This window comes from Arthrobacter sp. BB-1 (assembly GCF_006151685.1).
Lineage (GTDB): Bacteria > Actinomycetota > Actinomycetes > Actinomycetales > Micrococcaceae > Arthrobacter.
In genome coordinates this window covers 1-115343 of record NZ_VDEV01000011.1, presented here as the reverse complement: position 1 = coordinate 115343, position 115343 = coordinate 1, and the positions used below count along the sequence as shown (strand labels likewise).

Annotated in this window: 103 protein-coding genes and 2 pseudogenes (1 of these 105 running past the window's edge); 48 read left to right on the top strand and 57 right to left on the bottom strand. The window is 63.2% G+C overall.

The genetic code is table 11. The annotated features are described in order from the left end of the window. Positions 1 to 372 carry the 3' portion of a hemerythrin domain-containing protein gene (locus FHJ30_RS06020; protein ID WP_139028399.1) on the top strand. 354 nt of this gene lie to the left of the window's left edge, so only the last 372 of its 726 coding nucleotides appear in the window; its start codon lies off the left edge, out of view; it ends in the stop codon at positions 370 to 372. A gap of 72 nt (positions 373 to 444) precedes the next feature. Here FHJ30_RS06020 and FHJ30_RS06015 read toward each other — a convergent pair whose 3' ends face one another. Next, positions 445 to 675 carry a hypothetical protein gene (locus FHJ30_RS06015; RefSeq protein WP_139028398.1) on the bottom strand — a complete coding sequence of 77 codons (231 nt, stop codon included), beginning with the start codon at positions 673 to 675 and terminating at the stop codon, positions 445 to 447. A gap of 189 nt (positions 676 to 864) precedes the next feature. On the opposite strand from FHJ30_RS06015, the gene FHJ30_RS06010 reads away from it, so the two are divergent. Beyond that, complete coding sequence (locus tag FHJ30_RS06010) at positions 865 to 2361, top strand: S8 family serine peptidase (protein WP_139028397.1); 1497 nt, start codon at positions 865 to 867, stop codon at positions 2359 to 2361. Positions 2362 to 2379: 18 nt separating this feature from the next. Here the strand turns inward: FHJ30_RS06010 and FHJ30_RS06005 are convergent, their stop codons facing one another. Further along, the gene (locus FHJ30_RS06005) at positions 2380 to 3336 is read right to left on the bottom strand and encodes a hypothetical protein (protein WP_240793613.1); all 957 of its coding nucleotides are present in this window, start codon (positions 3334 to 3336) and stop codon (positions 2380 to 2382) included. 392 nt (positions 3337 to 3728) lie between these two features. Between FHJ30_RS06005 and pdxA the strand changes: the two genes are divergently transcribed. The 4 genes from pdxA (at position 3729) to FHJ30_RS05980 (ending at position 7805) form a co-directional block, all read left to right on the top strand. Continuing rightward, positions 3729 to 6107, top strand: a complete 2379-nt coding sequence (gene pdxA / locus FHJ30_RS05995; protein ID WP_139028395.1) for a 4-hydroxythreonine-4-phosphate dehydrogenase PdxA — start codon at positions 3729 to 3731, stop codon at positions 6105 to 6107. Between the two features lie 72 nt (positions 6108 to 6179). After that, positions 6180 to 6953 (top strand): DeoR/GlpR family DNA-binding transcription regulator, encoded by a 774-nt coding sequence (locus tag FHJ30_RS05990; protein WP_139028394.1) that lies wholly within the window; start codon positions 6180 to 6182, stop codon positions 6951 to 6953. 173 nt (positions 6954 to 7126) lie between these two features. Next, on the top strand, positions 7127 to 7366 hold the full coding sequence (locus tag FHJ30_RS05985) for a hypothetical protein (RefSeq protein ID WP_139028393.1): 240 nt from the start codon (positions 7127 to 7129) through the stop codon (positions 7364 to 7366). Positions 7367 to 7571: 205 nt separating this feature from the next. Beyond that, positions 7572 to 7805, top strand: coding sequence for a DUF4231 domain-containing protein (locus FHJ30_RS05980; protein ID WP_139028392.1), 234 nt, complete (start codon positions 7572 to 7574; stop codon positions 7803 to 7805). A gap of 30 nt (positions 7806 to 7835) precedes the next feature. Here the strand turns inward: FHJ30_RS05980 and FHJ30_RS05975 are convergent, their stop codons facing one another. Together FHJ30_RS05975 and FHJ30_RS05970 are read right to left on the bottom strand one after the other, a co-directional pair. Beyond that, entirely contained in the window at positions 7836 to 8252 is a 417-nt protein-coding gene (locus FHJ30_RS05975; RefSeq protein ID WP_139028391.1) for a hypothetical protein, read from the bottom strand. A 53-nt stretch (positions 8253 to 8305) separates the two neighbouring features. Next, a complete protein-coding gene (locus tag FHJ30_RS05970; protein ID WP_139028390.1) occupies positions 8306 to 8683 on the bottom strand; it encodes a VOC family protein in 378 nt (125 codons plus the stop codon). Positions 8684 to 8800: 117 nt separating this feature from the next. Between FHJ30_RS05970 and FHJ30_RS05965 the strand changes: the two genes are divergently transcribed. After that, positions 8801 to 9583, top strand: coding sequence for a GntR family transcriptional regulator (locus FHJ30_RS05965; protein ID WP_139028389.1), 783 nt, complete (start codon positions 8801 to 8803; stop codon positions 9581 to 9583). Positions 9584 to 9625: 42 nt separating this feature from the next. Here the strand turns inward: FHJ30_RS05965 and FHJ30_RS05960 are convergent, their stop codons facing one another. Genes FHJ30_RS05960 through FHJ30_RS05940 form a run of 5 tightly spaced genes read right to left on the bottom strand, consistent with a single transcriptional unit; the run spans position 9626 to position 15502 of the window. Continuing rightward, complete coding sequence (locus FHJ30_RS05960; protein ID WP_139028388.1) at positions 9626 to 11098, bottom strand: mannitol dehydrogenase family protein; 1473 nt, start codon at positions 11096 to 11098, stop codon at positions 9626 to 9628. A 25-nt stretch (positions 11099 to 11123) separates the two neighbouring features. Beyond that, entirely contained in the window at positions 11124 to 12185 is a 1062-nt protein-coding gene (locus FHJ30_RS05955; protein ID WP_139028387.1) for an NAD(P)-dependent alcohol dehydrogenase, read from the bottom strand. A gap of 55 nt (positions 12186 to 12240) precedes the next feature. Continuing rightward, a complete protein-coding gene (locus tag FHJ30_RS05950; RefSeq protein WP_139028386.1) occupies positions 12241 to 13164 on the bottom strand; it encodes a carbohydrate ABC transporter permease in 924 nt (307 codons plus the stop codon). Continuing rightward, positions 13161 to 14129, bottom strand: a complete 969-nt coding sequence (locus tag FHJ30_RS05945) for a carbohydrate ABC transporter permease (protein ID WP_139028385.1) — start codon at positions 14127 to 14129, stop codon at positions 13161 to 13163. Before FHJ30_RS05945 ends, FHJ30_RS05950 begins: the two co-directional genes overlap by 4 nt. Positions 14130 to 14149: 20 nt before the next feature. Beyond that, positions 14150 to 15502, bottom strand: a complete 1353-nt coding sequence (locus FHJ30_RS05940; RefSeq protein ID WP_139028384.1) for a sugar ABC transporter substrate-binding protein — start codon at positions 15500 to 15502, stop codon at positions 14150 to 14152. 150 nt (positions 15503 to 15652) lie between these two features. Here FHJ30_RS05940 and FHJ30_RS05935 point away from each other — a divergent pair, with 150 nt between their 5' ends. Both FHJ30_RS05935 and xylB read left to right on the top strand, forming a co-directional pair. Continuing rightward, the gene (locus FHJ30_RS05935; RefSeq protein ID WP_171058941.1) at positions 15653 to 16606 is read left to right on the top strand and encodes a sugar-binding transcriptional regulator; all 954 of its coding nucleotides are present in this window, start codon (positions 15653 to 15655) and stop codon (positions 16604 to 16606) included. Beyond that, on the top strand, positions 16603 to 18003 hold the full coding sequence (gene xylB, locus FHJ30_RS05930) for a xylulokinase (protein ID WP_139028382.1): 1401 nt from the start codon (positions 16603 to 16605) through the stop codon (positions 18001 to 18003). Before FHJ30_RS05935 ends, xylB begins: the two co-directional genes overlap by 4 nt. An 81-nt stretch (positions 18004 to 18084) precedes the next feature. Here xylB and FHJ30_RS05925 read toward each other — a convergent pair whose 3' ends face one another. The 6 genes from FHJ30_RS05925 to FHJ30_RS05900 all read right to left on the bottom strand — a co-directional run bounded on the left by FHJ30_RS05925 (position 18085) and on the right by FHJ30_RS05900 (position 24430). Then, positions 18085 to 19257, bottom strand: coding sequence for a Gfo/Idh/MocA family protein (locus FHJ30_RS05925; RefSeq protein ID WP_139028381.1), 1173 nt, complete (start codon positions 19255 to 19257; stop codon positions 18085 to 18087). Positions 19258 to 19324: 67 nt separating this feature from the next. Further along, the gene (locus FHJ30_RS05920; RefSeq protein WP_139028380.1) at positions 19325 to 20140 is read right to left on the bottom strand and encodes a sugar phosphate isomerase/epimerase; all 816 of its coding nucleotides are present in this window, start codon (positions 20138 to 20140) and stop codon (positions 19325 to 19327) included. A 46-nt stretch (positions 20141 to 20186) separates the two neighbouring features. Further along, positions 20187 to 21170 (bottom strand): ABC transporter permease, encoded by a 984-nt coding sequence (locus FHJ30_RS05915; RefSeq protein WP_013600194.1) that lies wholly within the window; start codon positions 21168 to 21170, stop codon positions 20187 to 20189. Between the two features lie 3 nt (positions 21171 to 21173). Beyond that, a complete protein-coding gene (locus FHJ30_RS05910) occupies positions 21174 to 22682 on the bottom strand; it encodes a sugar ABC transporter ATP-binding protein (RefSeq protein ID WP_139028379.1) in 1509 nt (502 codons plus the stop codon). A 54-nt stretch (positions 22683 to 22736) separates the two neighbouring features. Next, positions 22737 to 23897 carry a substrate-binding domain-containing protein gene (locus FHJ30_RS05905; protein WP_139028378.1) on the bottom strand — a complete coding sequence of 387 codons (1161 nt, stop codon included), beginning with the start codon at positions 23895 to 23897 and terminating at the stop codon, positions 22737 to 22739. A 50-nt stretch (positions 23898 to 23947) separates the two neighbouring features. Further along, positions 23948 to 24430, bottom strand: coding sequence for a hypothetical protein (locus FHJ30_RS05900; protein ID WP_139028377.1), 483 nt, complete (start codon positions 24428 to 24430; stop codon positions 23948 to 23950). A 222-nt stretch (positions 24431 to 24652) separates the two neighbouring features. Between FHJ30_RS05900 and FHJ30_RS05895 the strand changes: the two genes are divergently transcribed. Further along, on the top strand, positions 24653 to 25732 hold the full coding sequence (locus tag FHJ30_RS05895) for a LacI family DNA-binding transcriptional regulator (protein ID WP_139028442.1): 1080 nt from the start codon (positions 24653 to 24655) through the stop codon (positions 25730 to 25732). A gap of 80 nt (positions 25733 to 25812) precedes the next feature. Here the strand turns inward: FHJ30_RS05895 and FHJ30_RS05890 are convergent, their stop codons facing one another. After that, on the bottom strand, positions 25813 to 26142 hold the full coding sequence (locus FHJ30_RS05890) for a hypothetical protein (protein WP_228405479.1): 330 nt from the start codon (positions 26140 to 26142) through the stop codon (positions 25813 to 25815). A gap of 529 nt (positions 26143 to 26671) precedes the next feature. On the opposite strand from FHJ30_RS05890, the gene FHJ30_RS05885 reads away from it, so the two are divergent. Continuing rightward, on the top strand, positions 26672 to 27559 hold the full coding sequence (locus FHJ30_RS05885; protein WP_171058940.1) for a DUF695 domain-containing protein: 888 nt from the start codon (positions 26672 to 26674) through the stop codon (positions 27557 to 27559). 119 nt (positions 27560 to 27678) lie between these two features. On the opposite strand, the gene FHJ30_RS05880 is transcribed toward FHJ30_RS05885, so the two are convergent. Beyond that, on the bottom strand, positions 27679 to 28161 hold the full coding sequence (locus tag FHJ30_RS05880; protein ID WP_139028374.1) for an SRPBCC family protein: 483 nt from the start codon (positions 28159 to 28161) through the stop codon (positions 27679 to 27681). A gap of 37 nt (positions 28162 to 28198) precedes the next feature. Next, positions 28199 to 28936, bottom strand: coding sequence for a hypothetical protein (locus FHJ30_RS05875; protein WP_139028373.1), 738 nt, complete (start codon positions 28934 to 28936; stop codon positions 28199 to 28201). A gap of 239 nt (positions 28937 to 29175) precedes the next feature. On the opposite strand from FHJ30_RS05875, the gene FHJ30_RS05870 reads away from it, so the two are divergent. Then, on the top strand, positions 29176 to 29751 hold the full coding sequence (locus FHJ30_RS05870; RefSeq protein ID WP_139028372.1) for an HNH endonuclease: 576 nt from the start codon (positions 29176 to 29178) through the stop codon (positions 29749 to 29751). 21 nt (positions 29752 to 29772) lie between these two features. Here the strand turns inward: FHJ30_RS05870 and FHJ30_RS05865 are convergent, their stop codons facing one another. Next, entirely contained in the window at positions 29773 to 30828 is a 1056-nt protein-coding gene (locus FHJ30_RS05865; RefSeq protein WP_139028371.1) for a 2,3-butanediol dehydrogenase, read from the bottom strand. An 8-nt stretch (positions 30829 to 30836) separates the two neighbouring features. Beyond that, complete coding sequence (locus tag FHJ30_RS05860) at positions 30837 to 32636, bottom strand: NAD(P)/FAD-dependent oxidoreductase (protein ID WP_139028370.1); 1800 nt, start codon at positions 32634 to 32636, stop codon at positions 30837 to 30839. A 171-nt stretch (positions 32637 to 32807) separates the two neighbouring features. Between FHJ30_RS05860 and FHJ30_RS05855 the strand changes: the two genes are divergently transcribed. After that, positions 32808 to 34091: a GAF domain-containing protein gene (locus FHJ30_RS05855; protein ID WP_139028369.1), complete on the top strand. Its 1284-nt coding sequence runs from the start codon at positions 32808 to 32810 to the stop codon at positions 34089 to 34091. A gap of 315 nt (positions 34092 to 34406) precedes the next feature. Here the strand turns inward: FHJ30_RS05855 and FHJ30_RS05850 are convergent, their stop codons facing one another. Next, positions 34407 to 35387 carry a nucleoside hydrolase gene (locus FHJ30_RS05850; RefSeq protein WP_139028368.1) on the bottom strand — a complete coding sequence of 327 codons (981 nt, stop codon included), beginning with the start codon at positions 35385 to 35387 and terminating at the stop codon, positions 34407 to 34409. A gap of 29 nt (positions 35388 to 35416) precedes the next feature. Further along, the gene (locus FHJ30_RS05845; RefSeq protein WP_139028367.1) at positions 35417 to 36862 is read right to left on the bottom strand and encodes an MFS transporter; all 1446 of its coding nucleotides are present in this window, start codon (positions 36860 to 36862) and stop codon (positions 35417 to 35419) included. Positions 36863 to 37010: 148 nt separating this feature from the next. Between FHJ30_RS05845 and FHJ30_RS05840 the strand changes: the two genes are divergently transcribed. Further along, positions 37011 to 37880: a ribokinase gene (locus FHJ30_RS05840; protein ID WP_139028366.1), complete on the top strand. Its 870-nt coding sequence runs from the start codon at positions 37011 to 37013 to the stop codon at positions 37878 to 37880. A 20-nt stretch (positions 37881 to 37900) separates the two neighbouring features. After that, positions 37901 to 38401: a GNAT family N-acetyltransferase gene (locus FHJ30_RS05835; protein WP_139028441.1), complete on the top strand. Its 501-nt coding sequence runs from the start codon at positions 37901 to 37903 to the stop codon at positions 38399 to 38401. Here FHJ30_RS05835 and FHJ30_RS05830 read toward each other — a convergent pair. Together FHJ30_RS05830 and FHJ30_RS05825 are read right to left on the bottom strand one after the other, a co-directional pair. Continuing rightward, positions 38355 to 39638 carry an McrC family protein gene (locus FHJ30_RS05830; RefSeq protein ID WP_139028365.1) on the bottom strand — a complete coding sequence of 428 codons (1284 nt, stop codon included), beginning with the start codon at positions 39636 to 39638 and terminating at the stop codon, positions 38355 to 38357. The genes FHJ30_RS05835 and FHJ30_RS05830 overlap by 47 nt on opposite strands. A gap of 3 nt (positions 39639 to 39641) precedes the next feature. Beyond that, on the bottom strand, positions 39642 to 41771 hold the full coding sequence (locus FHJ30_RS05825) for an AAA family ATPase (protein ID WP_139028364.1): 2130 nt from the start codon (positions 41769 to 41771) through the stop codon (positions 39642 to 39644). A 312-nt stretch (positions 41772 to 42083) separates the two neighbouring features. Here FHJ30_RS05825 and FHJ30_RS21975 point away from each other — a divergent pair. The 3 genes and pseudogenes from FHJ30_RS21975 to FHJ30_RS05815 all read left to right on the top strand — a co-directional run bounded on the left by FHJ30_RS21975 (position 42084) and on the right by FHJ30_RS05815 (position 43426). Then, positions 42084 to 42394 (top strand): annotated as a pseudogene (locus FHJ30_RS21975) (4-hydroxythreonine-4-phosphate dehydrogenase PdxA). A 158-nt stretch (positions 42395 to 42552) separates the two neighbouring features. After that, a complete protein-coding gene (locus FHJ30_RS21320; protein ID WP_171058939.1) occupies positions 42553 to 42717 on the top strand; it encodes a hypothetical protein in 165 nt (54 codons plus the stop codon). A gap of 16 nt (positions 42718 to 42733) precedes the next feature. Further along, on the top strand, positions 42734 to 43426 hold the full coding sequence (locus FHJ30_RS05815) for a helicase associated domain-containing protein (RefSeq protein WP_139028363.1): 693 nt from the start codon (positions 42734 to 42736) through the stop codon (positions 43424 to 43426). 94 nt (positions 43427 to 43520) lie between these two features. Here the strand turns inward: FHJ30_RS05815 and FHJ30_RS05810 are convergent, their stop codons facing one another. Beyond that, a complete protein-coding gene (locus tag FHJ30_RS05810) occupies positions 43521 to 43775 on the bottom strand; it encodes a helix-turn-helix domain-containing protein (protein ID WP_240793610.1) in 255 nt (84 codons plus the stop codon). 261 nt (positions 43776 to 44036) lie between these two features. On the opposite strand from FHJ30_RS05810, the gene FHJ30_RS21315 reads away from it, so the two are divergent. From FHJ30_RS21315 to FHJ30_RS05780, 6 genes are all read left to right on the top strand, one after another. After that, positions 44037 to 44216, top strand: a complete 180-nt coding sequence (locus tag FHJ30_RS21315) for a hypothetical protein (RefSeq protein ID WP_171058938.1) — start codon at positions 44037 to 44039, stop codon at positions 44214 to 44216. Between the two features lie 618 nt (positions 44217 to 44834). After that, complete coding sequence (locus FHJ30_RS05800; RefSeq protein ID WP_139028362.1) at positions 44835 to 45176, top strand: hypothetical protein; 342 nt, start codon at positions 44835 to 44837, stop codon at positions 45174 to 45176. Between the two features lie 78 nt (positions 45177 to 45254). Further along, complete coding sequence (locus tag FHJ30_RS05795; protein ID WP_373683118.1) at positions 45255 to 45470, top strand: hypothetical protein; 216 nt, start codon at positions 45255 to 45257, stop codon at positions 45468 to 45470. Positions 45471 to 45495: 25 nt separating this feature from the next. After that, on the top strand, positions 45496 to 46104 hold the full coding sequence (locus tag FHJ30_RS05790) for a hypothetical protein (RefSeq protein ID WP_306669371.1): 609 nt from the start codon (positions 45496 to 45498) through the stop codon (positions 46102 to 46104). Positions 46105 to 46359: 255 nt separating this feature from the next. Next, entirely contained in the window at positions 46360 to 47451 is a 1092-nt protein-coding gene (locus FHJ30_RS05785; protein ID WP_205677039.1) for a tyrosine-type recombinase/integrase, read from the top strand. Beyond that, positions 47444 to 49894 carry a tyrosine-type recombinase/integrase gene (locus tag FHJ30_RS05780; protein WP_139028360.1) on the top strand — a complete coding sequence of 817 codons (2451 nt, stop codon included), beginning with the start codon at positions 47444 to 47446 and terminating at the stop codon, positions 49892 to 49894. The genes FHJ30_RS05785 and FHJ30_RS05780 overlap by 8 nt, the downstream gene beginning before the upstream one ends. Here the strand turns inward: FHJ30_RS05780 and FHJ30_RS21970 are convergent. From FHJ30_RS21970 to FHJ30_RS05770, 3 genes are read right to left on the bottom strand one after another with little or no spacing between them, the layout of a single operon-like run. Next, the gene (locus FHJ30_RS21970) at positions 49839 to 49976 is read right to left on the bottom strand and encodes a hypothetical protein (protein ID WP_373683119.1); all 138 of its coding nucleotides are present in this window, start codon (positions 49974 to 49976) and stop codon (positions 49839 to 49841) included. The genes FHJ30_RS05780 and FHJ30_RS21970 overlap by 56 nt on opposite strands. Positions 49977 to 50002: 26 nt before the next feature. Beyond that, on the bottom strand, positions 50003 to 50185 hold the full coding sequence (locus FHJ30_RS05775) for a hypothetical protein (RefSeq protein WP_139028359.1): 183 nt from the start codon (positions 50183 to 50185) through the stop codon (positions 50003 to 50005). A 54-nt stretch (positions 50186 to 50239) separates the two neighbouring features. Beyond that, positions 50240 to 50818, bottom strand: a complete 579-nt coding sequence (locus tag FHJ30_RS05770) for a suppressor of fused domain protein (protein WP_171058937.1) — start codon at positions 50816 to 50818, stop codon at positions 50240 to 50242. Between the two features lie 418 nt (positions 50819 to 51236). Here FHJ30_RS05770 and FHJ30_RS05765 point away from each other — a divergent pair, with 418 nt between their 5' ends. Beyond that, complete coding sequence (locus tag FHJ30_RS05765) at positions 51237 to 51701, top strand: hypothetical protein (protein ID WP_139028357.1); 465 nt, start codon at positions 51237 to 51239, stop codon at positions 51699 to 51701. A 1019-nt stretch (positions 51702 to 52720) separates the two neighbouring features. After that, positions 52721 to 53056 (top strand): hypothetical protein, encoded by a 336-nt coding sequence (locus tag FHJ30_RS05760; RefSeq protein ID WP_240793609.1) that lies wholly within the window; start codon positions 52721 to 52723, stop codon positions 53054 to 53056. Between the two features lie 115 nt (positions 53057 to 53171). Here FHJ30_RS05760 and FHJ30_RS05755 read toward each other — a convergent pair whose 3' ends face one another. Then, positions 53172 to 53873, bottom strand: coding sequence for a hypothetical protein (locus tag FHJ30_RS05755; protein WP_139028355.1), 702 nt, complete (start codon positions 53871 to 53873; stop codon positions 53172 to 53174). A gap of 284 nt (positions 53874 to 54157) precedes the next feature. Next, positions 54158 to 54367, bottom strand: coding sequence for a hypothetical protein (locus FHJ30_RS05750; RefSeq protein WP_139028354.1), 210 nt, complete (start codon positions 54365 to 54367; stop codon positions 54158 to 54160). A 495-nt stretch (positions 54368 to 54862) separates the two neighbouring features. On the opposite strand from FHJ30_RS05750, the gene FHJ30_RS21850 reads away from it, so the two are divergent. The 3 genes from FHJ30_RS21850 to FHJ30_RS05740 all read left to right on the top strand — a co-directional run bounded on the left by FHJ30_RS21850 (position 54863) and on the right by FHJ30_RS05740 (position 57322). Continuing rightward, the gene (locus FHJ30_RS21850; protein WP_257223521.1) at positions 54863 to 54994 is read left to right on the top strand and encodes a hypothetical protein; all 132 of its coding nucleotides are present in this window, start codon (positions 54863 to 54865) and stop codon (positions 54992 to 54994) included. A gap of 749 nt (positions 54995 to 55743) precedes the next feature. Beyond that, a complete protein-coding gene (locus FHJ30_RS05745) occupies positions 55744 to 56229 on the top strand; it encodes a hypothetical protein (RefSeq protein ID WP_139028353.1) in 486 nt (161 codons plus the stop codon). Between the two features lie 508 nt (positions 56230 to 56737). Next, the gene (locus FHJ30_RS05740) at positions 56738 to 57322 is read left to right on the top strand and encodes a hypothetical protein (RefSeq protein ID WP_139028352.1); all 585 of its coding nucleotides are present in this window, start codon (positions 56738 to 56740) and stop codon (positions 57320 to 57322) included. Between the two features lie 378 nt (positions 57323 to 57700). Here the strand turns inward: FHJ30_RS05740 and FHJ30_RS05735 are convergent, their stop codons facing one another. Next, positions 57701 to 58408 (bottom strand): hypothetical protein, encoded by a 708-nt coding sequence (locus FHJ30_RS05735; protein ID WP_139028351.1) that lies wholly within the window; start codon positions 58406 to 58408, stop codon positions 57701 to 57703. Positions 58409 to 58623: 215 nt separating this feature from the next. Here FHJ30_RS05735 and FHJ30_RS05730 point away from each other — a divergent pair, with 215 nt between their 5' ends. The 5 genes from FHJ30_RS05730 to FHJ30_RS05710 all read left to right on the top strand — a co-directional run bounded on the left by FHJ30_RS05730 (position 58624) and on the right by FHJ30_RS05710 (position 66873). Beyond that, positions 58624 to 58950, top strand: a complete 327-nt coding sequence (locus FHJ30_RS05730; protein WP_139028350.1) for an NYN domain-containing protein — start codon at positions 58624 to 58626, stop codon at positions 58948 to 58950. Beyond that, the gene (locus tag FHJ30_RS05725) at positions 58947 to 61067 is read left to right on the top strand and encodes an N-6 DNA methylase (RefSeq protein WP_139028349.1); all 2121 of its coding nucleotides are present in this window, start codon (positions 58947 to 58949) and stop codon (positions 61065 to 61067) included. Before FHJ30_RS05730 ends, FHJ30_RS05725 begins: the two co-directional genes overlap by 4 nt. Positions 61068 to 61170: 103 nt before the next feature. Further along, positions 61171 to 64005, top strand: coding sequence for a DEAD/DEAH box helicase family protein (locus FHJ30_RS05720; RefSeq protein WP_139028348.1), 2835 nt, complete (start codon positions 61171 to 61173; stop codon positions 64003 to 64005). Continuing rightward, entirely contained in the window at positions 64002 to 65246 is a 1245-nt protein-coding gene (locus FHJ30_RS05715) for a restriction endonuclease subunit S (protein ID WP_139028347.1), read from the top strand. The genes FHJ30_RS05720 and FHJ30_RS05715 overlap by 4 nt, the downstream gene beginning before the upstream one ends. A gap of 148 nt (positions 65247 to 65394) precedes the next feature. Beyond that, positions 65395 to 66873 carry a class I SAM-dependent DNA methyltransferase gene (locus FHJ30_RS05710; RefSeq protein WP_139028346.1) on the top strand — a complete coding sequence of 493 codons (1479 nt, stop codon included), beginning with the start codon at positions 65395 to 65397 and terminating at the stop codon, positions 66871 to 66873. A 258-nt stretch (positions 66874 to 67131) separates the two neighbouring features. On the opposite strand, the gene FHJ30_RS21625 is transcribed toward FHJ30_RS05710, so the two are convergent. The 7 genes from FHJ30_RS21625 to FHJ30_RS05680 all read right to left on the bottom strand — a co-directional run bounded on the left by FHJ30_RS21625 (position 67132) and on the right by FHJ30_RS05680 (position 75985). Then, positions 67132 to 67284, bottom strand: a complete 153-nt coding sequence (locus FHJ30_RS21625; RefSeq protein ID WP_240793608.1) for a hypothetical protein — start codon at positions 67282 to 67284, stop codon at positions 67132 to 67134. Beyond that, complete coding sequence (locus FHJ30_RS21620) at positions 67281 to 67568, bottom strand: recombinase family protein (protein WP_240793607.1); 288 nt, start codon at positions 67566 to 67568, stop codon at positions 67281 to 67283. Before FHJ30_RS21620 ends, FHJ30_RS21625 begins: the two co-directional genes overlap by 4 nt. Before the next feature lie 174 nt (positions 67569 to 67742). Beyond that, positions 67743 to 68654, bottom strand: coding sequence for a hypothetical protein (locus FHJ30_RS05700; RefSeq protein ID WP_139028345.1), 912 nt, complete (start codon positions 68652 to 68654; stop codon positions 67743 to 67745). 273 nt (positions 68655 to 68927) lie between these two features. Beyond that, positions 68928 to 70007, bottom strand: a complete 1080-nt coding sequence (locus FHJ30_RS05695; RefSeq protein ID WP_240793606.1) for an ATP-binding protein — start codon at positions 70005 to 70007, stop codon at positions 68928 to 68930. A gap of 252 nt (positions 70008 to 70259) precedes the next feature. After that, positions 70260 to 72218: an SIR2 family protein gene (locus tag FHJ30_RS05690; RefSeq protein WP_139028344.1), complete on the bottom strand. Its 1959-nt coding sequence runs from the start codon at positions 72216 to 72218 to the stop codon at positions 70260 to 70262. Between the two features lie 219 nt (positions 72219 to 72437). Further along, entirely contained in the window at positions 72438 to 72848 is a 411-nt protein-coding gene (locus FHJ30_RS05685; protein WP_139028343.1) for a DUF732 domain-containing protein, read from the bottom strand. Between the two features lie 158 nt (positions 72849 to 73006). Continuing rightward, a complete protein-coding gene (locus FHJ30_RS05680; RefSeq protein ID WP_171058936.1) occupies positions 73007 to 75985 on the bottom strand; it encodes a BTAD domain-containing putative transcriptional regulator in 2979 nt (992 codons plus the stop codon). 891 nt (positions 75986 to 76876) lie between these two features. Between FHJ30_RS05680 and FHJ30_RS05675 the strand changes: the two genes are divergently transcribed. Both FHJ30_RS05675 and FHJ30_RS05670 read left to right on the top strand, forming a co-directional pair. Further along, entirely contained in the window at positions 76877 to 78190 is a 1314-nt protein-coding gene (locus tag FHJ30_RS05675; RefSeq protein ID WP_139028341.1) for a fibronectin type III domain-containing protein, read from the top strand. Between the two features lie 434 nt (positions 78191 to 78624). After that, a complete protein-coding gene (locus tag FHJ30_RS05670) occupies positions 78625 to 78987 on the top strand; it encodes a recombinase family protein (RefSeq protein WP_139028340.1) in 363 nt (120 codons plus the stop codon). Between the two features lie 13 nt (positions 78988 to 79000). On the opposite strand, the gene FHJ30_RS05665 is transcribed toward FHJ30_RS05670, so the two are convergent. From FHJ30_RS05665 to FHJ30_RS05635, 6 genes are all read right to left on the bottom strand, one after another. After that, positions 79001 to 79621 (bottom strand): hypothetical protein, encoded by a 621-nt coding sequence (locus FHJ30_RS05665; protein ID WP_139028339.1) that lies wholly within the window; start codon positions 79619 to 79621, stop codon positions 79001 to 79003. A gap of 657 nt (positions 79622 to 80278) precedes the next feature. Beyond that, the gene (locus FHJ30_RS05660; RefSeq protein WP_139028338.1) at positions 80279 to 83398 is read right to left on the bottom strand and encodes a DUF3427 domain-containing protein; all 3120 of its coding nucleotides are present in this window, start codon (positions 83396 to 83398) and stop codon (positions 80279 to 80281) included. A gap of 323 nt (positions 83399 to 83721) precedes the next feature. Next, positions 83722 to 85110: a deoxyguanosinetriphosphate triphosphohydrolase family protein gene (locus tag FHJ30_RS05655; protein WP_139028337.1), complete on the bottom strand. Its 1389-nt coding sequence runs from the start codon at positions 85108 to 85110 to the stop codon at positions 83722 to 83724. Positions 85111 to 85129: 19 nt separating this feature from the next. Continuing rightward, complete coding sequence (locus FHJ30_RS05650) at positions 85130 to 85507, bottom strand: hypothetical protein (RefSeq protein ID WP_139028336.1); 378 nt, start codon at positions 85505 to 85507, stop codon at positions 85130 to 85132. 1162 nt (positions 85508 to 86669) lie between these two features. Beyond that, complete coding sequence (locus FHJ30_RS05640; RefSeq protein WP_139028334.1) at positions 86670 to 87017, bottom strand: hypothetical protein; 348 nt, start codon at positions 87015 to 87017, stop codon at positions 86670 to 86672. Between the two features lie 237 nt (positions 87018 to 87254). Continuing rightward, positions 87255 to 88106, bottom strand: coding sequence for a hypothetical protein (locus tag FHJ30_RS05635; RefSeq protein ID WP_139028333.1), 852 nt, complete (start codon positions 88104 to 88106; stop codon positions 87255 to 87257). A 441-nt stretch (positions 88107 to 88547) separates the two neighbouring features. Here FHJ30_RS05635 and FHJ30_RS05630 point away from each other — a divergent pair, with 441 nt between their 5' ends. Continuing rightward, positions 88548 to 88772 carry a hypothetical protein gene (locus FHJ30_RS05630; RefSeq protein WP_139028332.1) on the top strand — a complete coding sequence of 75 codons (225 nt, stop codon included), beginning with the start codon at positions 88548 to 88550 and terminating at the stop codon, positions 88770 to 88772. A gap of 40 nt (positions 88773 to 88812) precedes the next feature. On the opposite strand, the gene FHJ30_RS05625 is transcribed toward FHJ30_RS05630, so the two are convergent. The 6 genes from FHJ30_RS05625 to hisC all read right to left on the bottom strand — a co-directional run bounded on the left by FHJ30_RS05625 (position 88813) and on the right by hisC (position 94852). After that, complete coding sequence (locus FHJ30_RS05625; protein WP_139028331.1) at positions 88813 to 89592, bottom strand: carbon-nitrogen hydrolase family protein; 780 nt, start codon at positions 89590 to 89592, stop codon at positions 88813 to 88815. Between the two features lie 85 nt (positions 89593 to 89677). Then, positions 89678 to 90505 carry an APC family permease gene (locus tag FHJ30_RS05620; RefSeq protein ID WP_240793605.1) on the bottom strand — a complete coding sequence of 276 codons (828 nt, stop codon included), beginning with the start codon at positions 90503 to 90505 and terminating at the stop codon, positions 89678 to 89680. Between the two features lie 288 nt (positions 90506 to 90793). Further along, complete coding sequence (locus tag FHJ30_RS05615; protein ID WP_139028330.1) at positions 90794 to 91249, bottom strand: universal stress protein; 456 nt, start codon at positions 91247 to 91249, stop codon at positions 90794 to 90796. Positions 91250 to 91279: 30 nt separating this feature from the next. Continuing rightward, the gene (locus FHJ30_RS05610) at positions 91280 to 92050 is read right to left on the bottom strand and encodes a glucose 1-dehydrogenase (protein WP_139028329.1); all 771 of its coding nucleotides are present in this window, start codon (positions 92048 to 92050) and stop codon (positions 91280 to 91282) included. Between the two features lie 228 nt (positions 92051 to 92278). Further along, positions 92279 to 93694 (bottom strand): amino acid permease, encoded by a 1416-nt coding sequence (locus FHJ30_RS05605; RefSeq protein ID WP_139028328.1) that lies wholly within the window; start codon positions 93692 to 93694, stop codon positions 92279 to 92281. A gap of 48 nt (positions 93695 to 93742) precedes the next feature. Next, positions 93743 to 94852, bottom strand: a complete 1110-nt coding sequence (gene hisC, locus FHJ30_RS05600) for a histidinol-phosphate transaminase (RefSeq protein WP_139028327.1) — start codon at positions 94850 to 94852, stop codon at positions 93743 to 93745. A 93-nt stretch (positions 94853 to 94945) separates the two neighbouring features. Here hisC and FHJ30_RS05595 point away from each other — a divergent pair, with 93 nt between their 5' ends. Both FHJ30_RS05595 and FHJ30_RS05590 read left to right on the top strand, forming a co-directional pair. After that, positions 94946 to 95449 (top strand): Lrp/AsnC family transcriptional regulator, encoded by a 504-nt coding sequence (locus tag FHJ30_RS05595; RefSeq protein WP_139028326.1) that lies wholly within the window; start codon positions 94946 to 94948, stop codon positions 95447 to 95449. A gap of 116 nt (positions 95450 to 95565) precedes the next feature. Next, the gene (locus FHJ30_RS05590) at positions 95566 to 97227 is read left to right on the top strand and encodes a thiamine pyrophosphate-binding protein (RefSeq protein WP_139028325.1); all 1662 of its coding nucleotides are present in this window, start codon (positions 95566 to 95568) and stop codon (positions 97225 to 97227) included. A gap of 22 nt (positions 97228 to 97249) precedes the next feature. On the opposite strand, the gene FHJ30_RS05585 is transcribed toward FHJ30_RS05590, so the two are convergent. Beyond that, positions 97250 to 97999: a hypothetical protein gene (locus tag FHJ30_RS05585; protein WP_139028324.1), complete on the bottom strand. Its 750-nt coding sequence runs from the start codon at positions 97997 to 97999 to the stop codon at positions 97250 to 97252. Positions 98000 to 98206: 207 nt separating this feature from the next. Beyond that, positions 98207 to 99022: a DUF4839 domain-containing protein gene (locus FHJ30_RS05580; protein ID WP_139028323.1), complete on the bottom strand. Its 816-nt coding sequence runs from the start codon at positions 99020 to 99022 to the stop codon at positions 98207 to 98209. A 995-nt stretch (positions 99023 to 100017) separates the two neighbouring features. Between FHJ30_RS05580 and FHJ30_RS05575 the strand changes: the two genes are divergently transcribed. After that, positions 100018 to 100917 (top strand): DUF4352 domain-containing protein, encoded by a 900-nt coding sequence (locus FHJ30_RS05575; RefSeq protein WP_240793604.1) that lies wholly within the window; start codon positions 100018 to 100020, stop codon positions 100915 to 100917. A 276-nt stretch (positions 100918 to 101193) separates the two neighbouring features. Here the strand turns inward: FHJ30_RS05575 and FHJ30_RS21310 are convergent, their stop codons facing one another. Next, positions 101194 to 101337: a hypothetical protein gene (locus FHJ30_RS21310; RefSeq protein WP_171058935.1), complete on the bottom strand. Its 144-nt coding sequence runs from the start codon at positions 101335 to 101337 to the stop codon at positions 101194 to 101196. A 173-nt stretch (positions 101338 to 101510) separates the two neighbouring features. Here FHJ30_RS21310 and FHJ30_RS05570 point away from each other — a divergent pair, with 173 nt between their 5' ends. The 3 genes from FHJ30_RS05570 to FHJ30_RS05560 all read left to right on the top strand — a co-directional run bounded on the left by FHJ30_RS05570 (position 101511) and on the right by FHJ30_RS05560 (position 104657). Beyond that, the gene (locus FHJ30_RS05570) at positions 101511 to 102440 is read left to right on the top strand and encodes an NADP-dependent oxidoreductase (protein WP_139028322.1); all 930 of its coding nucleotides are present in this window, start codon (positions 101511 to 101513) and stop codon (positions 102438 to 102440) included. 255 nt (positions 102441 to 102695) lie between these two features. Then, positions 102696 to 103160 (top strand): hypothetical protein, encoded by a 465-nt coding sequence (locus FHJ30_RS05565; protein ID WP_139028321.1) that lies wholly within the window; start codon positions 102696 to 102698, stop codon positions 103158 to 103160. A 495-nt stretch (positions 103161 to 103655) separates the two neighbouring features. Continuing rightward, positions 103656 to 104657: a bile acid:sodium symporter family protein gene (locus FHJ30_RS05560; protein WP_139028320.1), complete on the top strand. Its 1002-nt coding sequence runs from the start codon at positions 103656 to 103658 to the stop codon at positions 104655 to 104657. A gap of 98 nt (positions 104658 to 104755) precedes the next feature. Here the strand turns inward: FHJ30_RS05560 and FHJ30_RS05555 are convergent, their stop codons facing one another. Continuing rightward, complete coding sequence (locus FHJ30_RS05555) at positions 104756 to 106270, bottom strand: MFS transporter (RefSeq protein WP_139028319.1); 1515 nt, start codon at positions 106268 to 106270, stop codon at positions 104756 to 104758. A gap of 231 nt (positions 106271 to 106501) precedes the next feature. On the opposite strand from FHJ30_RS05555, the pseudogene FHJ30_RS05550 reads away from it, so the two are divergent. Then, positions 106502 to 108088, top strand: a pseudogene (locus FHJ30_RS05550) (DUF222 domain-containing protein); the annotation flags it as partial. Here FHJ30_RS05550 and FHJ30_RS21965 read toward each other — a convergent pair. Continuing rightward, positions 108014 to 108244: a pentapeptide repeat-containing protein gene (locus FHJ30_RS21965; RefSeq protein ID WP_395858319.1), complete on the bottom strand. Its 231-nt coding sequence runs from the start codon at positions 108242 to 108244 to the stop codon at positions 108014 to 108016. The pseudogene FHJ30_RS05550 and the gene FHJ30_RS21965 sit on opposite strands and share 75 nt — an antisense overlap. 213 nt (positions 108245 to 108457) lie before the next feature. Beyond that, positions 108458 to 109063: a hypothetical protein gene (locus FHJ30_RS05545; RefSeq protein ID WP_139028317.1), complete on the bottom strand. Its 606-nt coding sequence runs from the start codon at positions 109061 to 109063 to the stop codon at positions 108458 to 108460. Positions 109064 to 109369: 306 nt separating this feature from the next. Here FHJ30_RS05545 and FHJ30_RS05540 point away from each other — a divergent pair, with 306 nt between their 5' ends. From FHJ30_RS05540 to FHJ30_RS05525, 4 genes are all read left to right on the top strand, one after another. Then, a complete protein-coding gene (locus tag FHJ30_RS05540) occupies positions 109370 to 109891 on the top strand; it encodes a DM13 domain-containing protein (RefSeq protein ID WP_240793603.1) in 522 nt (173 codons plus the stop codon). Between the two features lie 52 nt (positions 109892 to 109943). Beyond that, the gene (locus FHJ30_RS05535; protein WP_240793602.1) at positions 109944 to 111629 is read left to right on the top strand and encodes a serine hydrolase; all 1686 of its coding nucleotides are present in this window, start codon (positions 109944 to 109946) and stop codon (positions 111627 to 111629) included. A gap of 4 nt (positions 111630 to 111633) precedes the next feature. After that, a complete protein-coding gene (locus FHJ30_RS05530) occupies positions 111634 to 112146 on the top strand; it encodes an isoprenylcysteine carboxylmethyltransferase family protein (protein WP_139028315.1) in 513 nt (170 codons plus the stop codon). 98 nt (positions 112147 to 112244) lie between these two features. Continuing rightward, positions 112245 to 113939 (top strand): SulP family inorganic anion transporter, encoded by a 1695-nt coding sequence (locus FHJ30_RS05525; protein WP_139028314.1) that lies wholly within the window; start codon positions 112245 to 112247, stop codon positions 113937 to 113939. A 3-nt stretch (positions 113940 to 113942) separates the two neighbouring features. Here the strand turns inward: FHJ30_RS05525 and FHJ30_RS05520 are convergent, their stop codons facing one another. Continuing rightward, positions 113943 to 115178: an endonuclease/exonuclease/phosphatase family protein gene (locus FHJ30_RS05520; protein WP_139028313.1), complete on the bottom strand. Its 1236-nt coding sequence runs from the start codon at positions 115176 to 115178 to the stop codon at positions 113943 to 113945. Positions 115179 to 115343: the final 165 nt, after the last annotated feature.

Below are 115343 nucleotides of genomic sequence, written 5' to 3'. Positions count from 1 at the left end.
AGGCTGCGCTGGATGCAAACGGCGGACACCGAGGCGGGCACGGAACTCGCCGGCCTCTACGAGGACCTCTCATCCGTCCTCAAGGTGCACCTCCGCCGTGAGGTCACCGAGGTGATGCCCGTAGTGGACCGGGTGATGAACCAGAAGGAGATGGAAGGGGTGGGCCAGCACGGGATTGAGCAGTTCGACAAGAAGTTCATGGTGGCCTACCTCGGCATGGTGCTTGCCACGAATCCGCCCAAGGACCGGGCGGAACTGTTCAAGGAAATCCCCCTGCCGGTCCGGCTTGCCTACCGGCTGGTCGGACGCCGCATGTACCGGCGGCAATACTCCACGCTCTTCCCTGGGCGCCCGATTCCCGCCACGCTTTGAAGACGGGCGCCACCGCGAACTCCTGCCAGTTAGGATCCGCTGGGCGGGGAACGCCACAGGAGGCGCAAGGTGCTATTCGGCGGCCTCGTCGTTCGCGGTTGTCTCGACCCAGTCGATGGCGTCGTCGGGGAAATAGTGCCCCTGGGTTTCACTTTGGCTCGCCCACCATGAATCGTCACTGGGCGGTCCGCCCGCCTGGGCAATCTCTGCCACCACCGCCGGCGGGACCACGTCGCCGTTGTTCTCGATCAGCCACTCCTTCGTGGATGGCTGCAGTTTTGCCCACCACTGTTCGATGCTCATAAAGCCACTGTGCCACGCCAGCAAACCTTTGAAAGGAGTTGCGGGATTCCCCCTGCGGCTCGCCATCGGCCGTGGCCCGGACTGCTCCTGTAGACTTTTCTAGGTCCACAGCGGCCGGTTTTCTGGGCGGGACCCAGCGTCGGGACAGGCTTCGGGCTCAGCCGGAGTGCACAGGGGGGAAAGATAACCATGCCATCTTCGAAACGACTGCTGGGCGCCCTTGGCGCCTTCATGGTTGCGGCCGCTGTTCTGCCGGCAGCCTTGCCAGCTGCTGCGGCAACCTCTGCTGTGGCGCCCGACCAGGGCGGCACAGAACGGTACCTGGTCAGCTTTTCGCCAGGCGCCGACGTCGCCAACGAAGCCCAGGGCCTGCGGTCCCAGGGCGTGGCCGTGGGAAAAACCTTCTCCGCCGCGGTGCGGGGTGCAGTTATCACAGCCACGAAGGCGCAGGCCGCTGCCCTGGCCCGTTCGCCCCGGATCGCGGCCATCGAGGTGGACGCGCCCGTTTCGCTGGATGAGACCCAACAGTCGCCGCCGTGGGGGCTGGACAGGATCGACCAACAGTCGCTCCCGCTCTCCGGCACGTTCACGCCGCCGTCCTCAGGGGCCGGCGTCAACGCCTATGTGATCGATACCGGAGTGCTGGCTGCGCACACGGATTTTAGCGGGCGGGTCGCGGCGGGCTGGACCGCCGTCGCCGACGGATTGGGCAGCGGCGACTGCAACGGACACGGCACCCACGTTGCCGGAACCATCGCCGGCAGGACGTTCGGGGTGGCGAAGGCCGCGACCATTGTTCCGGTCCGCGTCCTCGACTGCGAAGGCTCCGGCTACGATTCGGACGTCGTCGCGGGCCTTGACTGGATTGCGGCGCATCACGCCGCGGGGACACCCGCCGTCGCCAACCTCAGCCTAGGCAGCGGGGCCAACAGTGTGGTGGACGCGGCCGTCCGGGGCGTCATCAGCGACGGCGTCACAACAGTCGTGGCCGCAGGCAACACCGGGGTGGATGCCTGCACCCGGTCCCCCGCACGGGTGCCCGAGGCGCTGACTGTGGCAGCCAGCGATTCCTCGGACCGCCAGGCATGGTTCTCGAACCACGGCAGCTGCGTTGACCTCTACGCGCCCGGCGTCGGCATCCTGTCAGCTGGGCACACCTCGACGACGGCGACGGCCACCTTGAACGGGACCTCCATGGCGGCCCCGCACGTTGCCGGGGCTGCGGCCGTAGTCCTGTCCCAAAACCCCGGGCATGCGCCGGCAGGAGTTTCCGCGGAACTAACCTCAGCCGCCGTCCCGGGTGTTATCACCGGGGCGTCACCGGGCACACCTAACCGCCTGCTCAACACGGGCCGTGAGGCCTGGCTCCCTGCTCCTGTGGCGGCAGCACGGGACTTTACCGGCGACGGTCTGCCCGACCTCCTGGCCCGGGACAGCAACGGCACCCTCTGGACCTACCCCGGCACCGGCAACGGCCTCTTCGGCTGGCGCATCAAAGTCGGCGACGGCTGGAACGTCATGACCGCCATCAGCGCCGCCGGCGACCTCACCGGCGACGGCAAACCCGACCTCACCGCCCGCGACACCAACGGCACCCTCTGGACCTACCCCGGCACCGGCAACGGCCTCTTCGGCTGGCGCATCAAAGTCGGCGACGGCTGGAACGTCATGACCGCCATCAGCTAGTGCTCTGGATGTATCTAGCTACGGCGCGGGACGCGTCCCTGAGTCCGTGCTCGGCCCCCTTGTTGCAACGAAGTTCCAATCGAAGGACCCGTCAGAATGCAACGTCAGCCGAAGGAATCCGTGGGTGTCGCTGAACCGCTTCTCGATGTAGCGCGGACTACTGGTGAAGGGGCGGAGTGCAATCCCGCCCGTGGAAACCTGGAACGCCGTCATCCCGTCGTCGACGCACTTGTCCTTATTGTTCACCGGACATGACCGCTCGTAATTGTGCTGTGATCCTGACAGGGTCAGGCGGACCCGGTGCTTCCACATCACATCGATCCACGGCTTGTGGTCGCCAGCCCGCTCGTGCTCGGCCGTGGTCGACGTGAAGTAGGGCTCATGGTGCACCACCGCCAGGTGCTTCCCCGCCTCCTTCGCGGCGGCGAGGTCCCTGTCCAGCCATCTTGTCATCGCCCCGGCCCGTGCGGGGTTGTACCGCCAGTGCGCTGAGGACAGGAACGCGAAGTGCCAGTTCCCAAAGTCCTTCGAGTACGCCTCCCCGTTGCCGATGCGTCCACGCTCCATGTTGATCGCAGCCTTCTCCGGAGCCCCCGGGCACTGGCCGTTCATGAAATTGTCGAGGTCCTCGTTGCGGCCGGGTTCCCAGTCATGGTTGGGGGCCGAAACCCAGTACAACTTGGGCATCGTGCCACTCCACAGGGCAGCCCAGTAGTTCACATAGTCGTCACAGTAGGCGGTGTCGTACTGGAAGTCACCGAGACCCAGGAACCCGTCGATCTCGTTGTCCTGCACGAGCCGGGTGATCGCAGCAGCGTTCCGGCCGGACGGGCTGTCAGGGTCAATGTTCCCTGCGTCGTTCATGTCGCCGACGGCAGCGATCCGGACGTCAGGCGTGGCGGACCCGCCCTGCTCCGGGGCACCCGTGCAACCCGCGGCAGAGACCGCCAGAATGGCGGCGGCGGTCGCGGCCACACTCCGGAAGAATCTGGGACGAGTGAGCGCTGACCGCATCGGGCAACCCCTTCGGGAATCCGGACCGCAAGACGGCTTGCGAGGGACAGCAATGCGCACCGGACTTCTGATATTCCCCAAGCCCGGAGTTGCTGTCAAGGGCGCCAAATCCCATGGAACGCGTTTGGGTTAGAGGGAGGCGCCTCCGCAGATGACGTAGTTTTGGCCGGTGATGGACTTGCCGTGCGGGCCCAGGAGGAACGCGGCCAGGGCGGCCACGTCCTCCGGGCTTTTGCCCATTCATGCGCAAAGCGCGCAACCTATTTGGCGTGATTCACGCAGCCGTGCCATGATGGCGGGGAGCTTCCCGCTAAGTAGCGGGATCCTAGCCGACTAAAGAGGAGAGGAGCATCGTGGCTTCTGTATTTGTGCAGGCCGACGATTTCTCCGGCGCCGCCGAGGTTGGCTACTGCTTTGTGCGGCACGGCTTGTCCACGCAGGTCCTGCTTGCTGCGGGTACTTCAGGCCCGTACGACGGCGGCACCTCTTTTGCGGGGCCTGTCGCCGACGTGGTGGTTGCCGATACCCATTCCCGCGGACTTCTTGACTCCGCCGCGGAAGTGCTGGCCAAGGACGCCTTCTCCAGTCCCGAGGCCTCCGGCGCGCAGGTAGTGTTCAAGAAGATCGACTCGCTGTGGCGCGGGAACGTCCGGGCCGAAGTGGCTGCGCTGACAAGCCTTGGTTTCCATGCTGTTGTTGTGGGGGCACTCCCCCAGCTGCAGCGTTCCGTCGTAACCGGCCGGCCGCTGGTGGCCGGTACTCCCCTGGCGGAGACGGACCTGTGGCAGGCGGAGCTTTCGGCCCCTCCGGCCGACATTGCGTCATTGCTCCATCCAGAAAAGCCGGCATCGGTGCAGGCGCTGAATCTGGCGGCGGGCCGGTCGGGCTCGCTCGCCGAAACACTGGCCGGTCTCCTCCATTCCGCCGGGCCCTCCTTGGCTGTGGCTGACGGCGAAACCGTCCACGACCTCCAGCACGTGGTGGACGCCCTGCTGGAACTGGACTTCCAGGCCGGCGACCGCCGCATCGTGCTGGTGGGAACCGGCGGCACGGCTGATGTCCTCGCGCAGCGGCTGGCTGCACGAGTTGCGCGAAGTGCGCAAAGCGTGGCAACGGCGGACGCAACCACCGCGGAACCGCAGGAAGCCCACAGGCCGGTGCTCGCCGTCGTCGGCTCCGCATCCGGAACTGCTCAGGCGCAACTGGCGCAACTGGGAGTACGCGGCTTCACGGTGGTCCGGCTGCACCCGCTGTATGCAGGTGCCAGGGATGCGTACGCTTCCCAACTGGCCCAGGTTATAGACGATTTGAGGGCCGGCAACTGCGTAGCCATCACACTTGCTGCTGCAAGAGTGGACCCGTCCGGGTCGGCCCGCATCGTCCAGGCCCTGTCCAGGTTCGCCGCCCAGGCAGCCAAGGCAACACCCACCGACCTGATCCTCACCGGCGGCGAGACGGCCCGGGAAGTCCTGGACGCCCTCGGCCGCCACAGCCTGGTGCCGCTCGCGGCGGTACAGCACGGGGCCGTGCTGAGCCGTGCCGATGACGGGACGCTGGTTGGCACCAAGCCCGGCAGCTTCGGCGACGACCTGGCCCTCCTGCAGCTTTACGACGAAATCCGGGAGCGCCGCGGACAGTCCGCGCAGGCTCCCACCACCAACCTTCCCCCGCTGGACCAACCCTCTGGAGCAGACATGACAACCGACGCAGTGACCGAGACCGGGCAGGCCGCCCTCCCGTACGTGGCCGTGACCATGGGCGACGGGGCCGGGGTGGGGCCGGAGGTGGTGGTGGCTGCCGTACTGGATCCGCAGAGCAACGCCGAGTGCCGGCCCGTGGTGATCGGCGACGCGTTGCGCCTGCGCCAGGCCGCGGACATCCTGGGCATCGAGGCGGACATCCAGAGCATCGGGAACGTGGAGGACGCGGTGTTCACGCCGGGCCGGGTGAACGTGATTGACCTGAACCTGCTGCCGGAGGACCTGCCGTGGGGCCAGCTCTCCCCGGTTGCCGGGCACGCGGCATACGAATACATCCGGGTGGCCAGCGAGCTGGCGATGGCCGGGAAGGTGCAGGCCATCTGCACTGCGCCGCTGAACAAGGAGGCGCTGCACGCGGCCGGGCACATCTTCCCCGGGCACACCGAGCTGCTGGCGCACCTGACGGGCACGGAGGAGGTGTCCATGATGCTGTCCACGCCCAAGATCCGGGTGATCCACGTGACCACGCACATCGGGCTGGTGGACGCCATCCGCAAGATCAACCCGGACCTGGTGGAGCGCACCATCCGCCGCGGCCACGAGGCGCTGGTCCGGGCGGGCATCCCCAACCCGAAGATCGGCGTGTGCGCCATCAACCCGCATGCCGGCGAGAACGGCCTGTTTGGCCAGGGCGAGGAAGCGGAGAAGATCGAGCCGGGCGTGAAGGCCGCGCAGGCGGACGGGATCAACGCGGTGGGCCCGCTGCCGGCGGACACGCTGTTCTTCCTGGCCGGCCGCGGCGACTACGACCTGGTGGTGGCCATGTACCACGACCAGGGCCACGGGCCGGTAAAAGTGCTGGGCATCGAGGCCGGCGTGAACATCACCGTGGGCCTGCCCGTGATCCGCACATCCGTGGACCATGGCACCGCGTTCGACATCGCCGGCAAGGCAATCGCCGATTCCCGGTCGATGGTGGAGGCCCTGCACCAGGCGGCCGAGATGGCCACCCGGCCGTCCGTCGCCGTGTAACGCTGAATCTTGGGGGCCGGAACTAGCATGGATAGCGCTGCCACCGCCATGTCCACGGGAAGGAGACCGGGAATGCTCACCGCAGACGCGCGGCGCGAGGAGATCTACCACCTTGCCGTGACCACCGGTCTGGCCTCCGTGGAGGAGCTGTCCGCCCGGTTCGAGGTGACCGCGTCCACGATCCGCCGCGACTTGGCGCTGCTGAACTCACAGGGGCGTTTGGCCCGCACCTACGGCGGGGCCATGGCGATGGGCGCACATCCGGAGGCGTCGCTGCGGCAGCGCACCGGCGAGGCGTTCGAGCAGAAGCACGCCATCGCCCGCTGGGCAGCGTCCGTAATCCAGCCCGGAGAGTCCATCCTGCTCGACGCCGGCTCCACCGCGGGTGCCCTGGCCCACGAGCTGCGCGGGTTTGATCGGTTGGCGGTGACGACGCCGGGCATCAACACACTGCAGGAGCTGGCCGATTCCGAGGGCATCGTTGTGGACTGCCTCGGCGGCCGGCTCCGAGGCGTCTCGCAAAGCTTCGTGGGGCCGCTGGCCGAGGCGGCGCTGGAGCGGATGAGCTTCGACCGGGTGTTCCTGGGCGCCGACGCCGTCACCGCCGAGGACGGCATCTGCGAGGCCGACCACGCCCAGACCCGGCTTAAGGAGCTCATGGCCCGCCGGGGCCGGGAAGTCTACGTGTTGGCGGACTCCTCCAAGCTCGGGCTGCGGCCGTTCCACGCGTGGGCGCGCTTGGCGCTGCCTTGGACCCTGGTGACGGACGACGGCGCCGACCCCGGGCAGGTGCAGAAGTTCCGGGATGCGGGGGTACACGTTGAAGTGGCCAAGGTCGGCAGTTAAACCTTCCGGAACCGCAGCCGCAAAACCAGACAGCCCCTCCCCCAACCGGGGCCCGCCTCGGTAAAATGGGCCATGGTGCTCTTTCCCATCATCGGGCTCCTCATCTGGGTCGCATTCCTTTGCGGTGTCATGGTCCTCTGCGGCATCGTCTGGGCTGCGGGCAAATCCGTCTGGTGGTTCCTGGACGCCTTGACCGGCGGAAGGCGAAGGCTGTCAGCTCCGCGCCGCGGGTAGCCCCGCCGCCGCCGGTACGGCGTGCACCGTCAAAGGCTCCGGCGGCGCCGCCCGTCCGGCCCGACGCCCGGGACTCATCCGGGATCTGGCCCAAATGGACCCCTTCCCACCGGCTCTACAAGGACTATGAACTTGCCCTGTGGCAGGAGCAGTTCGACGCCCTGAACTCCCGCCAGTAGGCCCGCCCCGATATGATTTTTCGGCGCTGGCCCTGGTGAGAAGGCGTGCGCCCTGGCTGGTTCTTCCCCGACAGCATCCGGCCGGATCTTCATCAGTTACCGGCGGGAAGAGACCGCGTACCCGGCCGGATGGTTGTACGACCGGCTGGCGAACCGCTACGGCGGCGGCCAGGGATGTCGACTCAATCCAGCTGGGTGATGACTCGTGGAGGCGATCACCAGGGCTGTCGGCTCCTGCGACGTGGTGCTGGTACTGATTGGCGACGCGTGGATCTCGATCACCCATGACGAATTGCCTGAGAGCCTCGCCAAGCTCACCTACCGCTCCACGGCCGAGGCGCTGAAACATGCACGCTACCTGTACGTGGCCAAGGCGGGACCCTACCTCCGTGCGGACCCGCACCAGCAGCAGGCCCCGAGCCGCTCGGAAAGCCGGTAAGTAAGGGGTGGCGTTAACCGCACCCGGCGGCTAAGGCCGCGGTGTTAACGCCCTCCGGCCGCCCAACCCCAGCATTGCCATCGCGACGGACAGGGCCAGGCCCCCGGCTATCAGCGGAGTGTCTTCCTTGTCCGGGTGCTGGAATGACTCGCGGCTGGCACGCTCCCAGAGGATGCCCAGGATGTAGACCGAACCCAGCCAGCCCATGGCCCGTTTGAGCCCCTGCCGGGGCCTAACCATGAGTAGAACGGTGCCTGCCGCGTGGGCAGCCAGTACTGGCCAGGGTGCCGAGAGCCCGCTGCCAACAGTCCACATATCGCGCGCGACGTTCTCCGGCTTTCCGTTCATGAAGGGTGTGTCGTAAGGGATCCGGTCACGGAGGGCCCTGCGCGCTGCCAGGAGTTGCACAAGCAACTCCGCCAGCGAGACCGAAACCAAGGCTTTCATGCTTCCTCCTCCCTTCAAGATGCATGCCGCCCGTGCAGCACGGGGCCCCCAGGTCAGGGGCCAAGCCGCCTGCGCAGGAGGCAGAACTCGTTGCCCTCGGGATCGGCCAGGACGTGCCATTGCTCGTCGCCGGTCTGCCCAACGTCGGCCGGGCGGGCCCCCAGGGCCAGCAGGCGCTCCAGCTCGGCGTCCTGGTCCCGGTCCACGGGGTTGACGTCGATGTGCAGCGGCAGGCGTCCGTTCCGCGGGTTGCTGCTCGGGCTCAGGATGATGGTCGGCTGCAGGCCGCCGAACCCGGCGTCCGGCGGGCCGATTTCGATGGCGCCGTCCTCCCGGTCCAGCTCGACATAGCCGAGGACCCCGCTCCAGAACCCCGCCAGGAGTTCAGGATCGGCACAGTTGAGGACCAGTTCGCTGATACGGGAGACCATGGTCCCAGTGTACGGAAGCCCTCCCGCACCGTCAGCAACACGTGCTTGTCCAACAAACGCATCAGACGTGGATTAGGCTGGAATTTCCGGACCAACTACAAACAAGCGAGGCATAACGTGCTCCAGGACGCCGCCCGGTTCCTGTCCCAGCCGGTGGCCGCCCATCCCGGCGCTCCCCTGCGGGTCGCGGTGTACTCGCGGATCGCCGAAGCCATCCGCAACGGCCTCCTCACGCCCGGCTCCATGATCCCCACCGAAACGGAACTCGGCGCGGACATGAAGGTCAGCCGCACGGTGGTCCGCGAAGCCCTCATGCTGCTTGAGGAGGACGGGCTCATCAGGGCGAGGCGCGGCGTCGGGCGCTTCGTCTCGGACACGCTCCCCCGCATTGGCATCGAGAGCATCCAGCCGTTCGAGGACGTCCTCGGCAGCCCCGGCCAGCAGGTGGAGGTCAAACGCACCCAGGTGGTCCGCCAGGCGGCCTCAGAATTCGTCGCCCCCGGCATCGGCGTCGAGCCCGGCACCGACTGCTGGCTCTGGGAATCGGTCCTGATCCGCGACGGCGAGGCGATCGCCCACCTCCAGGAGAACGTCACAGCCCAGCCGGTCAGCTTCGGCAAGGGCGCCGCCGAGCCCCTGGAGATAGAGGACGACGGCGGCACCACCTTGCTTGCCGCGCTCAACAAACAGCTGGGCAGGATAGCGGGGCCGGGCGAGTGCCAGATCAGCCTCAGCCAGGTGGGGCCCAGCCGCGCGAAGCTGCTGGACCTCCGCCCCTCGGACCCGGTGTTGGTCCTGACGCAGTACGTGCGGAACGGCAACCGGCCCTTCTACCTGGCCAAATGCCTGGTCTCGGCCCGCGCCGGACACCTCTCGGTGATCCAGCAGTTCCAGTCCTGACCCCACCCGGGTCAATCCCGGCCGGCTGGTCCGCTCGTGGTGTCAGGCCTGGAGGCTCCGGAGCGTCTCTCTGGCACCGTGCTTGTTCAACGACGCCAGGGCCTCGGAGTAGGCGGCAACAAACCTCGCGTCATCCACCAGATCGCCGAAGACGTCGCGGTTTGAAATGAAGGACAGCGGTTCCTGGCGCTGGCGTGCCGCGGCGGCCATCACGGTGTCCTTGAGCCGGTCCACCACATCGATCGGGTTGCCTTGCTCGTCGGTCCCTTCGGCATAGCGGGCCCAACTGGCGACAATGGCGGCAGACCGCTTGATCTCTCCACCGTTCTCGAGGTTGATGCGCACCACGGGCAGGAGCCACTTCGGGATCCGGTCAGAGCTCTCGGCACAAAGGCGGGCCAGGGTGTCACGGACATATTCGTTGGAGAAGCGCTCGATAAGGGTGCGCTTGTAGCTCTCGAGGTCGATTCCCGGCACAGGGTGCAGCGTCGGTGTTGCTTCCTTGTCCATGTAGTCCAGAAGGAACTGCGCGAACAGCGGGTCCTGGGCCACCTCGTGGGCGTAGCGGTAGCCGGCGAGGTAGCCAAAGTAGCACATGCCCTGATGGCTTGCGTTGAGGAGCCGCAGCTTCATCAGCTCATAGGGCTCCACGTCGTCCACGACCTGGACACCGGCCTTTTCGAAGGGCGGCCGTCCCAGGCTGAAGTGGTCTTCGAGCACCCACTGCTCGAAGGGCTCACAAACCACGGGCCATCCGTCCTGCACACCATATTCCGCAGCAATGGCGTTCCGGTCTTCGCCGGTGGTGACGGGGGTGATGCGGTCCACCATGCTGTTGGGGAACGGTACGTTTTCCGCGACCCAGGCGCCGAGGGCGGGGTCCTTGCATGCGGCAAAGGCAGTGAACATCTTCCGCGCGACGTCGCCGTTGCCCTGGATGTTGTCGCAGGACATGATGGGGAAGGGCTCCAGTCCCCGTTCACGACGACGGCGCAGGGCTTCGGTGATGAGTCCAAAAGTGGTGCGTGGTGCGGTACCAGGCTGGAGATCGTGGACCACATCGGGGTTGTCGGCGTCGAAGTCGCCGGTGACATGGTGGAAGTTGTACCCGCCTTCGGTGACGGTCAACGAGACGATCCGCACGGCGTCGGACGCCATCTTTTCAATGACGGCCTCGGGGTCGTCGGGGGCAAAGAGGTACTCGATGATCGAACCGATGACGCGGCCTTCCCGGGTTCCGTCCGGGTTCTTCACCACGAGCGTGTAGAGGCAGTCCTGTTTGTCCATGACCTCCTTCATGCGGGCATCGCCGGGCAGGACTCCCACTCCGCAAATTGCCCAGTCGTGTGCCAGGCCGGCATTCATCAGCTGGTCCAGGTACATGGCCTGGTGGGCGCGGTGGAAGCCGCCGACGCCGAAGTGGACGATTCCGGCCGTCAGAGCCGACCGATCATAGGCCGGTTTGCCGAGGTTTGCCGGGAGTTCTGCCAGTGTTGATGCTGTAAGTAATTGCATGTGATTTTCCTTTCCGGTCCGGCTGTCAGCGGCCCGGGTAGACGATGGCTTTGAGCTGGCCGGGCTGCTTGCCGGCCTTGAGCGCTTCTTCTGATTCGGCGAGCGCGAACCAGCCGGTGACCAGGACGTCCAGGTCCACCTTTCCGTCAGCGATCAGCTGGATCGCGAGCGGCCAGGTATTCGTGTAGCGGAAGACGCCGGAGAGCCAGATCTCGCGGTTCTGGATGTAGGAGACGGGCAATTCCACGTCATCAGCACCCAAGCCGACCAGGATGACTTTGCCAGCGGGTGCGACGGCCTTAATGCCGGAACGGACCGCCACGGGTGCGCCGGAAGCGTCAATGAACGCATCGACGTCGAGCCCTTCCACCCTGTCTGTCCGCGCGTTCAGCGTGTGCGTGGCCCCGTGTTCAAGGGCGAACGCGAGCCGGTCTTCGGCGATGTCGCTGATGTAGATTTCGCTGGCGCCGAACGCCCTGGCGGCTTGGGCGGCGATGATGCCAATGGGCCCGGCGCCGGCAATCAGGACCCGGCTGCCCGGCTTGATCCCGGCGCGTTCACAGGCCCACAGGCCCACGGAGAGGGGTTCGATCAGCGCGGCGGCCTCGTCGCTGACACTGTCCGGGATGTCGTAGGCGAAGTCGGACTGAATGGTGACGTACTCGGCGAAAGCACCATCCACCGGGGGCGTTGCGTAGAACTCGATGTCCGGGCAGAGGTTGTAGCGGCCGGCTTTGCACTGCCTGCAGGTGCGGCACGGCCTTTGGGGTTCGACGGCGACGCGCCGGCCGACGCGGACAGGGTCCACAGCGCTTCCCACGGCGGCGATCCGGCCGGAAAGTTCATGGCCGAGTATCAGCGGGTGGTCCACGACGTAGTCGCCAATCCGGCCGTGCTCGTAGTAGTGGACGTCGCTGCCGCAGACGCCGACGGCGGCCACTTGCACGAGAACCTGGTCGGGCTGCAGCCGAGGCACGGGCAGGGTTTCCATGGCCATCTCGCCCTGGCGTTTCAGGACGGCGGCGCGCATGGTGGGCGGCAGGTGGCGCTGGTCGGCCGCAGGATAGTGGGTAGTTGGTGTTGTCATCGATTGTGATCCTCAGGAATGGGTGCTGACATTGCTGGCCACGTGCAGGCGGCGGTTATTTCACGGCCCCGAGGGAAAGTCCCTGCACCAGCTTGTCCTGGGCGGCAAAACCGGCGAACAGCACCGGAAGCGAGATCACGACAGCGGCGGCGCAGACCTTGGCGAGGAAGAGGCCCTGGCCTGAGACGAAGCCGGTCAGGAAGACCGGAGCGGTGCCCGCCACCACACCGGTGAGAACGCGGGCCAGAAGAAGTTCGTTCCAGCTGAAGATGAAGCAGATCAGGGCGGTGGCGGCGATGCCGGGCATGGCGACAGGAGCAATGATCTTGCGGAGGATCAGCAGGAGGTTGGCGCCGTCGATCTGGGCGGCCTCCAGCATTTCCTCCGGGACTTCGGCCAGGAAGGAGCGCATCATCCAGACCGCGATGGGCAGGTTCATGGACGTGTACATCAGGATCAGGAACCAGATGTTGTCCAAGGCACCCACGGTCCTGGCGAAGAGGTAGAGCGGCAGGATAGCGGCCACGACGGGCATCATCTTGGTGGAGAGGAAGAAGAACATCACGTCCGTCCACTTCTTCACCGGCCGGATGGACAGCGCGTAGGCGGCAGGGAAGGCCAGCAGCAGCACCAGGACGGTGGACAGGACCGAGGCGGTGGTGGAGTTGATCAGCGACGGCCACGGGCTGACCCCGGACGTTTCGCCGAAGAACTCCCGGTACGCATCCAGCGTGAGGTTCGCGGCGATCGAGGGCGGATTTGTTGCGGCGTCGGTCTCGGAGTGGAACGAGGTGAGGATCATCCACAGGACCGGGACTGCGAAGAGCAGTGCGAGCAGCCAGGCAGCGATGCCTGCGGCGGTGTTGTTGCGGGTGGGGTCCATGCGTGCCTTGCCGCGACGACGTGGGGCGCGGCCGGTGTTCAGCGCGGTGGGGCCGGGAGGTGTGCTCTGCGGTGCGGTGGGGGTGAGGGTGCTCATCGTGCTGCCTCCTTCTTGAAGAGTGAAAAGACGGTGCGGAGTGCGAAGGTGGCCACGATGATGGTGCCGATGACCACCACGACCCCGGCGGCGGATGCCAGGCCGTATTCGTTGGCGAAGTAGAACGTCTGGTAGATGGCGTAGGGCAGGTTGGCGGTGCCCAGTCCGCCGGCGGTGAGGGTGAAAACGGCGTCGAAGTTCTGCACGATGTAGATGGCTCCGAGCAGTCCGCCGAGTTCCAGGTACTGGCGCAGGTGCGGCAGGGTCAGGTGGCGGAAGATCGCCCAGGGGGTGGCGCCGTCCATCTGGGCGGCTTCCACGGTGTCCATGGGGCGGGACTGCAGGCCGGCCAACAGGATGAGCATCATGAACGGCGTCCACTGCCAGACCAGGGAGAGGATCACGGCCATCATGGGTGCCTGTGAGAGCAGGTCCAGCTGCGGTGCCGTGGCGCTGCCGAACAGGGACCAGACCCAGGTCAGGACGCCGTTGATCAGCCCGTAGGTGGGGTTGAGCAGGGCATGCTTCCAGATCAGGGCCGCTGCCACGGGAACCACCAGGAACGGGGCGATCAGCAGGGTCCGGGCAAGGCCGCGGCCGATGAACTTCTTGTCCAGCAGCAGGGCCAGTCCCAGGCCGATGAGCAGGCTGATGAGCACTACGGAGACGGTGAGGAGGATGGTGGTGAAGATGGCCTGGCGCAGGTCAGGGTCCATGAGGACGGTGGCGTAGTTCTCCAGGCCGGCGAAGGCGGTCTTGTCCGGGCTGAGGCTGTTCCAGTTCATGAACGAGATGATCAGGGTCACCACGAACGGAAGCTGGGTGACCAGGATAAGGAAGACCAGGGCCGGCAGCAGCGGTGCCCGCCGTGCCCAGGCCAGGGCGCGTTCGCGCGACTTGGCGTCTCGTGAGGGGGTGGCTGCATTGCGTCCCGGGCGGGAGATGCGCGCCGTTGCGGTAGTCATGATGTTCTCCTGCGGTTCGATTAGGGCTGCTTGTACTTGTTGCCGACTTTTTGCGCGGCTTCCTGGCCCTTGGCCAGCGCCTCGGCCACGGTGCCCTGGCCCACGATGGCGGAGCTGATGCCCTGGGAGACGTTTGTGCCCAGGGCGGCGAACTCGGGGATACCCACAAACTGGATGCCGACGGCGGGTCGTTCCTGCGCGCCGGGGTTCTTGGGATCGGCGTTCTCGATGGCGAAGCGTTCGGCTTCAAAGAACGGGGCTGCCTTCTGGAACTCGGCGTTCTCGTAGGTGGAAATGCGCTTGCCGGACGGGACCTTGGCCCAGCCGAGCTCGGAGGCGACGAGTTCCTCGTAGTCCTTTGAGCTGGCCCAGGCGATGAATTTCCCGGCGGCGTCCTGCTTCTTGGAGGCGGCCTGCATGGCCCAGGACCAGGTCCACAGCCAGCCGGAAGAGGCTGTTTCCTTCACCGGTGCCTGTGCGTAGCCGATCTTGCCCTTGACCGGGGAGTCCTCGGCTTCCAGGGCGCCGGCGGCGGACGTTGCGTCGTACCACATGGCCACGTTGCCCTGGCTCATGTTGTTCAGGCATTCGGTGAACCCGGCCTGGGCTGCACCCAATTCACCGTGCTCGCGGACCAGCTTGGTGTAGAACTCCACCGCCGCGGTGAATTCCGGGGAGTTGACCTGTGCGTTCCAGTCCTTGTCGAACCAGGTGCCGCCGAACGTGTTCACCACGGTGGTCAGCGGCGCGAAGACCTGGCCCCATCCCGGCTGACCGCGCAGGCAGATGCCTTTCATGCCCGGTTCCGCGCCGTCTACCTTCGCCGCTATGTCAGCGACGTCGTCCCAGGTCGGCTTCACCGGCATGGCAAGGCCCTTGGCCTCCAGGATGTCCTTCCGGTACATCAGGAAGGAGGACTCGCCGTAGAACGGTTCGCCGTACAGCTTGCCATCCTCACCGGTGAGGGACGCCGTGTAGGCCGGCAGGATGTCAGCCTGGTCAAACTTCGGGTCCCCGGCCACGCTGTCCAGCGGCGCCAGCCAGTTGTTGGCGGCGAAGAAGGGAATCTCGTAGTTCGACAGTGACGCGACGTCGTACTGGCCGGCCTGGCTGGAGAACTCCTGGCTGATCTTGGCCCGGACGTCGTTCTCCGGCAGCACTGTGTAGTTGACCCTGACGCCCGTTTCCCGGGTGAAGTTCGCCGCGGTCAGCCGCTGCAGGTCCTCCATCTGAGGGTTGTTCACCATCAGGACGTTGATGCTGTTCGGGTCATTCGCGTTGGATCCAGCGCCGGCACCGGCACAGGCTGAGGCAGCGAGTGCGATGCAAAGGGCACCGGCAGCCATCGAGGCCGCGCGCATCTTGGGACGCATAAGAACTCCTTTGTGCTCAAAAGTCAGGATGTATCTGTTGTTGCTCATATGAGCAACCAATTCTGCTCATCTGTTCTGTGACTCTAGTCATATATACTCGTTTGAGCAAGACGGCATTCTCAAATGATCAGATGGAGAAGAGGTGAGCACATGTCCGAGCATTCCCATGAAGAACTCTTGGCCCGCGTAAGCAGCGAGTATTACCTGGAGAACCGCTCCAAAGTAGAAATCGCGGTCAGCCACGACATTTCGCGGTTCCAGGTGGCACGGCTGCTCACCGAGGCCCGTGAGCGCGGCATTGTGGAAATCAAGGTGCACTTCCCCTCCCACGTCTCCGCCGCGGAGATCCGTCAACTGGAGTCCTGGCTGGGGATCCGTGAGGTCATCGTGGCCGATTCCACCTCCGGCGACGAGGACCAGGCCCGCGGCATCCTGGCGAAGGCTGCCGCCGCCGAGGTCTCGCGGCAGGCGCCTGCAGGCGGGACGCTGGGGATGTCATGGTCCCGGATCCTGGACGTGGCCTCGATGCTGGTCCGGGACCTTCCCCGGTGCGACATTGTCCAGCTCGCGGGGGCCCTCCCCAGTGAAGGGGAAAGCAATCCGCTTGAGCTGATCCAGCGGCTGGGGCACGCGAGCGGCGGGCTCACGTGGCCCCTGTGGTCGCCGCTGGTGGTGGAAGACCCGACGACGGCGGCTGGCCTGCGGCGCCAGCCAGAGATTGCGGGCGCCCTGGCGAAGGCGGATTCGCTCGACTTGGCCGTGGTAGCCATCGGCGCCTGGAAGAGCGGCGGCTCCACAGTCTGGGAACGGGCGGAAGCCGAGGTGAGGGAGGCCGCGGTGGAAGCCGGCGCCGTCGCCGAATGTTCGGGGCGGCTGCTCAATGCAGCAGGTTTCCCTGTCGAATCGGGGCTGGACGAACGAATCATCGCCGTCACCGTCAAGCAGTTGCAGCGGACTCCGAAGGTCATTGCCGTGTCGCATGGAACAGCACGGGCAGATGCAGTGCGGGCGGTTGCCAGGGCCGGATTCGTGACCACGCTGATTGTTGATATCCCGCTGGCGCGGGCCCTTGCTGACCTAATGGATAAGGAGAACAGCCAATGAGCATTGTGGTCGGGGTTGATTCCTCCACCCAGTCATGCAAGGTCCTCGCGGTGGAGGCGCACAGCGGAGATGTTGTGGCTGCCGGCGCGGCGGCCCACCCTGACCGGACCGCCGTCGACCCCCGAATCTGGACCTCCGCGCTGCGCGAGGCATGGCATGCCGCCGGCATCGACGGGCTGGGCGCTTCCGTTGCCGGGGTGGGCATCGGCGCCCAGCAGCATGGAATGGTGGCGCTCGACAGTACCGGCACCCCCGTCCACGATGCGCTGCTGTGGAACGACACCCGTAGCGCAGCGGACGCGGCAAGGCTGCGGGACGAGCTGGGCGCGGAGGCGTGGGTTGACGCCGTCAACCTGGTTCCGGTGGCGTCTTTCACCATTTCCAAACTCGCCTGGCTCGCGCAGAACGAGCCGGAGCTGGCGGACCGGGTTGACCAGGTTGTACTCCCCCACGACTGGCTGAACGGGACCCTGGGCGGCGAATTCACCACCGACCGCAGTGACGCGTCCGGTACCGGCTATTTCTCGCCCGTGACGGACAGTTACCGGACGGATCTGCTTGAGCGGTTCTTCGGCCGCGTTCCCCGCCTTCCGCGCATTGTTGCGTCGCATGAGCGGGCGGGAACGGTCCGGAGCGGATGGGGCATCGACGGCGCCGTCCTCGCCGCCGGTGCCGGGGACAACGCGGCGGCAGCGCTGGGGCTGGGCCTGCGCCCGGGCGAGGTGGTGGTTTCCATCGGCACGTCCGGAACCGTCTTCACCACCGCACCCTCGCCCATGCCGGACCACACCGGTGCCATCGCAGGATTCGCGGACGCCGCCGGCGGCCACCTGCCCCTGCTTGCCATGCTCAACTCCGCCCGGGTCATGGCTGCCACCGCGTCCATGCTCGGCGTCGACCTGGCACAACTGGACGCACTGGCGCTGGACGCGGAAAGCGACGCCGGCGGGCTCACGTTCCTTCCGTATCTCGACGGCGAGCGGAGCCCCAACCTTCCGCATGCCAGCGGAAGCCTGGCCGGCCTGACCAGAAGCAACATGACCGCGGAGAACCTTGCCCGCGCCTCCGTGCTGGGCGTGCTCAATTCCTTGGCTGACGGCATCGACGTCATGAAGCAGTCCGGCGGCACTCCGGACAGAGTCCTCCTCATTGGCGGCGGCTCCAGGTCGAAGTCCCTCCGCCAGGCGGCGGCGAGCATTTTCAACCTGCCCGTCGAGGTCCCGGAAAGCAGGGAGTACGTCGCACTCGGCGCAGCGAAGCAGGCTGCCTGGGCAGCCACAGGAGAACTGCCGGACTGGAAGCGCAGCATCGAAGCCTGCTACGAGCCGGAGGGCGACTGGGGCGTCGGCGTCCGGGAACGCTACGCCGAGGCGCGCAGGAACATCTACGGCGTGTGAGCGGCTACCCCGGACGTTTTCCCGGCCCCTGTATGGACAGCCAAAAGGGAGGGACGGTTGTTCACCGTCCCTCCCCTCAGATCACGCGGTGATCTGCGGAACCTCAACCCAGGATTCTTTGGCCGCCGATTCGACAATCGCGTCGTCGATCAGGGCGACCTGGTAGCCGTCGGCGAAGCTGGGGCTCACGCTGCCGCCTTCCGCGATGGCCTTGAAGAAGTCATGCGCTTCGATGATCTTCGTTTCGCCGTAGCCGATGCCGAGCGCCGGGATGGGCCAGAGGCCTTCTCCGTAGGGGTGCGCGGGCCCGGTGTAGACGGTGCGGAACCCGCGCCGGTCGGCCTGGTCGGAGGCGAAAGCCACCTGCAGTTCGTCGCGTCGTTCGTAGTTGAAGACGATGCTGCCTTCGGTTCCGTGGATTTCGAAGGTGATGTAGTTGTTCCTGCCGTGGGCGTTGCGGGTCGCTTCCACGGATCCTACGGCGCCGTTGGCGAAGCGGATCATGGTCATGACCTCGTCATCGACGTCGACCTGACCCTTGGGGCCCTCCCCGCCCCGTACGGTGCCGAGCGCGTCGGCTCCGCCGGTCTGCAGCGGCCGCTCCGGAATCCAGGTGGAGAGGACGGCATTGACGGCACTGAACTCGCCCACGAGGTAGCGGGCCATGTCGATGACGTGTGTGGCGATGTCGCCCAAGGCCCCGGACCCCGCGATCGACTTCTGGAAACGCCAGGACAGCGGGGAGTTGGGGTCCGCGCTCCAGTCCTGCAGGTAGGTGCCTCGGAAGCTGAGGATGCGGCCGATGGCGCCTTCCTCAATGTACTTCTTGGCCAGCGCTACAGCCGGGGTGCGCCGGTAGTTGAAGGCAACCATGTGGACGATGTTCTTGTCCTTGACTGCGTCATACATGGCTTTTGATTCCTCGCCCGTGCGGGCAAGGGGCTTCTCGCAGATGATGTGCTTGCCTGCCTCGGCCGCGGCGATCGCGATTTCGGCGTGGAGGTGGTTGGGCGTGGCAATGTCTACGACGTGGATGTCCGGATCGTCAATGATGCTGCGCCAGTCAGAGGTGGAGTTCTCGAAGCCAAAGCGGCGGGCCGCTTCGGCAGCCAGTTCCGGGTTGGCTTCAGCGATGACCTTGCGGACCGGCAGGGCCGGGGCGGGCCAGAAGAACATGGGCATGGCGGCATAAGCCAGGGAGTGGGCTTTGCCCATGAAGCCGCCTCCGATGAGGCCGACGTTGAGGTTCTGCATGTGGATCAGGTTCCTTTCGGAAAAGGCGGGACATGCCTGCATTGGCCGTCCCTGGTGGGTTGGATGGTCAGAGGAGTTGCTCGAGGTACTTCTTGCTGATCTCGGCCGCTTCCCGGGGATCCCCGTCGTAGCCGTCCAGTTCGACCATGAGCCAGCTGTCGTAGCCGCTCTCCCGGATTGCCGCGAGGATGTCCGGGAAGTCGAGTTCCCCCTGGCCCAGGGGCAGGAAGGAAAATGGGTCTTTCCGGAGGTCCTTGAGGTGGACGTGCCGGATCCTGTCGGGGTACTTCCGGATGACCGCGGCGGGATCTGCTCCGCCGGCTGCAAGATGGGCGGTGTCGGGGCAGAACCCGATCCGCGTGAGCGGCATGAGCTTGTCCAGCTCGTCCGGGCTCTCCACGATGGTGGTCAGGTGTGGATGGTAGCTCGCCGAGAGCCCGAAGCTTTCGGCGATGTCCGTGACGCTGTCCAGGGCGCTGCCGAGGCGGCGGTAGTCCTCTTCAGTGGTTCCGGCCGCGCGCCGTGCTCCCCCGCCAACCACGAGCCGTTCAGCTCCGAAGTTCGCGGCCAGCTCGGCAGCCCGGTGGATCCGGTGCAGCTCGTCGGGAAGGATGTCGGCGTAGATGAAGTTCGCCCCCGTGTACACGCTTGTCAGGGAGACTCCGGAGCTGCTCAGGATTTCTTTGAGCTCCTCTGGCTTCTCCGCGTATTCCGCGAGGTTGCCGTCGAACATCTCAACACCCTCGTAGCCGACGGAGGCGATGTCCTGGACGGCGTCCTTCATGGAACCGTGGGTGAGGTAAAAGAGGTCCTTGACGCTCGTCACGCCTTGGGCGTGGCCCACCACGCCGCCCCAGGTGATGGAACAGTAACCGAGTTTCATTGCTTCTGCCTTTCAGGAGCCGAAGAAGGGTTGAAGATCATGTGTGCTACTTCTTCCGGGCCATGGCGACGGCCAGGATGATGATGGCGCCACGGACAACCTGCTGCTGGCTGCTGTCGAGTCCGGCGAGGATCAGCCCGTTGTTGATCAGGCCGATCAGCAGGGCACCGAAGAGGGTGCCGATGATGGAGCCGAATCCGCCGAAGAGGCTGGTTCCACCCAGGATGACGGCGGCGATTGCGGAGAGTTCGTCTCCCGATCCCCACTGGAACCGGCCGGACTGGAGGCGGCCGGCGTAGAGCATGCCGGCGACGCTTGCCGCCATGGCCGAGATAAGGAGGACCTGGAATTTGATGCGCTTGGTGTTGATGCCGGTGAAGTCCGCTGCGTTGCGGTTGCCTCCCGTGGCCAGGACCTGGCGGCCGAACCGGGTGCGGTTCAGGACTACGGCGCCGATGGCAACAAATATGGCGCTCCAGACCACCAGCCCCGGAACGGGGCCGAAGTTGCCGGATCCGAACAGCATGTTGAAGGTATCGTTCAGGATCGGCTGGGGTGCCGAGGCTGTGATCCATTGGGCGACGCCGACCGCTATCCCCAGCATGCCGAGCGTCACCAGGAAGGACGGGATGCCGAGGAGGCTGACGAGCGCGCCATTGATGGATCCGACCACCAGTCCGACGGCGAGGCCCGCCAGGATCCCGGGGACCAGGCCAAACTGGGACAGCGCCATCGCGGTGCAGACGCTGGAGAGACCGGCCACGGATCCGACGCTCAGGTCGATCTCCGCGCATGCGATCACGTAGGTCATGCCGACGGCGATGACGGTGATGGTGGCGGTCTGCCGGAAGATGTTCAGCAGGTTGTTGGGCGACAGGAAGCCCTGGTCGCGCAGGAGGATGGCGAAGAAGATGAAGACGACGACGAAGCCGATGTAGATGACGTAGCGCCGCCAGTCGAGTTCTTTCAGGACGGTGCCGAAATTGCGGGCCGCGGTGTCCCGGGGCGCGATGGTGTTTGCCTTGCTCACTGTTCAGACTCCCTGGACTGCAAGTTGGAGATATTCCTCGTCAGCGATATCGCTGCGGGGAATGTCGCGGATGATGGAGCCGTCCTTGAGGACGAGGACGCGGTCGCTGACCGCGAGTAGTTCGGGGTACTCGGAGGAGATGACGATGACGGCTTTGCCGGCACTTGCCAGCTCGCGGATCATGTCCAGGATTTCGCTTTTGGTGCCGATGTCGACGCCGGCCGTGGGCTCATCCAGGATCAGGATGTCCGGATCGGTGCCCAGCCACTTGGCGATAACCACCTTCTGCTGGTTGCCGCCCGAGAGGAGCCGCACCGGACGGTTGGGGTGGGCCACCTTGACTGCGAACCTCTTGATCAGTGACGAGGACAATTCCTTGCCTTTGCCGCCGTCAAGGAGTGGTCCCCGCTGGATCTGTCCGAGCAGCGGCAGGAGCAGGTTGTCTTGGACGGAGTGCTCCAGGACGAGGCCTTGGGCCCTGCGGTCCTCCGGGATGAGGGCGACGCCGGCGTTGATGGCCTGCTGTGGAGAGGCAAGGTTGACCTTCTTGCCCCGCAGGAGGACGTCACCGCTGTCCACTTTGTCTATGCCGAAGAGGGCACGGGCCAGCTCGGTGCGTCCGCTTCCCATCAGCCCTGCCAGGCCGAGGATTTCGCCGGGGCGGAGCGTGAAGGAAACGTCCCGCACCCGGTTCCCGGCGTTAAGCCCGCGGACTTCCAGCAGCGGCGCGCCATCGTGGGCCACGTGGTCCCGCTCCCGGTAGGAAAGCTGGCCTTCGATCTTCTTGCCAACAATGCCTTCAACGATCTGCTCGGGAGTGACGTCCGTCAGAGGCGCGGTGAGGAGGTGGCGGCCATCGCGGAGGATGGTGATCCGGTCCGCCAGCCGGTACACCTCGTCCATGCGGTGAGAGATGTAGATGATCGAGATGCCGCGCTGCTTGAGGCGGTCGATCAGTTCGAAGAGCGCTTCGGACTCGTGCCGGGCCAGGCTGGCAGTGGGTTCGTCCATGATCAGGACCTGGGCGTTCTGGGCCAGGGCCTTGGCGATCTCGGTCAGCTGCCAGTAGGCAGTGCCGAGCCGGGAGACCTCCGCGCGGGGGTCGACGTCGACCTCCATCTCGGAGAAGACCTCCCTGGCCCGTTTCACCGCGGTGCGGTCGTCGATAAGCCCGCCCCTGCCGAGCGGTTCGGCAGCGAGGAAGATGTTCTGTGCAACGGTCAGGCTCGGTACCAGGCTGAATTCCTGGAAGACCATCCCGATCCCGGCGGCCTTGGCGTCCTGGATCGAGTTGATGGCGGCCGGCTTCCCGCCTATGAGGATCTCTCCAGCGTCTGCCTGGTAGACGCCCTGGAGGATCTTCATGAGCGTGGACTTCCCGGCGCCATTGCCGCCGGCGAGTGCGTGGACCTCGCCCTTCCGGACGTCGAAGCTGACGTCCTTCAGCACGGAAACGCCGTTGAAGCCCTTGGAGATCGAGCGCATTTCGACGACATTGTCTGCGGTGTTCATGGTTGCCCTTTCGGAGTGGCGCGGGGGCGGGGCCCCCGCGCCGTCGGGTCTTGGCTACTGCTTGTAGGAGTCCTGGATGTCCTTCGGGGCGTCCTCGTGGTAGACCTGCTTCCAGGCTTCCAGGACGTTGGAGTGGTCCACCGGGAGGGCGCTCAGCGCCACGTAGGCGGGTGCTTCCTTGCCGATGAGCGCGCCGGCAGCCAGCCGCGCCTCTGTCACACCCTGGTCGAACGGAACCTGCGCTCCGAGGCCGACGACGAGTTCGTCCTTGGCCAGTGCGATGGCGACATTCTTGCCGAGGTCCTCCGTGGCGATCTTCAGGTCCGGGCGGCCGGCGGCACGGGCGGCAGCCATGACACCCTCTGCGGGAACGTCCCAAACGGCCCAGATGCCGCCCAGGTCGGGGTACTTGCTCAGCATGGCGTTGGCGGCTGCCTGGGCGTCTCCAGCGAAGTCCGGACCGGCGATCCCCTTTTCCTCGACGATCTTGATGTCCGGGTATTCCTTGGTGATGGTTTCCTTGAAGCCGTCGTAGCGCTGCTTGGTGACGAAGAAGTCGGCCTGGTGGAAGACAAGACCGATCTTGCCCTTGCCACCAAGCGCCTTGGCCATCTGGTGCGCAGAGACGACGCCGTTGCCATAGTTGTCAGCGGAAACAACGGAGACGTAGTCCTTGCCGGCGGTCAGTCCCTGGGGGATGTTGTCCATGAAGACGAGCTTCGTTCCCGCTTCGGCGGCCTTCTTGTATGCGGAGGCGGTGGCCACGGGGTCCGTGGGGATGGAAACGATGATGTCCGGATCCTGCGTCATGACGGTCTCGATGTCCGAGACCTGCTTGTCCGGCTTGAAGTTCGCGTCGGTGGTGGCGATGACCTTGATCCCGAGCTTTTCGAATTCGCTCTTGAGCCCGTTCACCTGGGCGTTGGCCCAGTCGTTGCCGCCGTAGTGCATCACGATTGCGGCTTTGGCGTTGAGTCCCTTGACCTTCGCGATCTCTTCGGGAGTCAGGTCCGCGACGGACGCCGGGGAGGGCGTCTCGCCGTTGGGGCCCTTGCTCAGGACCTGCCCCTTGATCTTGTCAAGGGCCTGCTGGGCCTTCTCGGAAACGCCGGCGTCGGGGGCGTTTGATGTGGCCGTTGTTGAACTGCTGCAGGAAGCGACAGAAAGTGACAGGGCTGCGGCCAGGGCCACGATGGGAAGCCTGCGGATCATCATTGTTCTCCAGTGCTTTTGGGTGGATGGATGGGGTGGATGCCTGCGATGGATCAGGCGAGCGCCACTGCCAGGGCTGGGGGAACCGGCGAGAGGACGAGTCCGCCGGCTGCCGAGGCTGTGCGCAGGGCGGCGGCTTTGTCTGAAGCCCTGAGGAGCGCCTCTGCGTGCACCTTGTCGACGAAGAGGCCCAGCGAACAGGGCCCCTGATGGGCTTGGACCCACCGCACCGCTTCGCCTGCGGCTTTGGCCATTTCCCCGCCCGATTGGGCCATCGGGCCGTCAATGGTGGACACGGACTGGGGTGCGCCGGAGTTGTCCACGGAAACAACCAGGCTGGCCCAGAGGAGATTGCCATCGAAGATTCCGACGACGGCCGAGGAACCGGCGGAGACGAAGGTGCGGACAGCGGCGGCAAGATCGTTGGGCGCCGTATCCCTCAGGAGCTCTTCCAAATGTGCCCACTGTGCTTGGTCCACATGTCGAAGCCCAGTGCTGGGATCGAGCGCGAGTGCGTAGGCGATGCTGTCAGCCATCCCGCTCCTTTCCTCATTGAATGCGCTGCCTCCGTAAGCGTTTACGAGATTACCGTGAACGTTTACGGACACTATCGTAAACGTTTACGGAGAAGGGTGTCAAGGGTCACAGGAAGCGATTCTTCCGGCCCCGTTGGGGCATCGGGTCGTCGTAAGATTGAAAACGCACGGAACCCATGGGTTCGGTCCGGGAGGTGCAAGACAGGAGAAAACGTGGCAGGCATGGCGGTTCCCCGCGAGGCGAACGAGAAGCTACGGGACGCCCTGGTGCGCCGGAAGCCCACTATCAACGATGTGGCCCAGGTGGCCGGGGTCTCTTTCGGCACAGTTTCCCGGGTACTCAACGACGCACCGGACGTGAGCGCTGCAACGCGCCAGCGGGTTCTGCAGGTCATCAAGGACATCGGGTACCGCCGGAACCGGGCAGCCACCGCGCTGGTCACCAGCCGGTCGACGTCCATCGGCATCCTGTCTGACGGATCCCCCCGGTTCGGCCCGGTGGGGACACTTATGGCCCTCGAGAACGTCGCCCGCAAGAAGGGTTACGCCACAACCGTCATCAGTGTCGAGAAACCCGACGAAGAGTCCGTGCAGGCAGCCCTGGACACCCTGGACGATACCGGCGTGGGGGGAATCATTGTCATTGCCCCTCTGGTGGAGATGGCAGCCGCCGTCTGGAATGCCTCTTTCCGCGTGCCAGTGGAGATGATCGCCGCCGGAGCATCATCCACCCCAAACGTCTTCACCTACTCCGAAAACCAGGAACTCGGGGCCCGGCTGGCCACCCAGCACCTCATCGACCTTGGCCACACGGATATCGCCCACCTCGCCGGCTCCATGGACTGGTTCGACGGGCGGGTGCGCAAGCGCGGCTGGGAGGCTACGCTCCGTGACGCCGGGCTCAAGCCCGGGCTGTGCCTGAAGGGTGACTGGAGCCCCAAGTGGGCCTACGAAACCGGCCTCCGGCTCGCCCGGGAGAAAAAGGTCCCCCAGGCCATCTTCGCCGCCAGCGACCACACCGCCCTGGGGGTCATCCGCGCCTTCGCCGAAAGCGGCGTCCGTGTCCCGGAGGATGTCAGCATCGTTGGCTTCGACGACATCGAAGGGTCCGACTACTTCCTGCCGCCCCTGACCACCGTGCGCCAGGACTTCAACGCCCTGGCGCTTATGAGCGTGGAAGTGCTTCTTGGTGCGATGGAAGGACGGGACGTGGACCGTACGCCAATCGCACCCACCCTCGTTGTGCGCAACAGCGCCACCCGCGCCGGCTCACCCGCCCGCAAGGTGCCGCACCGGCGCTAGTGGAGCTCGATTACACGTATGAGGACAACTACCTCGAAACCCGCGAAAAATACCTTGTTCCTAAAGCCCCCAGGGTCTGTTTAGGTTCCCGCAAGATTCTGGAGCGTCCGCGCAAAACCGGCGTGCAGCTCCCGGACGATCACCGTTCCGTGTCCAAGTAGCTTCGCTTTGGCCACCAGTTGGGCAGTGACGTCCGGAGTTGGGTGCCCGAAAATCTCGATCGTTTCCATGGTGATGAACGGCGCAATCGGCGGAAATTTTGGCCCTGCCACTTTCAGGTGGAGCTCCAGCGACGCGATGTCCGGATGCACGTGGAGGACGCTCATAGTCGATTCGTCCGGGGTGAAATACACGGAGTACAAGATGATTCGCGGCTCGTTGGCCTCGACAAAGGCGGCGAGTTCTGCCATTGCGGGTCTAAGTTCCCCAATCCGACCGGCATGCACAGTCGACGTGTCGAGGTAAGCGATGACATTATTCATTGCCAAATGACCGCCCTTGGGATGCCCGTAGTTGCCGTTCTACGCCTCCCCACTTGCAGCGTCAATGGGGTCGGAGGCCACTTGTCCAACAAACGCAAGCTCCGGCACTCGCCAGGTCCGGGCAACGGGCCCATCTACGTGGCCAAGTGCCTCATCGCAGCCCGGGCGGGCCACCTTTCCGTAATGCAGTCGATGCATTCCTGCCAGACGCCGCGTCTAGGGTAGGCACCCCACAGCCTTGCGATCTAGGCTGAGGACCAAATGCCCCGGGAGCAAATGCATGCACGGCGGCATAACGACGGCGAGCAGGGGGGAGAACATGGGGTTTTTCAAGCGCAAGGCAAGTCCGGTTACCTCGCATCCCATCACAGGCTTTTGGCAGTGGTGGGCAGCGGAAGGCAGAACGGCATTCAGTACTGCTGCGGCAACCGGCGAGTGGGGGAATCTGCCCCACGCCATGAGCAAGCAGCTCGCAACCATTCACCCGGACCTTGCCTGGGACACCGCACAGGGGCAGGTGTCCCGCCATCTCCTCGTTGTCAGTTCCGAAGGCGATGCGGGCTTGCGCCGGATTGCAGAACAGTGGCTACGGGCGGCACCGGCTTCGGATGAAACTTGGGAGTACGCCGCGGCCCGGCAGCCGCAGGCCGGTGTCCTCGACAACGTCCTCGACATCAACGGCCGCCAGCTTCACCTCGGAGAAATCCGTTTCGAGCTAAACCCGGACCCGGACAGGGAGTGCCTGGACATCAAGGTTTTTCATCCAGCCTTTGTGGACATGCTGGACGACGAGCCCCTGCAGGTGTCCTTCCTGGTCCTCGATTGGATTCTCGGCGAGGACGGGGTGGAACGGTGGGTGGGCACCATCAATGCGATCCCCAGCGGGCAGGCCGCCACCGCGACCGCCTCGGATCTTAGGGAGGCCATCAACCACATGGCCTCCCAGGCACGGACCGATAGATGGGTTCTGCTGCAAGGGACAACCCCGGCCGGCGAAAGAATGCTAGTCAATTCCCGTAGGCCGCTGCGCTGGATCGACCACCCTCTCCTGGACCTTCATACCCAAGTACGCCTTACGTATGAAAACCAGCGGGAGGACGGGCTGCCTACACCGAAGGCCCTCGACAGACTTCGCACGATTGAGGATGCCGTCACTGCAGCCCTGGGAAGACGAGGGATTTTGGTAGCCCATGAAACAGCAGCCGGGGAGAGGCTGCTGCACTACTACTCCGACTCGGATGACCAGAATGGACGCCACGCCATCGAGACCGCTGCACGTTCCGCCGGCGCAGCCACCCAACACGTTCCCGACCCCGGTTGGACCCGGGTACGCCAATTCTCCTGACCACCGGCGCTGCCCCTTCGGACGGAACCAGAGGGGTTGACCAGCAGCCGGCACAGCGTCAGGCAGCCGACCTCATTGGGGCGAGTGCCATCGTCGTGCCTTGAAAGAACCCCAGCCTGCTATGCAGGGATTGACTCGGCGATCCGCTTGATTGCCGCGAGCGTTTTCGGGATGCCGTCCAGCGCCTGCTCAGTGCGGTCGGCGATCTGGGCGGGGGCGTCGTCGCCGAACTTCTCCTTGAACATGGCTATCCCGTCCGGCAGGAATTCCCACGACTCGGTCAGCATCGTCCGGGTATCAGCCGGAGCCATGGTGAAGCCCCAGCGGACAAACTTGCCGCCCACCAGCCAGGCGAACTCGCGGCCGCGCTCGGCGGCCACCACCTGCGAGCGCGTCTCCCACGTCCTGTGGGGCAGTTCGTTGCGCCCCGTGAACCAGGCACCAACCTGGCCGGCACTGTCCTCGTCGTCCCACCAGCACGAAGTACAGACCGGGCTCCACTCGCCGGTCCGGGTGATGTCGGCGACCAGGTCGTAGACCGTCTCGGCAGACGCCTGCACGGTAACGGACTCCTGGTACTGGCGGGTGCTGATCTGGTTCATGGGTCCATCCTTACTAAGAGTCACTTCTTATTGAGGGTCACTTCTTCTGCCGCCGGCTGCCGCCGTGCCAGTCTTCCTGCGTGCCGACTGTGCCGGCGGTGACTCCGAAGGCGGGCAGCTGCGGCTGCTCACGCAGGCTGCGCTTGAGCTCGGCGAACCCGGGAAACCGTGCCAGGCCCACCACGTGGTCCCACAGCTCGGCGGCGGACTCTTCGTCCGGCAGCCGGCTGATCACCGGCCCGAAGAAGGCCACCCCGGCGGGCGGCTCAAAATGGATGATGGGCGTGCCCACATCCTTGCCCGTCAGCCCCAACGCCTCATCCGTCTCCTGCCGGATCTCCCGGTCCCAGGACTCGTCATCCAGGGCCTCCGCCAGCGCCAGGGGCAAGCCGGCCTCGGCGAGAATCGGCTCCACAAACTCACGCGTCCCGCGCCGCTCACGCACCGCGCGCTCGTCAGGCAGGTTGTCCCTGTCCGGGGCGGCTTCGAAGATGTGCGTGCCGAATGCCTCGTACAGCCGCGCGATCGACTGGCGGCCATGCTCCCCACGGGCCTTGGCCGCCACGCGCAGAAGCCGGAGGCCGGCCGTGTGTCCGGCCTCGTACTCAGGCGGGAAATGGGCGTCGTAGTCGACCGCCGCGTTGATCTGGCGCAGCGAGATGAACCGCCAGTCCACGGTGTATCGGCGCTGCGCCTGCACCTGCCGCACCCATTTGCTGGTCATCCAGGCGAAAGGGCAGACCGGGTCGAAATAGAAGTTGATGTCGGCATCCACCCGTCCACCCTTGCACCTGTCAGTGACCCACGTCTATTCGGCACGGAAGGTGGACAGCAGCGTGACCGGCTGAAGGCCTCGAAGCTGCTCCACGTGGAACTGCATTGTGCTCCTCGTGAGACCCGGAAGCTCGGCAAAAACTGAGCTAAACCTGGGACACCGCCTGGCGTCCCGCCTATAGGATTCCCTAGTCATCCGGAGCCACGCGCTTCCGGCGAACTGAAAATTGGGGGAAATCAATGCCGGAACTCGGCCGTATCTACTGGACCCGGCAGGGGCTTCGCCTGGCGTACTCGGCGGTGATGATCTGGATCGCTGTCGCGGTGGTGACCGCGCTCAGCTCGAAGCCGGCACCGGCTGTCGGAACGGGCCCGTCCGCCGCCGCCGGGGTTCTGAGCGGCATGGTGGAGAACGTCGTCGCTGCGGTTGCGCTCCCGGGCGTGGCCGCCGTCTTTTTGGGTATTGCGGCCGCCGTCATCACCGGCCGGGACGTCCGCCGTCGGGATCCGGTGCGCCGCTTCACGCGCCAGCAGCGCCGTGAAGGGATGGCCAGGGCCGCCGGCCTGTGCGAGCTGGAAGCCGGCTTCGGGCGCCGCTGCGGACGCCCGGCCGAGCACGGCGACCACTTCTATCCGTGGTCCAAGGGCGGTTCCACGAGCCTGCAGAACTTTGTTGCGGCCTGCGCCAGGTGCAACCGCGCCAAGCGTGCCAACATCCCGTCACCGGGCCAGCAGCAACGGATGGAACGACGACGGCGGGAGTACCTGCCGCCGTCGTCCTCCGTCAGCGTGGGCGAACGCCACCCGCTCCCCTGACCGCGCGGCCGCCCATAGCCCCTACGGGTGCACCAGCACCTTCACCGCGGTGTCCTTGTGGTTGATGAGGGTGTCGAAGCCCTGCTCCACCAGGTCCTCCAGCGCGATCCGGCCGGTGATGAACGGCTTGAGGTCCACCTTGCCCTCCTGCACCATCTTGATCACGGCGGGGTGGTCCCGGACGTAGGCGATGGTGCCGCGCAGGTCGATCTCCTTGAGCACCAGCTTCTGCATATCCACCGTGGCGGGCGCGCCCCAGATGGACACGTTGACCACCACGGCACCGGGCCGGACGGCGTCGAGCATGGTGTCCAGCACCGCGTTCACGCCGGCGCATTCGAAGGCGACGTCGGCCCCCGTCCCGCCGGTCAGTTCGCGCACCCGCGCCGGGACGTCCTCCTTGCTCGGGTCCAGCACATGGTCGGCCACGCCGCTGGAAGTGGCCTTCTCCTTGCGCGCCTGGGTAAGTTCGCTGATGATCGTGGTCACCCCCATGCCCTTCAGGACGGCCGCGGTGAGCAGCCCGATCGGCCCGGACCCGCCCACCAGCGCGGTGTCGCCGGCTTTCACGCCGCTGCGCGCCACTGCGTGGTGGGCCACGGACAGCGGCTCGATCAGCGCCGCCTCGTCCAGCGGGATGTCCCCGATGGGGTGCACCCACCGCTGGTCCACCACGATCTTCTCGCTCAGCCCTCCCCCGCCGCCGGACAGCCCGATGAAGCCCATCTGCCGGCACAGGTGGTAGTTGCCGGCCTGGCACATGTCGCAGTCGCCGTCCACGAAATAGGGTTCGACGACGACGTTGTCCCCCTTCGCCAGGCCCGTGACCCCTTCGCCGACCTCTGAGACAGTCCCGGAGAATTCGTGCCCCAGGGTTACCGGGGATTCCTCGTGGGAGAGCGGGTGCGGATGGCCGGGAGGAGGGCAGAAGATAGGGCCTTCCAGGTATTCGTGCAGGTCGGTGCCGCAGATGCCGCACCACGCGACGTCGATCTTTACCGCCCCGGCGCGGAGTTCCGGCTCCGGGATGTCCTCGATGCGGATGTCCTTGCGGGCGTGGAAGCGTGCTGCCTTCATGATGCTCCTTAGCGGGTGTGGTGGCTGGGCTGCAGTTCGTACACCGGCGTCTCCAACCCCTCCATCCGGGCCTTGAGCTGCAGGGCCAGGTAGGAGGAGTAGTGCCGGCTCTGGTGCAGGTTGCCGCCGTGGATCCAGAGGTTGGGGACGTTGGTTGGTTTCCACATATTGCGCAGCTCCCCCTCCCACGGACCAGGGTCTTTAGGCGTGTCTGAGCCGTATCCCCAGCACTTGCCCACCCGGTCGGCGATTTCCGGCGAGACCAGGTCCGCCAGCCAGCCGTTCATGGACCCGTAACCGGTGGCGTAGACAATGAGGTCGGCCTCCAGTTCGGTGCCGTCGTCCATCACCACCGCGTTGCCGGTGATCTTGGAAACCTGCCCGGACTTCAGCTTCACCCGGCCGTCGATGATCAGCTGGGAGGCGCCGACGTCGATGTAGTAGCCGGAGCCGCGCCGCAGGTACTTCAGGAACAGGCCGGACCCGTCCACGCCGAAGTCCAGGTCGAACCCGGCAGCCTCCAGCTGCGAGTAGAACTCCGCGTCCCGCCGGGCCATCTCCTGGTAGACGGGCACCTGCGCCTCGGGCAGGATCCGGTACGGCAGGGACGCGAACAGCAGGTCCGCCTTTTCCGTGGTGACACCGTTCGCCAGCGCCTTCTCCGAGTACAGGTCCCCCAGGGCCAGGTCCATCAGCGATTCGCTGCGGGCAATGTGGGTGGAGGACCGCTGCACCATGGTGACGTCGGCGCCGTGCTCCCACAGGTCCGCGCAGATATCGTGCGCGGAGTTGTTGGAGCCGATCACCACCGCCTTCTTCCCGGTCCAGTCCCCGCCGCCGGGATGCTGGGAGGAGTGCCGCTGCTCCCCCAGGAAGCTCTCGGCACCGTCGAACGCGGGGATGTTCGGGTAGCCGGAGACGCCCAGGGCGAAGACCAGCTGCTTGGGCCGCAACGTCACCGGTGACCCGTTGCGGAGGACGCTGACCGTCCATTCCTGCGTGCCGTCGTCGTACTCTGCGCCCACGCACTCGGTGCCGGACCAGTAGTTCAGCTCCATGATGCGCGTGTAGTGCTCCAGCCAGTCGCCGATCTTGTCCTTTGCGGCGAAGACGGGCCAGTCGTCCGGGAACTTCAGGTAGGGCAGGTGGTCGTACCAGACGGGGTCGTGGAGGTGCAGGGACTTGTAGCGGTTGCGCCAGGAGTCGCCCGGGTTCTGGTTCTTCTCGATCACGATGGTGGGCACGCCGAGCCGCCGCAGCCGCGCGGCGAGGCCGATGCCGCCCTGCCCGCCGCCGATGATCACGCAGTAGGGCTGCTCCTCGTAGCCCAGCCGCGCCTCCTGCTCCTCCTTGAGCTCCTTCCAGGAGCGGCGGCCGCGGACGATTTCGTGGGCCACGCCCTGCTCACGGCGCGGGCCCTTCTTCTCCTCGAAGCCCTTCAGCTCCTGCATGGTGGTGAGCAGCGTCCAGCACCTGCCGTTCCGCAGCCGGAGGTGGCCGTAGCCGCGGGCGGCGCCTGTCTCGAAGGTGATCCAGGCTTCCACGGTCCCGTCGGCGGCGGTGCTGCCGGTGGCGTCCTCTGCGAGCGCCCAGTTGGCCGGCTGCACGTGGTCCAGCGTGGCCTGGAGCATGCGGCGGATGTCCGCCTTGCCTTCCAGGGTTTTCAGGTTCCAGGTGAACGCCACGAAGTCGCGCCAGTAGCTTTCGTCCTCGAACAGGTCCAGCGCGGCGTCCACGTCGCGGCGCTGCAGCGCGCCGTCCAGGCTAGCCAGCCAAGCCTCGGCGGCGGCGGTGGGTGTTTCGGTCATCTCCACTCCTTTGTGTGCGGTCCCTCAGGTGGTCCGGGCGGCCCCCTCCCGCCGATGTCCCTGCGGTATGCTGGGGCGGGCGTGAGCTGCATCACTATTGGAACGCGGCGGGGGTAACAAGCGCGTTACACGGGCGCTGCCGGCAAGGACGCCGGCGGTGAGGAGGAGACGGTGGACTACGGCCTGAGGTTCTCGGACCCGGCGAAGTACTCGCGTGCCCTGCGCCGGGCGCACGAGCTGGTCATCTCCGGTGTCCCGCGCCCGGAGATCCCCACGCCGCTGGCGGAATCGTGGCGCCGGTCCATGGCGCTAGGCATCAGCCCGGACCAGCACAGCCCGCGGCACGTGCACGATCCGTCCGAGGTGCTGCAACTGCGGCGGGAGCACCGGCTGCAGCTGGTGATGCCGGCACTGCAGGACCTGCTGGCCGACGATTCCAGTTCCGGCCGGCACCTGCTGGTGCTCACGGACGCCGGCGGCGAGATCCTGTGGCGGGTGGGCAGCCGGGAGGCGCTGCGGCGGGCGGACCGGCTGGAGTTCTCCGAAGGGGCGGACTGGTCCGAGGCGGGGATCGGCACCAACGCCATCAGCGAGGCGCTGGTCACCGGCGGGCCGGTGCAGCTGTTCTCCGCCGAACACCTGGTTCGCACCCACCACGACTGGGCCTGCACGGCGGCGCCCATCACCGACCCTTTGACGGGTGCTTTGCTCGGCGTGCTGGACGTTTCCGGGCCGCTGGACACCATCAGCGCGGACACGCTGCGGATGGTGCGGTGCGCGGTCCGGGTGGCGGAGTCGCTGCTGGGAACGTCCGACGGCGGCGCCTCCTTGGGTGCGTCTTCTTCCGTTGGTGCGTCGCGGCAGAGTGTCCGCCTTGGGGCTGCCGTTTCGTCGCTGGAGCTGCTCGGCGACCGGCCTGCCGCGGTGTTTGCCGATGGGGCGCGCGTGCCTCTGACGCTGCGCCGGGCGGAGATCCTGGCGCTGCTGGATTCACGGTCGCAAGGGTGGAGCGCCGACGAACTGGCGTACGAGCTGCACGGGGATGCGGGCACGCCGCAGGCCATCCGGACGGAGATGTTCCGGGTGCGGTCGCTGCTTGGTGGCGCGGTGGAGTCGAACCCGTACCGGCTGGCTGCAGGCTTGACCGGGTGTTCTGACTCAGGCCGGGTGCTGCGGCTGCTGCGGGAGGGCCTCGTGGCTGAGGCCCTGGAGGCGTATCCGGCTCCCCTGCTCAGCCGGTCCGGCGTCCTCGCGGTGCAGCTGCTGCGAGACCAGCTGGACCTGGCCGTTGGTTCGGCAGTGCGGGCCAGCGGGGATGCGGGGCTGCTTATGCGGTGGCTATCCACGGATATGGGGTGCGCGGACCCGGAGGGTGTGAAAGTGCTGGGACAGCTGGTGGGACGTGATGATCCCCGGTATTCGGCGTTCCGCGCTTCCTCTGCCCTCTGCGGGTGAAAACCGGCGGAACGACAGCACTCCGGTGATGTCGTCCCGCTTTTTCTGTGTCCTGGTCAGGTCACCCGCCTGTCGGCCCGACCCAGGCGCTGAAGTCGCCCCTTCTCCCTTCGCCGCGTTGATCGTCATCCTTGCCACACCGGCGACAGCGCCTATAGACGGCTCCGTCCTCGGCGTGTTCGACATGCCATTCGTGCCGGATATTCAGCTTGCACAGCAGGGCCTGGATCATGGCAGCCTCCGATCCACATCGCAGCGCTCTGTACTTCCAATCATGGCCCTGGCGCGGTCCCGGCGGAACTGGCAGTCTTGGATTTATCCAACAGGTGTGGGTACGGGCTCAACCGCCGGCGCCAGCAGCGTCTCCACCAGGTGTGGGGCGAAGTCCTCCTCCAGCGAGAGGACCACGCGGCACCGCGCGCCGTTCACCTCCGGGTACCCCGCGTACAGCCCGCGCATGTCGCACACGGTCTGCCCGCGGCCGGGCCCGTCGGAGGTGTCGACGGCGGCGCGCACCACGGGTGCCAGCGCAGGCTTAACGGCGCCAACGGCGAGCGCCGCCGCCAGGGGATCGTGCATGGCGGAGCAGGGCCGGCCGTAGATGTCCTCGTAGAACCGGAAGTAGTAGCCGAGCATCTCCCCCAGCGCCCGCGGCACCGCCCCGGCAGAAGAAAGCAACTCCTGCCGGTGTGACTCCTCCAGAACAGACGCCATGGTCACGTCCAGCGGCACCAGGGTCACGTCCCAGGCGGCGGCGAGGACCAGGGCGGCAGCCTCGGGGTCGTGCCAGATGTTCGCCTCGGCCACGGGCGTGATGTTCCCCGGCGCCAGCGCGGCCCCGCCCATCACGGTCACCGACTCCACCAGCGAGGGCAGCGCAGGCTCCAGCCGCAACGCCTCGGCAATATTGGTCAGCGGCCCGATCGCCACCACCTGCAAAGCACCGGGGTAAGAGTGGGCCAGCCGCACCAGCATCTCCGCCGCGGACTCCGCAACAACAGAAGCAGCGGAAGGAGCCAGCACAACCTCCCCCACACCGTTCTCCCCGTGTACCCACGGCGACCCGCCGCCAAAGGACCCAGCAAGCGGGTCGTGCGCCCCAACGGCCACCGGCACAGAAGCGGCCCCGGCCAACGACAGCAGGTCAAGGGTATTCCGGGCACCGACGGCGGCACTGACGTTCCCGCTCACCGTCCCAATGCCCACCACGGAAGCAAGTGGAGTGGCGAGCAGGTAGGCCAGGGCGAGGGCGTCGTCGATGCCGGTGTCGCAGTCGAGGTAAACGGGGGTAGTCACAATAGAGTCCTTCGCAACAGATAGAGGGGTTAGACCGTCTCGCCCTTGGGGGCGGCGACGAAGAGGCTGACGATGAACGCGGCGGCGGTGATGCCCACCGAGATCCAGAGCGCGGTGGCGTAGCCTGCAGAAGTACCCAAAGCGGCGAACGGCGCCACGAGTACGACGCCGAGGCTCGCCCCGATCCCGAACGACGCACCGTTGATGCCGGGCAGCGCCGCCGGGGCCTCCTTCGGCGACAACAGCACCGAGAGCCCGTTGATGGCGGTCAGGAAGAAGCCGTTGTAAAAGATGCCCAGGCAGGCAACGGCAACAAACACGGCAACAGGCGAAGTGGAAAACACCGCAGCAACCACAGCACACACCAGGCTCAGCGAAGTCCCCAGCCGCAGGGTGCGCACCCACCCGCGCCGGTCCGCCAACCACCCCGCCAAAGGCGCGGCGAAGACGCCAATCAGCGCGGCGGGGGTGAGGAACAGCAAAGCCGAGATGGAGGCGGAAAGCCCGAAGCCGCCGTCGTGATCCTGGCTCAGCAGCACCACGGTGAAGTTGATGACCGCGAAGATGCCGGCGAGGGTGAGGACGGTGGTGGCGATGACCGGCCACACCTGGCGGGAGCGCAGGTGGTGCACGCCGATGAGCGGGTGGCTGCGGCGCTTCTCGATGACCCAGAATCCCGCAAAGGACAAAACGGTGCCGGCCAGCAGGGCCAGGGCGGTGGGCGAGGTCCAGCCGGCAGCCGAACCGTCGGACACGAAGTACGTCAGGAACACCAGGAACAGCGAGAGGGAGCCGGCGCCCCACCAGTCCATGGCGCCGCGCACCCCACCAGGGCGTCCGGCGGGCACCAGGCGGAAGATGCAGAGAGCGGCGATGGCGGTGAGGACGAGGACGACGACGAAGATGGACCGGAAGCCGAGGGTCTCGGCCATGAGCCCGCCCACGTAGCCGTCCACGCCGCCGATCCCGCCGTTGATGGCGGCGATGATGCCCACGGAGGTGCCGAAGACCTTGGCCTGCAGGTTCTCGCTGAGCACGATGTAGGCGAGCGCGAACACGGCGCTGGAGACGCCCTGCAGGAACCGGCCGGTGACGAGCAGCGGCAGGGTGGGCGCGGCGATGCAGAGGATGGTGCCGGCGCCCATGATGCCCAGGACCAGCAGCAGCGCGGCACGGCGGCCGATGAAGTCGCTCCACCGGCCGATCACGGGCCCGGCGATGGCGCCGGCCAGGAAGAACATGGACTGGACGGGGGCTGCGCTGTCCGCGTTTTCGCCGAAGCCCGCGGCGATCTGCGGCAGCGCGGGGGTGACCATGCTGGCGTTCAGCTGGAAGGACAGCACGCCCAGCAGCAGGGTGGCGATCAGCAGGGCGGCGCGGCGGCCGGAGAGCCTGGTCGCGTCGCCGTCGGGAAGTACGACGGCGGCGCCTCCTTCCGCGGGAGGCGCGGCTGCGGCGGGGGTCGGGGTGTTCACATCAAACTCCTTTGTTCGAGCAAAAGGGATCGTCTTTCGCGGCGATTCAAGTTGTTATACAACCATGTATGACTCACAAGTACAACCATGCGCTACACTTTTTCGAAAGCCCGGCCGCTTCCGGCCCTCCCCCTGAGAGAGTTTTCCCATGAACACAACACGTCCTGCCGTCACCGTGGTCGGCAGCATCAACCTTGACCTGATCGCCACCGCCGAGCGGCTTCCGACCGCGGGCGAAACCATCGGCGGCGCCGTCCTGTCCGAGCAGCCCGGCGGCAAGGGCGCCAACCAGGCCGCGGCCGCCGCACGCCTGGGCGGCAGCACCCGGATGGTCGGCGCCGTCGGCAAGGACGCGTCCGGGCAGCGGATGCTGGATGCCCTGGCCGCTGCCGGCGTGGATACCTCCGACGTGGCCGTCCTGCCCGAGCCGACCGGGACGGCGCTGATCGTGGTTGACCGCGACGGCGAGAACCAGATCGTCGTGTGCCCGGGCGCGAACTCGCACCTGTCCCTGGACGTGGTGGAATTCGGTCCCGAGGAGACGGTGCTGTGCCAGCTGGAAGTTGGCCTGCCCGTGGTGCTGGAGGCGGCCCGGAAAGCGCAGGGGTTCTTTGTGCTGAACGCGGCGCCGGCCATGGACCTGCCGGCGGAGCTGCTGGAGCGGTGCGACCTGGTGATCGTCAACGAGAGCGAGTACGCCCTGATCCCGGCCCTCGCGCAGGCGAAACTGGTGGCGGTAACGTACGGCAAGGACGGCTCGGCGATGTTCGAGCACGGCCGGAAGGTGGCCGAGGCGCCGTCTGCTGCGGTTGCGGTGGCGAACACCGTGGGCGCGGGCGACGCGTTCTGCGCCGCCCTGGTCCTGGCGCTGCGGAGCGGGCTGGACTACGCGCGCGCCCTGGCGGTGGCCAATGCCGTTGGGGCCGACGCTGTGGGCGACCCCTCTTCCCAGCCGGATTTGGCACAGCTGGACCACTACGTGGAGCGGACTGCTGCCGCCTCGGGTGCTTCCTCGTGAGTTTTGCATTCCGGCGGGCGATGCCGGCGGACTTTCCGGAGGTGCGGCGGATCACCCGCGACGCCTACCTCCGGGCCGGGCACTTCGCCGCCGACCACCCGTACATGAGCGTGCTGGAGGACGTGGAACACCGCGCCGAGCATGCACAGGTGTGGGTGGCGGAGACCGCCGGGAAGGTGGCAGCCGCGGTGACGCTCACGTTCGCCGGGGAGCCCTACAGCGAGATCGCGCAGGACGGGGAGCTGGAGTTCCGGATGCTTGCCGTGGACCCGGCGCACCAGGGCGGCGGGGTGGGCCGGGCCGTAGTGCGCGAGATCGTGGAGTACGCCCGGCGGCTACCCGGCATAGAGACGATCAGCATCACCAGCGCAACGTTCATGGAGCGTGCCCACGGGCTGTATGAGGCCTTGGGCTTCCGCCGGGCGCCGGAGCGGGATTGGTACGTGCCGGGCGAGGACGTGCTGCTGTGGGTGTTCACACTCCAGCTGGTGGAGGCCAAGCCTGTCGACTCGGCCAACTGAGGTGTCGTCCGTTAGTGGCTAACCGGGCGAGGGCGGCCTGTTCAACTTCGCTTTCCCCTCCGACCGGGATGGGTTCAGCAATACGGGCCGCCAGTCCGTCCACCTCTGCCATCAGGGCGTCCGGAGGCTGATCCAGGTTGAGGGCATGGCAATAGATGGTGATGCCGGGCCGGTCGATGACATAGGACCTGATATCCGCGTCGCCTCGGGCATACACCAGATGCCCCTCGGAGAGTCCAAACCTTATGCAGTACGCCAGCATCTGGTAGACGTCTGCATTTGGATAGCGACCCAGCTTCTCTGCTTTGTACTTGGCATCGATGGCCGCCCGGACAATGCCGTTGGAGCGCAACAAGATGTCAGGTTTGATGGTGAGCTCGCCTCCTCGGTCCAGATATGAGGAAGACTGCAGTTCAACACTTGTTCCTTGCCGTGAGAGGCTGGCTCGCAGCGCTTCTGATACAAAGTCTTCGAAGATCCGCCAAGTGTCAAAGAGAAAGCCGGAAGCGGCGTAGTCTCCTTGGCGATGCTCAAGGGAGCAGTTTCGAAGGATTAGCTTCGACAGGCCTACCGCACCTTCGTACCTGACATTCAAGCGGTCAAAGCGAACGCTGGGCAGCGAGCGTCCGGCGCCTATGGGCGTTACCCCTTCAAATTGCTGCGTCAGTTTCTTAATGGCCAGCCGGTTAGAGGAGCTCAGGGATGGAAGAGCCAGAAGTCTCAGAGACGCCGACAATAACAGCTGATTCTCTGCCGTATCAACTGTGTACTCGTCAAAAATCACCTGTGCGGGTAGCGCAAGGCCCGCACGACGGCCGAGCTGTGCCGGAATGTCCAAGCGACCCCGGATCACCGGCAGGGCATCACCGAACGTCTCGTAAGCCTGGTGCTTCCCCCGGGACATGGCGATCCCTACTTGGCGAATGAAGGAGCGGGCAATCGCATCGAGAACAGTTACGTCGCTCCCAATGGTGACGTGCTCGTCCCGCCAGAATTTTTGATCGCTTGAGAAGCCGATCATGAAAAATAGCCGGGCAACAGGAATCTTGGGAGCAATTGCAACCTGCCATCCGTCGACATGGATGACGCCTACCTTGCTTACATCGGAAACGGACCAGTCGCCACCGCCAAGAGGAAGAAAATTGGCCAGACCCAGCCTGGAGATTGCGGCTGCGACACTGTCGGGAACCGATACGGCGACCTCATTGCGGCCCTCCCTGAGATTAAGGCGCTTCATGCGCTATTCCGCCCGAACCTCAGCGGATAGCCCCACGTCTTTCACGCGTTGCCGTAAGGCTTCGAGCCCGTACCTTTTTTCGATATCCACTCCTTCGCCAAAATGGTACTCAGCCAGTAATGGCAGGATGTCGTATTCCCAAATCTCCTCAAGTCTGCCGGGGTCAAATTCTGAAGGCTCTGGCATCAGATAACTTGGTCCGACCTTGAAATCGGAGTCACCGATGAGTTGGTTGAGTGCGTGCAGAAGTATTGCCGGTTCAGCGTTCAGCTCGTGGTGTCGAAGCCATCTGTCCAACACATGTCGCACAGGGTCCTTGTCCGGATGCATTTCCACAAACGAAAACCTGCGGCGCATTGCCGAATCCAGCAACGCGATTGACCGGTCAGAGGTGTTCATCGTCCCGATGATAAAGAGGTTAGAGGGGAGCCGGAAGAAGTCGTCGTCGTCACGGCTGTACTGAAGCTTAATTGGACGATCTCGATACTCGAGAAGGAAATACAGCTCACCAAAAATCTTGGCCAGATTACCCCTATTTATTTCATCGATCACTAGGACGTAGTTGAATTCCGGGTTCCGGACCGCTTGCTCCACGATACGCCGCAAGGGACCGTCCTTAAGCTCGTATGTCAGAGCACCAGAATCGGTTGTTACGGGCCTATAGCCCTGAAAGAAGTCCTCATATGAGTAACTCGGGTGGAACTGAACAAGCTCTGTGTACTTTGCGTCGCCAGCGATGTGCTCGGCAAGGGCCAGGGCCACGTAGGTCTTGCCCGTTCCTGGGGGTCCGTAGAGGATGACCTGGCGACGGCGTTCAATGAGATTCAGCTGCTTCTGAAGCCAGCCGTCTGCCATATGAAGTCGCGAGGAAATGTCCGAAGTTGCCTTCGGAAACTTGCGGCCACCTAGCGGGGCAGTTATTGGTGGAAGTGAATCTTCGAGTGGTCCTTCGCCGGAGGCGAGACCGCGCCACTTGGGAAGAAAGGTGTCACTGTAGAAATCTATCGGGCCTGATTCCGCTTGTTGCAGCACCAGCACGATTCTGAAAAGATCTTCGTCGATGTCGCCCGTGGACTCCCCGATTTCCCCAAGGAACCTGTCGCGCACCGCGGCCTTGTCCGCATCCGGGACTATTGACGTGAAGTAGTCGGGCCGACCTACATAGAGAAGCGAATTCCGTTGAGTTGGATAAGTGTTCCCAGGAACCGATGCGGTGAACTTCTTCCAAGACTGGGGATCCTCCAAGACGTTTTCCTGGTCTTTGGGATCTATGCCAAACCATGCATCCAAGAGATGGACATGGATGCTGATCGCAGGATGTGCCTGACCAACCATCCACATACCGGGGTGATAGACGCCGTCTTTCAGCGCCTCACGGATTTCCTTGGGAATTTCCACAGGATGCTTCATCGAAGCGAGTATTTTGTCGACGCGAGCAAGCTTCGAGCGTTCTCCCATCGCACTTTTATGGAACGGAAGCAATTGCCATGTCGTCAGTTCGGCTAAAAGCAGCTTCCCATCGTCATCGAGTCCACCAAGTTGCCTGTTCAACTTACTTAGAAAGTCAGTGCCTTCGACATTAGTTGCACTGACAAAGTGAGCGAGAAGCGCGTCAACGTTCGACCTGTTCCAGACAGAGCGTCCCGGTGAAAAGACTGAACCTAATTGAGCGAGGCCTCGCTCGCGGAACAGCTGAGCGGCAGTTCTCACACGCTCTTCGCTGGCATGGCGAGCGACAATTGTAGAACGCAATAATTCAGCCTTCTTCTGCCTGTTCTGCTTGCTCCATTCGTTGTAGCGGGAGCGAGCCTCGAGGGCGAGTGATTCATCGTCAGGGAATTCTGCCAGGGCTGATCTGCCCGCCTCGGTGATCTTCCACAACCCATCGCTTTCCGGGTTCTTCCACAACCATCCGGCCTTCTTGAGATCTTCAGAAGCCCATGAGAGGTTCGCCGTACCTCGGATGCCCCCGCTCGGGAGCGCCTCGAGTTCATGTTCTGTCCATGGCACACGTTCTGCGGCAAGCGCCATGATCCCCTGATCCCCCGGCCTGTTATAGAGTCCTTCAGGGTGCTCGTTCAAGAGCTGCAGGATAAGTCGCGATCGCGGGATGTTGCCACTGGTGGATGCCATGTTCAGTCCTGTTTCTAGATGCGATGTCAAACCGAGTGTGCATTATGGGAGCGTTTAAGTGCGGCATCCAGCCGCGCTTTCGTGGTGCTGTGTCGGTGATCAGTCCTGCCTAGCGGCGCTTTTCAGCTCACAATCGCAATCTATTTCGGCAGCGTTCCCGAAGCACGCTCAGGGCGGTTCCGTCAGCCAAAGTTGCCGCAATAAGGTAAAAATCCAAAAATGTCCAGATCGCGGCTTTTCAAGTACGACGTGTCCTCATCATCTAGCTTCCAGCCTTTGCCCTAAGACCAGCGAATATCCACTGAGCCGGGCGTGAAGGCCACGCAGGCGGACGGGATCAACGCGGTGGGCCCGCTGCCAGCGGACACGCTGTTCTTCCTGGCCGGCCGGGGCGATTACGACCTGGTGGTGGCCATGTACCACGACCAGGGCACGGCCCGGTGAAGGTGCTGGGCATCGAGGCCGGCGTGAACATCACCGTTGGCCGGCCGGTGGTCCGCACGTCCGTGGACCATGGCACCGCGTTCGACATCGCCGGCAAGGCGATCGCCGATTCGCGGTCCATGGTGGAGGCGCTGCACCAGGCGGCGGAGATGGCCACCCGGCCGTCCGTCGCCGTGTAGCGCTGTTTCTTTGCGGGCCGGAACTAGCATGGGTAGCACTGCCACCGCCGTGCCCAAGGGAAGGAGACCTGGAATCCTCACCGCAAAAATGTAGTGATGGCAAGGACTCGACGCGCTCCTCGCGTAGCCTAGGGGCCAAGAACGATTGGGGGGTAGTAATGAGTTTGAGTCCAGCCTTCGGCATCATGGGCATCCTATACGCGGTCTTCATGATCACAGTAGCCGTCCTAGCGGTGTACGCCCTAGTCCTTGCCATCATCTTCCTGCGGCTGCGCATTGCGGAGCTGAAGTGCGCTGCTGGGCACGAGGTGCGTTCGAGGTGACGAAGCAGAACAGCCAGTGACCCCAGCCAGGCGGCGACCTGCCCCGGATGTCGAATGGGTGCTGATGTACCGCAAAGGTATCCCGACCCCGAAGATCGCAGCGCTCGCCGGCGTTGCCGAGACGACGGTTAGGTACCACATAGCCATCGCTGCCAAGCAGGATCCGAGCCTGCGGGATACCCATAAAGTAGCCCTTCCGGCACCCGATCCCCGAACCACCGAGGCCGGCCAGCGGAACGTCGAAGACCTCCTGGCGTTCTATGAAGTGGAAGGCCGCCTTCCCGTCCACGGCCGGTCCACCCGCGAGTCAGCGCTGGCGGGGTGGCTGACACGTCGCCGCGAGCAGGCAGCCGCCGGCACCCTCTGCCCCGCCTATGGCGAGGCGTTGGACACCATCCCTGGCTGGCGGGACTACCCTAGCAAACGCGACGCCGACGCAGCCCGCTGGAAGCGGCGCCTAAACGAAGTGGCCGACTACTTGGCCGCCGGCAACGACTGGCCACGACACAACAAGACCGACGACCGCGAAGAACGCCTTCTGGGGGTCTGGCTGCACACCCAGCGCATCGACTACCGCGCCGGGAAGCTAGCGGCAGCTAAAGAAGTCGAACTCAACACAGTCATCCCGGGCTGGCGGCAGGGTCGACCGCGCGGGGGCGGGCACAGTCGATTAAGAAACCAGCAATCACCAGGAACGGGGGATCAGTGAGCATCGAGCATATTTCTTCACCGTCTTCAGCCCCGATCCAAGCGAACCCCAGCGCGCGATCCTGAACGTCAGGCGTCGCAGTGTGCCCGATTGGCTACTCCTGATCGCCGGTCTCCGGGCCATCTTCGAGCTCGCCGACAGCAATCCGCTCGGCGGTGCGCCGGTACGCCTGCTCAATGTAGTCCTCGACGTCCTGGCGGCCGATGCGCCAGAGGCCCCTCCCACCGACCTGAAAAGCCCGCAACTCCCCTGTCCTGATGAGGCCCTGAACAAGATTCTGCTTCACGTTCAACTCATCTGCGACTTGCGCCATAGTCAGGAAACGGGGCTGGTTTGGTTCAGCAATCACCGGCCCATCCTACTCGGGGGTTCGTGGCCGGTGTTGGAACAAAGCGCGTCACCCCCCGGTTGACGGGCAAGATAACCGCGGCCGCCTTTTTGGAAAAGTGAAGCCGTGATTTGGCCGGTGACAGCCTGAATTTTGACGCCCTGCAGCGGCGCTTGCTGGCTCCAAGGGCGGGACTGCTGGCCCTTGTCCGGCAACAGCCGGCGCAGATCCCCGCCCCGGTAGCGTAGCCCGGCCCCGCCGGATCAGTCCTTCGACCCTGGCGTGGTTGAACCCGGGGTGGGCCTCGTCAATGACCAGGTGGAGCCGTTCCTCGAAGGCCATGCCAAGCACGAGCGTCTCGTCCTGGGCCTGGAGCGCCTCCAGCATCGGGGCTGCACCCATCTCACGGAGCTTGCGCTTGGTTTCGGTATCGATCCCGCTCACTTGGCACCACCTGCGTAGTATTCGGCGCCGCGTACGTAGCCGCCGTGTTCAGCCGGTTCATCCCGGGCAGTCTGAGACCGGCGGCTTTGTCCTGCTCTGTGGCCAGGATCGGCTGCAGATGCGCATACCGCGGGGACCGCACGCGGCCTGTCAACGCAAGCCGGCAGGCCGCTTCGACCCGTTCGGCGGAGTAGCCCAGGGAAAGCCGCAACACGGCCAGTACCGCGTCCAGGCCCTGCTCATGCACCGGGACGGACTCCAAGCTCCGGTTGACTACGGTCACCGCCCCCGGGCCGATCCATCCGGCCCGCTCCCGCACCCGGGGCGGGTCCCACTGCCGGTACTTCTCGCCGGCGGGCAGGTCGGCATCGTGATGCGGTACTTGTTGGCCGCGCCCTCGGGCAGCAGCAGGTGGCTGGTCAGCCGTTCGGTGCCCCAGTAGGCATGGATCACCCGATCGGTGATCCGCAGATCCACCGTGATGCCGATAAATGAGCAAAGGGCACCGAGTAGTAGTTCCTCTCCCAGACCACATGCCCGCTCCGGCCCACCCGGCGCCCGTAGACCCACCTGCTGATGTCGTAGGACGCCGCCGGCAACCGCGTCAGCAGCGGCTGCTCCTCGGTTGCGAACACGCTGGCCCGGGACCCGGGCCGCTTTGCGGCCGCGCTGCAGGCGCAGTACGCACGGCGGGCCGGCCCAATCAGGCTGACCGTGGAAGAGCTCGATTTCGAGCACTTCCCGGTCAAGAACGGGTATCCGGGGATTCCGGTGAAGGCGTGGATCCGGTTCCCGAACTGCGCTGAGCTGGTGGACGGTGAAGTGTTCGCCTGGACAGCGAAGGCAGCCGAAGTGACGTGGAAGGACGGGCCCGTCACGTACCGGACCTGGGTGTGGAGTTCGGCGGTCACCCGCCGGGAAGAAATGATGAACAGAAATTTGGGAGAGCGGACCAACCGTGACAGCAACAGTATGTGAAACAACCATCGACGCCCCCGTGGATGTCCGCTTCACCGCGGCCGGCACTCCCCTCACCGTCCGCTACGACGGGCGGACATGGGCGGTAGCAGCCGAGCGCTGCACTGGTTCACCAGGGACTCCTGGTGGGAGACCCAGCGAACCGTGCCGGTCGGCGTGGGGAACGTCGTGGACATCGAGCACTGGCGGCGCCAGGTCCGTCTCGGCGGCTCCGGCTCGCAGTTGCGGACCTTTGAACTGCGCCGGGAACCCCTCTCGGAGCAGTGGTTATTGGAGGCCATCGCTGACATCTGAGCCAGGCTGTGCGTAGCGTAGGGCCATGGACCACGTAGCCGGGTTACCGGCTGGGCTTGCGCCGCCGGTAAAAGTCGCGCTGGCCCGCGCCATCGCCAACATGCCTCGCGGTGACGCATCCCACGGGACTCTCCTGTTTGAACCCAAGTGGGATGGGTATAGATGTGTTGCAGTCAGGGATGACCATGGCGCCACACTGTGGTCCCGGCAAGGGAAGGAACTGACGGGGTACTTCCCTGAGATCTTGGAGGCCTTGGCGGGGCAGGTTCCGCCCGGTTGTGTCCTCGATGGTGAGGCCGTCGTTTGGTCCGGTGACAGGCTCGATTTTGACGCCCTGCAGCGACGCCTGGTCGCTTCAAAGGCCGGCCTGCCCGCCCTGATCCGGGAACAGCCAGCATCGTTCGTTGCCTTCGACCTCTTAGCTGTCGCCGGGCACGACATCAGGGACACTCCGCTGAAGCAGCGCCGAGAGTTGCTGGAACAACTTGCCGCAGGCTGGATGCCGCCGCTGAACCTCTCCCCCCATCACCCAGAACCGCGCTCAGGCACTCACATGGTTCGAAGAACTGCACCACGCGGGCCTGGAAGGGCTCGTGGTCAAAGGTGCCGGACAGAGCTACCAGGGAGGCGTTAGGCAGTGGTTAGTTAACTGCACTTAGGTCAGCGCGCCGTCCGCATTTTCGGCTTCCGTGGTTGTAAGCCTGAGGGCAGGGGGTATCTCAGCTGCGACCATCAAGGGTGATGCCGGATGTCAGAGCAATCCTCCTCAGATTTCGATACCCGGCGCGGTCTCCGCGATGGGTCGATTGAGCTGGCCCGAGTTGGCTGGGTCGGGCGTGGCCCTGGGCCCCATGAGCCGTATGTCCTGCGGGATCCCGACGGTGAGATCGTGGCCGAGGTCAGCAATTGGATGCGGGATCTCGCCGTTGCTGATTTGAGCCCGCGAACGATGCGCTCGTACTGCTACGCGGCCTTGATGTGGTTTCGCGTGCTGTGGACGCTGGGAGTTTCATGGGATCGCGCCACAGAGGCTGAAACGGCGACACTGGTGGGCTGGCTCCTGGTCGCTCCCAACCCGCAGCGCAGGCGGTCCTCGGGATTGTCAGGTGGGGTGAATATCAAAACCGGTAAGCCGGACCTTAAGGCCGGGTACGGGGCGGCCACCGTCAATCTGACGCTGGCTGCCGTGCGGAACTTCTATGAGTTTGAAGCCCGCTGGTATCGCGGACCTGTTGTGAATCCTGTTCCAGCGACTTCCCACCGGCGGCGGGCCCTGGCGCACCGCAGCCCGCTGAAGATGAACCAGCGATTTCGGCGCGCACCTTACCGTCGCCGTTCTGGCCAAGGCATGCCGCGGTCGATTCCGGACGGGCAGTGGGTGGAGCTTTTCGCGTCCATGGCCTGTGACCGGGATCGGGCATTGTTGGAGTGCTTTGTTTCTTCGGGCGCGCGGGCTGAGGAGCTTCTGGGCGCCCAGGTCAGTGATGTCGATTGGGCGAATCAGCGATTGTCGGTGATTTCGAAGGGAAGCCGGGAGCGGCGGTGGGTGCCGCTCTCACCTGAGGCCATGTCGTGGCTGGGGCGGTATCTGGCAGCATTTCCCGCCTCCCCCGGCGCTCCATTATGGCGGACGCTTCGTGGCCCTGAGAGGCCCTTGAGCTACGCGGCCGCACGTCGCCTCGTACAGCGCGCCAATTCCGCCGCGAACACGAATTGGACGTTGCACGACCTCCGGCACACGGCTGCAGTGCGGATGGTGAACAGTGGGGTGCTCACCCTGCCCGAGGTACAGGTTGTCCTTGGCCACGCGGACCTGCACACGACCAGCCGCTACACGGTGCCCAGGGCGGAAGAAGTGATCATCAAGATGCAGGAGTTCCATTCCCGGATCCAGCAGCCGCCGCACGGCTACAGTCCGGGCTACGCGGCCGAAGACATCCAGGCCGTTTTCGGCCATGCCGCAGGAGGCGGTGATGTCTAGGGCGACCATCTCCACGACCGGAATTTATAGCCGCCGGGAGATCCCCGCGGCCGACGCGTCGGTGGTTCGTGCCCGGTCGCACCAGATTGGTGGCAGCAGCGCCCTGGTTACCCCGGCCGCGGCGCCCCGAAACCTGCCCACACCGTTGGGGGACCTCAGCCGGGCCTCCAGCGCCGACCTGCAGGCGGCGGCCTGCACACTGCTTCCCCGCTCGGGGCTGCAGCTTGAGAAGCGGCGCCGGTGCATCCGGAAGGTGACAGAGCACCTGTCCACGTTTGATGGCCTGACGTGGCAGGATCGGTGGGACGCCAGCGGGTATGACACATCCGAGGAACGGCTGGCGTCGCTGAACCCGCCCGCGTCCACAAAGAGCTGGACGATGACGAGCGGGCTGACGTGGCTGGTGGGAATGCGCGTGATCGTCCCGTCCGTGCTTACGCTGCGCCGTGACGTGGTTTGTGATTTCGCCATGATCTTCCGCGAATGCCAGAAGGACCCGCTGCTGGAAGAGGTCGTCGACCGCATCCGCAGTGCCACGAATCCCGATCTTCAAAAGCACCGCGCGCTCACCGAGCTCTCCTATCTCCTGGCCAGCCAGGGTATTCCCGTTTCGGACCTCACTCCGGGGGCGTTGATCCACTTCGACCACGAACTGCGGAAAGTCGGCCGGGGCAAGGAAACTTACGAGCGGCAGATCGGTGCCCTCATCTGGGAAGTCCTGCACAGCATGGGAAGGTTCCCGGAAGGGACACCGGCAACGATCCGGATGGCACGGCAGGGCGGTCCGCGCAGCGTGGAAGAGTTCGTCGATCGATACGGTGTCAAGGACGCCGGAATGCGTCAGTTGCTCATCGACTACATCAACCAGCGCGCCGCGCTGGGCATGGACCATTCCAGTCTCCGGGGGCTCACCGCGCATCTGGTCCGGAACTTCTGGTGCGTCATCGAGCGCATTAACCCCGGACAGCATGACCTGGACCTGACTGAGGAAACCTATGAGGCGTGGCGGCAGGACGTCGACACCATCACCACCCCTGAGGGGCCAAAGCCCCGGCAGGGCATCTGGGACCTTCTCATCGCTGTCCGCGCCCTTTATCTGGATCTGCAGACCTGGGCGATGGAAGACCCGGCGCGCTGGGGGCCGTGGGCCACCCGGTGCCCCATCCCTCCGATCGCCAGCCGCGGCTACAGTGCCGGCCGGCGCCGGCAGGCCGAGCGGATCGCGGACCGCACCCGGGCACGCCAGCCCCTCCTGGACCACCTCCTCCGCCATGTCGGGGCGGAGAAGGAACGCCTTGGGTCCTTTCGGGCAGCAGCCACTGACTCACAGGGCGATGCCGGTTTCGACTTCAACGGCGTCCATTACACACATATCCGCCGCACCACCGGACCGAGGGCACCGCTGAAGGGTCCGCGGGCCCGGCGAGGTGTCGAGTTTGAAGAGCCTCCCGAGCCGGAGCGGCAACTGCGGGTGCGCGGGCCGGCCGGGGAGACCATCAACATCAGTGCCGAAGAGGACCGGGCGTTCTGGACCTGGGCGGCCGTCGAAGTGCTCCGTCTCACCGGAATACGGCATGAAGAACTCCTGGAGCTCAGCCACCTCTCCGTCAGGCAGTACCGGCGGCCCAACGGTGAGGTCGTCGGCCTTCTGGTCGTCGCCCCATCAAAATCGGACCGGGAGAGGGTGATCCCGATGTCCCCGGAGCTGTTGCACGTCATCGCGGAGCTTATCCGGCGGCACACGACCAATCTCGGACTCATCCCCTTGGTCCGACGATGGGACCCTCACGAGCGCGAGCACGGCGAGCCGCTCCCGCACCTTTTCCAGTACACGGCCGGACCGCTGCGCGGGGTGTTCAGCACCTCCCGGATCGCCAAGCTCCTCCACATGGCTTGCGCCGCCGCCGCGAAGGACCGCCCTGAATTTGAAGGACTCAGCTTCACTCCGCACGATTTCAGGCGCATCTTCGCGACCGACCTCGTCAACAATGGCCTGCCGATTCATATCGGCGCGGCATTACTAGGGCATGCGAATCTTCAGACCACCAGGGGCTACGTGGCAGTGTTCGACGAGGACGTTGTCCGCCACTACCAAATGCATATGGCCAGCCGCAGGGCGCTGCGGCCAGAGCACGAGTATGCGCAGGTGACCGTTCAGGAATGGGAGGAGTTCGAGGAACACTTCGATAAACGAAAAGTCGAACTCGGTGCCTGCGGCAGGCCCTACGGGACCCCCTGCGCGCATGAGCACGCTTGCGTCCGGTGCCCTATGCTGCATGTGGAACCGCGGATGATCCTCCGGCTGGACGAACTCGAATCCGATCTGATCGCACGGAGGGAGCGGGCCGAGAACGAAGGCTGGAAAGGGGAAGTTGACGGGATCGAACTTACCCTGGGGCACCTGCGCGACAAACGGGCCCGTGCCATGCGGTTGCAGCATTAGCCGGCCCCGTGGCGCCGCAATCGTTGCCCGAATGCTCCGCGTGAAGCCTCAAATCCCGTTCTAGAGAAGTGTACGATTTGATGCCTTGCCAGCCGGACGAATGCTCGACTAGATCGTTGAAGAATTTCGAAGGTCATCGAAGCCGTTTCCGTAGTGCGCGGCGACTTCTCGGTGCGCCACCAGATCCTTCAACTCTACGGACACGGCTATACTTTCTAGTTCTCCATCTGGTGACCGCTTCACGTCTTCAAAAATGATCCGCTGAGCGTGCCCGACCTCTACTTTGTTCATGATGCAATTCTTATATCGTTCCGGCCTAGGGCCCGGGCCAGGCCTTGGTTGTAGCTATACGATGGAAGCCCGATCAATCTCCCAGTAACGGAGACCGGTGTCCTCAAAGCGTGACTCCAACGCCTCAACTCCGTCGGCAACTTTGAGATCGCGTTCTGCTTTCGTAATGGGTAGCAGCCAAAGGAACTCCACGTGACGGTCGCCGACGTGCGCGATCTCCAAGTCAGGGCCGAACGGATATGGCAAGGACACCAAGAAGTGATCACATTGGGAGCCCGCCATCCAGGGTTCCCCCAACGGGAGGGTATGCCCTAGGCCCAGCTTGCCCTCTCGGTGGTAGAAAACAGTCATCGCGAGCAGTTCGACGGCTCGAATGTCTTCAATAGCCGTGCAGAGTATGAATTCAGTCCCAACGTTCTCTGCTTCGGTTGCAGCCCAACCACCAACAGAAACGTAGGTCCAGAGTCCTTTGGGATTTGATGGGGCTACTCTAAACACACGGAAGTGTGGGTTTTGCTCCAGGATCGGGCCTGAAGTCCAGGTGAAGGCCTGAATTTCGTGCCCATCGAAGAAGTTCCGCACATGCTGCTCGAGCGCTCCGCAGACGTCGTCACAAGGAGGGAAGTCAGCCACGGCTACACACCCACCCAGCAGTAAAGAATTTTGCCGTCCGGCCGATCAATCACGGCCGCGGCTTTCTTATCAGTCCCAGAGGAGAAATAGTCAGAGTGCCCCATGAGGGACATTCTCCATGACCAGCAAAGGCTTCGCTAAATGGAGCTACACAAGGGCGGTAAGCCCGACGATGTCGAAGACCGAACGATCTTCCAGAGTGCACTTGACGAATATAGAAGCATCCGAGCTGGCCAGCAGCAGTTCGGAATCTCGTTCCCAATGGCTCTAATTCTGCCGCAGCTCGCCGAAAGGCACTGACGATTTAAGGAACCCTCATGACATGGATACCGCAAAGTTCCGACGATAGGCCCGCATAACCCTTGGGATTCGAGACGCAGAGGTTATGCAACACCCGCACGTATGTAAGGCTGATCAAATGCAGCTTCAGCCGACTCCTGACCAGGCCATGGCGTTGTTAGCCTCCGGTCTGTTAGACGTCGAGGCCTTTCCTGACATTGCGGCCCAGTGGCTGGCACATGGCATGGATTCGGAGAACCTTCGCATGCTTGCCGGCGCCAATCACGAGGATCCTTACGACATCCGTGACTTATGGGCAGCAACCCTAAAAGACCTCGAGCTCCAGCCCGTACCACTTGAAAACCGATGGCAATTGATCTGGGCATACGAACTAGCCACGTGGAAAGTTGGCGAGCGAACCAAGGGGCAAGTCCTCCGTGACGCCGTTAGGTACCTTCAAGAAGTCGAATATGAAGACAGGGACGCCGAGGAAGCCTGGCACCTTTGGTATCTGTGGGACGAGCTCGGCAGCACCTACGACCCGCCTAGGACCGACGCTGAGATTTGGGCCGATGTGGACAGCTACCTCAAAAGCTTCGATTGACCTATTGCTCAACCGCCGTGACTCAAAACCCTAGGGATTCGAGGCGCTGAGGTTACGAGACACTGGAAATCCTTACCACAGGGGAAACTGCTCGAATTTTGAGCTATAGAAAGAAGGCAGCCAGTCCCGTATTGTCACCATGAAATGACGGTACCGTGCTCTCCGAGCTCGGTGTGTAGTCCTGAACATGGGGTGGGAATGTTTGGAGTAGGGCCGTTTTCGCGTTCCCAGAAGTTGATACTGACGATTGGCACGTCAATTCTCACCTTACTGGCTCTAATCAGGTGCGTGATCTTTGTAGTTACGGGCAATAGTGAGTGGCCGTGGACAGCATGGACGGTCCTGGTGGGAGTAGTCATGCTCATATGGATACGCCGTGTTCCAATCAAGGAGCCGGGCCGATGACTCCAGTCGGTTTGACGCTTTTCGGGCTGGGATTCCTGGGCCTGCTCATTGCGGTACTTTACGGGTTCATCGACAAACAACGAACCGGTCAACTCTTTAGGCGGAAAGAGGTCTTTGTGCCTTTGCTAGTCGTTTCAGGTGTCCTAGGCTTCTCAGGAATTTTCGTCGTTTACCTCTCGCAGTCCTAATAACACGGCCACAACAACCTCGATCAAGACACGTGGGCCTAGGGTGTGGGATGTCCGGGTTCCCGCTGAAGGACCCTCAGCCGGAGCGTGGGGCGTCAGAGAGTCGTCTTTGCCGCGATGAAGACACCGACGCTGTCTTCTATGGCTAGGGATTCGAGGCACTGCGGTTATGAGACAACAGCGGTCGAGCTGTTTCGAATGGATCTTGCCACGGGCGATTGTGCCAAGCAACGACATCTTCCCTAGAGTTCGAGGTCTTTCTCGGAAGGGCTGGCACGCAATGTTCTCCAGACGTGGATACGATGGCATTTCACCGAGAGCCTGAGGGGGCAGTGCCATCAAAACCGTACTTTTTCTTTGCTTACAGTCACATTTGCAGCTGGACTGCTTTTGAGCGCCTGTTCAGACTCTGGCAGCTTGCAGGTTATGGAACGAACAGCAACCGCTTCGGATCAGCTTCCTGGAGACGTCAAACTCAACGACGTGACGCTGGACAAGGTACTCCTTGTTGCAGAAGCCAATGGGAAGAAGTACTTCGTGGGGCAGGGCAATGAAGGACCGCACGCTTGTCTGATCACGGTCCCTACTGACGGGTCTGGTTGGCACTCCGGATGCACTGATGCCACAAAGGGTGAACTAGTCAAGACCAGCGGCCCAGACCAAGAATCCTCAATCCTGGCAGCTGACGGTTACGACACCAAGGAATTGGAAGCCAGCGGGTGGACGAAGATTCACGAGAACGTCCTCGTTTCTGATGGATAAACGGCTCCGAAGGATGGCAAAGCGAATCTGAGCGCCTCGAATCCCTAGGGATTCGAGGCAGAGAAGTGATGAGACAGACGGAGCCTCAGACCATTCCCTACTAGAAGACCGGGGGCTAGACGATGGCTTCGTTATTGAGCTGCCGGCGCTGGGAACGGCGTGGGAGCCTCCAGGCCCAATATTCAATCATGAGTCCCGCCGTCGCGGCCCCACCCGCGTACATCCAAGGCGAGGACCATGACCCTTCGGGGGTGGGAATTGCAAAGACAACCATCACGGCAGCCACGGCCAGAAGGACCTCCACGGCCGCCTGCAGAGGCCTGGTCCGGTACTCAGGGTAGGCAAGCCGGACCAGAGGGATGATCGGGAGCAGGAAAAGGCCGAGGCTGAAAATCACCCAGATGATGTTGAACGTGAAGACCACCAGGCCCAGCACCAGCAGCCCAAGGAATTTCAACACGTCCGTGGTCCTGAGCGCATTCGCTGACGTCCATCGGCTCAGCATCAGCCCCCAGGCCGGGAGTCCGAGCAGCCAGCCGCCACACCAATAACCCAGGTCCAGCAGCGACAGGACCACGAGCAGCGCACCGGGAAGCAGGAACGCCACGGCCTGCCGCAGTGACGGGAGTTTGCCGGTCGGGCCGAAGATACAAGCCCCTATCAGCATGTAGGCGGCCACGTACCCGGGTAATAGCTCAATCACGGGCACCTGCGTCATGCCGAACACCAGAAGAGTCAGCGAGGCGACCATGACGCAGACCGCGGCGAAAGCCCACGGACGGCGGTCAGTGTTCGGCGTGGCATCCCCCAATGTCATGGACGCACTCTACCGGCTTTAGAGGGGCGCGGAGCCAAACTCTGAATATGCCGGAAAGTGAGCAGCCTGTGTTGAAACGCTAGGGATTCGAGGCACATAGGTTACGAGACACAATGAGCCGGGCTGCGCGCAGCGCCGGGTGCCCGTAAGGGGATGCCCTACCGAACGCCGTCTGGGCCGGCAGCCAACAAGTGGCTCTCGGAGGTGCCATTAGTGGTTGCAAAATTCGGGCTAGGCCGAAACGGTAGGCAAATGGGCGCCTCAACCACTGAACCGCAGAGGTGCTATTGTGCGTCTTTTTCGACTATCCCGCGACGTTGCCGGGCAAGCTTTATCACCACAAATATGGTCACGACAGTGGCGAGGACCAGCCCCAAGAGCACCCGCTCCGGGCGAAGATCAATAAGCACGACAATCACTGTTGCGACGTAAAGCCCCACGATTTGAGGCCACGACGGATCACGATATCTCCATCTCCTGCGCTCAGTCGCCATGTGCGCACTCTAGACCACCTCGTGTCATCAAGACAGGTCCAGCGAGACTTGGGCGCCCAGAAGGGAGCGTGCCTACTGTCCGTAAGCCGGTCCCCTTCAGGGCGCTTCGTTGGGCGGCTGAGGTTTTGAACCCCTCTTCGTTCGCTTGCCGAGCCACTCCTCGCGGTAGGCGTCAACTTCGGCCGCCTTCTTATTGCCGAAATAGGCTCCGATCAATGGACCAAGTCCAGCTCCTAGGCCAATCAAGGAGTACTGCCACCCTTGCGTCAGCCCGATGGCCCCGCCAATTACGACTGATAACCCCAGTGCGAGGAGAAGCGACTTGCCCGTAACGGTCCTATTCAGTGTCATCTCCGGATCATGCGGTAAATCGATCCACCAAACAAGAGGCCGCCCGCAAGGGGATCGGCTTACGGACGAGATTCAGGGCACGTGCGAGACGCCGAAGGCGACAAATCACGCCGAATATGTTTCAGCGTCGGTTAGTCTGCGGGTATGAAACCCCGCGGAATTCTCATCGCTGCTCTCGTCCTGGTGATTATCGTGGTTGCCGTAATTGTGGCCTGGGCAACGTTCGGTGACCGCCCAGGCCCCATGAGCTCCACTGCGCTCACTAGCGCCCGGTGACCGATCCTTCAACGACGGGCTGTCCGGTGAAGGATCCCTCATCGGGCACCCCGAGCCCGGTGACAGGTGTCAGACGCCGAAAGCTGGTTTGGTAATCAGCCAACGCGCCTCTCTAGACCGCGGTATAGAGCTGGACAAGTGTAAGTGCTCCGATAACGAGACTCGCCATGCCAACCATTCCCGATCCAATGATGCAAAACTCCTTTGCTCGGGTACCCGGATGTAAGAAACCGGCGGCGGACAGACCTAAAGCCAAGATTCCCGCACCCCCAATACACAGAACCGCAGAAAAAGGGCGGATAGGCAGGACGTTGGCCAGGAACGAAGAGAGCGGGAATGCCAGAAGGATTAACGCCGCACCTACCAGTGCAGTCAAAGCCAGGCCCACGCGGCTCCATCGATAATCGCTAGTCACCTTGCCCCCTAAGTGGATTGGATTACCTCTATCTTCATCTCGCCGGTCGCTGTCGGCTAGTCCGGACATGCTGTGTTCGTAAGGCGATCCCCATACGGGCCAGCTCCATTCCCCGGTGTCTCATAACCTCAACGCCTCGAATCCCTAGCCATAGAAGACAGCGGATCGCGGGTGTGGCGACCGGTTGAGGATCCTTTACCGCTTGTGTTCAGCAAGGCGGCAGGGGCCGGAACGGCCCTGCGTCGAATTCATCGAGGGCGAACCGCGGAATAAGTGCGGCGTTCCAAGCGGAATCCTGATGCTATTTAAGCTGACCACGCTGTAGCGTGCTCCCGTGGGCTACTTCATACGAGCGTTTTGCACTTTGGGCGAACTCCCGCCTCTCCGTTCAGTTCTGGCGTCTGCTGCTGATCATGGCAGCAATCTTGCCCTCGATCCTGCACTCACCAGTCCAGACACTCTCGAAGACACTGGCTGGACGCGGGCGGGCATCGGGTACAAGAACAACAAAGCGCCTATTCTTCTCGAGGTAAACCGGGATATCGAAGAAGAGGATTCTTCGATGCGCGAAGAGGTAGAGGAGTTTCTGGAGTTCCTTGAAGATGCCCCGAGAAATAGACACAGAAGGCGCGTAGAAAAGCATCTAAAGAACACACGATTCATCGTTTCCGCCCAATTGCCAACGAGCAACATTGACGAGGATGGCTTCGCGGCCTTGGGGCACGTCCTTGAGTACTTCATCGACAATAACGGAGCCATCATCCAAGCGGATGGTGAGGGATTTTACGAGGGCCGCAAACTCATTGTTGAGCTGGACTAACACGTCCTGAACCCGCCCTACGTCCGTCCAGAAATCCCCACTAGGCGCCTAAAGCGTCCGACGGGCGGCCAGTGAAAGGGCGTAAGGCTCATTGCTCATGAAACTGTTGTTCACTCGGGCACGGCAGAAACCTGAAGTTGCCGCACATGAAGGCCAGCCCTCGCTAAATGGGCGGATGTGGTTCCGTAGGGATCCGGTGACGGGCAGTGAACCCTGTCCCGAACTGAGGCGATGTGTCTCAAATCCCGTGCCTCAAAACGCTAGGGATTCGGAACACATGGGTTATGAGACGTAGCAGAGCAAAGCAGGAGGCGCACCTGCACTTGAAGGGGACCGTTACCAAACTATTCACGCCGGTTCTTCACCAGACACCCAACTGAACTGACTTACCCGTGGGCAACCTGTGCATCTGCTGCATCGTCTGTACTGGCCGGTGACCTTAATGTTCCAATGCGGGTAGTTGAAGCAGAAGCGTTCAATGTCCCCGTTCCCTTGAAAGGAAGGGCTTGTGATCCAGTCAGCAGCTTTTGTTATGCATGCAGCAGGCCATGCTGTGGATTTTGTTGTTGAGCCTTTTCCTCCGGCAGACCCTGCAGCCGCCTTGCAAGCTGCGATGCGAGGGGAGAGACAGGAAACTCCTTTGATGGTCCCTTTAATCTCTACCGGTGTGGAGTCGGGACCAATTCACTTATCAGTGGAGGTCATGGAATCACGCCCGGAGGCAATTTCTCCTGGCTGGGAAGACATCCATGAGGTGTCCCTGATGCTCCCCGCGGGTCGGGCGTATTTCAACACACCCGCCGGCCGGGGAATGAAGGAACTAGGCGCTATCATGGCTGATGAAAGGGGCAGCTACCGTGCGCGGCTCCACGCGATTGGCAGGGACACAGCCTTCGACCTCGTCGTTGAGGCGCCCGTTGAACAGCACATGATCCAATTTTGGAAAGAATCGTCCTCGCCGCCATCCGTTATCTCTTCTGCATTAGAGCGAGGTAAGAGCCTGCCGCGGTTCATCAAGATGTGGCAGGGAACGCCCATGGCTACAGCACAAGCCGAACCGCGACTCGTATCCACGGAGCACCCGCTGAAGTGATGTGGCCGAGGAGGAGCTAAACACCGGTCGTTCAATCGCTGAGATTCACGGACTTGCCTCGAGAAGGATGTCGTCGGGCCCTTGCTGATTACCCGCCCGCAAAACTCCCGGTGAGCCCTGGCGCTACACGCCAACTCGTCTCGAAACCCTTGGGATTCGAGACGTCTCAACGAGAGAGCGGCCGCCTCACCTGCACTGATACCGTTTCTCGCCGAAGTTGGGGATCTACGAGGGCGAGGGCAATTCTCGTAACTATGTCTCGTAACCCTCAGGCAAAAATGGAGTGCTCATCGTTAGTTATGAGACAGGTGGCGCCCAGTCTCTGGCCGAAGAATTTCGGTTGTCTTCCCGCGCGACAGGACTCGACAATGATCAGGGCTATTCCTGTTCTGCTCCCGCGAGTGGGAATGCTGGCACAGCACGCCAGCTCGGCGGCTTTTCCCCGAGAGCGATGGCAGTCTGCGTGACCAAAGCCTCCGAGGAGTGCCTGAAAATGCGGGCACAGGTAATAGCGCCATGAAGGGTGAGGGAGTATTTGTTGTCCTTCTGCGGCCGCAACACAGAAGACGCGTGAAGGCCCTGCCGCATAGGTGTCGGCCAGTGTTCGGACAGGTAACCGCGCGTTAGCCCATGTGCCAGTGAATGACGGACCTGCAACCATCCATCCGCTTGGTCAAGGGCCTGTTCCCAGGAAATATCTACTTCAGCCCGCCAGTTGCTCTGTCCCAGCTGAGGCGGCGAGAACACTGTCAAAGCGAATTGGCTGCGCCAGGTATTTGGAGACCAGTTCCCAAGTTGGGAAACCAGATTCTTTTCAAAGTCCCGAAGGGACGGAGAATTGGTGTTCGCCAGTTTGGCAATCTGAGCGAAGCTCAGTCCTCGTTTGGCTCCTACGACGGCAATAAATTCCTCTAGAAATCCCTCGAAAGCGGACACGGATGTCAGGACTATGGCCGGTCCCAGTGCCATGTGTTTAGCCTCAGGCCTGTGCTTTTTCCTCACATGCAGCTGTTGAAGCCCGTTGGGGACGGCGAGACTCTTTGCGTAGCGGGCTACAACACTCTTTAATTCCGGCGCGTAAGGCATGCTGAGGAGTCTAGCCAGCCCATCGCGCTAGGCAGGGAAGAGCCGCGATATGCGAAGTCCCAGCATGGACCGCACTGCCCGGCAAAACAACAAACGTGGGCTAGTGGCACCCCTGATACGCGAGGCTCACCACATTCTGCCTGTGATCGAGCCTCAAGTTGCCGTCCAATCAAGCCTTCCCACACCCGTCGGCCAACTCGCGGCATAGAAAGGGTATGACCAATTACAAGAACCGCAAACGCAGGAACGACCAGGACCAGTCCAAGGGGCCTTTGCAGCGACTGGCCCGCCTCAGTGGCGAAGCGCTCCTTCATGGCGTTTGCCGGCACTACGACCGCGTTGTCTTGGCGTCGGGAGACCACGCCTTCGCGTATGCAGTTGCAGCCCTCAAAGCCGAGGGCGTACAGGTCATCGTTATCCGGCCCGACACGGGGTTCTCAAATAGGATGCGGTTGGTCGCAGGCCCTGACCTCATGCTGCTCAAGTCACCCGTCCCCGCCAACGTCATCAATCTGTTCCGCACAAACAAGAAGGCTGCATGAGCGCCCCCAAGAACACCCTCACACTCTCCGCCAGCGACGTTGCCCAACTAGCAAGCGTAGGTCGCTCCACTGTCAGTAACTGGCGCCAACGCCATGACGACTTCCCCAAACCCGTCGCCGGCAGTGCGGCAAGCCCACGCTTTGACGCAACCGAAATCCGTGCCTGGCTTAATGCCAACGGCAAAGAGATTAAGGATCTGTCGTTCGACCGCACAATATGGAGCGCCATGGACCTATGGCGCGGTATTGCGCCTCCCGAAGAACTGGGCGGGCTTGCCAGCGCGCTGATCAGCTGGCGGTACGTCTCGGACCCCAACTCCCCTGGTTTTGACGAAACACTGCCAGCGGAAACTTGGTGGCCGAACCTGCGTGAAGTTGGATCCGAAGGCGACCTCATCCGCCGGATCCAGCACGGCATGCATTCTTATGAGGCTTCCCACCCGGAGCGCCACCCTCTCTTTGAGGCAGTCGCTGGTAGCGGAATGAGCAATAGGCTGTTGCAAGAAATGGAGAGGCGCTCCGGGCTACTCACCCGGTTCTTAGACGCCCTCAGTAGCTTCGACGCCACCCGTATAGGCGAAGCCTTCATCTCCTTCCAGGACCACTTGACGTATTCCGCACGCCGCGGCTACGACGAGCACGCCACCAGCCCCGCCCTCGTGAACCTGGTAGCGACGGTCGCAAAAACCATTCCTGGCCCGGTGCACGATCCAGTAGCCGGCTCCGGACGCATGCTCCTAGCCGTCGGCAGCCAGGGCAAGAGCCGTACCGCGCTGACTGGCCAGGACATCAGCGTCGCAGCCTGCGTGGAGGCGAACCAGCGAGCCTTGGTCACTGCCCGCGAGAACGTGAGAGTGCGACCCGGAGACGTCTTCCAAAACGACCTTTTCGAACCAGGACTCGCGCAGGTCGTGGTCATGGATCCCCCCTACAATGCCTCCTACCATCAACACGAACGTCTTTACCTAGACCCACGTCTGCCCTATGGAACCCCGCCAAAGTCGAGCATGGATACTGCATGGCTTCAGCTTGCGCTGTGGTACCTCGGCAGCCAGGGGCGCGCTTTCGTCCTACAGCCTGCGGGCAGCGCCTTCCAGAGCGGACCAGCCGGCCGGATCCGAGCTGCCATGCTGCAGCACAGGACCGTCGAGGCAGTCGTCGCGCTGCCCGGCGGGCTCGCCACTCAGACGCAGATCCCCCTGAACCTGTGGGTCTTGGCGCGCTCTCATGAAACGAGCGACCCGGAGCGGGTATTGCTAATTGACCTGCGTCACAGCACAGACGTAAATGCTGATGCCGTTGCCGATGCACTTCAAGGTTGGCGCGACAGTCGCTTGGTGCCGACCAAGCTGCCGGCCGGAGCGTTCACCATCGCCGAGATTCTCGCAGACGACGCGAACCTTACGCCGCAGCGGTGGCTTTCTTCCACGGAGGCAGCGCCGGCTGTGGAAGAAGTGCGCGCCAACGTTGAGGAGCTCCATCGAGCGGTGATGCAGACCAAACCGCTGGACAAACTCAATGCGTCCTCCCTGGCTGCTGCTGCACAGGCTCCGAAGCTGATTTCGGTTTCCGACCTCGTGAAGGCCGGAAGTGTGATGGTCCTCAAGGCCAACGAGCGCGTCCGCGAGACTGACTACAGCAGCGAGGGCACGCCAGTAGTTACTGGTCGATGGATTCGCGGCGAAGTGGAATCAAAACGCATTAACCTGAGCATCCTCGAAGGCGCTCATGTCATCACCCGGCCCGGCGACATCCTCGTCCAAAACATGGGCGGACTGGCAGCACGCATGGACTCTGAAGGCGGGCGGGCGCTACTTAGTTCGAGTTTCCAACTCCTCCGACTGACAAGCGATTCCGTAATCCGACCACAATTCCTCGCCGAGTTCCTGGCGACATCCAGCAACCACGCGCAGGCAACAGGTAGCGGGATCCAACGTATCCGTCTTCAGGACATCAAGATCCCACTGTTGACGCTGGAGGAACAGGACAAGGTGTTGGCACGGCTCGCGGAAATACGCCACCTCCACGCGGCGGCCCACGCCGTCCTCAACGCTGCCACCAATACCCGCCAGAATCTTGTCGAAGCAATTGCCGCTGGAACCGTCCGAATCACGTGATGTCGACCACCGCGCAGATTAGGCTGCTCCAAGGAAAGCCCAGAGACATGCCAGGGGTGTTCCTAGGAACACTAGGAACACCACACCTTCGAAGGACACGCTCTTGACCACACCAGACTCCAACTTCACCTCGGGCACCGCTGCGGGGTCACGCGGTAATCTGCATGACATTATGAATATGCAGCAGGGGGATGCGGAGCGGCTAGCAGCGGAGGCACGTGCGCGCGTGCTCATCGACCGACAACTCAACGATGCGGGCTGGTCGGTACAGGATAAAAGGCAGCTGAACCTGTTCGCCTCTCAAGGCGTTGCCTGCCGTGAAGTCGTCATGAAACCCGGTCATGGCCGTGTGGACTATTTGCTGTACGTTGATCAGCGTGTTGTCGGCGTGATCGAGGCAAAACCAGAGGGCACAACATTGAGCGGCGTGGAGTGGCAATCCGCCATGTACGCCGACGGACTCCCACCCCACGTACGGCTCAAGGCCCTGACCCACGCCGGCCGATTGCCGTTCACTTTCGAAGCAAGCGGCACCGAAACCCACTTCACCAACGGCTACGACCCCGATCCCCGCTCACGGCGACTGTTCAACTTCCCCAAGCCGGAGACACTGGCCCGGATACTGCGCGACGCAGAGGCTGACCCGGACGCGCCGACGTGGCGCGCGAAGGTCCAGCAACTCCCTGCACTGGACACAGTTGCACTGCGCCCGGCGCAGATCACCGCCATCAAAGGAATCGAGCAGTCGCTCTCTGCGCAACACCACGACCGCTCCCTCGTGCAGATGGCGACCGGCGCCGGCAAAACCTACACCGCGGTCACCAGCTCGTACCGTCTGCTGAAGTTTGGCGGGTTCCAGCGGATCCTGTTCCTGGTCGACCGCAACAACCTCGCGGACCAGACACTTGCGGAGTTTCAGAACTACCAGACCCCAGGTGACGGGCGACGATTCACCGAAATTTACAACGTCAACAAGCTCACCAGTGCCGGCATGCTCGGAAGCACCAACATAGTAATCTCCACGATCCAGCGCGTTTACAGTGCCCTTCAAGGCAGGGAGGTAACGCCCGGTGACGACCCCGGTTTGGACGACTTCGTGCCCGACGCCCCGATCACCGTGGCCTACAACTCCCAGCTAGAACCCGAGACATTCGACCTGGTGATCGTTGACGAGGCACACCGTTCGATCTACGGCGTATGGCGAGGCGTTCTCGAGTACTTCGACGCCCATGTCGTCGGGCTGACCGCCACTCCCGGCAAACAGAGCTTCGCGTTCTTCCGACAGAACCTGGTGTCTGAATACACCTACCCGCAGTCGGTCGCAGATCGTGTCAACGTCGACTTCGACCTCTATCGGATCCGCACCGAGATTTCCGAGCACGGCGCCCGCATCGAAGCCGGGACGATAGTGCCAAAGGTCGATCGCCGCACCCGCAAGGAGCGCCTTGAGGCGATAGAAGAAGACTACGAATACACGCACAAGCAACTCGATCGCGCAGTCACCGCAAAGAGCCAGATCCGGTTGGTACTGGAAACCTTCCGCGACCGGCTATTCACCGAGATCTTCCCGGGCCGCTCCACAGTGCCCAAGACTCTGATCTTTGCCAAGGACGACGCGCACGCCGAGGAAATTGTCACCACAGTGCGTGAGGTCTTCGGCAAGGGAAACGACTTCGCCGCAAAGATCACTTACAACGCGCGTGACCCCAAGGGTCAGCTGCAGGCCTTCCGCACCTCGCCCAGCCTCCGCATAGCGGTTACCGTCGACATGATCGCTACCGGCACCGACGTCAAACCTCTGGAGTGCGTGTTCTTCATGCGCGACGTCCGATCGGCGCAGTACTTCGAGCAGATGAAGGGCCGCGGCGCCCGCACCATCGCTCCCGCGGACTTCCAGTCCGTCACACCTGACGCAGCGACCAAGGCCCGGTTCGTCATCGTCGACGCCGTTGGAGTGACCGAGCACGACTTCGTCGACCCGCCGCTAAACCGGGAAAAAGGCATCTCGCTCAAGAAATTGCTCGACAAGGCGGCCACGCTCTCCCTCACCGAGAACGAAACCGCTACGCTCGCCTCGCGGCTCGCGAAACTTGAGCTCGACCTCACCCCAGCTGAGCGCGACGAGCTCGATGCCGTGGCCGGCACGCCGATGCAAGATATCGTGCGGAGGCTGGTCGACGCGGTAGACCCGGACACTCAAGCGATGGCGACAGCGGGCGCACCCGACCAGGCCGCAGCAATACAGAGAACCCTGGATGATGCGATCAAACCTCTCGCCGCGAACCCCGAGCTCCGCAACCGCATCCTCGAACTGCGAGCTACCCACGACCGGGTTATAGACGAGGTCAATGCCGACACTCTCGTCGCAGCCGGCGGTGTTATCGACACAAGCCGCGCCCGCTCGATTGTGGAATCCTGGCGGGCCTACCTCGACGAGCACCGCGACGAGATCACAGCGATTCAGCTGATTGGTGAAGCACGGGAACGGCGTATCGCTTTCGCCGACATCCAAGAGCTAGCTGACCGAATAAGCCGGCCTCCGCACCATTGGACCCCCGACCTTATTTGGAATGCCTACGAGGCGCTGCACGCTGGTCGCGTGCGGCACAGTGACCGGCACACCCTCACCGACTTAGTAGCACTGCTACGCTATACGGTCGGTGTTGATGACGAGCTGGTTCCGTACGCCGACCGTGTTCGTGAGAGATACGCTGGGTGGCTGATTCAGCAAGAACAGCACGGCACCCAATTCTCACACAAAGAAAGGTGGTGGCTGGACCGCATGGTTGAAGTGATCGCAGCCTCTGCAGGCATCACCGCCGAAGACCTCGACGAAGCACCGTTCACCGAACGCGGCGGCGTCGACGGAGCCCTGCGCGACCTCGGCGACCGAGCTGGCATACTTCTCGACGACCTCAATATGGAGCTCACCGCATGAGTTGGGAGCAGCGGCCACTCAAAGACGTCGGCCAATGGTATGGCGGCGGTACGCCATCGAAATCTCGGCCTGAGTTTTGGGACAACGGGTCAATCCCGTGGCTCAGCCCGAAGGATATGGGACCAGCCGTGCTAGTCAACACAAAGGATCACATCACTCCGGCGGCAGTCACTGGCTCAGTGGTACGTCCGGTCCCTGCAAACTCTGTTGCACTCGTGGTGCGTTCTGGAATCCTCGAGCGAACCCTGCCGGTCGCAATGGTGCCATTCGAAACCACGCTCAATCAGGACATGAAGGCCATCTCACCCAACGACGACGTCGACGCTCGTTGGATCGCGTGGGGACTGCGGGCGTTCGAAAGTCAACTGCTTCGCACCACGCGCAAGGCAGGGACAACCGTGGCATCCATTGAGGTGCCCCGGCTTCGCGCGTTCAAACTCCCGATTCCCTCCCTATCTGAGCAACGACGGATTGTGGAGATCCTCGAAGACCATCTTTCCCGCCTCGACGCCGCAAGAGACCAATTGGAGCAGATTCGCGGCCGCCTCGCCGCTCTCCGGCAGGCGAGTCAGGAAATTGCAGTGGCTCCCAGTGACGAGAGCTGGCGGCAATTGTCTGTCGACCACATTACCGATGGAGACAGAACCGGAATTGTCATTGGCCCGTTTGGCAGCAATCTGACGACTCGTGATTATCGAGCTGAGGGAACTCCACTGGTGTTCGTCCGGAATGTGAGGGCGCGCGACTTCGCCCTCGAACCGAAATTCATCGATCCCAATAAGGCGGCTGAATTGTCATCCCACCGCGTTGTTGAGGGCGACGTCGTGATCACCAAGATGGGAGATCCACCGGGGGACACGGCAGTTTATCGAGGGAAACCAGCCGTAATCACAGCGGACATCATCAGGCTTCGGCCGAGCCTCGAACACGATCCTGACTTCGTGGCGCTTGCGCTCTCCGCGTCAAGCGTGCGGCGCCAGATGCTATCAATCACAAGCGGCGTGGCTCAGAAGAAGGTCAGCCTGGGCCGATTTCGATCGACCGTTTCATTGAGCATTCCCCCCCTCGCCGTTCAAAGGCAACGGATGGAGACGCACCGAGCGACATGCGCGGCCATTGATCGGATGGACGCTGTGGTCGCTTCATCTATAGACCGATCGCGTGCCCTGCGGGGAGCGATCCTGGCGGCGGCGTTCAGCGGGAAGCTGAGCGGCAGCCGTACCGGTCCGGAAGCCATCTGATGTCGGACCGCTACTCGGTGACGGGCGGATCGCCTGCGTCCAGGGAGACCAGGCCTATAGGCTTTATCGGCTCGACGAGAACTACCTTAAGTCCTTCGATGCCTTGCGAGGTTGGATCAACTCACTACAGTCAACAGGAGATTAAGCGATGACTGATGCTAGGCGACTGGTTGACAAGCTGTGGTCCTACTGTGACGTGCTGCGAGATGACGGTGTAGGAGTCATTGAGTACACCGAGCAGTTGACTTACTTGCTGTTCCTCAAGATGGCGCACGAGCGCGAGACTCGGAAGCTCGCCCCCGAACGGATTTTGCCTGAGGCCTACTCGTGGCAGCGGCTGCTCGACAGCCAAGGCGACCAGCTTGAGCTTACCTACACCAAGATACTTGTCGGACTGGCCCGCGAGCCAGGAGTCATAGGCACAATCTTCCGCAAGGCGCAGAACCGGATCCAAGACCCAGCCAAGTTGCGTCGGCTGATCGTCGACCTAATCGACAAGGAACAGTGGTCGCAGGCAGGAACAGACATCAAAGGTGACGCATACGAGGAACTGCTGTCCAAGGGAGCGTCGGACAAAGGCTCCGGCGCCGGGCAGTACTTCACACCGCGCGCCCTGATTCAATCAATCGTCGATGTCGTCCAACCCACCGTTGCCGATACTGTCGTCGACCCCGCATGCGGCACCGGCGGCTTCCTCCTCGTCGCTCATGAGCACGCCTCACATGGCGCGGAGGCTATGACCCCAGTACAGCGCGATCACTTGCGTGACACATTCGCGACCGGTTACGAGCTGGTGGACGGCACCGCGCGTCTTGCCGCAATGAACCTGCTGCTGCACGGCATGGGCGCCTCGAACGGAAACTCCCTCATCGAGGTGCGCGACTCCCTCATCGCCGACCCAGGGAAGCGGTGGTCGGTCGTGCTGTCGAATCCGCCTTTCGGGCGCAAGTCTTCACTGACGATGATCGGCGCTGACGGCCGTGAGGTCCGAGAGGACCGGGAGATCGAGCGCCAAGACTTCGTTTCCACCACCAGCAACAAGCAGCTCAACTTCGTTCAGCACATCGCCACAATCCTCGACACCAATGGTCGTGCAGCAGTCGTCCTGCCCGACAACGTGCTCTTCGAGGGCGGCGCAGGTGAGACGATTAGGCGCAAGCTGCTTACCGACTTCGATCTGCACACGATGCTGCGACTCCCGACTGGCATTTTCTACGCGCAAGGCGTGAAAGCCAACGTGCTCTTCTTCGACAAGAAGGTCGCCCGTCCCGGGCGACCTTGGACAGAACGCTTGTGGGTCTATGACCTGCGGACGAATAAGCACTTCACGCTTAAGCAGAACCCGCTACGCCGCGCCGACCTCGACGAGTTTGTGTCGGTGTACATGCCCGGCAACCGCGCGGCACGCAGCGAGTCCGAGCGCTGGAAGTCATACACATACGACGAGATCGTCGCCCGTGACAAGGCCAACCTGGACATCTCCTGGCTCAAGGATGAGTCACTCGAAGATTTCGACAACCTCCCCTCACCCGATGTCATCGCGCGAGAAATTGTTGAGGACTTAGCGGCTGCCCTCGCCGAATTTGAAGCAGTAGCAGTGGCACTTGAGGATCAACTGCAGGGCTAAGTGCCAGAGCAAGGTGTGGCAAAGTACCGGCCTTGCCGCTTGCCGACGAGCTTCCAGCGAGGTGAAAGTGCCTTCGGCGAGTCCCCACAAACGATCGTTAACCAGGACGGAACAGCCAGCTTCGTTAGCGGATCAACTCAGCCCGCGGACTACCTTGTCTCAACAATGTGTCTCACGTGGTCTCTTCTCCACAGAAGAGAAACGGTCCTTTGATGGGGTCGCTACAGTAACCCGACCTCTGGCCAGCGTGCAGGGCCGCTAGGCGGGTTCGGATGCGACGTCTGGGACTTCGTTTCTGCTGAGAGCCCGAGTCAGTGATGAAACGCTGACGCTAAGCCGGTCAGCAGTTTCTTTCAATGTCTTTCCTTCGTTGCGCAACTGCCGGGCAGTTTCCAGTTTGCCTGGAGTCATTGATCGCGGGCGGCCGCCGAGCCGGCCACGCGCTTTCGCTGCGGCTGCCCAGCCTTTGTTCTCTCCGACAAACGTGATCGTTCATATTCCGCCAGGGAAGCGAACATGTCGAAGATGAGCTTGCCGCGGGCGCTAGTCGTATCCAACCAAGGTTCAGCCAGGGAGCGGAAGCCTATCCCCCGCTGACCCAGCACTGTGACGATGTCCGCGAGGTCAGAGGTACTGCGGCCTAGCCTGGTCAGGTCCGCGACCAGGAGTACGTTGCCCGGCTGCAGGTAATCCAAGCAGTCCTTCCACCGTGCCCTCGCCTGGGTAGCCCCCGACGCGTACTCCTGAAAGACGCGCACTTGTCATTTTCCGAAGTCGCCTGCACGAAATGTCCAAAGTCGTCTGCACAGCCACGGTATGTCCGGAAGGGGATCCGTCACCGGGCGTTGCGGCACTAGATCAAATCGCAGTCAGACCTCTCTCCACGGTACGGTTTCGAGCAATTCGAGAACCACGAGTGGATCGTTGACGAGCGCAGCCAAACCAATCAACTTCGAAGGGAATGCAGCCGGCTCCGCCGTCAGGTTTTTTTCATCAAAGAGCCGATGAAACCTGTCGCGAAGCCCGAACGGCAACCTATCAGCGACTTCCTCTTCCAGCTTGGACGCTTCTATAGAAAGCGCCGAGGGCCTGTGCCGCTGCATGCGTTCGAGCTTGGTTTTTGGCTCTGGTGCCGGCCGCGACGCCGCATCTAACAGTCGTGTCGCCGCGGCGCTCACCCAAGCATCTCCCGCACTGACCGGCAATGGAATAGGGAGCACCTGCACGGCGAGAATCGCTTCAAGCCTGACCGCGAGAGAGACACTTGAGGGGTCTTCATGGGTGTTTACATAGCGAAGTATGTCACTGCCAGCTGCGCCGAGTTCGGCCAGCTGCACGTCGCCCATTATGTTGGCACGCTCCGGATGCACCCCTGGTTCGATGGAGGCGTGGCTGCGTAGGCGAACCCGGTATAGATAGAACTGCTCGTCGGTACCGTTTTGGTCAGTCATCCGCCTGAACATGTTCTCGATCGCCGCCTCGTAGGTGCCCAGATGAAGGGCTTTAGCCTTCTGACGTGCAGCCCAGCGCTCAAGCCCTCTCCCGTCGGACCTGGTTCCTCGCAATCTTCGTTTGGTGACGTCCGTAATGGTAGCGGTTGGGTCGAAGGCTCGATCGGGCCAGTTCGGGTGCGTTGACGAGTGATACCAGAACGTTTCACGCACTTTCGAGTCATCGTGAGAGGGGTCGTCTTGCGCAGCCCAGAAATCGGGCCGCCCCTCGGCCTCGCAGTTGGTGCCGCACTTCAGACAGGCTTCATCTCGCTGGTGGAAGCGGCCCAACCACTCATCGTTTGCATGCCACTCATTGCTACAAGTCCCGCATCGCATCCAACGGAGGCGTTGAAAATCCACTGCTCGCTCAATCACGATCACAGTCTCACACGAAGGACCGACAGACCCCGGTTATGGCTGCCAGCACAAAGTGGCCGTCGAAATGCAGACTGCCCCGCACCACTGCCCGTTAGCCGGTCGATCACCGTACCCCAGGAGCCTCCCGAAACGTTCCTGAGCACCATCAGCGAAGGATCGGCCCTTTAGTCTGGCCCTCCACTTTCACTCGTCCACGCTGTCCGGTTTGCCCCGTTCGTCCTGACGCTTGCTGCTCTCAGGCCTACTTTCTGGCACGGCCCGGGGAGCCTCGTCAAGTAGTTCTTGTCGGGCGATGAAGCCTGCCATCCCCGGGACAGTGAACGCAACGTGTCCGTATTCCGGAGAATAGATCAAGCCTTTATCGATGAGTGTTGCCCGGGCGGGCCCCAGAGCCGTGGGCTTTTTCCCCATCTTTGATGCGATGTCACCGGTGCTGGAGGGCCCTTCTCCGTCCTGTGCCATTGCGTGAAGGAATCGGCGCTCGGCCTTGGTCGCCCGTTGCCATCTGGCGACGAAGAAGCCTGCGTCCAGTTTTTCGCGGCCCAGTGTAATTGCAGCCTCTGCGTCCTCGGGGGTGAAGGGGCTCTTGAGCGCGGATTCCCACATGGCGCTACCGAATTCCTGTACGAAGTATGGGTACATCCCCGATGCTTCCATCATGAGTTCCAAAGCTTCGTGGGAGTAGTGCTGGCCGACCGACTTTGCCGGTTGCGTGAAAGCATCCCGGGTCGCGTCCGGACTGAGTTTGCCTATGATTCTGTAGTCGAACGCCCGTTCCGCGTAGCTGCGGATCTCGGCTAGCCGGCCTGGCAGGTTCGGAAGTCCGGCGCCGACGACGAAGAATGGCAGCTGTTCCTGGTTGGCATGGTGCTGGGCCGCGATCAGCGCCCCCAGCAGCTCGTCGTCGAGGTCCTGCATTTCGTCGATGAAGATGACAAAACCGGTGCGTTGCTTCTTGAGCGCCGTGGAGAGGTCTTCGACCAGGTCCTTCAGATCGATCTCCAGGTGGCCGGTGGATGCCCTGGTCGGATCCACGCCCACACCCAGCGAAATTCCCTTCACGCCGGCTGTTGCAGTAAACGAGGTAACCGTCGACAGCGCCTTCCGGACATAGTCTCCAGCTTGCAGGAGAGGTACCAGACGCCGAGCAGCGCTCTGCAGTTCGGCCGCAAGGACTTTCCGGGCTTCCTGTTGGGCGCTCTCCCCTCTGCGCGCTTCGAGCTTGATGGTGATCCACCCGTGATGGTCAGCCAGTCCCTTCAATCGCCGCAGAAGGACCGTTTTTCCAACGCCCCGCAGGCCAGAGAGGGATCATGGGGCGTGCCTGCAGGTGCTTCTTTGTTCTCACGATCAGTAGATCGAACGCCGCAATCTCGGCGTCTCTGCCCGCGAGGTGCATTGGTTGCGCTCCGGAGCCAGGGTTATACGGATTCAGTTCGAGCTGCATTAACCAAACGTAGCAACTTCTATGGACAAATCAGTATTTCCTTAGAACCCTGTAGAACTCTCTATAAGCTACGCTTGCGATGCGGAATCAATCCAAAGTTCGTCGGGTCCCATTCCGCCGGCAGCACCCTTCCAGGACAGTTCACTTGCCCTGCGGCCAACGGCCAGACTCACGACCATGAGCCCGGTAGACAGTCCCAATGCACTGTCTGCTACGCCGTCCCTGATCAAAGGATGATCGTTGCGTTCAGCGATCAACTCCGAGGCAAGTCGATCCGCCACGGGGGACTTCCACCGCTGACCGGCTACATAGTCAGTGGCCAAAATATGAGGTCTGCGAACTATTGCTAGGTCCCCCATCCGGCCCAAAGTGTCGTCACATGATTGAACCGCTGCCGCATGGACCTTCCGCCAATGCTTGACGTCCCCTCCAGATTGTTCAGCACCTTCGAGGCTGAATTGGGCGTTGTATACCTCCATTCGGTCTGCTTCAAGCTGGCTCAGCAACTCCCTAAACTCCGGGTGGTTGATAACCAGCACAGCCATTCGCAGCACCTCAAAGGTTTGCCAGGCGTCTTCCAGCCGCTCGGATCCGGCTACAAGCGACTCCGAAAGAAGAGGCCGAAGGAACTTGTACAGCCGTGGCGGGCTGCCATCGAGTGCCCCGTCAGCTTCGAGCACCTCTGCAAGCCTTTCCTGCCGGTCGTTGAAAGGGTTGGAGCGTTGACGGCTGAGCAGTTGGGCAAGCAGGCCGTACCGTTTTGAAGCGACAGCGGAGATCCCGGCGGCGTAATAAAGGGCAGAGCCTGCAACGAGCCGGAGTTTGAGCAGCTTTGTCCACCCGCCGGCACGCAGTTGCCTGCTGAACCGCTCGATTTCGTCGGTCCACCAGACGTCGGTCTTTTCATCGCCCCAGTAGGCGAGGGCACAAACGAGTGCCACAGGTACTTTGCTGGCTTCTTCTATGCGGTCCAGCATCGCTGCGTACCCGTCGGGGGCTTCCTGCGGATTATCGGCAGTGGGAAACTCGGGCAGCCGGTGAAGTGCCTCAAATTCTGTGGACAGACGGTCGTGGAGACCGATGGCGACCCACTGGCCTGACAGTTCCCTTTTCGCTGTTTCCGAGGCAACCGTGGCCGTTAGGGGATGACGTGCCCGGCGACTGTTCAGCGCGGCGACGGAGTCAGCCAGGAACCCGAATGCCGTGTCGGCGTCAGTGGGCACTAACGCGCCCTTCTTGAGCGTCCGAAACTCGGCCGCCCGTTGTTCCTGGGTACCCGGCTCAACCCAGGAAAGTGTGTAACGGCCCGGATATTGCGTCTTGATCGCGTCAATCAGGGCTGGATCATGGACCCCGGACCAGCCAGCGACTATCAGTCCATAATCAGCCAGGATCCGGTGCAGCAGGTCAAGCATTGCCGGCTCGTACGACGCGAGTTCGTTGACGGTGTTTAGCATTGTTGACGGATTCAGGTAGTCCCCGTGGAGATGGACCACACAGCAATCCAGCGTGTGAAGAGGCGCGAGCCCTTCGGCGTCGGCGGCGGACGCGACGATAGTGGGCTCCATCCCCTCGGCGCGGATAGCTTGTTCAATGAGCCTGTCGAAGTTCAGGGTGACGAGAACGCGGATGATGCCCGCCTTCACCAGCCGGGCGAGGGCACGATGGGCGAGCGTTGGCTGCTTGGCTGACGACGCCGGGTCTGCCGGTTCGAAATAGGATCGCAGGAGTCGTTGGCGCTCCAGAGGTGCAGGGGCGAGCTTCTCCAGGATGGACTGGTAGCTCAGGGGCTCGCCGTAACGTTCTGTGTACCATCGTTCGTGTTCAGCTGGCTCCTCTTCGCCCATGAGAACTGCAAGACGATCGATGAGATCGGTCATCACTCCCCAGGCGGTCGGGATACCGCTGGCGGCCGAAACGCCGGCCCCGACCAGTACTGAATAAGCGCCTGGATTGGCCCGGAGGGAGAATGCCAGTGCCAGCAGCGAGTCCTCGTGTGGTGTGGGGCTTGTCATGGTCTTCACCATATCTGTGCACAGTGGTTTGGACACCGCGACGAATCTGCGCTGCCAAGCTGGTGAATGGCGAAGTGACCCCGCTTTCGGTTGGTCCGGGCTTCGGCGGCCCTCGCTGTCGACGGTGTCCCAGTTCTTTCAATATGGAAGCGTGGAATGTCGGGCAGTCCCCGCCCCGCATGACTCGGGCCTCAGGGGAGGACGGGGGTGCGGAATCTCCCTGAACGTGAACTAAGGAGCCTGATCCGGGCAGTAGTGGCTGATTGACCTAGCCAAGACGAACGCCACCTGCACCTCAAACTCGGGGGTATCGTCAGGCTTTATGAGCCCGTTGCGAATCTCACCGTATGAGACGCCGTCGCGCCGCATTTCGCAAATGTAATGGGCGAGTTCGATTAAGGACTCGTCACTATAGGTACTGAAGAAGGACGCGTTAGCGCGAATGTCCTCGATGAACGGCTTGTCCGGTGGTGGGCTGGAGCACCCGGTCAGGAGTGAGTCCACAGTAAGTATGCCGATAGCAACTTTGATGGCCCTCGCGCTTCCATTTGAAGCGGCGCGGAGTAGATGTCCTGTGCAGTGAGCAGTCCGGTCTCGAGTTAGCGCTTGCAGATGTTTGTGCAGTTCATCCTCGATCCCCATGAACAGATGATAGGAGCTAATACCAATAGCGAGAAGCTCCACGGACGGGCTATGCAGATTCTTGAAAACGAAGGATTTCAAGGAAAACCTCCAATCGAGAATCCTCGGGCGCTGGTGCCTTCTTGCAACAGTTGTGGCTCTTTGAGATTCGGAGAGTGTCAGGACCAGGGTGCCGGGTTGAGGTCCTTGGCCTTTGGCAGGTCGGAAGTTGAACGAATGTATTGTTTGCCGTGAGGTTCCTGTTGCCGGCTCTCATGTTTGCGTTTGGCGTGGATCACCTCGTTGACGATTTGAGTGAGTGTCAGTGCGTGTCCACCTGCCCATGCTAGGCCGAAGGGTATCGGGCCGACCTCTGTGCGTGCTTTGGTGAGGATCGATTCGATGCGTCGCTGCTCTGCGGGATAGAGCGGATGCCCTCGGTCTGTCCGGTGAGCGTCGGCGGCCGCCAGCACGCGGATGGCCTGTTCGACGCGGTGCTGTTCAACATAGAGGTCGGCAAGTGACTCGAGGTAAGCCACAAGATTGCCCTGGCCGCCAAGTTCGAGGGCCTCGCTGAGTGCCTCATACAGCAACTGTTCTGCGGTGTCGTAGTCACCGGCTTGTTCTATGCTGTCGGCCAGGTTAACTAAGGTGTTCGCGAGGAGCGCTCGATCGCCAAGCGGGCGGGCACGTTCGACGCATTCGCGGCAGAGGTCAAGGGCCTGGGCGTGGTCACCGGCGTAGTGCGCCAAGAGACTCAGAATAATCAAAGCAGCAACGCGGGTGCGGGGGCTGGCATGCGGCAGCGACAGTGCTTCTTCAGCGAGACGTTTAGCTGTGGCCGTGTCGTCTCGCTCGGCGGCCTGCGTCGCTAGGCACATCGTCGCCCAGGCGACGCCTTGATAGTTGCCGGCACTTTGGAATACCTGGCGCGACCGCTCATGAAGGGCTGCGGCCTCCTCGCGGCGGCCTAGCAACCAGCATAAGGTGGCCGTTCCACTTAGCGCTGGAGCTGTGAGGGATGGCGGAGCATCGGATGCACAGGCGACCAGCTTCAGGGCGATCTCGCATTGCTCGGCCACGTCCCCAGTGAGCTCCCAGTAGTGCCAAAGGTGTCCGACCAGCCCCAGCGCCAAATCAGTCGAGCCGTCCGGTGAGGTGGCCCACAACAGCGCTCTGCGCAGGTCCGGGGCATCGGCGTGCAGCAACCGGAAGGCGTCCACCTGATCCTGGCCCCACAGCTGCGGGCTGACGGCCTCGGCCAGCCTGAGGTAGAACTGTGCGTGGCGGCACCACACGGTTGCCGCGTCGCCACGCGAGCTGAGGTGGTCGCGGGCAAATTCACGAATCGCCTGGAGCATGGATACTCGATCTGCTCCGGTTGGGTCGGTGTACCGACGCAACAGGCTGTGGTGCGCGAGAACGGTCAGAAGGTCTTCGGTAGCCGACTTTGCGTGAGGAGCCAGCCCACGCACGCTGTTGACTGCTGCTATCGTCGGGTCCGCGGCGAAGACGCCAAGCTGATCGAAAAGTTGCCGTTCATCTTCGCTGAGCAGCCGGTAACTCCACGCGATCGTTGCGGTGAGGGTGCGCTGGCGATCCGGAAGATCGCGGAAGGCTGCCGGCAGGGCGGCAAGACTTACTTCCAGGTCGTTGAGGAGTTCGCGTTCGCTGCGATGCCGCAATTGGGCTGCGGCCAGTTCGATTGCGAGTGGAAGGCCGTCCAAGCGGTGACACAGCCGAGCCACGATCGCGGCATTGTTGCTGTCGAGGCGGAACTGTGGATGGACGGCCCGGCCGCGGATTAGGAAAAGTTTCACTGCTGGTACTTCCTGCAGCAAGGGCGGCGGGAGGGGCGGGTCGAGCGGAGGCAGGGCCAACGGCTCAAGCTCATATTCGTACTCGGCGCGCAGTCCGAGAGGGCGCCTGCTCGTGGTCAGGATACGCAGGCCGGGTGCGGCGGTGAGCATATCCAACACAACCGGCCACGCTTCTTCCAGCTGTTCGAAGTTATCCAGGACCAACAGCAGCCGGCGGGAGCGCAGGAATCCAGTCACGGCCTTTACCGTGTCGACGCCAGCCAGGTCCTCCACTCCAAGCGCAGCCGCTATGGTGCCGGGCACTTGCTGGGTCTGAGTGAGCGGGGCGAGGTTGACCCAGCAGACGCCATCCTGCATTCGCGCACCTAGCTCCCTCGCTGCTGCCAGGGCCAGTCGGGTCTTGCCAGTCCCGCCAGGACCAGTGACGGTAACGAGCCTGCAGCCTTCGGTCAAATACAAGGAGCAGAGGGCATCTCGCTCGGATTCCCGCCCAATTAATGGCGTGTAGTCGGCAGGAAGGTTATCCAGTCGTTGCTTGATTCGACGATGCCCATCAGCGGCGGGCGCGTTGAGCGACACATCCTGTTGCAGCACCAACCGTTCCAACTGCCTCAGGCGTGGACCTAGGTCGATACCTAACTCCTCAATGAAGACGCGACGGGCCTCACGGCAGGTCGCCAGCGCATCGGCCTGCCGATCAGAACGGTATAAGGCCAGGACCAGGGATGCCCAGAACCGCTCCCGATACGGATGATTGGCCACCAACGACTGTAAGTCGCCCACCAAGGCGCCGTGCCGACCAAGCGCGAGCTCGACCTCAATCAGGTCTTGGTAGACATCCAGCCGGCATTCCTCCAGCTTGTCCAGTTCCGGGCGGAACAGCTCGATATCAGCCAGGTCAGGAAATACCGACCCCGTAAAAAGCTTCGCTGCCTCGCGGAGACTTTTTGCACCATCAGCCAAAGCACCAGCCTGCACAGCCAACTCACCGGCGTCAACCAACGCATGGAACCGCAGCAGATCCAGCTCATCATCGGTCACACCCAGCACATAACCACCGGGCCGGCTGGCCAGCCGCTGGGAAGCTACGCCCCTGGACCGATCGGGATCCAGCAGGCGGCGAAGATTCGCCACATACACCTGCAACTGCGGGCCCGGCTTCGCGGGCGGGTGGTCACCCCAGACTGCCTCGATCAAGAAATCAGATGACACCACCGAGTTTGCCCGCAAGGCCAGACACTCCAGCACAATCCGCTGCTGAGCAGCACCCACTGCGACCGGAGCACCGTTGACGACGACCTCCAGCGGGCCCAAGACTCGTATCGAAAGTGCACCCATCGCACGCACATCCCTCACCGAACCGACCGGCCACGGGAAGCCGGCCCAGCAAAGCACACAGTCTGGGCGACGCCTGCCCCAGCAGCCGTTCCCGGACACCTGCTCGGAAACTGAACAGTGCCACTTCGTCCCCATCATGCCTCTGCGGCACGCAGAGGTCTAGGTCACCGCTTCGGTGTAGCAGTAACCCGACCGAGCAGCTGCTAGACCAAGGCATAACAGCCGGTCTTCAACCGAAGTATGTTGCCGGGCAAGGATGTGATGCGGTCCACTCGCATGATCATGCGTTGGGGCCGACGCGGCCGACCTGTGCAGCCGCCCGACTGGACAAGTTCGGGCAATCAGCCAACGCGATGGGTTAAGGACCGCTTAAGCCCTCCGCGCGACTCTTAGAAAACGAAAAGCACCGCTGTCCACACTGATTACCGCGACCAGATTAAGGGTCAGAAGTTGTGGACGCACTGCTCGGGTTGACAGCGATACGAGACGCGAAAATAGCCGGCCTATCCCGGTGGATCAAGCCTGCAACTAGTGGTTCAGGATCTCACGCCCATCCACGTCGGAGGGCCCTATATAAGGAGCAAGCCAGTGGTCAAACCAAAATCAATTCATAGACAGACCAGACAGTAGTTCGAGCTCGCACTCGCAAGCACAACAAACTTAAGGCGATACCTGCCGCCTACCACCTGCACGTAAGCAGCTCTCTCTTGAGCTTCTCTTCCCGCAGCATTTTTGCTTCTCCTGTGCACAGGCTGAAGCCCCGTCAGAGCACTACAACAATTAGGCGATGCAACCATGCCTCTCATTAGCACACGACCATTCCATACCCGCACGCATTTGGCCTTAGCCAGCGGCTCTCTACCCCCGGGAGCCAGCCGTCCCATCGCGGCCATGATCACCTGTCTGGCCGTGGCCGCGGCGTTCCTGCTCGTTTCCACGCCTCCGGCGCTGGCCGCGACACCACCCACAGCACCCCCGACGAATTTCACCGCCACACGCATCTTCACCGATGCAAACGAGCTGACCTGGACGGACGCTTCAACGAACGAAAAATACTTCGAAATCGAGACTAAAGACGGCTTTAACAAGCCGTGGGTGAAGACGTGGACAACCTTCGATCCCGCGGCGCCCCCGACCGGTAAGCGATATTCCCAAATGATCAAAGGTCTGCCTGAGAACCGCGTCTTCTGCTATAGGGTCAGCGCCGTAAACGACGCGGGCCGACAGACAACCGGAGAGAAATGTGCTGCACCGGCACTGCCTGCGAAGCCTTTCAACATGACGATAGACCGGATATGGGACAGCAGCATTGAGTTCAAGTTCGAAACCGCAAGTTCATGGACTTGGAGCTACAAGGTTTACACGAAACGGGCAGGCGATGCACCCTGGGTGCTGAATCGAGAGGTGCCTGCTCAGATCTACGACGGAAGAATGTTCACCTATGCCAGAGACTTGCTCCCGGAGCGGTACTACTGTGTCAGGGTCGCCGCCTCAAACTCCAAGGGCGAGAGTGAGCCGAGCAATGAAGCCTGCGGCACCACCAAGATCCGGAGGCCTGCCGCGCCCACCGACCTGAAGGCCCGCAGCGACTCTCCCACAACTGTCACCCTCACGTGGACGGACATATCCACAACAGAGACCGCATACGAGTTGGCCAGAGGGGACGACACGACAATTCGGTCCTGGGGGCCTCTCAGCGGCATTTACACCACAACAATTAGCGGTCTGACACCGGCTACCGACTATTACTACTACCTCAGAGTGAAGAACGATGGCGGCACCAGCTATACCGAGCAAGTCCGCGTGACGACTCAGTCGGCACCGCCACCGCCAACGGAAGTGACCCAGAGCTACTTTGTCCAGCCGACCTACTTCCCCGACGCACCAGTACATTGGCGGATTTACTTGAACCCCAATCTTCCTGCTGGCGCCTACGTCAAGTCCTTTCAATACGTGGTTGGTCCAGATTGGATCATGCACGTCATGAAGCCCGGAAAGCTGTACTCTCAGTGTGGCTCCCCTGACGCGAGCGTCCCCTTAGACGGATACCAACTCGCTACAGCGGATCAGCTGAACGTGCTGTATGGCAGCAGTCAGCCCAAGCTGCCTTTGTGGATTGAGGCTTGCGCATCCAGCCGTAGTGGAAATGCAGGGAATATCACTATCGGGCAGATCCTCATGAACGTAATTTACGTCATCCCGTAAACGGGTAGAGCACAAGGGAGGCCTCGCTAAGGGGCCTCCCTTGTAGTCGCTGGACTAAGGCCCGCCCAACCTCCGGCAAACTTGCGTCTCACAAACGAAGGATTCCGAGAACAAATCGAATCGAGAATGTCGGGTCGATCACTCAAGCCGCACCTTGGTTCTCACAAATAGTTCTCGAATCTGTAAGGTCGAACTGAGACGCCGAACGGAGTTTTGAGAAGAGAAAACCCACGACTACGCGCCGCATCGGCTACGCCCGGGTTTCCACCCGGGACCAGAACCTAGATCCACACGCCCCCTGGCCTACTGCACATCCGCTTTGCCGAGCCGCGCAGTGACTTCCGCTTCCCGTGTGGGGATAGCAGCTGAGGTCACCAGGTTTTTGCTCGGGGTCTCGGCTTCCTCGGTTTCCTCCTCGGTGACCTGTTCAGCGGTTGGGCCGGTCCCTGGGGAATCTGGTTCACCTGTTCCAGGAGTTAGCTGTTCGCGGTATCGGCGTGCGGGTGCTGGACAACCCCATGCTCAGCACGGACGGCAACATGGCCCAGGCGAAACTCATGTTGGGCATCTTCGGAGCACTGGCTGAGTATGAGCGTGACCTCATCCTTGAGCGCACTCATGTTGGACTTGCTGCGGCCCGGGCACGCGGCCGCAACGGTGGCAGGCCTGCCCTGCTGGACAGTCCCAAGATCACCCGAGCCAAGGAACTACACGCCGCTGGCGTTATGTCACCCAAAGAAGTTGCGGATGCTGTAGGCGTCTCCGTTGCGACACTGTACCGATACTTGGCTAAATGAATGCGGCCATCGTTTACACGTAGTTGTAGGCGACCCTCTTCGATCCAAAGGGGCCATCCTGAAGATAGAGACTAACGAATTGACTGGAAGTACCCTTAAGAAGCACCTTTGCCATCTTCCGGACTGTCCAACTAAGCCCGTCATAATCAGTCAAATTGATCTGCACCGAATCGATTGACCTGGTGGCAGAAAAGATGACAAACGAGTACAGACGGTTGGGGAAGACCTCAGTCAAATGCGCGTTGAGGCCTGGGAGCATAAGAAGAAGTTGAACTGCGTCGCTATCGTCGCCCCTTCTGTCCCTTATGTGGACGTAGCACTCTTTTTTATGAGAGCTCAGTCGCCTGTCGAGTTTCTCGTCGGCCCGGGAAGCGAGGGCGACTCGCATCTGTTTCCATACGTGAACGAGCACATCGGCAACCAGCCCAGTTGCAACGGCAGTTAGAAATTCACCCGTGGTGCTCCCGGTGGGGTTGAACGGTGTTGGGGCCACCGTGAGGCCCGAGCGAGCCAGATAGCGCTGCACTTCTTGACCTATGGCATCGGCGGAAGCAAGGTCGCTGTAGGAGCCGTCCATAACGCCCACGCCCACAGTCCCGTGTGGATTCATTGGCTCTTGCCATTCTTCCGTCATACCCGCCCCTCGCGTCGGCCGCCAGCTTCCGTTAAATGTAATCGCTTTTGACTGGCCCCCCAGAGAACGACGCCACCATGGGCACGTTTAGTGCGGCGCTCTACCCCGTTTGGACGCACTGGCGCTGCCAGGAAAAAACTAGCCGCTACTCAAAGCAAGTCCCCGGTTCTCGCCGGGGAACTTTGTCGTTCCACTGTAGCCACTGCCATTAGCCGACGGCAGGGCGTACAAGGGACCAGGAAGCACAGGGCGGCACCGCAGCACCACATCCGTACTTCGCCCCTGTGAAGGGCGGGAACGAGTCTGATCCTCGGTGCCCTCGTCCTCTTGTGTCGAAGGTCCTAGGGTTCCCGATCATCTTGCTGGTCGAAGGCCAAGAGAGGATCACAGCCATAACGCCTATGCTCCCCACCACAGATGATGAGGATAACCGGAGCAGAGCTTGGCCGCGGTCCATCCTCAGTAGCCATTTTGTAGCCACACTCAGAGAATGGCTACGATTTGGAGGGAACGGCAGGAGAATCCCTACCTGTCAAGGTTTTTCTTTTGAGCAATAGAAAACCCCCGGAATCACGGATTCCGGGGGTTCTTCTATGTAGCGGTGGGGAGGCTCGATCTCCCGACCTCACGATTATGAGTCATAAAGTCGGGGACACCTCAGGTAGCAACGGCCGCCGCTATTGCGAATACATCCGCCGGCATCGGTCGATGAAGCTTCCAGGTGATCGCGATGGGTTTCTCCCCCGAGTGCTGCACGTAATCCACCTGGCCCAGGCACGTATAGGGAACTGTCAGCCCGGTCTCGTTGTCGGCCGTGTCCCTCGTGAAGATCAGAATCCTAGAGCCATGGGAGGCCCGGTCAAGGTAGCGTCTTCCCGTCCGGCTTGTAGGTGATGTCGCGTTCTGCGACTCCCAGTGAAACAGCTCGGGACTGATGGCGTAGTCCTTGTACATCGTGGTTGCCGAGTGCTTCCTGTTGTCCTTGTTCAGCGTGACAAAGAAGGCGTCTGTGGACGTTGCAGGACACCATGCAACGCCCTCGCGGTGCTGCACGTTCTTTCCCTGCTCCAGGGAACCGTACTGCAACGCCGCCAGAACCTCTTCGCGCCTGTAGGTGGCATGCGACAGCAGCGGGATGTGCTGCAGCCCCGCACCGAGGCTCTTCGCTGCATGCTTTGATGCCGCCACTCCCAGCTTCACCACCTGACGGATCTCGCGGCACACAAACTGGTAGCCGCGCAGGTGGTCCAGGCCGTCGTCGTACGTTTTGAACCCGCCACCGTCATCCCAGAGCGTGTAAAAAAGCATCCGCGCAAAGGCCTGTTCGCGCATGCCGAGCTCCGCGTAGCGGGGCGCGTCAGGGGCAACAAGCATGGAATATGCGGCGGCACGTTCCGGATCGTCCACGTGGATCAGCGCAGCCATCCGGCCGAGCAGCTTCTTCTCCTCCGCGTCCGACAGCTCCTCGATCTTTCCGCGAAGCACGGTCTCCAGAGGTGAAAGCCCCTCGATCAGCCCTGCCTGCCGGAGGTAGCCGGTCCACGAATCCCTGGTGGAACGGTAGATCGTCTTCACGTCGTTCCCCGACCGATCCAGATAGGCCTCCAGCTCGGTCTCCGCGTATGAGCCGATGTCCCGGACCAGCTGTGCCCGGTTGAACCGCAGCTGTGCCTTGATGTTGTCCAGGACCACCTTCTGCGCCACCCGGTCCAGCATGATCTGCGAGCCGGACGGCAGGAAGGGAAACTCGTCCTCGACGGCCTTCTCCAGCTCCTTGCGGCCGTAGCCGGTCAGCGCCCGGTAGCGCAGATCAAAGCGGAACTCACGGCGTTGCTGGCCGATGAAGTCCAGGACCGTCAGCACCGCTTTGCCCTCGGCCCGCCGGAGCCCACGTCCTAGCTGCTGGAGGAAGATTGTGGCGCTCTGGGTGGGCCGGAGCAGAAGGATGGTGTCCACCTGCGGCAGGTCCAGGCCTTCATTGAAAAGGTCAACGGCGAAGATGCAGTTGATCTCCCGCTTGCCCAGGCGCCTGAGGGCTTCCTCGCGGTCTGCATTGTCAGTGGTGCCGTCAACGGCGACGGAGGCAATGCCGGCCCGGTTGAACACTTCCGCCATGTAGTGGGCGTGCTGCACGGAGACGCAGAAGCCGATGGCTCGCATCTGGTCCGTGCTGGTGACCTTGTCCCTGAGTTCGCGGATGACCTTGGCGGCGCGGGCATCGTTTCCGGTGTAGAGGGCACTCAGCTGGGTGGTGTCGTATTCGCCGCGTTTCCATTCCAACTGGCTCAGGTCGACGTCGTCCGAGACGCCGAAGTAGTGGAACGGGACCAGCAGGTCAGAGTCCAATGCGTCCCACAGCCGCAGTTCGCTGGCGGTGCGGCCGTCGAAGAACTGCTTGGCGACGTCGACGCCGTCGCCCCTTTCAGGCGTCGCCGTGAGACCGAGGAGCTGCTGTGGTTCCAGATGGTCCAGCAGGCGGCGGTACGTGGGCGCCATCGCGTGGTGGAACTCATCGATTACGACGACGTCGAAGAAGTCAGGCTCCAGCTGCTCGATGCCGAGGGAAGACAGCGACTGGACGGACGCGAAGATTTGCTTCCACTCCCGCGGCTTGTGGTCCCCCACATAGAGTTCGCCGAAGGCGCCGTCCTGCATGACGTCGCGGTAGGTGCGCACCGCCTGCTTGAGAATCTCCTGACGATGGGCGACGAAGAGTAGCTTTAGGTCTCTGCCGGCGGTTTCGCTCAGCCGCTTGTAGTCCAGAGCCGCGATGACTGTTTTGCCGGTGCCCGTGGCGGCGACCAGAACGTTGTGGTTGTAGCCCTTGAGGCGCTCAGCTTCCAAGTCCTCCAGAATCTCCTCCTGATGCAAGAACGGCTGAACCTCAAGGCCGGTTACTGCATCCGGTGCCGCTGTGCGGCGACCGCCGTTGCGTTCCAGTGCGGCGTCCAGCTTTTTGCCGTCGCGGTCCGGGTCGTAGCTTTGGAAGGCGCGCTGCTCCCAGTAGCTGTCAAAGGTAACCTCGAACTTTTGAAGGAGTGCGGGCGTTGCGATAGAACTGAGCCGGACGTTCCATTCCAGCCCGTCCAGGAGAGCAGCCTGGCTCAGGTTCGAGCTGCCGACGTAGGCGGTGTCGAAACCGGTGTTCCTGCGGAACAGCCAGGCTTTGGCGTGCAGCCTTGTTGCCTGCGTTTCGTAGCTAATTTTCACCTCGGCCCCGTACCTTTTCACAAGTTCGTCGATGGCTCGGCGTTCCGTGGCGCCCATGTACGTGGTGGTGATGAGTCGGAGCTTGGCGCCGCGTTCTTTCAGTTGTTTAAGGGCCGGCTCCAAGAGCCTCAGTCCGGTCCACCGGACGAAGGCGCAGAGTAGGTCGACAGTGTTCGCGGATTCCATCTCGGCCCGGAGCTCGGCGGCAAGATTTGGTTCATCCTTGCTGTTGGTCAGCAACGCTGAGTCGCTGAACTTGGTAGTGGGCCGGCGAAGTTGGCGGCGCTTGAGTGTGTCCGGGCGGTGGAGGGACTGGAGCTGGTAAGGGACATCCGTGATTAAGTCGTCATACCGAAGCTGTTGAAGAAGTCGATTGGCTATAGCCACCCGGTCAGCTGGCTTCGCTCCAGCGAGAGCCTTCCGAACAGCGTCTGCCACATGGCGGGAGAGGATCTCCGGAGTGTCTTCGTCGTCTATTGGCCCAAAGTGTGGTTCCAACTGCGGAACTTTTGACAGACTTGCCGTCAGCCCATGGGTACTGAGCAATTCATATAGACCTTCGGGCAATTGTTCAGTTATCTGTCCCCCAGCACGTATGTTCACGGGGACAGGCTATGTGGTGATGGCGAAGGACCCAAATGAAAGGCGGGGGACAGGGTACTCGAAGAACATTTAATGCTTTGGTGGTCCCGTTGCTGCGTCTTCCGCGTACACGAGGCGTGCTATCCGAATGCCATCTGGCGGCGTGCTTTGACGGAAGTTGGTCGCGAAAGTGATGTTGCCGCGGGAATGTTGGTAGTAGCCCAATAGGATCGCGCCCAATATTTATACTCGCCGCGCACACCCACCAACAACTGCTGGTGCTGCAGCATCGGCCAGCAGTCCGTCCATTAGTAGGCCACGTCTGTAATCGAACCGATGTCTGTCCCGCTCATTCGCCTGTAGAGGGTGGTTGCTTGTTTTTCAGTCAAAGAGGCCACGTGGTCACTAGCAGCGCGGACTTCATTTTGGTGCTCCTCCAAGTCTTCTAAGCGATCAGTCGGGAGAAGATGTTCAGCATCCTCCGTGTGCCAGCGCAGGAGTTCCTTCACCATGTGCTTTTGTCCTCGCTGCTGGCCTGTGAGCTCAGGTCGGTCGATGACATAACACCAAATAAGCTCCTTCAACAAGTCGCACATAAGCCTACGGTCGTCGGGTACGGACAACCTGGCACCGTAGCGTGTAAGGCTTCCGCTATACGTTGCTGTCTGTTGCAGCGAGATGTCAGTCAGCATATGGCGGATCAAGGATCGGGTGGTTGCTGCAAGCGCGCGTCGATCGGTATGACTTCCACGGAATGGGCCAAAGAACCGGAAAAAGTTACTGAAAGTTCCTAACAGAGCTACCGCGGCATCACGGTCGAAGTTTTCGCCCCATTTTCTCTCCACGTAGTAGAGAAAGTAAGAGCATTCCTCAGACTCCTGCGAAAGGTCCAACTCACCATTCGGTGTCGTCGGAAAAGCAACTATCGATGGTAAGGGAATGAAACCCGCCCGAAAAAAGTCCTCGAGGTCGTGGCAGGCATAGGTTATGTCATCGGCCCAGTCCATGATTTGCTCTTCAACGGGTCTCGATGAGGGGTAACCTCCGGCGAAAAGCCAGTCGGCTTCATCCACATCCTCAGCGTATATTCCGAATTTTCGACTTTTGTCTACATTCGTCGCTTCCGCATTTGCTTCGGCCGAGGCCGGAGCAACTCGACGCCACGGATATTTGGTCGTGGCGTCGAGTGTTGCCCGAGTGAGGTGTAGCCCACGATGACCGCCATGGCTCCGGTCGGAGAGGTAAGTCAGAATGCGGAAGTTCTGAGCGTTGCCTTCGAAGCCATCTACAGTGCCATCGTCCGATTGCGTCATGAGTTCTGTATAGGTGTCTCGGAGTGCAGTCTCGCCGGCATGGCCAAATGGGGGATGTCCTATGTCGTGCGCAAGACAGGCTGTCTCAACGAGGTCCGGGTCCGGGCCATTGCCACCGTTTTGAAGCGTCAACATCTCGGACATGCGGCGTCCAACCTGGGCCACCTTCAGGCTGTGAGTCAGACGCGTGTGATAACCGCCCAACTCGTCAGCGGGAACTACCTGCGTCTTGCCGGCAAGAGCCGAGAAAGCACTCGAGTATAGGACCCGGTCCCGGTCGTGCTTGAAAGGAGCCCTCGGGTCGACTTCCTCGTGATTATGCGTTGTCCCTAAACCCTGCTGCTCCAGATCCTCGCCCGAATACCCTGAGTCTCCAATAGTCATTCAGAAAGAGTAACGCAGGCTAGTCGCGTTTCATCAATGCTTCTTTGGTGGCGGAAATCATTCCTTTGAATGGTCCGTTCCAATGCGCTCTAAGCTCTTCAGCTGCAGCAGAGAGCTGAAGGCCAGAACCGTCGTTATCAAGCAATCCTTGATCACCCAAATCGCCCAAGACCGCCATCAGAGCATCCGGCAGTTCTCGCCGACTAAAAGGATTCGGCGCGACGTTCACAGTGGAAGAAACGTAACTGAGCAACACGCGACGAGGCACCGGCCTCGAGTAGACCTCGTTATGAGCAACGACTAAAGCAAGAACGAACCGATGATGGTCCGGAAGTGTCGCGAATTCCTTAGGAAACGACTTCAACTGGGCGGGGCGCGCGGCTAATGTGGCAGGCACTCTGACTCCTATAATGTGACGTAACCAGGCGGCTACCTCTACTAAACCACCAATCCCCGACATTCTTAGGGAGGCTGTCGGGGCTTCTACATCCGGGTCTCCCAAAGTCTACTTCATCTAGACAACGTTTGTGAGGGCCGCGCTAGTTCCTGCGACGACCTTGATAATTGGTTTCCGAAACCACGCCTTCTCAAGGCGGCAGTCAACATGGAGGGCCAGCGCCGGAGCTCCTGTGGCAGTCGCCACCGATGCGTAGGCGTTGACGGTAAAACCGAGAAGGCGCCGCTGCCCGGGCTAGCGGCGGCCATCTCGCCGAACGCGCACATCACCAGGACGATCAGCCTGCCGGCTCCCACATCCCGTCCCGCGTTGAACCTGAGCCGTTGCGGACGCAGACGACCGTCTACGCGCGGTCGTTGCTGGTCGCAGTTGAAGGTCGCGACGGTAAGCAGGCGCAGTTGTCCGGAAAACCCGTGCGAACGCGGACCACGTAGAAGCAGCAGGCTTGTTGGTACCGGCCGGCGGGACGTGGAACGACGACGACGTCGGACCTCATGAGGCCTCTAACAACCCATAACGACAACGCCCTGGTCAGGGAACACATTCTTAGGGAGTACTACGGCAACGACCAGGTGCACCGTCGAGGGCGGTCCCGGCCATCACCACGTACGACCGGTTCGCGATGATCCCTGCCTTGCGCGGGCAGAACGAACCGAAGGACCTTGGGAAACCGCTCAACACCTTTGCTGCCGACTGGCTGCACCACGGCATGGCCGAGTGGACGGTCCCAGGGAACGTAGACGACTGCAAGTTCCGGTCACTGTAGCCCCACGAAACAAGGCGGGCATGGCCTTTCCGCAGGAATAGACCGTGCGCGGCAACAAGACAGAGCAGGTCAAGGCCCGGAACGAACGTAACGCCCCGCTCTCGTGAACCAGTGCGCCTGCAGGGCCGAAAACCTGCAGGCGCACTAGCGACTCATTCCTCTTGCCCTTGCTCTTCCTCAACCTCCGGCTGAGCAGGAGCGGCCTGTGGCGCCGGCAGCGTGAAGCCTGCCACTGGATGTTCTCTCTCAACCAAACCCGGGACCTTTACGCGCATTTCTACCTCTCATTGGCGCAGACATGACTCCACTTACCATGCGTAGACGTCCATGATGGTCTCACCAGCGCCTACGAGGCGCGGTTGTCAAGGCGTGTCCGACCGGTTCGTCTTCCCTCGCGAACATTCCAGCAAAAAGGAGGGCTAGCACAACGAGGAGGAACATCACGCTGAATGCAATGAAGATGCTAAGGAACCCAATCTCCGTCCGCGTGACGACGATAGCGAGGCAGCAGCCTAGGGAAAACAGGTTGAGGACAACCGCAGCCTCCCGCCACTTTGTGATCCTTCGGCGCAACCTCTTTCGCGGAATATGAACGGGCGAAAGCCGGTCCTCCAGCGCCAGAAAGACCAAAAGCGCCGGAATAACCTGGGCGAGCAGGCCTGCCGCATTCACATCTATAGTCATGCGCGCAGCCTATCTTCACTCACTGACAATGGCCCCACTCCGGGACCCATTGTCGACCAGAAGGGAGGCCGTTGGCCGTGAGACGCAGCAGGCGAGGACGGATTCAGCATCGGCGAACATCGGGCACGATCCAAGACGGGGTCTGCTCAGGAGACTCCAAACGCTCGACTTCGTCGAAGCGCTCAAGCAGTTCTTGGCGCAGTGCAGCATTCGCGTTCTGCCACCCAGAGCGGGGCACTAAGCGCCGCTCCTCGAGCCCTGAGCCAGACGCAATATCACTGCACCGCAGATATGTACTATGAACCACGCGTCGTCCACAGTGGAAGTGGTGGCGGCGTGAGCGTCACCATATGTGCTCCTGTCCGCGGACACCCAATTCATGACCTTGTCTATTGCCTCCACCATCGGCTGATCATGGGACGCGAAGATTCCCTTGTTCTTGGCGGACTTAATGAGAGGTCCAAGAGCATTTCCCGCACACCCCATTGCGGTAAGGGTCTCCTGAAGAGCCGTCCCTGCATCTGTTATGGCGTCGCCCGGCTTGCCATCAGCAATCTCGTCCAACGCGTCCCTGTAAGCTCGTTCCGCAGCCTCGAAGTCCTTCCGTCCGGCCAATAGAGTGAGCACAGGCGCAATAACAGCTTGGTGCATTTCCAAAGACGCGAACTCAACCATCTGGCCGGCAACAAAGTCATAAGAAATTCGGTGCTCGCGGAGCACAGCACTGATTTCGCTGGCGAACTTGTCTGCAGATCCCCAGTCAGTCGAACTCACATTCTTTAAGGCGTGATAGGCAGCTTCAATACAGGTAGGCATATCGTCGTCGCTGCAGGATGCGATGTAATACCGAAAGTCATTCACCTCGTTATACTTGGATGCGACGAGATAGAACAGGCCTTCATCGCGGAGGATAAGGCGACGTGCCTCAGCAGCTACCTCACCAGCATAGTAACCTCCGATATCATCAAGAGCATGTAACACCTTGACTCGGAACTTATCCTCGAACTGATCCGTCCACAGGCTTACTCCCTGCGCCTCCTGCTCAGCGTAGGCCTGCAAGCGTTTGCGTCGCCCGAACAGCATGGACACCCCTTCTTACAACTCGGTTCAACGGCCAAGCCTACTTCACCAGCTATTCCCATTCACGGCGCTCGGTTAAGGTCGCCTCTCCCCTATTGCCGTCGAGTTTGCGTGTAGTGGTCACAGTCTTTACTCGCGCTAGGACGCTGGCAGCAACTCTCCATTTGACTGTGGAGGAGATCTACCGTTCGCGACGGCGCTCCGAACTTCTGAATTGACAGAGTCGGAGAAGTTGGCAGCGAATACGTTCCGTTGGCTTACCGTGTTTTTGTTGCTAATCGCAAGAGCAATGGCCCTGTTCTTTGTTCTGGGAAATGGTTCTGGTATCCCGTGGCTCGACAGTGCAAGTGACGAGGAAGCCTACGCTCCCTCATCCAACGGACCATCCTCCTCGCTGGAGCGTTTGGCCTTGCTGGCTATCTCGCTCGACAGGCGCACCAACACAGATCAATGGCCAACTGGGCAGGCTCCATGGCTGTCCAGTTGAAAATTTTTGATACATATTTGGCTGCCTTTGATAGTCCTGAGACGAAAGATGAACTACGAAAGGCCTTCACCGCTCGCGTCTTGGGGGAGCATCCAACAATAAAGGGAGAACCGCCAATTGCACCCTCGGCGGCTGCCATGGATACGGCTGTTGAGTGGGCAGCAAAATTCAGCCGTGGCGGTAAGTGACCGGCAGTCAGCTTCAGGGAGAACTCAGCACCACTGAGTCCTACAACCTTCGTTGCCGGAACATCGGGAACGACTCCCGTACCCGGTCCACCGTCTCCCGCGAAACATCCACTGTCAGCACCCCAGGCTCCAGCCCAAGGTCAGCCTCGACCACCCCCATCGGGTCCACCAGCACGCTCCGGCCCACGGACACGGGCGGCGCCTGGCAGACCCCCGCCACGTAGACGCTGTTCTCGATCGCCCGCGCCGCGTTCAGCGCCAGCCACTGTTCCGTCTTGTGCTCGCCCGGCACCCAGGACGAGCACACCAGCAGGACCTGCGCGCCGGCGTCGGCCAAAGACCTGGCCAGCTCCGGGAACCGCAGGTCGTAGCAGGTCATCAGCCCGAACCGAACTCCCCCGTGCTCGAACACCACCGGATCGCTGGACGGCCCCGGCTTGATGAACTCCGACTCCCCGAAGCCCTGCGCGTCGAACAGGTGGATCTTCCGGTAGGAAGCCAGCAGGCCGCCGTCGGGCCCGAAAGCCACCAAAGTGTTGTACGCTCTGCCCGGCTCGTTCGAGGTTTCCACCACGCCCGCCACCAGCGCGATGCGGTGGCGGACGGCGATAGCGGCGAGCTCCCGGCAGACGGGCCCGTCCAGCGGCTCGGCCACCGCCGGAAACGTCGCGTCGACCTTCTTCTTTTCGTAGGTGGCGTACTCCGGGAAGGCGACCAGCGAGGCGCCGTCGCGCGCCGCCTCAGCGGCGAACCGGTCGATCGCGGCGAGATTGCCACGGATGTCGGTACCCGACTCCAGCTGCCCCAGCCCAATCCTCACAGCTGTTCCTTCCCTCGGCCCGCCGGCCAAACTACGAACGGTCAGGCTCAGGCGGCGGCCTCGACCGTCGCCTTCTCCGTAGCCGTCATCTCCGGCGGCGAAGCCTTGAACCCACGCGTGAGCAGGGCCAGGACCACCACACCCAGCGCCAGCCAGGACACCCCCAGCGTAATGGCATTGCTGTCCAGCTGGGACAGCAGGTAGGCGCAGATGATCGCGCCGACCACCGGCACCACCACGTAGGACACCGGTTCAGCTGCTGCCCGGCCCGGCGCTGGCGCACGTAGTGGAACACCACCGAGGCGTTCACCAGCGTGAAGGCAGTGAAGGCACCAAAATTGATGAACGACGTCGACGTGGCCACGTCCAGGAAGACCGCGATCAGCCCCACGACGCCGGTGACCACCAGGTTGGGCACCGGGGTGTGGAACTTCTCGCTGAGCCGGCCGAAGACGGCCTTGGGCAGGACGGAGTCGCGGCCCATCGCGTACAGCAGCCGGGAGGCGCTGGCCTGCGCGGCGAGGCCGGAGGCGAACTGCGCCACCACCAGGCCGGCCAGGAAAACGGCGCCGAACAGCTGCCCGCCGATCTGCAGGGCGATGGAGCTGGCAGCGGAGGCCGAGTCCTCGAACACGCCGCCGGGGTGGACCCGCTGGGTCACGTAGGACACCGCCACGAAGATGCCGCCGCCGATCAGGGCCACGAGCATGATGGCGCGCGGCACGGTCCGGCGCGGGTTGATGTCGTTGAAGAACGGCTGCCCGCTGGCCAGTCCCCCGTGACGATGGTCAGAACTCGAATGCCACTCTCCCTCGGCACGCGAAAAAGCAGAAGATCCCCGGAAAATGATCGACAACGGGCTGACCAGCCCGTCGCCGGAGGCTCCCGGTAGCCGCGTGGTTTGGCAGTACATAGGGGAAGCCCCACCAGCAATGCTGAAGGGGCTTCGACTGTTTTGATTCCGTTATGACGAACATCATCTCCCGAACTTGCGGGAATCCCGGTGCTTCCTGCCTCGTCACCGGCAGGCCACCTGGACCAGGTCCACGGTGTGTTCCAAGGTTCCCCTGTTGTTCGTTCCCGCCCTTCTTTCGAAGAACGTATTAACAGTGTTACGCCTGGTTTTCCGGTGGCGCAAGAGCCGAATTTCCAGTGGATTTAGGGCTTCCGGGACGGCCTCAGCCAGGCATGTACCAGGGGATCACGCCTGGGAATGGACCACCAGGACAGGACATTGTGCGTGGTTGACCACCTGAGTCGAGACGGAGCCCAGGTGCAGCCCGGGAAATCCCCCGTGGCCCCGGGAGCCAACGACAACAAGATCAGCGTCTTTGGCAGCGTCGAGAATCGCCGACGCCGGTGAATGGGTGTCAACGAGCTGACCTTCAGCGGTCACGCCGCCGTCTGCGGCGGCCTTCAGCGCCTCGCCCTGGACCATCCGCGCGATCTGCTCCGGAGACTCTTCGGCGGCAATTTCACCTGCAGCCGTTTCCAGAACAGCCGGATACCACGCCAGCGGCGGCTTGTTCCAGGCGGTGACGAGGCGGAGTTGGCCGTTACGCTGCCGTGCCTCATCGATGGCCCAGTCCAGTGCTGCCTGGGAATGTCCGGAACCGTCAAAACCCACAACAATCACGAACGGACCGGTGCTGGTCATTTGTCCTTTCCTTTCACTGCCTCGCCTCGATTACCGAGCCGTATCGCGTGGAGGGTACGGCTGCTCCTGCCGGGTGACCGTCCCCGCGGTGTCACCACCATCGATGACGAATTCGGCTCCGGTCACGAACGACGATTCGTTGGAAGCCAGGTACAAAACCAGGTCCGCGACCTCCCCCGGATGACCTATGCGGCCCAGTGCCACATGGCTCATGTCGAACTCGATGTCGGCCGTCATCGGGGTTGAGATGACTCCGGGATGGACCGAGTTGACCCTGATGCCATGGGGTCCCAAGTCCAGCGCCGCGCTCTTGGTCAGTCCCCGCACGCCGAACTTCGAGGCCGTGTATCCGGGGATCTGTTCGTAGCCGCGAATGCCGGCTATTGAGGAAATGTTGATGATTGACCCGCCTTTGGAATGCTTCAGGGCCGGGATCGCGGCCTTGATCCCGTTGAAGGTGCCGGTCAGGTTGACGGCGATGACGGCATTCCACTGATCCAAGGTGTAGTCCTCGATGGAGGCGAAGTTCACGATGCCCGCATTGTTCACCAGGATATTGAGGCCCCCGAACGTTTCGACGGCGGCACCCACCGCTGCCTCCCAGTCCTGCGGACTGGTCACATCAAGGTGGACATAGAGCGCCCCGGAGCCCATGCGCTCCGCGGTCTCCTTTCCCTCCTCGTCCAGGACGTCCCCAATGACCACCCTCGCCCCTTCGCCATGCAGCCGCGCCGCCACAGCGGCCCCAATCCCCCGCGCGCCACCGGTGACCAGTGCTACTTTGTCGATGACCCGTTCCATGTGAGGCTCCTTCGGTGATGCTGGCGGATGAGAGGTTCGGTTCCGGCCCTCATGGTTCCATCGGACGTCCGTGCCGGCTTCTGGGGTAGAGTCCAAAGTCCCCGGAGCCGCGGCCCGGGGTCCAGGCAGCAGGTGAAGGCCGTGTTTGCCATGCGAAAGGACGCGCCCGGCCAAAGCCGGACGCGCCCTTCCCGCACACTGAACCCGCAGCGGGGTTCAGCGCCTGAATCAGTCGACGAGGACCGGCTCCTTTTCACGGTCAGAAGACTCAATCCGGCCCACAACCTTCCGGCCGCCTCGGTGGTTCAGCCAGTTCGCCACCGCCAGCAGCGCCACGAGCCCAAAGGTGCTCAGGAGCTGCGGCCGGGAATCCTCGCCGATGAAGCCCACCGTGAAGATGGCTGCGAGGATGACCAGGCCAACCACCGTGAGCCAAGGGAAGCCGGGCATCCGCAGGGGAAGTTCCGTTCCCTCGCGGTCGGCGCGGAGGCGCAGCGCGAGCTGGGCCAGGAGCGCGGACGTCCACACCAGCAGGCAGGTCGAGCCCACGATGTTGAGCAGGACGCCAAGGACCATCTCGGGGAAAACCAGCTCCAGCACCACCGTGACAACACCGAAGGAGACACTGGCCAGCACGGCAACAACCGGCACCCGCGCCGAAGACACCGAAGCAAGCCAACGCGGCGCCTCACCCCGCTCCGCCAGGGAGAACGCCATCCGGGAGGCACCGTAGAGGTTGGCGTTAAGGGCGGAGAGCAGGGCGGCGACGGCAACCAGGGTGATGGCGGTGGCTGCACCGGGCATGCCGGCGGCCTCCAGGACGGCGGCGAACGGGCTCTTCAGCCCGGCAGAACCTACGGGAACCACGGCAGCGATAATGAAGATGGCGCCGATGTAGAACACCAGGATGCGCCACAGCACCGTGCGTACTGCCTTCTTCACGCTGCGGGCCGGCTCGGCGGTCTCGGCTGCCGCGACGGACACGATCTCGGTGCCGCCGAACGCGAACGCCACCACGAACAGCGCCGTCGCGATCCCGCCGAAACCGCCCGGGGCGAAACCGTCGCCCATGAAGTTGGCCAGGCCCGGTGACTGGACACCCGGCAGCCAGCCGAACAGCAGCGCAGCGCCCACCGCGAGGAACCCGACGATCGCTGCCACCTTGAGCAGGGCGAACCAGAACTCGAACTCGCCGAAGTTCTTCACGCTGGTCAGGTTCACGGCGGTGAGCACCACGATGAACACGAACGCCATCAGCCACACCGGCAGCGCGGGGAAGATAGTGGCCAGCAGGCCCGCCGCACCCAGCGCTTCGGCCGCAATCACGACGACGAGCTGCAGCCACCAGAGCCAGCCCACCGTGGCTCCGGCCACCGGACCGTAGGCCTTGGCCGTGTAGACGGAGAAGGCGCCGCTGTCCGGATTGGCGGCGGCCATCTCGCCAAGCGCCCACATCACCAGGATGATCAGGGTGCCGGCCACCAGGTAGGAGATCAGCACGGCCGGGCCGGCGGCCTGGATGCCCGCGCCGGAACCGATGAAAAGGCCCGCGCCGATGGCGCTGCCGAGCCCCATCATCGTTAGCTGGCGGGGTTTGAGGGCGGCGCCGAGGGCGCGCGCAGACGTCTTTGTCTGTTGTTCCATGGGAATTCCTCTGTTAGGTGGAACGGGGTTGGGGTTTGGGGTTTGCGGTTAGAGCGTTGTCAGTGCCGCATGGGCTGCGAGGACCCGGAGCACGCGGTTGTTGGAGGCGGGGTCGGCAACGGTGATCCGCACGCCGTCGCCCTGGTACGCCCGGATCAGGATGTCCGCGGCGTTGAACGCGTCCACCAGCGTCGCCAGGCGGTGGCCGTCGGCACGGATCCACAGGAAGTTGCCCTGGCTCGGCTGCAGCTTCCAGCCCTGGGCTTCCAGCTCCGCGGCCATCCGGGCGCGCTCCCGCTTCACGGCGGAGACCCTGGCTTCCATCTCCTCCCCCGCATCCAGCGACGCGATGGCCGCCTTCTGCGCCAGCGCACTGACTGCGAACGGCAGGGCGGTGCGGCGCAAACCTTCGGCGACTGCCGCCGTCGTAATGGCGTAGCCTACGCGCAGGCCGGCGAGCCCGTAGGCCTTGGAGAAGGTGCGAAGGATGCAGACGTTCGGGTACCGGCGGTAGAGCGCCAGGGAGTCGGGGCCGCTGCCGGCGTCGGCGTACTCCACGTAGGCCTCGTCGATCACCACCAGGACGTCGGAGCGGACGGACTGCAGGAAGGCCTCGAGTCGGTCGTGGCTGATCGGCACGCCGGTGGGATTGTTGGGCGTGCACAGCAGGATGACTTTGGTGCGGTCGGTGACGGCCGCGGCCATCGCGTCCAGGTCGTGTCCCTCGGCGTCGTCCAGCGGGACGCGGACCGGCCGGGCCCCGGCCAGCTCCACCAGGATGGGGTACGCCTCGAAGGAGCGCCACGCGAAGACCACTTCATCCCCGGCGTCGCACAGGCCGGTGATGATCTGCTGCAGGACCCCGACGCTGCCGGGACCCACCGCCACCTCCTCCAAGGAGACCCCCAGGTGCCGGGCGAGCCGTTCGCGGAGTTCGACGGCGGCCATGTCCGGGTAGCGGGTCATCCTGCCGGCCGCCTCGGCCACCGCCGTGACGGCTGCGGGCAGCGGGTCATAGTGGCTTTCGTTGCTGGCGAGGGCCGCGACGTCCGCGCCGGAGCCGCGCCGGCCCGGCACGTACGACGGAAGGCCGGCGACGGCGCCACGGAGGGTAGGCAGCGCCGTTTCGGGACCGGCCAAAAGCTGATTACTGGTCATGGGTTCCGATCATGGAAGTGACCCGGACCACATTGCAAGATACGCTCTAGCCATTGGGACTTCTGCTCAACTTCTAGCAACTGTGGTGAAAATATGACCATCGCGAACCCTCGCACCCTGGATTCCCTCGACGGCAGGATCATCCTGGCCCTGGACAAGGACCCCGAAGCCAGCGCCCTGGCACTCTCCCGGACACTCGGCGTCGCCCGCAACACCGTCCACGCCCGCCTTGCGCGCCTGGAGCGCAGCGGCGCGCTCCGCTCATTCAGCCGCAGGCTGGACCCCGCCGCGCTGGGCTACGACCTGATGGCCTTCCTTTCACTCTCGATCAGCCAGACCCGCACCGGCTCGGTGGAGAACGGGCTCGAGGCGATCCCGGAGGTCATCGAGGTGCACGCCACCACCGGCGACGCGGACCTCGTAGCCAAGGTGGTGGCACGCGGCACCGGCGACCTCTACCGCATCACCAACCAGATCCTGGAAATCGAAGGGGTCCAGCGCACCAGCACGGCCATCTCCATCCTGGAACTCATGCCGCCGCGCTACGACGGCCTCATCAGCCGGCTGTCCGAGCAGGAATCCCGCACTCCGGACTGACCGCAGGGCGTGCCCATGAATGGGCAGATTGTCACTTCACGCGCTTCCGGCTGACAAAAGTCCCAGCAGGATCCAGCGGTATTGCGAATGTGAGACGCAGGCCACACGATGCCTGCATGACTTCTCTTACGGTGTCCGGCCGCGTGGCGCAGGTTCTCAGCAGCTATGTCAGTGACGTCTTCGGCGTCATGGGCAACGGCAACGTCTACTTCCTGGACGCCGCGGAAAAGCAGGGTCTCCGCTTCTCCCCCGTCCGGCATGAAGGCGCCGCCATCGCCGCGGCCGACGCCTACTACCGGGCCTCGGGACGGCTCGCCGCGGGCACCACCACCTACGGCCCCGGCTACACCAACGCGCTCACCGCCCTCGCCGAGGCGGTCCAAGCGCAGATCCCCGTGCTGCTGGTTACCGGAGATGCCCCCACCAGCGGAGCCCGGCCGTGGGACGTGGACCAGGCGGCCATCGCCGCCGGCCTCGGCGCGGCCACCTTCACCGTCACCCGCGACGCCGCGGGCGCCATCACCCGGCAGGCGGTGGACTACGCACTCACCCGGCGCACCGCCGTCGTGCTTGCCATCCCCTACGACCTCGCCGCGCTGGAGACTGCGGACGAGGAGCTTCCGGTGCCGTGCGCGCCAAAGGTGAGGGACGACGTCGACGGCGGCCTTGGGCAGGCAGCCCGCCTGCTTGCCGGGGCAAGGCGGCCGCTGATCCTGGCCGGCCGGGGTGCGCACCTCGCCGGAGCCGGGCCGGAGCTCCGCGAGCTCGCCGATCGGCTCGGCGCACTGACCGCCGGAACCGCCCTGGCGCTCAACCTCCTCAAAGGCGAGGGGTACCTGGGCGTCGCGGGCGGTTTCGGCACCGACACTGCAGCCGGGCTCATGGGCGAGGCCGACGTGGTCCTGGTGGCGGGGGCAAGCCTGAGCCCGTTCACCATGCGGTTCGGGCACCTGCTGGGCCCGAATGCCACGGTCATCCAGATAGACACCGGGCTGCAGCCGACCAACCCGCGGGTGGACCTGTTTGTCAGTGCGGATGCGAAGACTGCTGCTTTGCGGCTGTTGTCTTTGCTTGACGGTGACCTTGCTGCTGGAGCATGGCGTGCTGAAGCTTCGCGGCGTCTGGCTGCCGGGCCGGGCCACGATCCCGGCTCCACTGAAACCCCGGACGGCCGCTTGGACCCGCGCGCTTTGGCCACGGCGCTCGATGCTGTACTGCCGGAGCGCCGCACGGTGGTGCAGGACGGCGGGCACTTCATTGGCTGGGCGCCCATGTACTGGAACATCCCGCGGCCGCAGGACCTGGTGATGGTGGGGACCGCTTATCAGACGATCGGGCTGGGGCTCGCCAGCGCCGTCGGGGCGGCTCGTGCCGTGGAGGAAGGACGCACCTTGGTACTGGCCTCCGGCGACGGCGGCTTCCTGATGGGCCTGTCCGACCTCGAATCGCTCATCGCCGCCGCCCGTAGCGCCATTGTCGTGATCTACAACGACGCCGCCTACGGGGCGGAGATCCACCAGTACGGCTCCCAAGGCCTGACCGAAAAGCCGATGCTGATCCCCGAGGTGGACTTCGCCGGTGTTGCCCGCGCGCTCGGTGCGGAGTCGGCGGTGATCCGGTCGCTTGGTGACCTATCCACGCTGCAGGACTGGATCGACGCCGGCGCCCGTGGCACGTTCGTGGCCGACTGCCGGATCACCTCCACCGTCCGGGCGCCGTGGCTCAGTGAATGGATGAAAGCCTCCCAAGCAGCGAAGGCGGCGGCGGCCGCCGAGTAATTCTCGACGCCGTGATGAGTGATCAGGCGTGCCAAGCGATTGCATTATGGATAAAAGAGGCGACGCGCTGAACGGAAGCATCGCCGGACGGGTGACCAGCTAGATACGTTGCCGCTGCTTCACGAACGCACTCGTCCAGATCAGACCAGGAGATCCAGCAAAAGACTTCAGGTATCCGCGCCATAAGCTCGGACTCAGAAGGGAGCGATTGGTCGCCGACACGCTCCAGAACAGGGCCGAGGAAACGTCCCACTGCTTCGGTGATTTCGAGTTGGCCGTTCCCCTTTACTCGGAGTGGCGGTGTTACACCCAAGAGGAAGAGTATGGGGGCAGCAGAACCGGCCTTGGACAGAAGCGCGATGTATTCCCGTGCAAGTTGTTCGGGCTGGAAACTGCCGTACCGGATGCGTTTAGCTTCAACCAGTGTGTACGTGTTCGAAGTCTCGAAAATGGCGTCTGGCTGAACAACTAGTCGGGCCTTATTGCTACTGCCGTCTGAACTAATGCTGTAATCGCCAGGAAGAAAGTGCATCTGCAGTTCCTCAGCTTCAGTGGCAAGCTTGTTCCGTGCTGCATCGGCGCCACGTGCCGCCCGGATGATTGCCCCGAGGAAGTGGTTACGGGGCAGGAAATCCAGACCTATGAGCACTTCTGCTGTGAGTACATTTTCGCGACCCTGCCCACCGGCTCTGTAGTCCTTGGCTTTCTCCCACGAAATTTCTTCGAGAAGCTTTCCCACAATTGAGCTTGAGGCGGTGAATGAAGCTTCCACAAACGGTCTCCCTCGAATCATTGCCATCTTGTCGCACAGTAACCCAGAAGATGACCAATCAACCTGAAACACGCAGATCAGCTCTCTAGGGGGCAGGCTTCGGACGCTCCAAGCCACGGACGATCACAAAATTGCCCACCCCGGCTTGCCTTCAGGGGTCGTCGCCAGTTTCTTCTTCGACGGTGCCATGGTCGATGTGGGGAGGCTCTACCGAACTGTGGTGGAAACGGGGGTGAGGAAGAACAGGCAGCCCTGGTTGGGGTTGTACTCTTCAACTTCGGCCATAAAGCGGAACGTACCGCCTTCGGTAATGGAGGACGGAACGTTGCTGCCGGTGAATTTGAGGTCGAACGTGTTCACGTTTTCATACTTGAAGGCGGGGCCGGCTGCGGTCTTTGGTCCAGCGTTTCCGGGACCGAGAAGGATGTCATATCGAGTGTTGTATGTCTCGTGAGGCTTCAAGTTCGTTATTGAGCCGTCGAACTCAATTTTCCGGCCGTGGTACTTGGTCGCGAAATCGGCCATCGAGGGATCGCAGTAGTCGGTGACCGCCAGGAGTGCAGCGAATTCTTTGTTGTTCTCGGGGGTGAGCACTTGGTCGGCTTCTTCAGCCACCGTTGGAGCAGGGGACGGGCCTGACGTCTGAGCGGTTTCTTCGGCTACGGTCGGAACGGGCGACGGGGCTGTCGTCTGACTCTTGGCCACCGATTCGGACGAACTAGGGCCGCTTTTTTCTCGCGCTGCGGAGACACCAATGCCTACAGCGGCCAGTAGCAGGAGAACGGTCATTCCAGCCACGATAGCCCGCTGCTTGGCGGGCGCAAACCCACGGAAGACGCCCCATGCCTTTGACAAGGTTGTCTCTGGCTTTACACGCCGGAACTTCAGTGTGGTCCGAAGCGTCCCTTGAGTCTGGTCAACAAGTTCCCAGTTGCCTTCTCGCTGCTCCTTCGCGATTGAGCGGCTCTCCAAACCGCGCACAGCCTGAACAGATTTGTATTCGTACTTGATGTCGTGCGACATCCGGCCCCCAACCTCTTGCATGAAGCGCCTCGGGTCTAACGGCGGCTTGGCACCGCTAGGCTCCCACCGCGCAGTTCGCGGTTGGCTCGATCAGCATATGACGTTGATTCGTCCGCCACGAATTGGGACTCGGATAGATGGTGGAAAGGAAATCCTGCGACACGAGCGCATCACCTTCCAAGCATGGGCTCACGCAAAGAGACGTACTCTTTGCATACCGTTCACACAAAGCATAGAAGGGACTCGGAAATGGGAGAGCAGATCCGCAAGCACCAAGTGCACTATGACCCGGATGTGCAAGGGGTTTGGAGTGGATTCGGAAGCGAGCTGAACCCGGCATGCGGCCAGTCCGAGCAGATCGTGGTCACAGATGTTGCTGATGCAGTGGACTGTCTTAAGTGCCTGCACACTTTAGAACGGTCTTCCAATTTAGCGTGAAATTGTTGAATACATGCCCAGGTGCATGGTCTCGCCATTCCGGCCCGGAAGGTCATGCCTCTCAGTGTCAGACGTTGGATGCGGAGCACCAACTCGAAATAAAACGGGAAAAGGTTTGGTCCCTGGGTCCGGGGCTATAACCTCGAGTTGCTCAGCGGCCTGCAGTTGGATGGACCTTCTCGCCGAGCCTAACGACGACCGCCGTCGGCAAAGACGGAGCTGCCTGGCATACATCAGCGGGACGCGCTGGCCTACGGGACGAATCCATAGCGAACTGCGCCGCCACCAGCCAGCCAGGAAAACCGCGCGGAAACGCTTGGGAATGAAGTTGTTGATCTGGTTCTCCTTTTTGGAACTCTGTGAATTCATCAAAATCTCATCAAGATTGTTGCAGGATTTACCCAGCCTAAGCCAATCAAAGGCACAACATTGCAGCAATGTTCCTTAGTTGGGAAACCCTGACCTGCAGAAATAGGACTGGGCGCCGCCCCAGATTAGACTTTTGCAATATTCCGGCAACGAAGGCGAAAAGATAGTAATTGTGTCATTATCGTGCCATGACTACACCAGAGCTTCCGGGGGCAAGTTCTCAGCAGACGGCGCCCCACCAGCAACAGCAAATTCCACCCATGCCGCCGAATTACGGCCCGCCAGGCGCTAACGGCCCTCAAGAGTTCGCGAAGGCGGAAAAGCAGCGAAACGTCATCGGCCTGGTGGCACTTATCGCCGCAATTGTCGGGTTCATCTTTGCCTGCATTCCGGGCGCACTTATCATCGGCTGGGTCCTATTGCCGATTGCGTTCATCCTTGCGATTGTGTCCCTCTTTTTGAGAGGCAAGGCCAAGGGGATGGGCATCGCGGCCCTGATCCTGTCCATTGTGGGAACCATCGTCGGCTTTGTTGTCTTCTTCTCCGTCGTCACTTCGTCGGTCGATGACGCTTTCGGCGGACGCGACTCCACAGTCGTGGCGCCTACCGCGGAATCAGCGGGCAATGCTCCGGCAGCTGAGAAGCCCGGTGCCCAGGCAGGAACGCGCGAAAATCCTTCGCCGATCGGGTCGGCTGTCGAGTCGAAGGACTGGCGAGTGGTCGTCAACTCGGTCACTTTTGCAGCTTCCGACGCCGTCGCAGCCGCCAACCAGTTCAACGACCCACCAGCGGCCGGGTCGGAATACATCCTGGTGAACTATTCGGCAACGTATTTGGGCGATGACGCTAATGGACAGACTCCGATGTTCGTCTCCGTCGACTACGTCACCGCCGACGGGACGACCATAGATCGCTTCGACCACAGCGTTGTTGCACCCGACGCCATTGATAGCAGCAACACCCTTTACAAGGGCGGGACGGTTACGGGAAACATCGCCATTCACGTTCCGACCGCCACGGCAGATCAGGGCGTTCTCGCCGTCGAGCCCGGCATGATCGCCGACAAGGTCTTCGTGGCTCTCAAGTAACATTCACCGATGAATGCGGTCAGGTCTCCGGCGGTGCCGGAGACCTGACCCGATTAAGAAGCCGCCGCAGCATCAGTTATGAAATAGCAGGCGCGGAACCAGAATGAAGTCCTCACTGCGACTGGTCCTTGCCTACCTCGGCGTCCTGCTCGCGGCCGGGTTATGGGGAATCTACTCCGTGGCAGCCCCACTGTTCGCCTACTAAAACCAACAACCGGCCCGACTAAATCGCAGCGTAATTCGGCGGGCACTACTGTCTTACTCCTCTACAGCAAATCAGGACGCGCGGCGCAACTCCCCCGACCGGACCTGGAGGTGGAACGGCAGCGGCAGCTGCATCGGCTTGTCGCCAATGGGTTCGTCGAGCAACTCGTCGATGGAGCTCTGCCCTTCCAACTCGCCGTTCCGCTTGGTGCCCATGAACCGACCATAGCGGCGACACGCGGGACAGGCTCCCGTGACACGGACTGGGGACGCCCGGAGAAAGAGCGGGCGCCGTCATCGAAAGCTCCCGGGGTTGACGTGGCCGTGCGATGCTCCACTTCCTGATGACAGCTGGAATAGCGAAGCACCTCCATACCGTTGTCGCACTCATGAAGGCAATCACTTACAGCTCATACGGCAGCCCGGACGTCCTCGAATACGGCGATCAGCAAATGCCGAAAGTCGGGCCGGGAATGGTCCTGGTCAAGGTCAAGGCGGCCGCGGTCAACCCGGTGGACTGGAAAATCATGGCCGGGTATCTGGATGCCGTCATGGATCTGCAGTTTCCCGCCATCCCCGGCTGGGATGTGGCAGGGGTTGTGGAGTCAGTGGGAATCGACGCCCGGCAGTTCCAGCCCGGCGACGAGGTCATCGCCTATGGCCGCAAGGACTACGTCCACGGTGGAAGTTTTGCCGAGTACATCGCGCTGCCGGAGCGGCTCCTGGCCCGGAAGCCTGCCTCGCTCGGGTGGAACGAATCGGCAGGCCTGCCGCTGGCCGGGCTGACCGCCTACCAGGTTCTCAACCGTGTGGGCCTGAAGTCCGGCGAAACCGTCCTGATCCACGGGGGTTCCGGAGGCGTGGGCTCCCTTGGCATCCAGATCGCTGTGGCCCGGGGTGCCAGTGTCATTGCCACTGCCTCGGAGAAAAACCACGAGTTCCTCCGCTCTCTGGGGGCCGAGCCGGTCGCCTACGGTGACGGCCTCGCCGAGCGCGTCCGCGCGTTGCGCCCTGACGGGGTGGACGTCGTTGCGGATTTCGTGGGCGGAAACCTTGAGGCGACGCTGGCCGTGCTGGCCGAAGATGGCCGGCATGCCTCGATCGCCGACAGTGAAGTGGAAGAGCACGGAGGCGACTGGATGTGGGTCAAGCCGTTGGGGACCGATCTGCAGAAACTCGCCGACATGGTGGACAGCCGAAAAATGCGGGTGGAAGTTGCCGAGGTCTTTCCGCTGGACAAGGCCTCAGATGCCTTCCGGTCCAACATGGAAGGGCACACCCGCGGCAAGATCGTTGTTTCAGTGGACCAGGGTTCCTGATCCGCTAACCGACTGAAGGCTCCGTCCCATCGGACGGAGCCTTCGCCGTGACGAGACACGGTGCCCGCCCAACGGTTCACGGGCCAAACGATTTGCTGTAACCCGGCTACTCCCCTTTCCGCCGCACCATCTCGCCGATCCAGGTCGGCGCAAACCCGGGCCCGGAAAAACGACGCCGGACGCTAACCGAGGCTCAAGTTTGGTGCAGGTTCCTTGCAAACCCCCTGGCGCACATGGCCATACTGGCCGATGGGGATGACACGGCGGGGAACGTGGTTGCGGTACGGGCTGCTCTCGGCCCTGCTGATCGGTATCCACTTGGGCACCCAGTGGTTCTTTTCCGAGGGCGTTTACCAAGGCGACGCGAACGTTCCCCTCCGCAGATTCCCGGAAAACGTGAACGTCTTGGACCTCCTGACCTTCACTCCGATCTTTATCGGACTCAAGTTCCTGGCGTACGACGCCGCGGTGCATGCCCTCACCAAGGGCTACCGGCCGCCCGCAGTGATGGTCATCTTCATCGCCGGCTACCTGGTGGCCCTGGCAATGGACATTGCCTGCCTCATCGCGGCGTCAAAGCCCATTGCGGACTCGGGATTCGCGCTTTTGGGCTCAGTTCTCCAAACGCCGTTTGTACTCCTCTTAGCCGGCGCGATTATCGCTGGTTTGGCGCTGAACAAAGATGCCCCGCCAAAGACGCAACCGGGCACGTCGCGTTAACTCCCCTCCGACTCCCCGCACCCATCGTCGCCGCCAACAGGAATGAAGCCGGCACGCCGTCGTCGAACGCTGCCGGCGCGGCCACCTCAACACACAGGGGAGGAGATCCATCCAGTTCCCCTCCCCTGTGTGTTGCCTCCGTCAGAACTTCCTGTTCGTCCCGAACTACACGACGCCCATCCGTTGACCTGGAACGTCAGGGCCTCCGTGAACGTGCGGCCGTAAACATCGGCTGCCGTGATGGTGGCCGTGTGCTCGCCGGCCGCCAGGTGGTGTTGGCCAGGTTCTCACGGGAAACAGTCAGTGGGTCGGTGAACGCGGGCGCCTTGCCCTTGTTGGCCAGGTTCTGCGTACGGATACCCACGGGTAGGCCACGCAGAGGGGACGGGCACGTAGCCACTCGACGGGCACAAGAACGTCTGACCAGCACTTTTGCCGCGTCATCAAACCCGGCTGATTCTGAAACACAACTCTCACTGTGATAGTCCGGTAACCATGTCTTCATCACCCACACCCTCCACGGCGTCCGCTGCCGAAGAACGCAGCGCCCGCGTGGCCGTCACCCTGTTCCCCCTGCTGATCCTGGCCGGAGGCGCCGTGGCGCTTGCCGCCCCCACGGCTTTTACAGGCCTGGCCCCCTGGATCAACCCGCTGCTGGGAATCATCATGTTCGGCATGGGGCTGACCCTCACGCCGCCCGACTTCGCCGTCATTGCCAAGCGTCCCGTTCCCGTGGTGATCGGCGTGGTGGCGCAGTACGCCATCATGCCGTTCCTCGGCTGGCTGATCGCCATGGCACTGTCCTTGCCCCCTGCGCTGGCCGCGGGCGTCATCCTGGTGGGCTGCTGCCCCGGCGGCACCGCCTCCAACGTGGTGTCCTACCTGGCCAAGGGGGACGTGGCCCTGTCCGTGGCGATGACCACTGTTTCTACCCTCATCGCTCCCCTGCTGACCCCCGTGCTGGCACTCTGGCTGGCTGGCCAGTACATGCCCGTGGACGCCGGGTCCATGGCGTGGTCCATCGTCCAGATTGTGCTGTTCCCCGTGCTGCTGGGGCTTGTGATCCGGCTCTTCCTGCCGCGCCTGGTCAACAGGGCGCTGCCCGCCCTTCCGTGGATTTCGGTTATTGCCATCACCATCGTGGTGGTTGCCGTGGTGTCCGGAAGCGCAAAGGCCATCTTCTCAGCTGGCCTGCTGGTTCTCGCGGCAGTGATCCTGCACAACGGTCTGGGCTACGCCCTGGGTTACGGTGCGGCCCGGTTGTGCGGGCTGCCGGTTCCGTCCCGGCGCACCACCGCTATCGAGGTCGGAATGCAGAACTCGGGCCTTGCCGCCGGCCTGGCACGGCAGTACCTGACTCCCGAATCAGCCCTGCCCGGCGCTATCTTCTCGGTATGGCACAACGTTTCCGGCGCGGTGCTGGCCGCCTACTGGCGCCGCCGCGGCACCCCCGCCGCACGCGACAGCGATGCGGCTCCCGTGGCCGTCACGGAGTAACCGGAAGCCGCCGTTGAAGGGCGGGCGTGGCACTGTCCCGTCCGCCCACAACAGGTCCCGTCGCCGCAGCGGTGAGTGCCGCCGTCGTGCACCCTTGCTCACATGGCCGTCGGCTTTCCCGGCCGCCCCTGGTGCTGTGCGCGCGCAATCTCGAAGCTGTCCTCGAAGGGCAGGGTGTCCACATCCAGCAGCGGGTTGTGGTCCTGCGTGTCCACCAAGTGCCGCGCCGCCTCAACAGACTCAACGCTGGGCATGGAGCCGGGCAGGTGGCGCCGGGCCGACTCGGGCAGGAAGTAAATGGCCACCGCGGCGACGGCGGCCACGGCCATGAGGTAGTACGCGATCGCCATATCATCGCCGGTCAGGCCAATGAGAGCTGCAATGATGAACGGTGCCGTTCCGCCGAAGATGGCGACTGCCAGGTTGTAGGCGATGCCCATCGCGGAATAGCGGTGCTCGGTGGGAAACAGCGCCGGCAGCGCCGAGGCCAGGTTCGGCACCGAAAACGCCACCGGGAAGGCGATCAGGGCCAGGCCCAGCAAAGTCATAGGGAGGCTCCCCGCGGCGATCGCCAGGAACGCCGGAACCGCCAACACCACGGTGCTGAAGGCCCCAATCCACAGCACGGGACGGCGGCCGATCCGGTCCGAAAGCAGCCCGGTGAACGGGATGCACAACGCCATCGCCACCAGGACCGGGATGGTCAGCAGCGTCCCCTCCACCTCGCTGTACCCCTTGTTCGTGGTGAGGTAGGTGGGCATGTAGGACGTGAGCGCATAGGCCACGGTGTTGGCAGCGGCGGCCAGGATCATGGCCAGCAGGATCGGCCGCCAGTGCGCCTTCAGTATCCCCACCGGGCCCACGGGACGGAGGTCCTCTCCTGTCTCCGGGTGCTTGGCCGCCACGGCTTCGGCTTCCAGCGTGGCCTTGAAGGCGGCTGACTCCTCGATCTTCATCCGGAAGTACACGGCCACGGCGCCCAGCGGACCGGCCACCAGGAACGGAATGCGCCAGCCCCACGCCTCCATCTGCTCCTGCCCCAGCGCCAGCTGGAGGAGGGACACCACCAGCCCGCCCGCCGCGAAACCGAGGTAGCTGCCCATGTCCAGGAAGCTGACGTAGAAGCCCCGGCGGCGGTCCGGTGAATGCTCGCAGACGAACGTGGTGGCGCCCGAGTATTCGCCCCCGGTGGAAAAGCCTTGCACCAGCTTGAGGACCACCAGCAGCACCGCCGCCCAGATGCCCAGCACGGAGTACCCCGGCAGCAGGCCGACGGCGAACGTCGCCACGGCCATCAGCATCAGCGTCATGGCCAGCACCTTCTGCCGGCCGATCTTGTCGCCCAGCCAGCCGAAGAAGATGCCGCCCAGCGGCCGGGCGATGAACGTGGCGCCGAAGGTCCCCAGCAGGAACAGGTTCTGCACGGCCCTGTCCGCCTCGGGCAGGAACACCGGCCCCATGGTAGTGATGAGGTAGCCGAACACGCCCACGTCGTACCACTCCATCGTGTTGCCCACGATGGTCCCGCCGAGCGCCTTCCGCAGCGTGCGGCGATTGACGACATTGACGTCGGATACCTGCAACCGCCGCTTCCGCCCGCTGTGCTGTGTCATGGCCCGCTCACCGCCGCCTTGCTCACCAAGCCGGGCACTCGCCGTCGTCCTTCTTACCCCTTGACCGGCAGCAGCCCAGCGCCTCCGCCCATCTTGCCACTGCCGGACCAGCGCAACAACGGTTGCTGTTTGGAAGAAGTACGACGGCGGCACGCACTTTGGGAGAGCGGGCGTGTGTTCCGCCCAGTGCCGGCCGGCCAAAATGTCGTACCCCCGTTAGACGATATTCCTATGGAAAACGGCGCGGGAATCGGAACGGGAGTGGAGGGGATCTACGCCACCGTTGCTGCTCTCGCCGCGCTTGATGCCGAGGACGCCGCCCTCGCTTCTGCCGGAGCCTCAGGTACCGCGGGGGACGGAATCGATGTAATGCAAAGGGCGTACGAAATCCGGCTCGAGCGGATGGGGCTGGAGAAGAAGCTGGAGTCCCAGGCCGCGGCGCGGAAGGCCCGATCCGCCACCGAGGCGATGGACCTCCAGCACGCGATGACCCCGCCGGACGCGCCCCTGCACGACCGGACCTACACCGAGATCTCCACCGTTGAAGAGATCGCCGGGATCCTCACCATCAGCTCCGGTGCCGCGTCCGCGTTCGTCACCCAGTCCCGGCAGGTGTGTGCAATGCCGCCGCTCATGGACGCCCTTTCCGCCGGCAGCCTCTCCTGGCAGCAGGCCCGGATTTTTACCGACGAAACTGAGGCTTTGGACCGCGCCGACGCAGCCGCGCTGGTGGCGCACTTCCTCGACCCCCACGCGCCCAACCCGGCCCGGGGTTGTCCCGCCTCGGAAATGGTGCCGGCCCGGTTAAGGGCAAAGGTGCGGGGCTGGCGGGAACGCCATCACCCGGAGTCGATCGAGCAGCGCCACCGCAAGGGCGTGGCCGATCGGCGCGTGGAATTCACGCCGGACCGTGACGGGATGGCCTGGATCGCTGCGTACCTGCCCGCCGATCAGGCGCTGGCGATCTTTAACGACCTCACCGCGACCGCCCGAAGCCTCCAAGGCCCCAGCGAACCCCGCACCCTCACCCAACTCCGGCCCGACATCCTCACCCACCGGCTCCTCACCAACCGCGGCGCAATAGCCACGGATCCCACGGGAACCGGCTGCGCCCCGGGCGATGCGCCGGAGGACATGATCGGCGTGGCCACGCTCGTCGGCTCCGACCAACCCGCAACAGACCTGGGCTTCAGCTACGATCCCGGCAGCCGGGGCAACCGGGCACCGGCAGAACCGGACCCCGCCGCGCCCGGCACCTTCGAAAGCACGCCCAACCCCACCCCTGACATGGATGCCGCGAAGGTCCCCACGCCCCGCGCCGACGTACTTGTGACCGTTCCGTTCTTCGCGCTCCTCGGACTCACCGACGAACCCGCCGTGCTCGACGGCTACGGCCCCATCCCCGCCTCGATGGCCCGCCAACTCCTCGCCGACGGCGCCGGGTCGTTCCGCCGCGTCCTGCTTGATCCCAACGACGGAACACCACTGGAGATCGGTCGCACCAGTTATCGACTCACCAAAGCCATGAGGAAAGCGCTGCATCTTCGGGACGGCAAATGCGCTTTCCCCGGCTGCAGCAACAACGCCCTCGACAACGAAACCGACCACCTCAAGGCCTGGCAACACGGCGGAACCACCGGGATCAGCAACCTGGCACAGCTCTGCCCAAAACATCACCGGCTCAAGCACAACAGCGGCTGGGAACCGACCTCGGCCACCAAGGACGAACCACCCGGCTGGACCTCACCCACAGGGCGGCAGTACCAAGCCGAACAACCCGACCGCGAGCCGCCACAATGGCCGCCGGGCATCCTGCCACTGGAAAACAGTGCCCCGGAGATCAGTGCTCCCAAAATCAGTGCCCCGGAAATCAGTCCGGCGGAATCTAGGGGTTCGAAATCTAGTGGTTCGAAATTTAGGGGGTCGAAATTTAGGGGGTCGAAGATCAGCCCATCCGAAACCAGTCCACCACAAATCAGTCCGCTGGAAGGGCTGCTGCTCCAGTTCTTGTCAGGTTGATGTGCCAGGTGTTGGTCGCCGTGCTGCTTCCTTGCGTGCCCTCTGGCCGTGGTTCTCTTTGGTGCGAACATCCCGGTGTCTCCCGCCGCCGTCGTCATGGTGAAGGACAGCGCCCACGTTCACTCCCACGTTCGGTTGGGCCGACGACTCGTCACGGCCGGACTCGGTTCAGCCTGATACGGCGACGTTAGTTCCGGTTTCCTTCGATCTCGAGGTATTCAGGATCCAGAGCCATGCCACAGCCGTGGTTGTCCCAGTGAGGGCACCCGAAATCAGACCAGCCAGGATATGCTCCATTCTCCAGTCGGTCCCCGCCAATAGGCTGCTTAACCACAGTCCCAGCGACCAGGGGACGGCTGTGGCCGCGAGCCAAAGGAGGCCGCGTCCTGCCGGCCAATCGAGGGCCCACCACTGCAGGGCACCAAGCAGGAATCCGCCCACAAGAGCCATAAGTGTCAACGCCGTACCATCAGGGAAAACATCTCCGATAGTGTGAACGAGCCACAGCCCGACGACGGTGCCTGCCGCCCACCGCCAACTCCTAATGCCAACCATCCGCAGCAGGAACATTTGACTGACCCCGATCACAGCGCCCGTCAGTATCCCGTTGATTAAAGCTCCAAGAAACCCATCCGCGTTGAAGGAGTCACCGTTATTGGGTGGGAAGGCGCCGGGGAAATGAAAGGCAAAACCGGAAACGGTGAAAGCGGCAGTCGTACCGAAAGCCCAAATAGCTGCGAACAGCGATGCTCTGCGGATCGGTACTGCTGACATTGGGCGCCTCCAAGGTTGTGTCCGTGGCCCCGCTTTGGTTGATCGACTGCCCATGGCAGCGCGGTCTCGGTTGACCCTACCTACCACGATTCCAAGTAGCTGGGAATCCTACGCTCGCAGGCTCCACCCGTCCACGACTCGGCAATTACGGCCGGGGCGCTGGCTTTACGGGAAGGGATCGGGCACGTACCCGTTCGGACCCCGGACGGCCCCTCCGATGATGCATGGGAATGGCCCTCGCGGCCGGAACGACGCCCCTGATCCGGTCGTTGACGGGGTATGAGAAGGCGCGTTGTCATACCGGCTGTGCTGCTCGTTGGTGCCATCGTGGTTGCCGTGGGACTGTACCTGTTCCAGCCCTGGCGCATCTTCACCAGTTCGACCGTGATCGAGGATGTTCCGGCCGCCGCCCCGCCAGCCCCAGCACCGGCGGGGCCCGCGGCAACGCCCTCCGCAGCGCCCTCCGCCCCCGCCGTCCCGCGTGAACTGGCAACAGGCCGACTCATCAGCCATGAACACGCCAGCTCGGGAACGGTGCGGATCCTGGAACTCCCCGGCGGGAGCCGGATTCTTCGGTTCGAAGGCCTTGATACGTCCGACGGTCCCGACCTCCGGGTATGGCTCACCGATGCCCCGGTGATCGAGGGCCTGGCGGGCTGGCATGTGTTCGATGACGGCGCATACCTCGACCTGGGCGCGCTCAAGGCCAACAAGGGCGACCAGAACTACGACATCCCGGCCGGGGCAGTGCTGGACGACTACAGCTCGGTCAGCATCTGGTGTGCCCGTTTCACCGTCTCATTCGCCGCCGCCGAGCTAAAGACGTAGATCCGTTCCGCGCTGCCGGACAGCGTTGTCTTCCGCCTGGCCAGGCCCTACCGTGAAGGAACTGTCAGCCGAAGCAGGTGCAGCCATGCGGACAATGTCCTGGACATCGCGCTGCCTGCTGGCGTGCTGCCTGCTGGTGTGCTTCCAGCTGACCCTCGTTGGCGCCGCTCGCGCGGCCCCGCCCGCACCAGGCGCCCCGCCCGCAACAGGCGCCGCGCCCGCAACAGCCGCAAACAGTCCCGCCAAGGCAGCCACGGAAACCCCCGATCCCGAACAGGCCTACGCCGCGGTGGACTCCTTCCTAAGGGACCAGATCCAAACCCTCGGCATTCCCAGTGCCGCCATCGCCGTCGTACGTGACGGCAGGCAGGTGCACTCCGCAGCTTTCGGTAAGGCGGACCCGTCCGGGCGGCCGATGACCCCGCAGACGCCGGTGCTGCTGGCGTCCACCAGCAAATCGCTGACGGCCATCGCGGTGATGCAGCAGGTGGAGTCCGGGCGGCTGCGGCTGGATGAACCGGTGCGGACCTACCTGCCGTGGTTCACAATGGACGATCCCCGGTCTTCGAACCTCACAGTCCGGCACCTGCTCCACCAGACCAGCGGCATGTCCTCCAGGGAGACGGCCTTCGAAGCATCCCTGGACCAGGAGCCGGAAGCCCTCGAAGAGTCGGTCCGTGCACTGGCCAACTCACCGCTGGCCGCGGAGCCGGGGCAGCGCTTCCACTACGCCAGCGCCAACTACAACGTGCTGGGCCTGCTGGTGCAGGCCGTCAGCAACCAGCCTTTCGGGGAGTACGTGCGCCGCCACGTCTTCGGGCCCTTGGGCATGGTGCACAGCCATACGACGGCGGCGTCCGCCAAGGAGGACGATGCCGCCGAGGGCTACTCCCGCTGGTTCAGCGCGTTCTGGGTCCGGACCGACGTCCCGGCGCCGGCCGCGGGGATGCCCTCCAGCACCATGTACGCCTCGGCGGAGGACTTGGGCCGCGAGTTGGCGGCACTGCTCGACGGCGGCCGGTACGGGGGCGCGCGGATCCTGGAACCAGGCAGCGTGGCGGAGATGTTCCAGCCCCGGACCTCCGTGGACGGGGCGAAGGGTTACGGCATGGGCTGGTACACACGGCCGCTGGTGGAGGCCGTGGACTCCGCTGGTCCCGCGGCCCCGGCCCCTGCTGCTCAAGACGTGCCGCTGCTGCTGGAGCACCAGGGGGAATGGGGCAACAGCCACACCTACCTGGCCATGGTCCCGGCCTCCGGCCTCGGTGTTGCCCTGGTGATCAACGGCAATGACACAGCAGCCCCGTCCCGGCTCAAGGCCATCGACACGAACATCCTGCGGATCCTGCACGGGCACTCCCCCGTCCCCGCCGTGGTGTCCGAGGACTGGCTTCAGCAGTCCAGCTGGGCGGTCGCGGTGGCGCTGCTGGCGGCGGAGTTGCTGAGCCTGTGGGTGTCACTTTCAGTCCTTGTACGACGGCGGTTTGCGCGCCTTGGGCGCCTGGGTCCCCTGGCGTGGGCGGCCGCTGCCTTGGCCCTGGACGCCTTCGTCCTTTGGCTGTGCCTCGCCTACGCACCCGCCCGGTTCGACACCGACCTGCCGGTGATCATCCGGCAGTTCCCGGACGTCGGCGTTTCGCTGGTGCCGGTGCTCGGACTGGCCATACTCTGGGCCGTTCCGCGGACGGCCTGGCTGGTTGTCACAGCACTCTCCCGCAGCCCGCGCGGCTTACCCTGAAAGCATGGCAGCCGAGGTCAGCTCCCTGCGCATCCTGGCGGGACGCGTGAAGACGGTCTATGACAACCTCCCGCTGCCGCCAGCGGTGGTGGTGGCGATGGCCGTTGATTTCCTCCTTGCCAGACTCCGTCCCCTGCCGCTGCCCGGCCCGCGGTCCGCCCACAGGCTGGCGGGGGCGGGACTGGTGGCCGCCGGTGTCGGCCTCAATGCGTGGGCCCTGGCTGAACGCCGTCGGCGATCATCCGGCCCCTTCGAGCTGGAGCGGCCGGACGAGCTGGTGGTCACAGGGCCCTACGCCATCACTCGCCACCCCATGTATCTGGGCTGGTGGCTCATTCAACTCGGCGCGGGAACCATGGCCGGTTCAGCCTGGGCCCTTGTGCTGCTGCCGCCCGAGCTGCTGGTGGAGCACCGGTTTGTCCTGGAGGAAGAGGCAACCCTCGCCGAACTGTTTCCGCAGTCGTACCCGGTCTACGAGGAAAAGGTGCCACGCTACCTCAGGCTCCTCCGCCCATAGGCGCCCTCGGCTGGAACCCCCGCGCCGCCGTCGTACGCCTCCCCACAGTGCACCGCCATGGATGGCGGGCAGGGGCACTGGTGGGCCATGATCTGAAGATGAGCCGCTCCGGAAAGACCCCCTCCTGGTGGCTCCCGCCGGCCCTGCGCGGCTACAAGGTCGAGTGGCTGCGGCACGATCTGGTGGCCGGCGCCGCGCTCTTCGCGATCCTGGTCCCCGCGGGCATGGCGTACGCCCAGGCCGCCGGCCTTCCGCCGGTGACCGGCCTCTACGCGACGGTGGTGCCGCTGATTGTCTACGCGGCAGTGGGCCCATCGCGGGTGCTGGTGCTGGGGCCGGACTCGGCGCTCGCCCCGATGATCGTTGCGGCCCTGGTTCCGCTGGCCGCTGACAATGACCAGAAATCGGTGGCTCTGGCGGGCCTCCTGGCCATCCTGATCGGCGCCATCCTGCTGTGCGGTTCGGCCCTGCGGCTGGGGATCATCACCGGACTGTTGTCCAAGCCCATCCGGCTGGGCTACCTCAACGGCATCGCCCTGCTGGTGGCCGTGTCCCAGCTCCCCACGCTCCTGGGGATCTCCGTGGCGGACGGCACGCCCTGGGAAAGGCTCCTCGCCGCCGCCCCGAAGGTGCTGGCCGGCGAGGCCAACGTGACGGCGCTGCTGCTGGGCCTGGCCTCACTGGCACTCATCTGGGTTCCCCGCTGGCTGAAATGGAAGGTTCCGGGCGTGCTCATCGCGGTGGTGGTGTCCTGCATCGCAGTGGCCCTGCTGGGACTGCAGGAGCGCGTGAAGGTCACCGGCGCACTCCCCCAGGGGCTCCCCGCGCCGGCCCTCGGCGGCATCGGCTGGGCCGACGTCCTGGCCCTGCTGCCCGCCGCCGCGGCCATCGCCCTCATCGTCTTCGTTGATACCGGGACCCTGTCCCAGTCCCTGGCCGCGGCAGGCGACCGCCGGGTGTCCGGCAACCATGAAATGGCAGCCCTGGGTGCGGCGAACGCCGCCAGCGGACTGTTCGGCGGCTTCCCGGTCTCAGCAAGCATGTCCCGCACTCCGGTGGCCGTGCAGGCCGGCGCGAAGTCCCAACTCACAGGGGTTGCCGGCGCGGTCCTGGTGCTCGGTTTTATGCTCTTAGCGCCCGGCGTGACCGAGTTCCTGCCGGCCGCCAACCTCGCCGCCATTGTCATTGCGGCGGCCACGGCACTGGCCGACCCCGCCGGCGTGCGGCGGCTGATCGGCATGAGCCGCAGTGAATCGCTGGTGATGCTCGCGGCGTTCCTGGGGGTCACCATCCTCGGGGTCCTTCCGGGCATCGCCGTCGCCGTCGGCCTGGCAATCCTGGACTTCCTCCGCCGGGCCTGGGACCCCTACCGCGCCGAACTGGTGGACGTGCCAGGGGTCCCGGGATACCACGACGTGAGCCGGCACCCGGAAGGCGAACGCGTCCCCGGCCTGCTGATCCTGCGCTTCGACGCACCGCTGTTCTTCGGCAACGGCTCCCTCCTGGGATCCTTCGTGCGCAGCAAACTGGACCAGGCGCCGCCCGGCACGGAACGCGTGGTGCTGGCCGCCGAGCCCGTCACGGGAATCGACACCACCGCACTGGACGAGCTGGTGCAGCTGGACGAATGGCTCGAGCGGCATGGCGTGGACCTGGTGTTCGCCGAGCTCAAAGGCCCGGTCAAGGACAGGCTGCTGCAGTACGGCATGGGCGCCCGCTTCTCCCCCGAACACTTCTACCCGACAGTGAGTGAGGCCGTGCGGGCGTTCCAGCGGGAGGGACGGGAGGCGTAGCCGTTAGGCGCGCACCTGCAGGTCCGCCCACACGAGGCGGTGGTCGCTGCCCGGGAACGGGTAGCTGCCGGTCAGCCGCGAGAGCGGGTCGGCCTGGGTGGGCCAGAACACCCCGGAATCGAGCACCCGGATCTTGCGTGAGGGCAGCACGTAGTCGGCCCGCAGGTTTCCCGGCGCTGTGTCGGCGAAGTCGGCGGTGTCATAGCGTGGGCCGCCTTCATGGGTGGCGTTGGCCCCGCCCTGCAGGGCCGCCGCCTCCGCGGCACCGGCGGAGGCCGGCAGCGGATCGGTGACCTGCTTGGAATCCAGCAGCTGGTTGATCGCGGCGTCCACGGAGTCGCCGTCGAGCGGATCCGCGTTCTGGTCGCCGAGGATAACAAACTGTTCGCTCGGCAGGAGCCCGCGCTTTTCGCCCTGGTCGTCCACGATGTAAGCGGCCTTGCCCGGGGTGACGTAGTCGGCCCAGAACCGGATCTCATCGTGGTTGCGGCGGCCGTTCCGGTCCTCAGGGCCGTCAAAGGTGGGCGGTGTGGGGTGCGAGGCGAGCACGTGCACCGTTTCGCTGCCCACCTTCACCGGAACATCCCAGTGCGACTTGCTGGACAGGCGCACCACCCCGAGTTCCTCCGGGGAGTACCAGTCCGCCGGTTCGGGTGTCGCCGGGTTGTCCGGCAGGAGCGCACCCGGCATGTCTTTCCACAGGAAGTTCTGGAACGTCCGCACATTCTCCGTGGCGATGGGATACTTCGACAGGATGGCCATACCGTACTGGCCCTCGAATACACCAAAGCCGAAGGCGTCGTCGCCGCCCGCCACCTGGCCGTTGTTGTTAAGGTCGAACCCGCTGGCGATCCCGGTGTTGGACGGCGCCACGTAGGCATAGGGGTAGTCCACGGGATCAGCACCGCCCTGCCCCACCGCCAGGTAATTGTCGCGGAACAGGTCCGCGGCACGCATGTCCGGCACATAATCGAACTCATTGAGCAGGATGACGTCCGGGTTGGCCTGCTGGATGACCTCGGCCACGGTGCGCGCCTGCGGGTCGTCCGGAGTACTGAGATCGGCCTCGAGCTCGCCCGCGCTTGCCCGGTTCAGCGACAGGTTGTAGGTGGCCACCCGCAGGTCCACGGCGTGGTCCTTTGCGGGCTCGGCGGCTGCCGGAGTCCCGCCGAAACCAACGGCGAGGCTGCCCAGAAGGACAGCGGTGAGGGCAGCGGTGACGGGACGTCTCGTGGACATTGGTCTCCTTGGCAGTGAATGGCGGTACGAACGACGGCGCGTTCAACGTATGCCGCGAAGGTGACCACAAGGAGTACGCCGGGCGAACGGAAATCTGCGCAGGGGGCACGGCACCATGCCAGCGGCCGCCGTCGTAAATGTACGACGGCGGCCACCGGCCAAGAT

Coding starts and splice junctions, on each gene's coding strand:
- FHJ30_RS06015 (WP_139028398.1), bottom strand. CDS start 675: ATGAGCATCGAACAGTGGTGGGCAAAACTGCAGCCATCCACGAAGGAG.
- FHJ30_RS06010 (WP_139028397.1), top strand. CDS start 865: ATGCCATCTTCGAAACGACTGCTGGGCGCCCTTGGCGCCTTCATGGTT.
- FHJ30_RS05990 (WP_139028394.1), top strand. CDS start 6,180: ATGCTCACCGCAGACGCGCGGCGCGAGGAGATCTACCACCTTGCCGTG.
- FHJ30_RS05975 (WP_139028391.1), bottom strand. CDS start 8,252: ATGAAAGCCTTGGTTTCGGTCTCGCTGGCGGAGTTGCTTGTGCAACTC.
- FHJ30_RS05970 (WP_139028390.1), bottom strand. CDS start 8,683: ATGGTCTCCCGTATCAGCGAACTGGTCCTCAACTGTGCCGATCCTGAA.
- FHJ30_RS05960 (WP_139028388.1), bottom strand. CDS start 11,098: ATGCAATTACTTACAGCATCAACACTGGCAGAACTCCCGGCAAACCTC.
- FHJ30_RS05955 (WP_139028387.1), bottom strand. CDS start 12,185: ATGACAACACCAACTACCCACTATCCTGCGGCCGACCAGCGCCACCTG.
- FHJ30_RS05950 (WP_139028386.1), bottom strand. CDS start 13,164: ATGAGCACCCTCACCCCCACCGCACCGCAGAGCACACCTCCCGGCCCC.
- FHJ30_RS05945 (WP_139028385.1), bottom strand. CDS start 14,129: ATGACTACCGCAACGGCGCGCATCTCCCGCCCGGGACGCAATGCAGCC.
- FHJ30_RS05940 (WP_139028384.1), bottom strand. CDS start 15,502: ATGCGTCCCAAGATGCGCGCGGCCTCGATGGCTGCCGGTGCCCTTTGC.
- FHJ30_RS05935 (WP_171058941.1), top strand. CDS start 15,653: ATGTCCGAGCATTCCCATGAAGAACTCTTGGCCCGCGTAAGCAGCGAG.
- xylB (WP_139028382.1), top strand. CDS start 16,603: ATGAGCATTGTGGTCGGGGTTGATTCCTCCACCCAGTCATGCAAGGTC.
- FHJ30_RS05925 (WP_139028381.1), bottom strand. CDS start 19,257: ATGCAGAACCTCAACGTCGGCCTCATCGGAGGCGGCTTCATGGGCAAA.
- FHJ30_RS05920 (WP_139028380.1), bottom strand. CDS start 20,140: ATGAAACTCGGTTACTGTTCCATCACCTGGGGCGGCGTGGTGGGCCAC.
- FHJ30_RS05910 (WP_139028379.1), bottom strand. CDS start 22,682: ATGAACACCGCAGACAATGTCGTCGAAATGCGCTCGATCTCCAAGGGC.
- FHJ30_RS05905 (WP_139028378.1), bottom strand. CDS start 23,897: ATGATGATCCGCAGGCTTCCCATCGTGGCCCTGGCCGCAGCCCTGTCA.
- FHJ30_RS05900 (WP_139028377.1), bottom strand. CDS start 24,430: ATGGCTGACAGCATCGCCTACGCACTCGCGCTCGATCCCAGCACTGGG.
- FHJ30_RS05895 (WP_139028442.1), top strand. CDS start 24,653: ATGGCGGTTCCCCGCGAGGCGAACGAGAAGCTACGGGACGCCCTGGTG.
- FHJ30_RS05890 (WP_228405479.1), bottom strand. CDS start 26,142: ATGGCAGAACTCGCCGCCTTTGTCGAGGCCAACGAGCCGCGAATCATC.
- FHJ30_RS05885 (WP_171058940.1), top strand. CDS start 26,672: ATGAGCAAGCAGCTCGCAACCATTCACCCGGACCTTGCCTGGGACACC.
- FHJ30_RS05880 (WP_139028374.1), bottom strand. CDS start 28,161: ATGAACCAGATCAGCACCCGCCAGTACCAGGAGTCCGTTACCGTGCAG.
- FHJ30_RS05870 (WP_139028372.1), top strand. CDS start 29,176: ATGCCGGAACTCGGCCGTATCTACTGGACCCGGCAGGGGCTTCGCCTG.
- FHJ30_RS05865 (WP_139028371.1), bottom strand. CDS start 30,828: ATGAAGGCAGCACGCTTCCACGCCCGCAAGGACATCCGCATCGAGGAC.
- FHJ30_RS05860 (WP_139028370.1), bottom strand. CDS start 32,636: ATGACCGAAACACCCACCGCCGCCGCCGAGGCTTGGCTGGCTAGCCTG.
- FHJ30_RS05840 (WP_139028366.1), top strand. CDS start 37,011: ATGAACACAACACGTCCTGCCGTCACCGTGGTCGGCAGCATCAACCTT.
- FHJ30_RS05835 (WP_139028441.1), top strand. CDS start 37,901: ATGCCGGCGGACTTTCCGGAGGTGCGGCGGATCACCCGCGACGCCTAC.
- FHJ30_RS05830 (WP_139028365.1), bottom strand. CDS start 39,638: ATGAAGCGCCTTAATCTCAGGGAGGGCCGCAATGAGGTCGCCGTATCG.
- FHJ30_RS05825 (WP_139028364.1), bottom strand. CDS start 41,771: ATGGCATCCACCAGTGGCAACATCCCGCGATCGCGACTTATCCTGCAG.
- FHJ30_RS21320 (WP_171058939.1), top strand. CDS start 42,553: ATGAGTTTGAGTCCAGCCTTCGGCATCATGGGCATCCTATACGCGGTC.
- FHJ30_RS05795 (WP_373683118.1), top strand. CDS start 45,255: ATGGGCGGTAGCAGCCGAGCGCTGCACTGGTTCACCAGGGACTCCTGG.
- FHJ30_RS05790 (WP_306669371.1), top strand. CDS start 45,496: ATGGACCACGTAGCCGGGTTACCGGCTGGGCTTGCGCCGCCGGTAAAA.
- FHJ30_RS05780 (WP_139028360.1), top strand. CDS start 47,444: ATGTCTAGGGCGACCATCTCCACGACCGGAATTTATAGCCGCCGGGAG.
- FHJ30_RS05775 (WP_139028359.1), bottom strand. CDS start 50,185: ATGAACAAAGTAGAGGTCGGGCACGCTCAGCGGATCATTTTTGAAGAC.
- FHJ30_RS05765 (WP_139028357.1), top strand. CDS start 51,237: ATGCAGCTTCAGCCGACTCCTGACCAGGCCATGGCGTTGTTAGCCTCC.
- FHJ30_RS05760 (WP_240793609.1), top strand. CDS start 52,721: ATGGAACGAACAGCAACCGCTTCGGATCAGCTTCCTGGAGACGTCAAA.
- FHJ30_RS05755 (WP_139028355.1), bottom strand. CDS start 53,873: ATGACATTGGGGGATGCCACGCCGAACACTGACCGCCGTCCGTGGGCT.
- FHJ30_RS05750 (WP_139028354.1), bottom strand. CDS start 54,367: ATGGCGACTGAGCGCAGGAGATGGAGATATCGTGATCCGTCGTGGCCT.
- FHJ30_RS21850 (WP_257223521.1), top strand. CDS start 54,863: ATGAAACCCCGCGGAATTCTCATCGCTGCTCTCGTCCTGGTGATTATC.
- FHJ30_RS05735 (WP_139028351.1), bottom strand. CDS start 58,408: ATGCCTTACGCGCCGGAATTAAAGAGTGTTGTAGCCCGCTACGCAAAG.
- FHJ30_RS05730 (WP_139028350.1), top strand. CDS start 58,624: ATGACCAATTACAAGAACCGCAAACGCAGGAACGACCAGGACCAGTCC.
- FHJ30_RS05725 (WP_139028349.1), top strand. CDS start 58,947: ATGAGCGCCCCCAAGAACACCCTCACACTCTCCGCCAGCGACGTTGCC.
- FHJ30_RS05715 (WP_139028347.1), top strand. CDS start 64,002: ATGAGTTGGGAGCAGCGGCCACTCAAAGACGTCGGCCAATGGTATGGC.
- FHJ30_RS05710 (WP_139028346.1), top strand. CDS start 65,395: ATGACTGATGCTAGGCGACTGGTTGACAAGCTGTGGTCCTACTGTGAC.
- FHJ30_RS21625 (WP_240793608.1), bottom strand. CDS start 67,284: ATGACTCCAGGCAAACTGGAAACTGCCCGGCAGTTGCGCAACGAAGGA.
- FHJ30_RS05690 (WP_139028344.1), bottom strand. CDS start 72,218: ATGGTGAAGACCATGACAAGCCCCACACCACACGAGGACTCGCTGCTG.
- FHJ30_RS05685 (WP_139028343.1), bottom strand. CDS start 72,848: ATGGGGATCGAGGATGAACTGCACAAACATCTGCAAGCGCTAACTCGA.
- FHJ30_RS05680 (WP_171058936.1), bottom strand. CDS start 75,985: ATGGGTGCACTTTCGATACGAGTCTTGGGCCCGCTGGAGGTCGTCGTC.
- FHJ30_RS05675 (WP_139028341.1), top strand. CDS start 76,877: ATGATCACCTGTCTGGCCGTGGCCGCGGCGTTCCTGCTCGTTTCCACG.
- FHJ30_RS05665 (WP_139028339.1), bottom strand. CDS start 79,621: ATGACGGAAGAATGGCAAGAGCCAATGAATCCACACGGGACTGTGGGC.
- FHJ30_RS05655 (WP_139028337.1), bottom strand. CDS start 85,110: ATGACTATTGGAGACTCAGGGTATTCGGGCGAGGATCTGGAGCAGCAG.
- FHJ30_RS05640 (WP_139028334.1), bottom strand. CDS start 87,017: ATGACTATAGATGTGAATGCGGCAGGCCTGCTCGCCCAGGTTATTCCG.
- FHJ30_RS05630 (WP_139028332.1), top strand. CDS start 88,548: ATGGCCAACTGGGCAGGCTCCATGGCTGTCCAGTTGAAAATTTTTGAT.
- FHJ30_RS05620 (WP_240793605.1), bottom strand. CDS start 90,505: ATGTACTGCCAAACCACGCGGCTACCGGGAGCCTCCGGCGACGGGCTG.
- FHJ30_RS05615 (WP_139028330.1), bottom strand. CDS start 91,249: ATGACCAGCACCGGTCCGTTCGTGATTGTTGTGGGTTTTGACGGTTCC.
- FHJ30_RS05610 (WP_139028329.1), bottom strand. CDS start 92,050: ATGGAACGGGTCATCGACAAAGTAGCACTGGTCACCGGTGGCGCGCGG.
- FHJ30_RS05605 (WP_139028328.1), bottom strand. CDS start 93,694: ATGGAACAACAGACAAAGACGTCTGCGCGCGCCCTCGGCGCCGCCCTC.
- hisC (WP_139028327.1), bottom strand. CDS start 94,852: ATGACCAGTAATCAGCTTTTGGCCGGTCCCGAAACGGCGCTGCCTACC.
- FHJ30_RS05595 (WP_139028326.1), top strand. CDS start 94,946: ATGACCATCGCGAACCCTCGCACCCTGGATTCCCTCGACGGCAGGATC.
- FHJ30_RS05590 (WP_139028325.1), top strand. CDS start 95,566: ATGACTTCTCTTACGGTGTCCGGCCGCGTGGCGCAGGTTCTCAGCAGC.
- FHJ30_RS05580 (WP_139028323.1), bottom strand. CDS start 99,022: ATGTCGCACGACATCAAGTACGAATACAAATCTGTTCAGGCTGTGCGC.
- FHJ30_RS05575 (WP_240793604.1), top strand. CDS start 100,018: ATGACTACACCAGAGCTTCCGGGGGCAAGTTCTCAGCAGACGGCGCCC.
- FHJ30_RS21310 (WP_171058935.1), bottom strand. CDS start 101,337: ATGGGCACCAAGCGGAACGGCGAGTTGGAAGGGCAGAGCTCCATCGAC.
- FHJ30_RS05570 (WP_139028322.1), top strand. CDS start 101,511: ATGAAGGCAATCACTTACAGCTCATACGGCAGCCCGGACGTCCTCGAA.
- FHJ30_RS05565 (WP_139028321.1), top strand. CDS start 102,696: ATGACACGGCGGGGAACGTGGTTGCGGTACGGGCTGCTCTCGGCCCTG.
- FHJ30_RS05560 (WP_139028320.1), top strand. CDS start 103,656: ATGTCTTCATCACCCACACCCTCCACGGCGTCCGCTGCCGAAGAACGC.
- FHJ30_RS05555 (WP_139028319.1), bottom strand. CDS start 106,270: ATGACACAGCACAGCGGGCGGAAGCGGCGGTTGCAGGTATCCGACGTC.
- FHJ30_RS05545 (WP_139028317.1), bottom strand. CDS start 109,063: ATGTCAGCAGTACCGATCCGCAGAGCATCGCTGTTCGCAGCTATTTGG.
- FHJ30_RS05530 (WP_139028315.1), top strand. CDS start 111,634: ATGGCAGCCGAGGTCAGCTCCCTGCGCATCCTGGCGGGACGCGTGAAG.
- FHJ30_RS05525 (WP_139028314.1), top strand. CDS start 112,245: ATGAGCCGCTCCGGAAAGACCCCCTCCTGGTGGCTCCCGCCGGCCCTG.
- FHJ30_RS05520 (WP_139028313.1), bottom strand. CDS start 115,178: ATGTCCACGAGACGTCCCGTCACCGCTGCCCTCACCGCTGTCCTTCTG.